This is a genomic window from Gracilibacillus alcaliphilus, assembly GCF_016909015.1.
Classification (GTDB): Bacteria; Bacillota; Bacilli; order Bacillales; family Amphibacillaceae; genus Gracilibacillus; species Gracilibacillus alcaliphilus.
The window spans coordinates 1-95,541 of record NZ_JAFBFA010000017.1; the positions used below are offsets into that span (position 1 = coordinate 1).

A 95,541-nucleotide genomic window follows, 5' to 3' on the forward strand; every position below is an offset into this window, starting at 1 on the left:
TTGGTGGATGATTGATTAAACTTGGTTAAGTATTTCAATCGTAGCATAGTCAATGGGACTTTTTGTGTACGAATTAATTATTTCATACACCAGAAGGTATATAATTTTTCATGCGTTCATTCTTATTCAATAATAACCATGTCCAGCTCTAAGCGCCAAACTTTAGAGATGTCACGTCACGCCCTACGATAAGTCCACATCGACTCCTTCCGTCGCCGTGTTTCCTTTATCTCCGATGGGACACTCCAATCTCTACGTTTTTAAAAGGGCGCTTTTCGCTTTTCGTTCAGGAACGGATCGTATACCTTTCATGCGTGAGCAGCGAACTTGTGCGGAAATTCGAGATGCCATTTTTATTGGACTTTTTGAACAACCGCTTAAACCAAAAGGGTGCGTTTTGACTTGTTTCTTAGTATAATAACGAGGTGGTAATATTTAGATAGGAGCGTTTGATTTGAAAAATCAGTCGTATATTCAAACTTCGATGGAAACCTTGCAATGGTTTATTTTCTTTTTGGCAAGTTCAGTTGCCTTGCCAATAGTAATAGGAGCCGTTTTTCATATGGATTTTGCTGAAGTCGCCGGATTGATGCAGCGAACCTTTTTTATTGTCGGACTGGCTTCTCTTATACAAGGTTTGGTAGGGCACCGCCTGCCCATTATGGAAGGGCCAGCAGGTATTTGGATTAGTATCTTTACCGTTATGGCGGCTACCGGTGTACAGAATGGCGATGGATTTGAATACACCTTGCGTGTATTAGAAACGACCATGATCTTAACAGGAATTTTTCTGTTTTTAATTGGTATTTTTCGTATTTCACAGCGGATTTTGTTTATCTTTACCCCTTTGGTAACGGGGACCTTTTTTCTATTATTGACAGTACAGCTAAGTGGAACCTTCCTAGAAGGCATGCTTGGTATTCAAGGGGAATCGCCCAGTATTCAATTAAAAGAAGCTGTTATTGCCTTCTTGACTTTTTTTATTGTCTTAGGCTTGTCTGTATTTGCAAAAGGCTGGCTGAGCAGTTATTCGATGTTTATTGGGATTGTTTTTGGCTGGGTAGTATTTAAATTGGTCGGCGGGTCATCACCGTCTTTTGAAAGCATGGGATATATTGCATTTCCAGAGCTGTTTGCCTTTGGTATGCCGGTACTCGATTGGAGTGTCATCCCCATTGCCTTGATTACCTCGGTATTGCTAATTTCCAATGTAGTCGCCTCGGTGGTAGCTATGGAACAAACAATGGGTATAAAGTCTAGTCGGGAACAGAGTGCAAAGGCAGTTAACCTAGGTACGATGTTTTCAGGATTGAATACCAGCCTAGCGGGGGGATTTGGAGCGATTGCCAATGTGCCGTTGTCCACTTCATCTGGCTTTGTGCGCTTAACAGGACAAAAGCGAAAAAGACCGTTTATTTACGCATCCTTTTTGTTAATGATAGTCGCCTTATTCCCGCCCATTGTCTCGTTTATTTCTAGTATACCTGCTCCTATTGCCAATGCGGCTTTAATGGCGTCTTTTATTCAATTGGTCAGTTTGGGCATTCACAATGTGACACTCAAGCCATTAGATAATCGAAAAATGACGATTTTGGGTATTGCTTATTTGATCGGGATGGGTACTATGTTTTTGCCAGCGGAAGTATTTGCCGAGTTACCATCGATTATTCAGAATGTGATGAGTAATGGTCTTCTCGTTGGAACCGGCTTAGTCATTATTATCGAACAATTATGGCGTGAAAAGGAGGAAATAGAATCATGAAAGCAGTGATTGCAAAACAGCCAGGCGGTGCTGAACAACTGGTGTATCAAGAAATGGCAGATCCGATGTTAGCCCCAGGAGACATTTTGATTGAGGTCCATGCTACGGCAGTAAATCGTACGGATATTCTCAATCGAGAAGGTAAATCAGGCTATGCCAAAAATCCAATTATAGGTGTTGAAACAGCAGGAATAGTGATTGATACCAATGGGCATCGCCATCTGAAAAAAGGAGATCGGGTGATGGGGTTAGTAAATGGAGGAGCATATGCTGAGAAGGCTGCAATGCCGGCTGATCGAGCTATGCCAATCCCCTCAGGGCTTACCTTTGAGCAGGCGGCAGCTATTCCAGAAGTATTTCTGACTGCTTTTCAAACATTATATTGGATTGGCCGTCTACAGCAGAATGAGAAGGTGCTGATTCATGCAGCAGCAAGTGGCGTTGGTACGGCTGCTATTCAGTTAGCTCGTACCTTATCACAGGCAGAGATTTTTGTAACGGCTGGATCAGCGCGGAAACTGGAATTTTGCCAAGAGCTTGGAGCGGATACGTTGATGAATTACCGGGAAGAAGATTTTACTGAGACAGTAGGGGCTGCAACCAATGATCAAGGTGTACAGCTTATCTTAGATTTTATCGGCTCCAGCTATTGGACGCAGAATTTGCGAAGTATTGCCGTAGACGGTCGCTGGGTATTGATCGGTGTTTTGGGAGGCAGCACAGTAGAGAAAATATCATTAATGGAGTTAATGGCGAAACGGATTCAGCTTACCGGTACGTTGTTAACCCCTAGAAGTGATAACTATAAGGCGAGACTGACTGCTGATTTTATGGATCAAACCTACCCTTATTTTAAAAATGGAGAACTGCGGCCAGTGATAGATAGTGTTTTTCCGATGGAAGACGTGGCAGAAGCTCACCGGCATATGGAAGCCAATAAAAACATTGGGAAAATTATTCTGCAGGTGAAGTAAGGATGGAAACCAGGATAAAACGAAATTAAAAAAACGACGGACTTGTTGTTCTGTTTGCTTTGATAAAGGATAATGATAGAGTTTTTCACGTTCCATTGTGAAAAACTCTAATTTTTCCGGATCAAAAAATGGTTCACAATTTGACTTATCTTCTTAAGCGATAGCACACATTATAGGAATTTTTAATGGAAAAAAGTTATTTTTATTTGTGAATTGTTTCACAAAATATATTAGATTGTGATATAATGAACATATAAATTATAAGGGTGGGGGCTTGAGATGATGACATTAGTCGCTTTGGCACCGATTTTAGCGGTATTCTTATTTCTCGTTTTACTGCGTATGCCGGCAATGAAGGCAATGCCAATTAGTTTATTGGTAACAGGGGTATTGGCATTTTTTTATTGGAAAGTATCTTTTGTTCAAATTAGTGCTTCGATTATTGAAGGAGTACTTATAGGGGTGTCCATTTTATATATTGTCTTTGGTGCTATTCTGCTTTTAAATACATTGCAAAAAGGTGGAGCGATTGACACAATTCGCAATTTCTTTATAGATGTTTCTCCAGACCGGCGCGTGCAGATTATTTTGATTGCTTGGTTGTTTGGAGCATTTATTGAAGGAGCAGCAGGATTTGGGACTCCTGCTGCTATCGTGGCACCATTGTTAGTTGTGTTGGGTTTTCCGCCTCTGGCTGCAGTAGTTTTGGCTTTAGTAGCTAACAGTTCTCCAGTTTCGTTTGGGGCAGTGGGCACACCAGTAATTGTAGGGGTAAATCAAGGTCTTCATGAAGGGGGTGCCTTATCACAAATTACTGCAGTCTTTTTAGATGATATCAGTATAACAGAATATACAAAGATAATTGCTAGCCAGATTATGCAATTTGATATAATAGTTGGCACTATGATGCCCTTAGTGGTTGTCGTTTTATTGACTCGTTTTTTCAGTGAAGATCGGACATGGAAGCGTGCTTTTGAATTATGGAAGTTTGCTCTCTATGCTGGATTAAGCTATACTATTCCTGCCTTTCTAGTGGCAACCTTTGTCGGACCAGAGTTCCCCTCTATTATTGGCGGTTTAGTTGGTTTGGTATTGGTATTATTAGCTGTCAAAAAAGGCTGGATGTTACCAAAAAAGACATTAGATTTTCCAGCGAAAGACCAGTGGCAATCAGTTTGGCAGGGTAATTTACCAATTGTGAATCAAGAACAGGCAAAAAAAATGAAACTTATTAAGGCGTGGATTCCCTACATCTTGTTAGGTGTCTTGCTGATTCTGACCCGTGTAGAAGAATTACCAATAAAAGGTTGGTTGCAAGGTGTAACCGTTGGCTGGGAAGGGATTCTAGGTACATCCATTTCAGCTGTATTTGAACCTCTTTATTTACCAGGCACTATTTTCCTTATTGTTGTATTATTTACTGTTATTTTCCACAAAATATCTCTTCTGTCTTTTGGTCAAGCCTTGTCCACTTCTGGAAAAGCATTGGCTGGTACAGCTATTACCTTATTTACTGCGGTGCCGATGGTACGAATTTTTATTAATTCTGGAGTAAATGGAGCGGGCTTTGAGAGTATGCCTGTAGAATTAGCGCATCAGGCGGCCGATTTGGTTGGAACAGGCTGGCCGTTAATGGCACCGTTTATTGGTGCATTAGGCTCCTTTATTTCAGGCAGTGCTACTTTTAGTAATATGATGTTTTCTCTATTTCAATTTTCTGTTGCAGATCAAGTAGGGGTAAATCCTACGCAAATTATTAGTTTGCAGGTGCTGGGTTCTAATGCAGGAAATATGATCTGTGTCGTTAACGTAGTAGCAGCAGCCTCAGTGGTAGGCTTAGTAGGGAAAGAAGGCTTGATTATTCGAACAGTCCTTATCCCAATGTTGATCTATGCAGCATTAGCAGGAAGCTTAGGCTTGCTATTTTCGTATCTGAATTGAAAATAAAAGAAGAGGATCTCCATGTTAGTCGGGCAAAATGAAACAAGGTATTTATGAAAGCATTCAGCAGCTTTAACAGCCGCTGGGTGCTTTTTTGTATAGAAAATCCATCGTTTAAGAAAAATATCATATGAATAAAAATCCAATACAGCTGACTGTTAATGTGTGAACAATTAGGGTTATTTTTTGTTTGGCAGTTCGATCCGGTCGCTTTTAAATTTTTGCTGCGTATTCTTTCTGATATTTTTGATATCGAATCTTTTCTTTGTCATAAATTATTCAACTCCTTTATAAATTTAATTTGCTCTATTACGACGTGTTTATGTATCCTGGCGTATTGTTATTTGTCGATAAATGATGACAAATGATACGGAAATTGGTACACTGTTTGAGGGTAATGTGCTGTAACAAATATTGGTATGAAGATGTATGCACACATCTTATTATGGTGTATAACAAATGTGAATCCGATCACGTTTTGGAAAGAGTGGCATTGTACCTTGATTTGTTTCACATTAAGCCTCAGCGAGGGAGCTCTCTGAGGCAAGTCTTATTTTATTTAGTGGAGGTATAGATATGGAAGACACGATATATTCGTTAATTCCTGCCGTAGTAATGCTTGGATTGGTGTTATTGACACGAAGGATTCTTTTGTCACTTGGTACAGGTATCATTGTTGGGGCCTTGCTCATTCATAATTTTCATATACTGGACAGTTTGAAAGAGATCTGGCATGTATTTAGTGGCATTTTTTACACAGCAGACGGTTGGAATATTACTAATTTATATTTATTAGTATTCTTAATTTTATTGGGAATTATTACGGTTCTAATGATTGCTTCGGGGGGAAGCTTGGCTTTTGGAGATTGGGCAATTAAACATATTAAGACAAGAAGAGACGCTCAATTGGTCCCCGCTTTATTAGGACTGTTTATTTTTATTGATGATTATTTTAACAACTTGGCAGTTGGCCAAGTCGCTCGACCGGTGACAGACCGTTATCGTGTATCACGAGCGAAACTGGCGTACTATATCGACTCTACTTCGGCGCCAATTACAGTTATTGCACCTATTTCCAGCTGGGGTGCTTTCATTATTGGTATTCTTGGCCCCCTTTTTGCAACTCAAGGGATTACTGCTTATCAGCCGTTAGAGGCCTTTATCCAGATGATCTTTCTAAACATGTATGCATTTGCTGCTATATTGTTAGTATTTTTAGTGGCTATCTTCAATATTAATATCGGTCCCATGAAAATACATGAACGGAGAGCGATAGAAACAGGACATTTAGTTGATCCGTTGAAGGACACCATGGCAGGAAGATTGGATCAAGAAACGACAATTAATAAAAATGGAAAGATTCGACATTTGGTTATTCCAATCATCGTGCTAGCTGTAACAACAGTTGGAGCCATGTTGACCACTGGTTATTATGCAGCGCCAGACCATGCTACGATCTTAACGATGTTTGAGCATACAGATGTAAACTTGTCCCTGTTTATCGGCGGCTGCTTAGCTGCATTGACCGGTTTCATCTTATATGGCCTATTAAAAGGGAAGAAGCTCTCAAGCTGGAAAATCATTCGAATGGGGGCACGTTCGATGCAGCCGGCCATAGGGATTTTGATTTTGGCATGGATGATTGGCTCGATAATCGAAACAATCGATACAGGCGGTTTCTTGGCTAGTATAGCTGAAAGAGCCTCACTAAATGCCAGCTATCTGCCTCTCTTGATCTTTATTTTGACTGGGTTTATGGCATTAGCAACAGGGACATCATGGGGAACTTTCGGAATAATGTTACCTATCGCTGCCAAAGTTTCTGTCGTATATGATGTGGAATTAGTATTACCTGCGATGGCATCGGTATTAGCAGGGTCTGTCTTTGGTGATCATTGTTCTCCGATATCGGATACCTCCATTTTATCTTCTACTGGTGCTGGCGCCAACCATATCGATCACGTGATGACACAATTGCCATATGTCATGATAAGTGCAGCGGCCTCTGTGGTCGGATATTTGGTATTTGCCTGGACGGGGCAAGTCGTCTGGTCTTTAATAATTACCTTATTTTGTGTAACGTTGACAGCTTTATTATGGAAAAAATATCACGATAATCATGAAGAAAATGAATAGGTTTAGCTCGTGTCGAATAAAACGGCAGTATGCCAATTATGTATTTGACTAAACATACAAATAAGTTATACCTCATACTTTCTAGGGTGTCTGTTTGACTGCCCGAGAGAAAACAGACTGCGGAAATTTATGACACTAAGGGACAAAGGCCTGGGAGAATAATCGCGATGATTCTTTCAGGCCTTTTTGTGAGATCTTTAGTTAATTAGTGGAAAAATAAAAATGGTAATAAACGGTTATTAAATCCTTTTTTTTCTTGACTTGTGCCGTTATTTCCTATAAAATCAATTTTAATTATTACAATATTATTTCATTGATGTTACGAATGTATGTCGTATGAAGAAAATGCAACATATATTTGTCGAAAGTGTTCTATTTTTCAGATATATCATGATCTCTATTGCACACTAATACATAAAACTGGTATAATTAAAGTACAAGTACAGTAATATGAAAAACTGTAAAGAAATATCAATTTAACATTACGTTAATTCCTATTCGTGTATGATAAGCGTAACAACTATTTACCATTCTAATTCCTTTTTTTGCAAGCACAAGAAAAATATGATATCGTGTTTTTCTTAATACACCTAGTTTAAAAGTCAAGTACTCTGTACATTGAAATTCTAGCTTGTAATGCAAAAGATAGTTTAGAAGGTTATTGAGGTAAGTCTAAATGTATGCGCTTTCTTTATTGGTAGTATCCTATTTTGTTTGAAACTATACTGCTCTTGAAAATAAGAGAAGAGCCGTATAGTTTTCTTTATAATTATTTTGGGAAATAGTGAATTTTTTAAATTATTTTTCCAAAAGTCATTATTTATAAGAACCATCCTCAACTCTTAATTAAACAATTTTGACTGGGATGGACAAGGTGTCTGTACCTTGATATGTACTTCTTTACAAGATCTAGTTACAGAAAGAAATTATACACAGAAGGGAGTTAGGTTTATGGAATATCAGTCCATCTATGAACAATGGAATAACGAACAAGCTTTAGACCATGATCTAAAACAACAGCTAAAAGTGTTGTCAGGTAATCAAGAAGAGTTAGAGGATGCCTTTGCAGCACCGTTAGAATTTGGAACTGCCGGAATGAGGGGGATTCTAGGGCCAGGTATAAATAGAATGAACATTTACACAGTAAGGCAAGCTACTGAAGGATTAGCACGCTTTATTGAAGGGCAATCAGATGAAACGAAAGCAAGAGGTGTCGTTATTGCTTATGATTCCAGGCATATGTCACAGGAATTTGCACTAGAAGCGGCCAAAACATTAGCTGCCCATGATATCCCTGCTTATGTCTTTGAAGAGTTACGTCCAACTCCTGAACTTTCCTTTGCTGTTAGGCATTTGCAGACTATTGCGGGCATTATGATAACCGCTTCACATAACCCGGCCGCATATAATGGATATAAGATCTACGGAGAAAGTGGCGGACAAATGCCGCCAAATGATGCAGACGCCTTAACAGAATACGTCCGATCAGTAGAAAATCCATTACAAGTAGCTGTTATGCCAGAGCAAGAGGCAAAGGATAAGGGATTATTGAAAATGATCGGTGAAGACATCGATAAGGTTTATTTAAAGGAATTAAAGTCGGTAACGATTGATTCTAATCTTACTACGCAAGAGGGTAAAGATTTAAAACTGGTATTCACACCGTTGCATGGAGCTGGGAAAATGCTTGGAGAAAAGGCTTTAAAACAAGCTGGTTTTGAAAGCTTTACCATTGTGCCAGAGCAAGCGGTTGCCGACCCGGATTTTTCTACTGTGGAATCGCCCAATCCAGAGGAGCACTCAGCTTTTGAATATGCTATCAAGTTAGGTAAAGAGCAAGGAGCAGACCTCTTGGTAGCAACAGATCCCGATGCGGACCGGCTAGGTGTAGCAGTAAGGCTGCCTAATCAAGAATACGAAGTATTATCAGGCAACCAAATCGGTGCATTAATGACAGAATACATTTTAGGTGCTCATCAGCAAGCAGGTACATTGCCGGACAATGCCGTGATCTTGAAGTCGATTGTTTCGAGTGAATTTCCAGCAGCTATTGCTAGTTGGTATGACGCCAAAACGATTAATGTTTTAACAGGTTTTAAGTTTATTGCTGAGAAAATTGAACAATTCCAGAGAAACAAGCTGCAAACGTTTATGTTTGGTTTCGAAGAGAGTTATGGCTATTTAGTTCAACCGTTTGTCCGGGATAAAGATGCGATTCAAGCCTTAGTGCTTATCGCAGAGGTGGCGGCCTATTATAAGCGTAAAGAACAAACACTTTATGATGCCTTGCAGAAACTATTTAAAAAGTTCGGTTACTACGGTGAGAAGACTATTTCAGTTACGATGTCTGGTATAAAAGGATCAGAAAATATTGTGAAACTGATGAAGCAATTACGTGATAAGCCGCCGTCTGCTTTTGGAAATGAATCTGTGATCCAGATAGAGGATTATCAGCAGCTTACCAAGACATATGTTGACGGGACAGTCGAAGATTTGGAGTCTGCCTCTTCTAATGTATTGAAGTATACCTTGGATGACAATAGCTGGATTGCTATCCGGCCTTCCGGAACAGAGCCTAAGATTAAATTTTATATTGGTGTAACGGCCAAAAGTCAACAAGAAGCCAATGATAAAATAGCTGAGTTTGAAGTGACTATCAAAGAATTAATTGCAGCCAATCAATAACTTCAACGTATGTAAATGTATTCCTGAATAGAAATATATAGTAAAAGTGATGGGGTGGCAATATGCAAATCAATGAGCAGATACAGGAGGCATTAGAACGATTTCAGACAGGCGAGAATTTCTACAGTCAACATCTATTTGGTTACCATCAGGCAACATATAATGGAGAAGAGGGATTTGTTTTTCGGGTATGGGCGCCAAATGCACAGCAAGTATGGCTGGTTGGAACTTTCAATAATTGGGATGATTCCATTCCAATGGAGAAGAACGAACAGTATGGATATTGGGAAGTGTTTACTTCCAGAGCAGCAGAGCAAGATCTTTATAAGTATAAGCTTCGCCAAGCCGATGGCAGAGAAATAATGAAAATTGATCCATTTGCTATTTCCTTTGAAGAGAGACCAGGCAGCGCGGCCGTTATCTACACGATTCCAGAAAGAAAATGGAAGGACGGGCTTTGGATTGGCCGCAAGAAACGGTCAAATGCATTTCGGCGCCCGCTTCATATTTATGAAGTGCATGCCAGCTCATGGAGGCAGAACGAAGACGGCACTCCCTATACCTTTCAGCAATTAAAAGAGGAGCTTATTCCATACGTCAAGGAAATGGGATACACCCATATTGAATTTATGCCCTTGATGGAACACCCGCTGGGGGCGTCATGGGGATATCAATTGATTGGTTATTTCGCCTTAAGTTCCTATTATGGAAAACCAGAAGAATTCCAAGATTTTGTTGAAACTTGTCATATAAATAATATTGGCGTCTTGGTTGATTGGGTTCCTGGTCATTTTTGTATTAATGAAGAGGCTTTACCCCGTTATGATGGAACAGCACAATTTGAATACCAAGACCCTGATCGTGCACAGAATATTCGTTGGGGTTCAGTCAACTTTGATTTAGGGAAGCCGCAAGTACAGAGTTTTCTTATATCCAGTGCCCTGTTTTGGCTGGAAATGTACCATATTGATGGTTTTCGTGTCGATTCTATTACAAATGTGCTTTATCTTGATGCTGATGAAGGTCCGTGGCAGCCAAACCATGAAGGCGGCAATCGAAATTTCGAAGGATATTATTTCTTGCAGAAGTTAAATGCGGTGGTGAAGCTAGGACATCCAGAATCGATGATGATTGCCGAAGACAGTTCATCTGATACACAGATTACTGGTTTAATCGAAACTGGGGCAGTGGGCTTTGATTATAAGTGGAATATGGGCTGGATGAATGATGTATTACGCTTTTATCAAATGGACCCTGTATTTCGTAAAGACCACTTTCATTTAGTGACTTTTTCGTTTATGTATATGATGAACGAAAACTATATCTTACCATTGTCACATGATGAAGTGGTTCATGGTAAGAAGAGCCTGATGCATAAGATGTGGGGAGATCGCTATAATCAGTTTGCTCATTTGCGTAATCTATATACTTATATGCTGACACATCCTGGCAAGAAACTGCTGTTTATGGGAAGTGAATGGGGACAATTCTTGGAATGGAAATACGATGAAGGATTGGAATGGCGTGACTTGCAAGATGATCTTAATTACAAGATGCAGCAATTTACTCGTCATATTAATCATCTCTACAAAACAGAACCTTCTCTTTGGGAATTAGAACAATCCCCGGAAACAGTAAGAATAATTGATGCAGATAATACCAATGAATCTGTTTTAAGTTATATACGTCAAGGAAAGAAAAAGAAAGATTTTCTCGTGGTTATTCTGAATATGACTCCAGTGGAACGAAAAGATTTTGCCATAGGTGTTCCTTACTCTGGTGTATATGAAGAAATTCTCAATACAGAAAAACAAGAATTTGGCGGCACATGGGTATGGAATAATGAAGACTGCCAAACAGAAGAACAGCCTTTTAAAGACTTTGATTATCAGATTAGAACAATCGTTCCTGCTTTAGGTGCTTTGATTCTGCGTCCAAAACAGATTAATGTCCGCAAAAAGAAAAAGCAGAAGTATTAATCAGGCACTTGAAACATATATTTAACGTTGGTAATAAGTAATATTGCATATATATTTTGGAGTCATAGAAGGGAGGCAGGTGAAAGAAGTCTTTCACCGAAACTAATGAAAAACGAGATGCTAGCCATGATACTTGCTGGGGGAAAAGGTACTCGCTTAGGCAAATTAACGCAGAAAATTGCAAAACCAGCTGTTCCATTTGGTGGCCGATACCGAATAATCGATTTTACTCTAAGTAATTGCGCCAATTCCGGGATTAGGAATGTAGGGGTTATTACACAATATCAACCATTAGCGCTGAATAACCATATTGGTAATGGTGCCAGCTGGGGACTGAATGGTATTAATTCAGGGGTTACGATCCTACAGCCATATTCTAGTTCAGAAGGCGGCAAATGGTTTGATGGAACCGCACATGCCATCTATCAAAATATTGCCTATATTGATGAGATGGATCCAGAGTACATACTTGTATTGTCTGGAGACCATATCTATAAGATGGATTATGAAGAAATGCTGGAAATACACAAAAAAAATGACGCCTCTCTAACGGTTGCAGTTATCGAAGTACCGATGAAAGAAGCTTCTCGATTTGGAATAATGAACACTGATGAAAATGATCGCATCATCGAATTCCAAGAGAAACCGGAAAATCCAAAAAATAATTTGGCCTCCATGGGGATATATATTTTTAATTGGCAGCAATTGCGCAGTGTGCTGTTAAACAGTTATTCTAAAGATGATCAAATGCTGGACTTCGGGAAACATGTGATTCCGTCTTACTTAGACAGCGGGGAAAATGTTTTTGTTTATCGTTTTGCAGGATATTGGAAAGATGTTGGAACCATCGATTCATTATGGGAAGCCAATATGGAATTTATTGATCCTTCCATGAACTTGGATATTCGTGATAAGAATTGGCGAGTCTATTCCAAAAACACGATTTCACCACCTCACTTTTTGACGGAAGCAGCCTCGGTGAAGGAATCACTGATTGTGGATGGCTGTTATGTGGCAGGTGAAATTGAACGCAGTATTCTCTCCAATGATGTCCAAGTCAAAGAAGGAACGACAATCAGGGACAGCTTTATTATGCCTGGTGCTACTATTGGTAAGAATGTCACGATAAATCGTGCCATTATTGGTGAGAATGCCGTTGTTGGCGATAATACCGTCATTGATGGAACGGAAGAAATCGGTGTGGTAGGAGATTCAGAAACGATTGGAGTGACGATTGATGAGGACTAATAAAATGTGTGCCGTACTTGGAAATATTCAACGCTATAACGCCTTATTGCCATTAACAAATGATCGTCCGCTGGCAACATTACCTGTTGCGTGTAAATATAGAATGATAGATTTTCCCTTATCCAGTATTGTAAATGCCAATGTGAATACCGTATTTATGATTTTTAACGAAGGGGAAACACAATCTGTTTTTGATCATATTGGAGGAGGAAAAGAGTGGAATCTGGATGGGATTCATAATCGTTTCTTTATCCATTTGTATCAGGATTTTCTAAAGTTAAAGGCACAGAATTTAGCTTATTATGAAGAACTGATTGGATACTTAGAAAAATCCAAATCAGAATATACTGTATATATGAGCAGTAAGATGCTGTGCAGTATCGACCTGCGTGCCGTTATGAATATTCATCAGCTTCATAATAATGAGATGACCGTTGTTTATAAGAAAGTCAGTGCGGAGAATGTCTGTGCTACCGATGCCGTACTTTCCATTGAATCAGACGGTAAGATATCTGAAGTGTTTTCTGCGAAAGAACAGAATAATACAGATGATCTGCGGAATTTATGTATGGATATTTATATTGTACAGACTGATTGGCTAATTAGTGAATTGAGAGCAGGGCAGCAAGAAGGAGCAACGGTAGATTTACAAGATTTCCTGCGCAAAAAAATTCATACCGTAAAAAGCTCTACCTATGAATATACAGGTTATTTGAGTAATGTCTTCGATATTAACTCTTATTACAGGGCGTCTATGGATATGCTGAATTCCAAACGATTTAATTCGCTTATGTATTCCAGTCAGAAGATTTATACGAAATTGAAGAATGAGGTGCCAACTTATTACTCGGAAACATCAGAAGTGAAGAACAGTCAGTTTGCAACGGGAAGTATTGTAGAAGGTAGAGTAGAGAATTCGCTGGTGTCAAGGGGAGCACATATTGCACCAAATACAGAAGTACTGGATTCAATTATTATGCCAAGTGCACAAATACGTGAGGGTGCTTCGATTCAATACGCGATACTAGATAAGAATGTAATAGTAGATCCAGGAGTGACGATTGCTGGAACAGAAGAAAAGCCGGTAGTTGTACCAAAAGGCGCACACGTCACCAACGATTTGTAGGAGGGAATAACCTAATGAAGGTACTATTTACGAGTGCTGAATGTGCACCTTTCTTTAAGACAGGTGGTTTAGGAGATGTGATCGGTGCATTACCTAAAGAATTAGTAAAGAAGGGTACGGAAGTGGCTGTTGTGCTTCCGTACTTTACCAAACTGCCTCAACAGTACAAAGAGGCATGTCAGGATCTCTTTCACTTTACCGTAAATGTAGGCTGGAGAGAGCAATATTGTGGGGTAAAACGTCTGACAATGAATAAAGTTGATTATTATTTTATTGATAATCGTTACTATTTCGACCGGGAAGGCCTGTACGGCTATTTTGATGATGGAGAACGTTTCGCCTTTTTTCAAATGGCCGCAATTGAGTTAATGGAACAGATCGAATTTATTCCTGATATTTTTCATGCTAATGATTATCATACGGCGATGATTCCATTCTTAATCAAGGAGAAGTATCACTGGATAAATGCCTATCAATCGATCCGGACAGTATTAACGATTCATAATATGGAGTTTCAAGGACGCTATAATCCGGAAATATTGCTAGACTTGTTTGGAATGGGCATGGAGCGTTTCTATGATGGGGCAGTAAGATTTGATAATGATGTCAATTTTCTGAAGGCTGGGATTCAATATGCAGATCGAGTGAATACCGTTAGCCCTTCCTATGCTGTTGAAATCCAAACAACAGATTTTGGTCATGGCCTAGATGGAATTCTGCGTATGGAGCAGAATAAACTAAGGGGAATTGTTAATGGGATTGATTATGAGATCAATAACCCGGAAACAGATGAGCTTCTGTTTGCCAATTTTTCAAAAGAAAATCTTGCTGGGAAGAAGGAAAATAAACGAGAATTACAAAAATTGCTGGGATTGCCGGTACAAGAGGATGTACCACTGATTGCAGTGGTCAGCCGTTTAACCCGACAGAAAGGCTTCCCGCTGGTGCTACAAGAATTAGACCATATGTTGCAGCTAGATGTGCAGTTTGCTCTGTTAGGTACAGGAGATTCTGATTTAGAGGATCAATTCCGAAACTTTGATGAAGGCTATCCAGATAAATGTGCTATTACCATTGATTTTGATCTCCAATTAGCCCAACAATTATACGCAGGAGCAGATATTTTCTTAATGCCATCAGCCTTTGAACCGTGTGGATTATCACAAATGATTTCCATGCGTTATGGGACATTGCCAGTGGTACATGAAGTGGGCGGTTTGAAGGATACGGTAGTGCCGTATAATCCGATTGAAAAAACAGGGACAGGCTTCGGTTTTGCCAACTTTAGTTCCTTTTATTTAATGGATGCTGTCAAGAAGGCTGTTGATTTGTATAATTCAGACCCTGAAACATGGTTTCAATTAATGAAACGGGCTATGACACAAGACTTTAGCTGGGAAACATCAAGTGAAAAATATCTAGAGCTTTATCAAGAAATAGTGTGAATAAGGTACATCACCCTGTCATGTTAAGGCTGCTAAGAGAGCCGCAGATTATCACAAATAATGTATTGTAGATCTTGCTTTTATTGGCAGACAGCATTTCCGGGTGATTTCTTTTAATAACAATGAAGTGTCTCCATAAAAGAAGAAAAGAGTTTTCCAAGGACAGACATACAATAATACATCCAGTTGATCACGATGTGAATTAGAGAAAATAAACCTTAGTGGTAGAAACTTCGTGTAATTATGTTGGAATATAAAAAGGAGAATGGCATAAATGGTGATGACAAAAGAAGAATTTAAAAAAGAACTGCGTCAGCGATTGAGAGAGAATTATGCAATTGAAGTCGAAGGTGCCAAACCCCCAGAGCTTTTTAATACTTTAGGAGCCTTGCTTAAGGCAAAGTTCTCAGAGGATTGGCGAGCAACATGGAAAGATTATTTGGTAGGAAAACAAAAGCAAGTTTATTATTTTTCGATTGAATTTCTGCCTGGAAAAATGCTGAAAAGTAATCTATTGAATATGGGCATGTTGGAAATGGTACGTGAGGCATTGGCAGAGATGGATATCGATTTAGAAGAGCTTGCAGAAGTCGAACGAGACATGGCATTGGGGAATGGCGGATTAGGCCGTTTAGCTTCTTGTTTTATGGATTCGCTAGCTTCTTGTGGTTTACCGGGAAATGGAAACGGGATCCGTTATGACTATGGTTTATTTAAGCAGCGTTTTGTCGATGGTTACCAAGTAGAGCTGCCGGATGAATGGCTTAGGAGCGGAAATATATGGGAGATTAGAAGAGACAGTAAAGCAGTAGATGTTCGAATTGGCGGCCATGTCTATTTAAAAGAAGTGCGTAAAGGCCGGTTAAAGCCTGTGTATGAGAATACCCGTACACTAAGAGCTGTTCCTTATGACACAGGGATGGTTGGGTATGGAAATGGTGTGGTGAATACCTTAAGATTATGGTCTGTGGAGATTCCAAGCTCTGAGGAAGATCGCTATCAAAGTATCGAAGGACGCCGTGAATTGGAGGATTTAACCGCCGTTTTATATCCTGATGATTCCAATGAAAAAGGAAGATTGACTCGTTTAATTCAGGAATATTTCTTTGTTTCAGCAGGTATTCAAAGTATTATTCGTTACTATAAGCGCTTAAATCAGCCAATGACTCGCTTGAGTGAATATGTGGCCATTCACATTAATGATACTCATCCTGCTCTATGTGTACCTGAAATGATGCGAATCTTGATGGATGAACAGAATCTTTCTTGGAAACAAGCATGGGATACTACAGTGAAAGTAATGAGTTATACTAATCATACGATCATGGCAGAGGCACTGGAGAAATGGCCAATTGATCTTATGAAACGTACGATACCTAGAATGTATCAAATTATTGAAGAGATTGATGCCCGTTATGTAGCCTCTATGCGTGAGATTCATGAGCATGATTTAGTGGAACGTACCAGAATTATAAAAGATGGACAAGTACATATGGCGCATTTAGCTATTATTGGAAGTTACAGTACAAACGGTGTTGCCAAACTGCACTCAGATCTTTTAAAATCGGTGGTGCTGCATGATTTTTATGTTATATTCCCAGATCGTTTTAATAATAAGACGAATGGAATTGCCCAACGACGCTGGTCCCAATTATCCAATGAACCGCTGTCTAATGTACTCAATGAAGCGATTGGTACTAGTTGGCGCAAAAATGCAGCTGATTTAAAATTATTGATGAACTATCAAGGGGATCAGCAAGTATTAAAGAAGCTGGCTGAGGCGAAGAAAAAAAATAAACAGGCATTGGCGGCATATATTAAGGAAAACACGGGTATAGAAGTATCAACAGAGGCAATTTTTGATGTGCAAATCAAACGTCTTCATGCGTATAAGCGGCAATTACTGAACCTTTTGCATATTATTAAACTATATCTGGATTTAAAGGACAATCCAGAACATCCTATGCAGTCACGTGTGTTTATATTTGGAGCAAAGGCAGCACCAAGTTATGCTTATGCTAAAACCATTATTAAGTGTATCAATGAAACAGCGAACCTAATTAATAATGATCCAGACATTAATGGGCGTTTGAAGATAGTCTTCTTACCAAATTATAATGTCACATTAGCTGAAAAGATTATTCCGGCAGCTGATGTTAGTGAACAGATTTCCCTAGCTTCCAAAGAGGCTTCTGGGACAAGTAATATGAAGCTGATGTTAAATGGTGCGATCACTATTGCTACATTAGATGGCGCAAATGTAGAAATCCGTAACGCGGTTGGTGATGATAATATCTTTATCTTCGGATTAACGGAGAAAGAAGTGTATCAATACTATGAGAATAGAGAATATTCCTCGATTCGCTTATACGAAGAAAATTCCGTTATTCAAAGGGTGTTAAATACCTTTATTGATGGAACTATACCTAATATCCTATATGAAGGCCGAGAGATTTTTGATTCCTTAATTAAGTATAATGATGAATACTTCTTGCTGCGTGACTTTGATTCCTATGTTCAGGCACAAGAGAAGATTAATGAGGCATATGCTAATCCAAAGATATGGCAGAAAATTAGTTTAATTAATACTGCAAATGCCGGACGTTTCTCATCTGATGAAACGGTACGCCGTTACGCAGAAGACATTTGGAATATTGAATCAAAATTGTCTTATTCAAACAAGAAGGGGTAACAAGCTATATGATGTATTTCAATTCTTGGCTCGAGGATTATAAACGTCCATTTGGAGCCATACAGCAAGAAGAAACATGTCAATTTCGTATATTGGCAGGGACAGATCAGATACACCATCTTCATTTGATTATTTGTAAAGAACATAGTGCAAAGGGAGAAGAGAGCTATCCAATGGTAAAGGAAGGGCAGTATTATACTTGCGACTATACATTGGATCAAGGGAAGGGGCTCTATTTTTATCATTTTAGCTTTCAAGAGAAACAATCAAATGGTGATAGTGTAACGAAATATTATGCCCCCAAAGGACAAGGGGGAGAGGGTCAAATATACGACAGTTTAGAGGGGATGCCTGCTTATCAGCTTACCTGTTTTGAGCAGGCAGAACAAGCCCCGGATTGGTACAGGGAGTCTGTTTTTTATCAAATATTTCCGGATCGATTTTATAATGGAAATGAGCATAAAGAGATAACCTCACCGAAACCCAATACATTTATTTACGGAACAACTGCCGATGATCCAATGTATATCAAGAATGAAAAAGGTGAAATTATCCGCTGGGATTTTTATGGTGGGAACTTGTTAGGGATCAAGAAAAAAATCCCTTATTTAAAGGAATTAGGGATTAATGCGATTTATTTGAATCCTATTTTCAAGGCAGCTAGTAATCACCGGTATGATACAGGGGATTACATGATGGTAGATCCTATGCTTGGTGATGAAACCATATTGACAGAACTGATAGAAGAGCTGCATCAGGAAGGGATCAGGCTGATTTTGGACGGTGTATTCAGTCATGTAGGGAGAAATAGTCTTTATTTCAATTATGACGGCTCTTATGGTGAAGGCCAAGGGGCTTATCAAAATCATGAAAGTCCTTATCACCCATGGTTTACATTTACCGATTATCCGCATGAATACCGGTCATGGTGGGGAATTGATGACCTACCAGAGATAGATAAGTCCAATCAAGACTTCCAAGCATTTATTTATGGTGATAATGGTGTATTAACCAAATGGAATCAGTTAGATATTGACGGCTGGCGAATTGATGTTGCGGACGAACTGCCAGACTTTTTCTTGAAAGGGCTGCGCGCTAATCTTAATCAGTTTGAAGACAAGGTACTGATCGGAGAAGTATGGGAAGACGCCTCTAATAAGATTGCCTATGATCAACGAAGGCACTACATATTAGGTCATCACCTGCATGGAGTAATGAATTATCCATTACGAGATCTGATCTTACAATTATTAAATGGCGAAACCACACCAAAACAGGTTTGTGAAGTACTGACTCAATTACAAGAGAATTATCCAAGGGATGTTTTTTATAATAATTTTAATAATATTGGTACACACGATACGGAGCGCATCTACACGATGTTAGGAGAGAGCCTTGCAAAGACAAAACTAGCCTTTGGCCTGATGTTTATGTCACCTGGCATTCCTTGTGTCTATTATGGGGATGAAGCAGGGGTGGCAGGAGGAAAAGATCCTGAAAACCGCAAGTTCTTTCCATGGGATAATATGGACCAAGAACTATTTGAAAGCTGCAAAAGTTGGATTGATCAGCGTAAACAACATGATTGCTTGAAATTCGGCGAGTTTATTCCTTTTTATACAGAGGATCTGTTTGGTATTATTCGCTATCAAGAAAATAATTATATCATCTATATTGTCAATCCACATGAGCAAGAAGTGACCTTTGACGTCGATCAGGTGACGACATTACGTCCCTTTCCTTTTTCAAAGGAAGAGTTTCCAACTGTAAGTCTTGCTGGTCAGGCAGATTATATCCTTACTTCTAAGTAAAGAGGGATTTTTTCCTTCTTCTCTAAGGTTTAGTAATAAGAAAAGCACCAAAGACCGATTAAATGCGTGTCTTTGGTGTTTCTCATTTATCACGGCAAACTGTGTTTATGTGCCCACTGATCATACCAATCAGATATTACTGTATCGATCTCTAACCCCAATTCATCTAAGCTTTTTTTTAGCAGTTTGTAATGGTAATGAACCAGCATACCGTAATTTAAGGAAGCATAAATCTTCATCAGTTGAAAGGCAACTTCTTCATCATCCGGTTTTATTTCAAAGATTTTGCTGAACCATTCAATAGCCTTCTCTGTTTCATTTTGATCAAGATAATAATTAGCCAAAGCAATGGCACGTTTGATCCACATCTTTTCGATGCGGTAACGTTCTGCTTCGAGCCAGACATAATCATTATTGCGCAGATAACTGCCTGTATAGACATCCAATAATTCCTCTAGTTGTTTGACGGTATCTTCATTTATTGTAATATTCCTCTTTAGTTTCGACTCCCACTGGTTACGGTCAACGGTTGCTTGATGCAGTTCTAAGACATAACCATCATTGATATTTGTTATCATGATATAGGAGTTGAAATCTCGTAATGTTTTACGAATATGGTAGATAGTTACATATAATTGAGCATAAGCCTTACGATAATCAATATCTGGCCAAAAAAGGTGAATCAGTTTAGTCTTTAAAATTTTTTGTTCCTTTTGATGAAGCAGGTAGAGAAATAATTCTTTTGCTTTCGAGGTGCGCCATTTAATATTAATTTTTTGTGATTCACCTTCAAATTGAAAGGTCAATTCATTAAATATATTAATAGTCAGCGGTTTATCAGATTTCCATTTTTTCTTTTTATCGATGATTAGTTTTTCAATTCGCTCCAAAGTAAGCTGGAGTCGATCCACTTGCACTGGTTTTAATAAATAATCTAAGGCATGGAATTTAAACGCCTCTAAGGCATACTGATCGTATGCCGTTACGAAAACTAAGATAATATCGGGATTCACTTCCAAAAGTTTTTCGGCAAGTTCTAAACCGCTGATTTCCGGCATTTCAATATCAAGAAAAACAGCATCAGCTTGGCGTATCTTATGGAGATGTTGTTCAATGTTCGCACTAGTTGACTTATCAATTGTGTTAACTTTGCTTGTTTTTTTTAATTGGTATTCAAGAAAATCAAGTGCTAACGGTTCATCATCAAATAGAAAAATGTGCATTTTCATCACCATACTTTATTAGTTATAAATTGAGATGTATCCGGGTGTTTTGCATCTATCTCCACCATCATAGATACATCCGTCATCTTGTATCTTAAGATGTAGGTGTGAAATGATGAGCACCGAGATAAAAAGTAGTTCCATTGATAAGTGCTTTTTAGTTAGTTGTATAATAATATTAATTTTTTTGATAAAAAAGTTGTAGTAAGAAATACTGATTTTTTATAATTATCGACAATTACGCATGTTATTTATAGTATATATTATAGATCAAATAGCTGTATTTATAAAGTATTTCGGTTTTTGTAAAATGGGATATATTTTGGGGTGTTTTTAGAAGGGTAATCACCATTACCTATATAAAGGTAAAATATACCTTATTAAATTAGCTGAAATGGTAAATAAAATAGCTAATATTAAGGTTTTGCACAATGGAAATTCTCTTTATATGGTTGATGATAGGTCTAATTATTTATTTTTTGCTGGCTGAAAATAAATAGATAGGACCTGTTGATTGTCAATTTATTAATAATTATATTAGGTGATTATCTAAACATATTGATTCGGTTGATAAGTGAAAATGATTGTTTAAAATAAAATAGCTAATATAACCCAATTTTGAAATAGAAGTGAGTCATTGCTCATAAGTGCAGCAACAAGCTTCATTTGCAATAAAAAAGGAGCCGTCCCTTTTGTGGATCAACTCCCTTATTGATAAAGCCATCTTGTGGAAAATGCTTATGCAATTTTTACGCTATCATAGCTGTTTCCTGTTAACTCAATGGTAATACATATAACAAAACGGCAAAGAAATGTGCCGCTGAACCAGCTAATACAAACAAATGCCATAATGCATGATGATATCTAAACCCCCGCCAGACGTAAAAGATTGCGCCTATTGTATAGAGTAAGCCGCCAGCTACAAGCAGAATGATTCCATTAGGGGCAAGAGTTGCAGCTAGTGTCTTCCAGCAAAAAACAATCAGCCAGCCCATCAGGACATAAAGCAATGTAGAGAAAAAGACAAACCGTTTGACGAAAAAGACTTTAAATATCGTTCCGCCAATGGCCAGGCCCCAGACAATACCGAACAATGTCCAGCCTTCCCAGCCCTTGATAACAATAAATAAAAAGGGTGTATAGGTCCCGGCAATGAAAAAATAGATCGAGGAATGATCCAATATTTCAAAGACATTTTTGGCTTTTCCTTTCGGTAAGCTGTGTAACATGGTGGAAGATGTATATAATAAAACCATTGTGCTCCCAAAGATAGTAAAACTAACAATATGCCATACTGATCCATAAAGAGACGAGAAAACAATTAAAATAACTAACCCGGCAATACTAAGAGCTACTCCTATTCCATGTGTAACGGAATTAGCAATCTCTTCTTTTAAAGAAAATTCATGTGTCGTTCCCATTTTGATTAATTCCTTCCAATCATTAGCATGTCGAAACAGATCTAGACTTTCACACTTGTCCAGGGTCATCCTCCATGCTATCAGTCATACTGTTATTATCTACCTTTCAAGAGGGGATTGCAAGTATCAGGAAATGCATGGGTTATTCCATTCTTTTTGTTATGGAGAAAAAGAGGTCAAATTGTATGTACCAACTTCTCTGCAGTTAGCTAAGGTCACAAAGCATTTATTTAATAAAAACCCAGCTTTTGCACATATAAATAGACATGTACACCTCGTTATCATTGCGTACCTGCTTCCTCTTATTACGTTGAACCAGCTTAATATGAAGTATGGTAGCGTAGCGAAACATGTGCTGCTTTCTTTTCTGAAACATTAAATAGTTTAACTATTACAAAATAGTTTTGTATATATAAAACAATTATGATATAATCTTAGAAAAGAAAAATGAAAGAGGTTTCATAAGTATGCCAATCATCCAGTCAGTTGATAGAGCACTAAAAATTCTTGATTTGTTTAATGAACAAAACAGTGAAATGAAAATAACGGAAATAAGCAGGAAGTTAGACCTGAACAAAAGCACTGCGCATTCATTATTAAAGACATTAAAAATGCACAATTATATTAAACAAGATCCTGATAGCGGAAAGTATAGTTTAGGCTTGAAACTGTTGGAACGAGGCCAATTTATGTTAAATAGTATGGATATAAGAGAGATTGCTCGAAAGTATTTAATTGATTTATCGGTTACCACTGGTCAAACCACCCACTTAGTCATATTAGAAGGCCTCTATGGTGTATATATTGATAAAGTGGAGGGAGAATCAGCGGTTGTATACTCTCGAATCGGAAAACGCGTTCCCATTCATAGCAGTGCTGTCGGCAAGTCCTTGGTCGCATTTAGACCACAGGAAGAAATAGAAGAATTGCTGCAAAATTATGCATTTTTTGAGCAAACAGACAATACCATTATAGATAAGCAAGTCTATGTAGAGGAATTGGCAAAAGTTAGAACACAAGGTTACTCCATTGATAATGAAGAAAATGAACCAGGTATTTATTGTATTGCAGTGCCAATATTTGATCATGCAAATAAAGTAGTGGCAGCGATTAGCATTTCAACGACTAAACAAACGGTAACACCAACATTGAAGCAAGAAATTATCAATACATTGAAGCAAACAAGTTCAGCAATATCAAAGGTATTGGGAAATGAAAAAATTTATCTGTAAACGATAAATTTTTTTATAGTTATATTTAAGAACTAAGTTTTATAATGTAAAACAGTATGTTGCGTATTCTTTAAATTTAACAATATAGAGGAGGAAGAATATGAGAGTATTTAGATTTAAACAATCTAATAAAGAACAGTTAGCTGTAATGGTGAATGATAATCAAATGTATGAACTTTCCTATCATTCTTTTCAAGATGTAATCCAAAAGGCTGAGAAGGTTAATAAGAGTTGCAGTCAAGTTATCGAGGAAGAGCTCAAACATAAGCAGCCAATTACCGCAGACTTCTCCGAATTGGATTTGTTGGCACCGATTGTATCCGATGAAGTGTGGGCAGCAGGAGTGACCTATTTAAAAAGCAAAGAAGCTAGAAATAGAGAAGCCAGAATCGAAAGTAATTCTTTCTATGATAAGGTCTATGATGCGGAAAGACCCGAAATTTTTTTGAAATCAACTGCTAGACGATTAATTGGTCCTAACAGACCAGTAGGCATTAGAACAGATTCCAACTGGCAGATCCCTGAGCCAGAATTAGCATTAGTAGTAAAAGCTGATGGAGAAATTGTAGGTTATACGATAGGCAATGATATGAGCAGCCGTGATATTGAAGGTGAAAATCCCCTTTATTTACCACAGGCAAAAATGTGGAGGCATTCTTGTTCCATTGGACCTGCCATTTTGTTAGCGGATACCGTTGCTGATCCCTATAATTTAGAAATAGAATGCCGTATTTATCGTGAAAATGAATTAGTATCAAAAGGAAATGCGAATACGTCTATGTTGAAAAGGACTTATAATGAATTGGTTTCTTATTTAGTGAAAGATAATGATATAGTGGATGGAACCACGTTGCTTACAGGTACATGTATTATTCCAGATGACAGTTTCACGTTACAGGAAGGTGATATTATCGAAATTGAAATTGAAACGATAGGTGTGCTTAGTAATCCCGTTAAATTAGCAAGCAATATTAACAAGCAGGAGGGTCTTAGATGAGTGAAAACATATTCTTGAATTTTATTGGCGGAGAATGGCAGAAATCCGTATCTGGTGATGTAGGGAAAAGTTATAATCCGGCAAATAAAAATGAAATAGTAGGCATTGTTCAAAAATCGACAAAAGATGACTTGGACAGGGCAGTAGAACAGGCAAAAAGCGCGCAAAAGGCTTGGAGGAAATTGTCTGGGGCAGAGAGAGGCAATTATTTGTATCGTGCAGCAGCAATATTAACAGACAATCTGGATGAGGTTGCCATGACGATGACGAAAGAAATGGGCAAATCCTTGCCTGAGGCAAAAGGAGAAACGAATCGGGGGATTGAAATCCTGAAATATTATGCAGGAGAGGGTATGCGGGCTGATGGAGAGGTAATACCATCAACAGATGCCAGTGCATTAATGTTTAGCAAGCGAGTACCTATTGGTGTTGTCGGGGTCATTACACCATGGAATTTTCCAGTAGCCATTCCACTGTGGAAAATGGCGCCTGCTTTAATTTATGGTAATACCGTTGTATTAAAGCCGGCAACGGAAGGAGCAGTAACAGCTGCTAAAGTAATTGAATGTCTTGAAAAAGCAGGCTTTCCAGCAGGAGTTATTAATTTTGTATCTGGAAGTGGTTCCGTCATCGGTCAAGGTTTAGCTGAACATCCTGATGTTAATGCAGTTACTTTTACAGGTTCTAACGATGTTGGGAAGAGAATAGGAACGACAGTTGCAGAGCGCGGAGGGAAATATCAATTAGAAATGGGTGGGAAGAACCCAATCATTATTGCGGAAGATGCCGATATTGAAGCAGCCGTTGAAGCAACATTAAGTGGAGGATTAAAGTCTACTGGTCAAAAATGTACTTGCAGCAGTCGGGTGATTGTCCAGTCTACTATTTACGATCAGTTTAAAGAACAATTAATTAAAAAGACAAGCGAAATTACAGTAGGTGATGGGATGGATGACTCTACTTGGATGGGACCTTGTGCAAGTGAAGAACAATTTAACACAGTCAAACATTATATTGCAAAAGGACAAGAAGAAGGAGCAGCATTAGTATTTGGCGGGAAGCAGCTAACAGAAGGTAAGTTGAAGAATGGTTACTATCTAGAGCCTGCTATTTTTGAGAATGTAACAACGGATATGACCATTGCGCAAGAGGAAATATTTGGACCTGTTTTGGCTTTAATGAAAGTAGATACAGTGGAAGAGGCAATTGAGCTAGCTAATGATGTTGATTTTGGCCTAAGTGCTTCCATTTTCACCAAAAACATTGATCATATACTGTCTTTCATCGATGATATGGAAGCGGGCTTAGTTCGGATCAATTCGGAAACTGCAGGTGTAGAATTGCAAGCACCATTTGGGGGAATGAAGGCTTCAAGTTCTTATTCAAGAGAACAAGGTCAGGCAGCAAAAGAGTTTTTTACAACAATCAAGACAGTATTTATTAAAGGATAAATACAAGCGCATAAATAACTTCTTTAATAAATGATGGCTGTGTTTATTGAGGTTATATAAGGCACAAACGTAAATAGAAGTCAGCGATGTATATATGGAAGGTCAACCATTTACAATAAATAATGCGTCCAATCCATCAGCACCGATTTGGAGAGAACTTTCTAAAACAGCACAAAATGATTACAATTACACAAAGAAAAGTATATGGAAGAAAAGCCTTACTGAATAGATTTTGGATCAGAAAATATAAAAAAATCAGGTATTATTCTCTTCAGAAAAAGGCTGTAATAGCTGAAATATACTTTTCTTTAGTTGTAAATCATTATATGATTATAATGATCAGATATGGATAGAAGTGTAGAGCAAAACAAGATGTTTAAAAATGTAAGCGTTTTCTTTTTGAGGAGGTGGAAACTATGCGTTTATTTAAGTCTGATACCATTTGGAAAAGATTATTATACTTATACTTACCAATTTTGATTATGCCAGGTTTATTAATTTTGTATATTGCTAATCAAGTTTTAATACATGAAATGGACCAGGCTTCTAAGAAACAGGCTGTTCAAACGGTAGATGTTATCAATCGTCATTTAGAAATATATTTAGACGAATTAGAAAGAATTAGCCTTTTTCCTTATTTTCATCAAGAGGTCATGGCGATTTTAAAACGGGATACGGATTGGAGAACCGACGAGGAAAAATTCCAAGAGTATAAATTTTTTGAAGGTTTATTTAATAATATTATGCTGCATCCTAGAGAAGATTTATTAAATGTATCGTTATATAGAAGTGATGGGCTTCACTATTTTAATACGAGAGTGTATGTGAGCTTGGATATAACCTATGATTGGGAGAAATCCTCTTGGTATGACCACACAATAGCAGCAAACGGGGACATTGTTTATACCATTCCGAATGATTTAGATAAACGCTTTACCTCTTTTGATCATGATATATTTTATATTTCAAGACTGATTAAAGGAGAGAATGGTGAACCGCTTGGTGTCATCTTATTAGATGCCAATTTTCAAGGAATAGAAGATATATTAGAAGCAATTGGATTAGACACTAATGCGAATGTTGTTTTAAGAGATGATCAAGGTTCAATTGTATTTATGCAGCATACCCAGAACAGAGAAGAGATAAAGCATGCATTAATAAAAGGAGAAAGTAATCTGGATTTAGAAGGTGAAAAACTCTTTATTGCCAGTAAAAAGTCAGATAAGACAAATTGGGAGATCGCTGTTGCCATTCCATCTGCTGAAATATCAAATTCATTTGTTTTTATACGCACATTTGTCTATTACATGTTAGGTTTGTTTGTTTTTATTGTGATAGTGTTTACGCTTAGTTTCTCACGAAGTATTACAAACCCAATCAGTACTCTCAGAAAAAAAGTAAAAATGGTAGAGAAAGGTGACTACGACGTCTCCTTAAATAACTCAGAGTATAAAGAAATAAATGAACTAGATCAAGCGTTTTATAATATGAGTTATAAAATCAAAGAGTTAATTCAGGAAGTTTACGTCTATGACATCAAACAAAAAGAAGCAGAGTTAAATAACTTAAAAATGCAAATAAGGCCTCATTTTCTCTATAATACACTGGAAGCAATCAGATCTCTTGCTGATATACAGGATAATCAAGAAATAGCCGAGATGATTTCCAGTTTGGGATCGATGTTGCGATACAGTGTGAAAAAACATGGGAAGTTTGTATCGATTGAAGAAGAATTGGACTACACAAAACAATATCTAACCATCCAAAAAATGATGTTACATACCTCCTTTACTATCGGAATGCATATTGATGAAGAAATCTTAGACTGCAAAATAGTGCCTTTTACTTTTCAGCCTATTATAGAGAATGCTTTTCAACATGGATTATACGGAAAAAGAGAAAATGGACTTATTAATATAGTAGGTGAAGCAAAAAATGATCTCATTATCTTTACTATATTTGATAATGGGGCAGGAATATCAGCTGAAAAAATAGATGAATTAAATGCATTACTTGTAAAAAACAGTCTAGATGAACAGTCTAAAAATAATACAGGTATAGGTTTAACTAACGTCAATCAAAGGTTGAAATTGATTTTTGGCATAGAATATGGATTATTTATTAATGAGTTGGAAACGGAGGGAACATCCATTGTCATTACTTTTCCAAAATTAAAAGATTCACAATGTGTCGACGGGGGTGAACCAGATGAGTAAATATCTAATTGTGGATGATGAGCCTCTCATTTGCAAAGGAATAGAAAAAATGGTTTCACGAGTAGTTCCAGAATGGACAATGTGTGGAATAGCATGGAATGGACAGGAAGGGATACAAAAGGTTTTGGAATATCGGCCAGATTTAATTATTTCAGATATTAGAATGCCGATCATGGATGGTTTAACCATGTCACAAAAAATGATTGATCAGGCTATTTCTATACCAGTCGTTTTTTTAAGTGGGCATGATGAATTCAGTTATATTCAGCAGGCTATCGAAAATCAGGCATTTGATTATATACTCAAGCCGATAAAAGAAAAAGACATGAAAAAAGTGTTTGATAGATATAATAAGGAATTTAACTTGCAAAAAAAGGTAGATCAGCATGCCGTTATAGAAATACAGAATTATGAATACTTTTTGAAGACTGTTATCGAATCAAAACAATTTACCAAGTTAGAAAACTTAGATACATGGTTTGAAACATTGACAGAATTTATTTCCCTGCGTTCGTTTGTGGACATTACCAATAATTCATTAAATAATTGTTTGATTCGATATAATATTTTGACGATACCATATAAACCGTATATAAACAGTACCAATACGGCTGCGGTTATCAACGAACTAAGAATTCATTGGATCCAGCAAATCGGTGAAGCTTTAAATTTGGTTATGGTTAGGGAGGATTATATTATTGAAAAGGTAAAAACTTATATTTTGAATAATTTAGAAAAAGATATTTCTTTATCCTATCTAGCTGAATTGGTACATTTAAATGCCTCGTATTTAAGTGAGTACTTCAAAAAGAACACCGGAGAAAATTATAAACAATATGTCTTAAAGAAAAGGATGGAAAAAGCCGTCCTATTATTAAAAGACCCTGATATGCGAGTATATGATATTGCTCAGGAAGTTGGATATCACGATGCTAAACACTTTAGCAAAGTATTTCAAAGATATCTAGGAATGACCCCGACAGAGTATAGGTTAGATATCAAAGATTCATTTCAGTAGTGGCAGTTTTAAAAAAGGAAAAACATTGATAAATCATTTTATTTTCAGTAGAAAATGGGGGACAGTTCTTTAAACGTTCTGTCCCCCTCTTTTGTTACATCATGATAAGGCAAGTGTATGGTTTTACATCACATCAATAATAATTATCGACTCGTTTCTGAGTGAATCAGGAATGATCATAAAGTTCCGAAGATTACCCTACCCTATCTAAAAAACATCCCATTTTGGATCCATGCCAGTGTTGCTATAATTTAGAGGAATACAATAAGAGGAGGAAAGACAATGTTGAAAAAAGGAAGAAAAGAGCTACTTTTTATTTTATTATTCTTGGTAAGCGCTTTCTTATTTGCGTGCAGTCAAGGGGAGGAGGGCACGCAAACATCATCTGGCAGTGATAATGAAAATCGTTCAAATGATGAACCGATTGAAATAAGAGTTGCCACTTGGCAGACAGAAGACTCTTCAACTAAGTTATTTAACATTGCCAAAGAAAACTTCGAAGCAGAACACGATAATGTGACAATTACGATTGAAGCTGCCCCTTATGAAAATTACATGACTAAATTACAAACAGAGCTTGCGGCAGGCAATACCCCAGATATTATTCAAGTAGGGGAACAAAATTTTCAGCGTTATATTGAAAAAGATATTATTCAAGACTTGACTCCTTTAGCAGAAGGAACATTTGACTTTAACAGTGAGATTATCCCAAATGTTCAGGAATTAATGCAAATAGATGGCAAAAACCCCGTCATGTCCGTAGGAGCAGCCACAATAGGCATATATTATAATAAAAAGCTGTTTGATGAAGCAGGGGTGCCGTATCCTGAAGATGATTGGACTTGGGAAGAGTTTGTGGAAATAGCTAAACAATTAACCATTAAAGATGGAGAAAAATATATACAATACGGCGCAAATTTGAATTTGGGCAAGGATTGGGTGGAACCTTTTGTAGTGAGTAATGGTGGCAGTTATTTATCAGAAGATGGCTCCACTTCGGTAGACCATTTAAATAGTGAAGCGACAGTTGAGGCTTTCCAAAAAATATCTGACTTATACAATGTACATCAAGTTGCTCCAAATCCTGCAGAATTGGTAGCGCTTAAAGGGATAGATTTATTTGCAACAGGTCAGGTTGCGATGAATATAAATGGGAATTGGGCTCAAGCCGATTTGCGGAATAACCCTGATATTGAATTTGGTGTAGTAGGGCTGCCTTCAATGTCTGATGGAGAACAGACTTCGTTAATGTATACTTCTGGTTTTGGTATTTCTACTCAATCCGATTATTCAGATGTAGCATGGGAATTCTTATATGAATTAACTGGACCGAATACGGAAGCAGGAAAATTGTGGGCTAATGCGAATCTGGCCGTTACAAATGAATTGTTAGAAACCAGTGCACAAGCGGAAGATGAATATTTAAGTGTTTTTGTAGATCAATTAGATAATGCCGTTAATAGTGCCTATTATATCAACAGCTATTGGGGAGCTACTGGAGATAAGCTGTTGGATCCTGTCATTCAAGAGATTCTATTAGATGATTCGATAGATATGAAGCAAAGACTGACAGACCTTACGGCACAGATTGACAGAGAGCTGCAGCAAGCGGCAGAAGAATAACAACGGGAGGATTATTCCTTCCTCACTGTACAAAAGGGAGGTTATCACTTGAATCAAATATTTCGATTAAATAATAGAAAAAAAGAAACGCTGACATTCTATTTACTGATTACACCTTGGTTAATAGGGGCAGCTGCATTTATGTTAGGCCCGATTATAGCGTCTTTAGTTCTCAGCTTTTTTGAGTGGGATTTAATTTCACCTGCTAAGTTTATTGGATTGCGAAATTTTGAAGAGATGTTTGCAATAGATCCATTATTTTGGCAGTCGCTTAAAGTAACCGTTATCTATGTTTTGTTTAGAGTGCCTCTATCTCTTATTGCAGCTTTATTTTTAGCATTGATGATGAATCAAAAAATTCCCGGCATAGGTGTCTTCAGAACCATTTATTATTTGCCAAGTGTAATCAGTGGGGTAGCGGTTTCGATGATGTGGATTTGGATTTTTAATCCGAATTTCGGATTAATGAATGGAGTGCTCCATTTCTTTGGTCTCCCAGAACCAGGCTGGTTTTCCGATCCACAATGGGCTTTACCTACTATGATTTTAATTTCTTTATACTCTGTTGGTTCAACGGCTATTATTTTTCTGGCTGGATTAAAAGCGATTCCTGATGTGCTGTATGAAGCAGCAGAATTAGATGGTGCCTCTAAGATCCAGCAATTATTTAAAATCACGATTCCACAATTAACGCCTTCTATATTATTTAACGTGATAATGCTGACAATTACCTCATTTCAAATTTTTACGGAAGGTTTAATCATTACAGGCGGCGGCCCGGCAAATGCAACATTATTTTTTAATTTATATCTATATGAAAATGCATTCTCATATGGTCGTTTAGGTTATGCAAGTGCTCTGGCCTGGGTTTTATTTGCATTAACATTTATTTGTGCATTTATTGTATTTAAGTCTTCTAATAGATGGGTGTATTACGAAGGAGGAGAATAAGCATGGCAGAACATACAATCAACCGACAGTCATCAGCTTTAACAAAGTTTCATAAGCGCAAACGATTTACGCCTTTACAAGTTATTGGTTTCTTACTGCTGTGTTTCTTTTCTGTATTGCTTATTTTTCCATTGTTATGGATGCTTTCCACATCTTTAAAAGCACCCCATGAAGTAATGAGTCTAGATATCAAATTTATCCCTAATACGATTCAATGGAATAACTATCTGGAGGTTTTTCAGCAATATCCTGTATTACGTTATATTTGGAATACACTGTTTATTACTACCATGTGTATTGTTGGTAAATTGTTATCTTGTACATTAGTAGCCTATGGATTTGCAAAGTATAATGCGCCCGGTAAAAACATACTCTTTATGGTGCTTCTATCTACGATGATGATTCCTTGGGCAGTAACCATGGTACCATTATTTATCATTTTCAAAGAAATAGGCTGGTATAACACGTTAATGCCTTTATGGGTACCTTCCTTTTTTGGAGACGCCTTTTCCATCTTTTTATTACGACAGTTTATCATGGGTGTACCAAAAGAATTAGAAGAAGCGGCAAAAATGGATGGTGCAAATGTTTTGCGTACATTATGGAGTGTAGTAGTGCCAAACATCAAACCAGCATTAACTGTAGTAGCTATTTTCTCATTTTTCTACACATGGAATGATTTTTTAGGACCATTAATTTTCCTGACAGATCCTCAATTAGCAACATTGCAACTAGGCATACAAGCACTGCGTACGCAGTTTAATGTGGAATGGCATTATATGATGGCATTATCTGTTATTTCTATTATTCCTTGCTTAATTGTTTTCTTTATTGGTCAAAAGAAAATTGTAGAAGGTATTACCATGACAGGTATTAAATAGTGGAGGTAGATATGATGAAATTTGGTTTAGTAGGTTTAGGATGGCCTGGACAACAACATATACAAGCGATCGAAAATCATTCTGAAATAATGGAACTAACAGCAGTTTGTGATGCTGATGAATCCAAATTAAATAATTGGAGTGGTACGTATCCTACATTTTCTAGTATTAACGATTTTTTTGCTAATGGAGAAATGGATGCTGTGATTTTAGCTGTACCTCATCATTTGCATGAACCATTAGCTATCCAGGCGTTGAATAATGGCAAACATGTTCTAGTAGAAAAACCTATGGCTCGGACTAGTCAAGAATGTTCCAACATGATAGAAGCTGCTGAAGCCAATAATCGAACACTTATGATTGCTCAAAATTGGCGTTACACCCCTTGGTGTATAGCTGCAAAAAAGATTATACAATCGGGTGAACTTGGCAAGATCCAAGCGGTTCGTACAGAATGGCTGCTTAATTTCCGAGATTCTTTTCCAAAAGGAAGTTGGATTTACAACGGAGAATTAGCTGGTGGAGGTGCTATTACTAGTTTAGCTATTCATAATGTAGATGCTTTGCGCTTTATTATAGGAGAGGTAACAGAGATATTTACCCAAGCATTGTATACAGATGATTGGTCTACTAATAAGGCTGAGAATTGGGCGATGTGCCAGCTGAAGTTTAGGAATGGTGCTATTGGACATTTGTTCACAGGATATACCCCATATAACCCCCCTGAACATGAGGTGTTATATGTGTATGGAGATCAAGGTACTCTGTTTTTTGGCGAATATCAGAATGAGCGTGGTTTATGGATTTGCTCCGAGACAAGAAAAGACAAGGAGAAATATGAAAAAGTAGATAGTAATCAATATGCCAAAAAACTACATCAACATCCACAAACCAATCAAATACTTCACTTTTATGAAAGTATTAAATCAGTGAAGAGACCTGAAACAGATGGGATAGAGGCAAGCAAAACGATTCGGCTTGTAGAAATGATGTATGAATCTAGTAACAAACATAAAAATGTAAATGTCTAAAAAAGGGGAGAGGCTTATGACCTTGCATTCGTCACATTGTGAAAACGCAGGACTATGGGAGGTGAAATATAATGATGAGACTTTACTAGAGTATGTGTTTAATGAACCAGAAGATATCAATCCAGCTTTTCGATTAGTGAAAACATTTAATGGTCATCTAATCACACTTTATCGGCCTTGGGATCACCCGTGGCATCCTGGTTTATTCTTTTCATGGAAATATATAAACGGTTTTAATTTTTGGGAGGCTGCTTATCACGGGGAGCAAAATAAAATAATATCGGAATATTTCACTCCAATTAACAAAGATATAGGTTTTGAACAAGGGTTAGTCTATATAGATCAAACAGGTAACAAATTATTAAACGAACATCGAAAAATTCATATCGAAAAATCGAAGGACGGTTATTTTATTGATTGGGAAGCAGCGTTTCAACCGATTGAGCAAGATGTTATGCTGGATCGAACAAAAAATACAGTGAAAGCTCCATGGGGAGGATATGCCGGATTATCTTGCAGATTAAATCGGAATTTTTTAAATCCTGTTATTACAGCAGATTTAGGTGAGTTTACGGCAGATGTTGCCTTTGCGAAGAAGTTTAAATGGTGTGATTATTCTGGTAAATTAGACGGCTTTACCAAAGATTTGTGGGCAGGTATCTGCTTAATCGAAAGTAATCAAAACATTAGATTTCCATCAAAGAAGTTAACTTATGATTATAAAGACATGCAATTTTTATCAGCAGCCATTTTATTTGACCAACCATTGAATTTACGAATGGGAGAGACGCTGCATCTAAATTATTCTCTGTTTATACATGACGGACAATGGAATCAACATTTTTCAGATCTATTCAACAATAAGATAAATAGTACTGGAGGACGTTAATATGACAATGACAGTAGGCTGCTTCGCATTAATTGATCCATTTACTGTATTAGAACATCAATTAGACAGAATTAAAAAACTTGGGTTTCGTTATGCGGATATTACGGACAATCGAGATGGAGCTCAGTTAGGAACAGAGTTTGGTTTTGCTGCTACAGCAAGCCTTGATGGAAATCCCTTCGATTTAAAAAGAAAGTTTGCCGAGAGAGGACTAACCATCACTAGTTACTGTGCCCATGCTAATTTACTTGATCCTTCGGCGCCATGGAGATATGGCACAAGTCAAATATGCAAAGCCATACGTGCAGCTGCAGCCATTAATATTGAATATGTGATTACAACGGAGGGAGAGCCTGAAACTGATTTTGCTGTTAATTTGACCGAAGATCAAAAAGTGTTTATGGTTATGGAGAAACTGCAAGAACCTTTGCGAATGGCTGCAGACTTTGGCGTTACCTTACTTTTGGAACCACATGGAGAACTTACTGACTCTATTTCAGGTCTTGAAAAAATAGTACATGGATTGAATGACCCGGATAATTTAGCTTTAAATCTGGATACTGGTAATAGTTGGCTAGGTGGGACCGATCCGCTTGAGATTATTCGAAAATTCCCAAATAAAATAAAGCATGTACATTGGAAGGATCTGCCGAAAGAAATGGAGAAGCAGCGCGGAAAAAAATTTGGCTGCGGTATGAGCAATATTGCATTAGGTTCAGGTGTGATTGATATTGCAGCTATTTATAGAGAATTACAAGTACATGGATTTAATGGCCATACCACTTTAGAAATTGGCGGGGATGAGGCAATTCTTAAAAGTTATCAATTTTTGCAGGAGTTGGGTGATGAATAATCAACGTTAGCAATAACAGGGAGTGGTTAAGGTATGTCAAGGCACTATCAGTCGTTAAAAGATCAATTAATGAATGGATGGAACACCTGGAATACAAGCAGTATTTTGTCCCACGTATTATTACCAGATGGATTCTGTATTAACTTAGGTTTGAAAGAATATTCTAACGGAGATTATTTGAAGGACATATTATTTGGAAGAATGGAAAAGGAAGCTGAAAGAGCTATTCCAGGTCTACATGCATATGATGGGAGTTATACGTCTGTTATGGTGGAATGGAAGGGGATTCATATCAAGGTAGAAACGGCTCACAGTAAAAAGGGGCTGGTTATTTTAATAACCCCAGTAAGGTTACCCCTGAAAACTCCCACCCTGATAGCTGAGGCAGGCATTCTTTGGAATAAAGAGGGATATGTAAAAAGACAAGGTGATGCAATTGGCTGGTACTCATCCCAAAATAACAAACAAGTATTTTTTATCGGAAGCGAAGTTTATGAAAAAAATATTCCAACGGGTAACCCTTTTTTTGCTATTAGGCTGGATGAAGCAATAGGTATATCAATTGGAGAAAAATTAGATTTAGAGGCTTTAACAGGTATTATTAATGATCAAAAATTAAAACATTTGGAACATATAGAGACATATGATCATTTAGCACATGTGTATGAAGCCATACAAACCTGTATAGCTTGGGATACTATTTATGATCCGCAACATCACAGAGTAATAACCCCCGTTTCGCGAAATTGGAATGTTACACATGGCGGATATGCCTTATTTTGTTGGGATAACTACTTCGTTGCTTATATGGCAGCAATGGATAATAAAGATTTAGCCTATGCAAATGCTATCGAGATAACTAAAGAGAAAACACCGAATGGTTTTGTTCCCAACTGTGCTTGGGGAAATGGCTTTAAAAGTTATGATCGCTCACAGCCACCAGTAGGATCATTGGTTATAGAAAGACTGTACAGCAAATACAAGGATAAATGGCTGTTAGAGGAAGTAATAGATGATTTAATCGATTGGAATAACTGGTGGTATACTAATCGATTAAATGGAGATTTATTATCCTGGGGTTCGAATCCATATCAGCCAATGTATAGTAATTATTGGGAAACAGCAGGAATTAACGATATTTTTGGCGGAGCATTAGAATCCGGTCTGGATAACACTCCGATGTATGATGGGGTCCCTTTTAATAAATCAACTCATCTGATGGAAATGCATGACGTTGGGTTAAATAGTTTGTATATCATGGATTGCGGCAAACTAGCTGAGATATGCAGGTTTTTACAGCGCAATGAAGAAGCAGAAACTTTTGAGGAAAGAGCGAAACAATTCAAACATAATATGCAAGAGCTCTGGGATGAAAAGCGTGGTTTCTTTTATAATAAATTAACTTTGGAAAAACAATTTAGTGATCGTATTTCACCAACGAATTTTTACGTTTTATTAGGTAATGTGGCAACTAAGAAACAAGCAGAACGGATTATTGATGAACATTATTTTAATGAAAATGAATTTTACGGTGAGTGGGTAATGCCGTCGATTGCTAGAAATGATGCAGCATACAAGGAGCAAGAATATTGGCGAGGCAGAATTTGGCCGCCATTAAACTTCTTGGTTTATACAGGTATGCAAAATTATACGTTAGATAAAGCTAGAAAAGATTTAGTAGATCAATCTCGGAAACTATTATTACATGAATGGTTAGATAAAGGGCATGTACATGAAAATTACAATGCGGACACAGGAATTGGATGTGATGTCAACACAAGTGATAGATTTTATCATTGGGGAGGTCTGTTAGGGTTTATCTCTATCCTGGAAGGTGGATATTTTTAATTAGAAAGTCAAGGCTGTAACCAAAAATAAGTCACAGGAATGTGATGGATAATGGTTTACAGCCTTTTTGATATGGTCAGAAAGTATATGATTTTTCATGCGTTCATTCTTATTCAGAATAGCCTTGTCCAGCTCCAAGAGCCACACATTAGAGATTTCACGACACGCCCTACGATAAGTCCACATCGACTCCTTCCGTCGTCGTGTTTTCTTTTATTTCCGTTGTGACGCTCTAATCTCTATGTTTTTAAAAGGGCGCTTTTCGTTCTTTACTATATTAATGAGAGGTTCCTAATGCCCTTTCACCAGCCTCTAATACCTCGATAATACGATCAACATCATATACACTGCCTTTCCATGTTCCGCCGCTGACTTTTTGTAGAGCGGCCCAGAGACGTGTATCATCAGGAAGCTGATCTGACGGTTTCATAGCTGTATTAATCTGTCTCGAAGCAAGGAGGTGAGTCCCTTCTTCAGGGGAAATTTCTTGTCCTGGCTTTCCTACAAAATGAATAGAACCTTCCAATTTCTTAGCATCGATTCGTACTTCTATTAGATCTCCATCTTGAAGTTTGCCAATTGGACCGCCCGCTAATCCTTCTGATCCGACATGGCCAATACAGGCACCAGTGGACACACCTGAAAAGCGAGCATCAGTAATTAATGTTACATATTTACCATAAGATAAGTGTTTTAGTGCAGATGTAACCTGATAGGTTTCCTCCATGCCTGTACCTAATGGCCCACAGCCAATCAGTACCATAATATCGCCTTTTTTTATTTGTCTCGTTTTAATCGCCTCGATGGCGCTGGCTTCACTGGTGAACACCTTTGCTTCACTTTTATGGTAGTATATTTGATTTTTATCTAATCTTGAAGGATCGATAGATGTTGATTTAATGACGGCTCCCTCAGGAGCAATATTACCAGTAGGGAACGTTACGGTGGAAGTTAAACCGCGTTGTTTTGCCTTTTCTTTTGACATAATCACTTCATCTGCCTCAATTTGATCCGCCTCTTTCAACTGTTGTTTCATTTTTTGACGGCGTTCGGATTGCTCCCACCAGTCTAAATTCTCTTTCAGCGTGTGACCAGTAACGGTCATTACATTTTCCCTTAATAACCCTAAATCACGCAAGTGTAGCATTACCTCAGGAACTCCTCCAGCTAGATAGGCGCGAATGGTCGGATGTGGAATTGGGCCATTTGGCAGCACACTAACTAGTCGAGGTGTTTCTTTATTGATTTGGTGCCAATCTTCCAGTGAAGGTATCCTGCATTTGGCTGCATGTGCAATAGCAGGGATATGCAGTAATAGATTGGTAGAGCCGCCAAATGCAGCATGCACTACCATAGCATTATAAATAGCATCATCAGTAACAATGTCTTTTGTTGTCAGTGATTTTTCCTCCATAAGAATAATCGCTCTAGAAGACTGTCGAGCCATTTCCTTCCAAACCTTTTGTCCTGATGGAGCAAGGGCGGCATGGGGAACCGTGATGCCTAAAGCTTCCGCTACCACTTGTGCTGTGGCAGCTGTACCAAGGAACTGACAGCCTCCGCCAGGGGTTGCACATGCCATGCAGCCAAGTTCTGCTGCCTCTTCTAACGATAATTCGTCATTAGCATATCTGGCACCAATAGTCTGTACTTTCCCAGCGTCTTCCCCGTATAATGGTGGTAATGTTACACCGCCGGGTACGATAACAACAGGTAAATCATGCATAGAAACTAAGGCAATCATCATCGCTGGCAGCCCTTTATCACAAGTAGCAATGCCTAGTACCGCATCGCGGGTAGGTAAAGAACGAATTAAACGACGGTACACGACAGCAGCATCATTGCGATATGGAAAAGAATCAAACATTCCGCTTGTCCCTTGGGATCTGCCGTCACACGGATCACTAACATAAGCAGCAAAAGGTATGCCGGCGTGCTGGCTAATTTCGTTTGCGGCTTCTTTCATTAAAAGATCCACTTCCCAATGCCCCGTATGGTAACCTAATGCCAGCGGATTACCTTGCTCATCTTTTAATCCGCCTTGTGTACTTAACAATAAAATTTGCTTACCATCTAATTTATTTGGACTCCAACCCATTCCGACATTTTGTGAAAGTCCAAATAAATCTCCGCTTGGGGATTTCCTGAGCATCTGATCAGTTAAAGGCAATTTACCGATCGGACCCCTTGCGACTGTTTTAATATCATAAATGTTTTCATCGTCCTGCATCAAATGGGCTAATTTATCCATAAGACCGCACCTTTCCTTAAAGCGTTTTCATTCATTTAATATTAAGTATAAAGATAACACGTTTATGTGTCAATAATATAAAATTTAGTTTTATAATATAAAACTTTTGATTTGCAGATCTGGTGATATACAGAAAAAATAATTATGTATGTTCGTACATTGTATATTATCCCAGTCCTTACATATTGGAAGTTTTGCTTTTTTCTTGATATACTTTAAAGCACAAGAGGAATATCAACCGTTATTGGGAATAAGCATTGCAGAAAGGAGGGATAGAAAAAAGGGAATGAAAACGATAACAAAGTCTGTGTTATCAAATGATTTTACTAGTAACAAAAATGATGCAGGTGTTTTGCTTCATTTATAAGGTTTTTAACTTTCTTTACATAACATTACTGCTACATAATAAAATTTCCATACTGTTTGGACCTAGTTAATGAGGTACAAATTCTTTTGCTAGCAGTTTAGTTGGCTTGTGATCCCTAGCTGGCAAAGGATCAAAGCATAAAAATACAAGATAAAGTCAGTAATATCTATAATTAGATGATATGTAATAATGGAGGGATCATGTTGAAAAAGGCATTAATTTTTCAAGGTGGCTGGGAAGGGCATGAACCAGTGAAGGTTGCTCACATCCTGGCGGGTATTTTAAAAGAAGAAGACTTTCAAGTGAAAATAACGGATACATTGCAAACATTAGCAGAAGATGATTTAACGTCATATGATTTGATCGTTCCTAACTGGACACAAGGAACGATTGAACAGGAACAGCTTCAGCCGTTACTAAATGCGGTGGCAGCTGGAACAGGCTTAGCAGGATTACATGGCGGTATGGGTGATTCTTTCCGAAATGAAGTAGACTATCAATTTATGGTTGGCGGACAATGGGTCGCACATCCAGGCAATGATGGTGTAGAGTACCAAGTCCATATTCTTGATGATGACCATCCTTTAACAAAGGGAATGACAGACTTTACCGTAGTATCAGAACAGTATTATATGCATGTCGATCCCGCAGTAAAGGTCTATGCAACAACAAGATTCCCGGTAGCTGAAGGATCATACGAAAGCAATGGCGAGGTGGATATGCCTGTCGTATGGACAAAAAAATGGGGCAAAGGCAATGTTTATTATTGTGGTTTAGGGCATGTGGCAGAAATTGTTCAGATGCCAGAAGTACGCCAATTAATGCGCAATGGTATGAAATGGGCGAGCAGATAATAACAATCATGGAATGGAAGGAGGCAGCCTATGAAGGTAGGAATTATTGGCTGTGGCAACATTAGCAAAATTTATCTGGAGAATGCAGCTGTTTTCCATAACTATACGATTGAAGCTGTTTCGGATCTGGTGCTGGAAAGGGCACAAGAGCGTGCAAAAGAGTATGGAATTCCGAAGGCATATACGACGGAAGAATTATTAAATGACCCAGAGATCGAGTTAGTGATTAATTTGACGATCCCAGCTGCTCATGCAGATATTGCATGTCAGGCGTTGAACAAAGGAAAACATGTATATGGTGAGAAACCATTAGCCGTTGAATTAGCAGATGGTGAAAGAATATTGGCACTTTCTCATGATAAAGGACTGTATGTTGGTAATGCACCTGATACATCATTAGGGGCGGGGATTCAGACTGTGAGGAAATTATTGGATGAAGGGGCGATAGGAGAACCTTTATCGGCAACCGCTTTTATGATGGGAGCAGGACATGAGAACTGGCACCCTGATCCGGCCTTTTATTATAAACATGGAGGCGGTCCAATGTTTGATATGGGGCCTTATTATTTAACCGCTCTGATTCATTTACTCGGCCCGGCAGCCCGAGTGACCGGATCTGCCAGAATTAGCCGTCCAGAGCGAACGATTACCAGTCAGCCGAAATATGGAGAAAAGATAGCGGTAGAGGTGCCAACACAGATTAATAGTGTAATTGATTTCGAGAATGGGACGGTAGTTTCGATGATTATGAGTTTTGATGTCCAGTCTCACCAGCTGCCACACATTGAAATTTATGGAACGGAAGGAACGATTTCTGTCCCTGATCCGAATACATTTGGCGGCCCAGTTTATTTAAAAAAGAAGAACCAGCAGCAATGGGAAGAAGTACCTCTAATTGATGGATATGTTGGCAACAGCCGAGGGCTTGGTGTTGCAGAAATGGTTGCTGCTATTCAAGAGCAGAAGAAATCGCGGGTTGAGGGTGCACTAGCTTATCATGTGTTAGAAATGATGCATGGTGTTTATCAATCCTCCAATGAGCAAAAACACGTCATTCTTTCGAGCAGCTGTCAGCGGCCTGCCGCTTTTGTAAATCAAACATTCTAAATTTTACCAAAGGTTGGTGTTGTTAATATGAAGAGTAAAGAGAAAATCCGTATTGGTATGATTGGTTATCAGTTTATGGGGAAAGCACATAGCCATGCCTATCGCGATTTACCCTTTTATTTTGATAACCCACTTGCCCCTGAATTAACAGTTATTGCAGGGCGGAAGGAAGAAGCTGTAAAAGATGCTATGGATACAATGGGGTGGCAATCTTATGAAACAGACTGGCGCAAAGTAGTGGAGCGGGATGATGTGGATGTCATTGATATTGTAACACCAAATCATACCCATGCTGAGATTGCTATTGCGGCAGCTGAAGCAGGAAAACATATTATTACCGAGAAGCCGCTGGCATTAACGGTAGAGGAAGCAGAGCGAATGCTGGAAGCTGTTGAACGTAATCAAGTGAAACATATGATTTGTCATAATTATCGCTTTGTACCAGCAGTACAGTATGTTAAACAACTGATTACAGAAGGCAAATTAGGCCATATCTATCATTTCCGGGCGAATTATCTGCAAGATTTTATTATGGATCCGAATTTTCCACTTGTCTGGCGTTTAAAAAAAGAAGTTTCTGGATCTGGAGCATTAGGCGATATTGGAGCACATAGTATTGATCTGGCTCGTTTTCTCATTGGAGAGTTTAAGGAGTTGACAGCTATGACGGAAACCTTTATCAAACAGCGTCCTTTAGGCGGTATGACCGGTGGACTAAGCGCAAAAACGGGTGGAAGTGATCAAGCGATGGGGGAAGTAACTGTCGATGACGCTGTTGCTTTTCTGGCAAGATTCGAGACTGGAACCTTTGGTGTATTTGAAGCGACTCGTTTTGCTGGTGGTAACCGGAATAAGAATAAGTTTGAGATTAATGGGGAGAAAGGCTCTGTACGATGGGATATGGAAAATATGAATACATTGGAAGTCTACTTTGCAGATGACGAAGAGGGCTTACAAGGTTTCCGGGTAATTAACTGCACTGAAGAGGTACACCCATATGCAGGTGCCTATTGGCCAGCAGGACATATTATTGGCTATGAACATAGCTTTATTAATTTAATGGATGAATTTTTCAGGAGTATAGCAGAAGATCGTCAAGCAGTTCCGAATTTTGAAGATGGTGTGCGCAATCAGAAGGTATTAGCAGCAATTGAACGATCTGCAGCTGATAAAAGCTGGGTGTCGCTATAATAAGAAAGATTTTTTATCAGTGGGGGCTCCCTCCACTGATAATTAGCATGCTTTATTGCAGTGTGACTGGCACTTTAAGAAATAAGAAAGCACGTCATTTCTAAGTGGGAGTCTTACAACCAGTAACGGCCCGGTTGGCTTAACTAACATTCAGTGGGGGATGAAAGCAGAAAGCAGACTAAGTTTGCAACGTCTGCACTAGCACGTCCTGTGCGTCGAAAAACCCCCACTGAATGAAGTTTCACTTTATCTAGGAAAAAAGAACATAGGTCGTACGACGCCTGCATTGACAAATTTCTTGGAAAAACACTATATTTTGTGAAAATATCTGAAAATTAACCAAACTAACATACTAATCATTAGAAGGTTGTGGTATAATGTGGTGGTTAGAGAGAATGAGAAAAAATAGATAGGATGTTGAGGAATGGCTGAAACAAGGTCTAAGAGCAGAAAGGGTAAAAAGTCAAAAAAATGGTGGATACTAACGCCGCTTATTATCATTTTTGCCTTAATTTTAGCAGTCGGTATTTATGCTTGGTCTATTATAAATAATGTGGAAGATGCATTTGATTCCAAAATGCATGATCCTTTAGAGGCAATTGATATGGATAGATCAAAAGAAAGGGCAGCAAGTGGGGAGCCGCTTAATATTTTATTATTAGGTGTCGATCAAGAAGATAACGATGCTGGCCGCTCGGATGCAATGATGGTTCTATCCTTGAAACCGGAAATAGATGAAATGCAATTAATCAGTATTCCCCGAGATACAAGAACGGTTATCTCTGGAAGAGGCGAGGATAAGATTAATCATGCCTATGCATTTGGCGGGGCAGATATGGCTGTACAAACCGTACAAGATTTTCTAGGCGTAGAGATGGATTATTTTGTCCGTATTAATATGAATGGTTTAAAAGAACTAGTAGACGAACTAGGTACAATAACAGTGGATAATGAAATTGAATGGGAAGATGGGAAGTATCATTTTACCAAAGGCCCTGTTGAAATGGATGGTGAAAAAACACTTGCCTTTGTTCGAATGAGAAAGCAGGATCCATCAGGTGATTTCGGCCGAACGGAACGGCAGCGTAAGGTAATGCAAGGGATCATTAATGAAGGGGCTAATGTGGCAAACGTTACAAAGGTCAACGAATTAATTGATATTATGGGTAACAACATGGCAACAAGCTTGGATTTTGATGATATGAAAACTTTACTTAACGGGTATAGAGACACACGAAGGAATGTTACTAGTTATTTAATGGAAGGGTCAGGAACGACGATTGGCGGTATCTATTATTATGTTGTTCCAGATGAAGAAGTAGCAAAAGTCCGTGATATGATTAACAGCTAGGACCAATATGGTCTTAGCTGTTTCTTTTTTAGAAGATGTTCAAAAAGTCCAACAAAAATGACACGGCGAATTTCTGCGTTGGCAATAGAGGAACTTCACCCACATCGTGTGGGTAACGCCGAAGTCAACACTTCCTATGTAAGTCCACTACTCACGTATTAAAAGCATACGCTCCGTTCCTTGAAAAAGAAGGTCGCTTTTTCTGCGTGCAAGATCGTTTGCTCAAAGGCTGCGCCGCCTTGAATTTCTTGGTCCTTGTTATCGAATTTTTTGAACACGCACTTTTAGGAAATCTCATTATGATTTTTTAGCTGGATAGACCATAATCATTCGAACAAGCAAGAAATAAAGCAAGGCAGCTGACATACCAAAGCCATCTAATATAGGCAGAAAGGTTAGGAGCTGATAAAGCAGCAATGGCCACAGTAAGGCAAAACCTGTCATTTTCCACAGCTGCTGGTAGGCCAGTTTTCGCCGTAACAAGGTTCGCCATAACCAAGCCCCTAATGCTAATAAGGAGATGCTTGCCACCACTAGGAACATGGTGAAAAAAGGATAAAAAACAATAATTTGCAGCAAGTACTGACTATATGATATATGAGATAAGCCTGCTTCATATCGAAGGATGAGCAGGATGACATTAGGTAAAAAAACGATGAAAAATAATAAAAACAAATAAACTAGCGTGTCACGCATACTAACACGGTTTAGCCAAAAAAGTGCTTCTTTTTTTGGTAAGGATGCGCTTTTTTGCAGGATAGCTAATAATCTCATTGGGTAAGCTCCGATCAGTCTATTATTCCATTATGGTTCGATAAGCACTATGATAATATAATAATGGCTTCCCATCGGTAACTACCATGTCATTTACTTCTGCAATCACCAATAAGTGGTCTCCTGCCTGTACCGTATTGACCACTGTACAAGCGAGTGTGGTTAAGGCGTTGCCAATTACCGGAATGCCATCCAGTTCAGAAAAGTCATTGTATGATTTCTTTAATTGTTTCGCAAAAATACGGGACACTTCTTCTTGTTCTTCGCGCAGAATACTAACTCCAATGCGTTCTAATTTGTTTGCGTGCTGGTAGAATTTTGTTTTATGATCAAGGGCGATCGTAATTAATTTTGGGTCTAATGAAACTGACATAAATGCGTTTACGGTCATACCGTGTGTATGATCGCCAAGCTTAGATGTGACAACGGTAATACCAGTTGCAAATGTCCCCATTGCTTGACGGAACTCTTGCGTATCCATGGACATAATCCCTCCTCAGCCTCTGTTTTTCACAATTAATCTAATAATAACACAATCTAACAGAATAATAATGTGATTGGCTCAAAGAAGGACTGATGATTTTGTATGTTGCATTTTTTATTAGAAAAACCAAGAAGAGCATTTGGTCCTTTACCTTTTAGCTTAAGATAGATGTCCGCTGCGAGAAGTCGCTTTCACTCAAGAGTACAAGTACAACATCTGTTCAAGCAAAAAACACTTTCACAGTGTTTTCTATGCCACCTGGCATGGCTTCAACTAACTTGAAAAAGAAGAACACTTTTTCAAGTGGATCTTCCGCTCATGCTATTCCCTTGTCAGGCTACAAGCGTCAAAAACTAGACAACTTCCCGACAGCGCCTTACGATAAAGAAGACTTGCTGATTGACGAAGTAAGGGGCTTAGTCGCCCTTATACCTTTGGGTGAAAGTCATCATCAATTCATACATTCATCGTGATTCTTTTATCTCCGTTTTTTCGGTCCAGTTGTTACGTTTTTACCCGATGCTTTCCGCCTTTCTCGCGGGAGTCGACTTCTCTCCGCTTCCATCCTCTTTCATCTTTCATGTTTCTTGCTTCTTACAAAAAAATCAGAGACTGTCCCAATGTATGGATGGAGCAGTCCCTGATTTTATATGAAGCTGGTTTGTTTTCTCGCAGTCTTTGGATAGGAAAATTTAAGTATAGTTTGTTCTAGTTACTACTATCTTCTTCATATTCATAGGCTACTTCATCTTTTTCTTCATCATAACCAACAATCAGATTGTAGCCTTTAAAGTACCAAGCATCTGTTTCATCAATAAAGAATGTAATTCCATCCTTTTCTCTCGCAACAATAGATTCTTTTGATGGTTCATTTAATGCAAAGGCAAGTGAGAATCCCTCGTGTATTGGACTGTGTCCTCCATATTTTGCTTGGAATTTCACTGTATCTCCTTCACTTAATTCTACCTCATCTTTAAACCATGCAATAGCTTCATCTGAAACTTTGATTTCCAATCACAGCAGCTCCTTTCTAAAATAAACTTCCCTTTGTAAAAGTTTTCCCTGCTAATAGGTGAATGAAACTTAGCAAGTGATCGTTTCCATAAAAAGTATGTTTTCTTTTGCCTTTTCATGTGTTCTATAAATGTATTCCCAATTTGAGGTTGTGTTACACTTATTATACCCGATTCTGTTCTATAGAAGTATGAGAAATGCTCAAAATGTTATGTATTTCACTAACAGAGGTAATAATCTCTATATTATTTCCTGGGAAATTGTCGATATATCCGAGATGACAGAAAATAGAGAAAAAGCAGCAGTCTCTTAGACCGTTAATAAGTTTTACTTTGAGGAGATTTTTGTTACACTATAAAGGAGACTTTCGATAATAGGTACTTTTTCCGTTGCTGATTAATAAAACTTATCATGCAGTACAACTATGTGTGGCTGATTGAGAAAAGGATAAAGTGCCAGCCGATAATGAGGGTCTTAAGTAATAGATTTGCAAAATACAAGAGAAAGTTAAGGGTGGTGTAATAATGACAGTCCAATATACGAATTTTCGTGGTGATGTGTATTATTTACATGTCCGCCAAACTAAAAAGGGCAATCCGAGCTATTACTTTAAGAAAGAAGATCAGAATACAGAAGTTACTAGTATCCCTGAAGGTTATGAAATCTATGAACATCCCAATGGACGGGTTTTTTTAACTAAGAAATCGACAAAAAGCATTACAAATGAGGAAATAAACCTGTTGCAGCAATGTATGGAGGAAAACAGTCCAATTAGAGATTTTAAGTTAGATGTGAAAAAGAATACCGTCTTTATTTATACCTATGAGAATCCAATGCCATTTAATGAAAATCCGGTGATTGTAGAGGCCTTATCTGATCCAAAATACAAAACATATCATACAGAGTTGTGTTTTACATTAATAGATAAGCACACAAGAACATTCCAAGTCGAGCAAAGGAAATATACAGGCGGTAAAGAGAATGAATGGCTTTCCTTAGAAGAATCTAATGATTTGGAATCTTTAGCGAACAAGTATGTTCGTCATTTAGGGCAAGAAAGTTTTTATGAATTACGATAAACGCATGGCAAAGAAACCTCATGTTGAGATGAGGTTTTTTAACTTGCTGGGAAACTGTAGAACTTTTGCTCGCAGATACCTATTATCCTTTATTTTGAGCTTGAAACCTGCTTCAAAAATTGCTGCACCTGTTTCGGTGACTTTAAGATAATGACTTGTTTTTCATGAGCAAAGCGATTTATTTTTTGATAAAGTTCCGGACTTTTTTGCTTAGGAAAATTCCATATCCAGCGCAGAAAGGCTATATCCAGCTTTTCTGAACAGCCTGCTCCCATATCGGGTCTTGAAGTACGCCGATACTGAATTCTTCTTTTTATGGCACGATAGAGGCAGAGCGTCCGTGGCATATCGAGAAAAATTACTGTATCGGCTGCCTGAAGTCGAATATCAACAGTGCTTCCATAATTCCCATCTATAATCCATTTAGGTTGTTTGGTCAAATCATGCTGCACTTTTATCTGTTTTTCTTTGTCAACAGGCTGCCAATTAGGTTTCCAAAATAAGGCGTCTAAATGATACATAGGCAGCTCCAATGTTTGAGCCAATTGACGGGCAAGGGTAGACTTCCCCGCTCCGCCTGAGCCAATTAAGATAATTCTATTCAATGGATAGCCTCCTTATGTTTTTCCAGTTGTAAATGCTAAATATAATAAAGCTTCACATTAATATCTTGATCATGATTGCCAAAGTGACGGCCAAATAAAGTCAACCCTCCAACATGTTCCGCCTCTTCTTTTACTTCCATACGCAGTTTCCACAAGTCGATCCCAGTATCTAAATCAGCGATCGTTACATCTGATAATGGTTCACCATCCATATAGGTACCATGGGAAGTAATCCGGATCGTTTTCAATAAACCATATTGATTTAGATTATCCGGCCACCATTCTGGTGTATACATTCCTCTTATATCTGCATAATCCCCGGGGCTTTGCCATGTCCCTAACTCTTGGTCATTAAGCGAAAAGGTAATATCAGAAGGCCAGACGTCATTAGAAAAAGGAAATTCAGAACCAATCTCAAAGCTTATCTCCAATTGCTGCAATTGATCAGCTTCTTGTAAATAATTAGGCGTCTTATATTCAATAAATCCTTGGGTAAACCAAAGAATACTTGCTTGCATACGTTGTGGATCCATAAAATATTTCGTTTGATCAACAGGCCCAATAAAATCTTTACTTGTAGCTAGCCCACATGTCGGTTTGACTTGATAATCGGTGAAATGGCCGATAGGGATCGATGTTTCGTAAGTAGCAAAAGAATGATAAATTTTTTTCGGGAAATTGACTTCAATATGATCAACCTTCAAGATGGAGATTCGTTGTAATCCAGACTTGCCAGGGATTTTCTCGGTACGAATAATACCAGCTTCTTCTAGCTTTTCGACATGTTTTTTGACAATCGGGCTGCTAATTCCTAGGACAGCAGATAGCTCCTTAATATTCATTTTGTTTTTCGATAGTAATTGAATGATTTCGAGTCTTACCTCACTTGCTAAGGCAGAGAATACGGGTAAGGAAGTCTTATTAATTTCTAATTGCATTGCGTTATCAGCTACTTTCTATACATAAGTGTCTCTATATTATACCTAAGTTCTAGGGAGGATTCACCAAAAGGATTTCAAAAAAAATCAGTTTATTGTTGGCTAATTTCGTCTTTTTAAGGTTAAATATGGGTATAACAATCATAGAGGATAATTTCCATTCATGGAAGTTGTAGTATGATTGATAAGTGATAGAAAAGCTATTTCAACTAGGAGGCGGAAGTTTTTGGCAACCTATCAACGTACAAAAGAAGAAATACTAAAGCAATGGGAAGTAGATCAACGATCGGGACTATCTAATGATCGGGTAAAACAAAGACTTGAGCAAGAAGGCTACAATGAAATAGCAGATCGTGAAAAGGTGCCTACTTGGAAAATATTTTTGGAAACCTTTAAAGATGCGATGGTTATTGTGCTGTTAGCGGCAGCCTTGGTTCAGCTTTTGCTTGGGGAAATGATAGAATCGATCATTATCTTTATTGTTATTTTATTAAATTCGGTGATCAGTGTTATCCAAACGAAAAAGGCAGAAAGTTCTTTAGAGGCATTGCGAGATATGTCTGCACCAGAGGCAAAGGTAATCAGGGATGGAACAAATCAAGTGGTAATGGCCCGAGAATTAGTGTCTGGAGATATTGTATTGCTGGAAGCAGGAGACTACATACCTGCAGATGGGCGTTTGATTGAGGCCGAATCCTTTAAGGTCAATGAAGGCATGTTAACTGGTGAGTCTAATGCAGTGGATAAAATAACCGACCCTATTGCAGAAGAAGTCTCGATTGGTGACCAAGTCAATATGGTCTTTTCCAGTTCACTTGTAGTTAATGGCCGGGCTGCTTTCGTAGTCACTGCTACGGGTGAGAAAGCGGAAATAGGTAAGATTGCCGAAATGATTGAAACGGCAGAACAGAAGCAAACACCACTGCAACGCAAGCTTGATTCATTTAGTAAAAAGCTGGGCATTGCTATTTTGCTTATCTGTATCCTTATTTTTGCTGTTCAAGTAGGCCGGATTTGGTTTAGTGACATTGAAGTAGATATGACTCAAGCGGTGTTAGAAGCATTAATGTTTTCCGTAGCAATTGCTGTTGCTGCTATACCAGAAGCTTTGCAATCGATCGTTACGATTGTATTGTCGGTGGGTACCAATAAAATGGCGAAACAACATGCCATTATCCGCCGTCTGCCGGCAGTAGAAACGTTAGGGTCAACCAGTGTGATCTGTACGGATAAGACAGGGACATTGACAAAAAATGAAATGACGGTAACTAAAGTATTTATACCGGAAATGAATGAGGTATTTACACAGACAGAGTGGAATCAATCCGAACGGCTGTTAGTGCTGGCTGCTGTTTTATGTAATGACTCGTATATAAATGAGGAAGGCAGTGAGATTGGAGACCCAACAGAGATTGCACTAATTCGTTTGACAGAAAAGCAAGGAGAGTCGTATCAATCTCTGCGTGAGAATTATCAACGACAGGCAGAACTGCCGTTTGATTCAGATCGTAAGATGATGTCAACTGTTCACACCATTGATGGAAAACGGATGATGCTAGTGAAGGGCGGACCTGATGTGGTATTAGATCGGACAAACTCGATTTTTGCATCTGGTAAGGTTGAGCAAATGACAGATCAGTGGCTGCAACAGCTAGCTGACCAAAATGAAGCATACTCGAATCAAGCACTACGCGTCCTAGCGTTTGCCTATAAGGAAATACAGGAAGATCATAATTTGACATTGGAGGATGAGCAAGGACTCACCTTTATCGGATTTATGGCTATGATTGATCCGCCGCGTGAGGCTGTGTATGGAGCAATTGAAGACGCCAGTAAAGCCGGAATTAAACCGGTTATGATCACTGGTGACCATAAAACTACAGCTCAAGCGATTGGTCGGGATATTGGTTTAATGGGTGAGAAAGACTTAGCTTTGACAGGGAAGGAGCTAGACCAGCTGTCTGATCAAGAATTAGATGCCAAGTTGGAACGTATTTCTGTCTATGCCAGGGTATCGCCTGAGAATAAGATTCGAATTGTGAAGGCATGGCAAAGAAAGAACCAAATTACGGCAATGACTGGTGATGGAGTCAATGATGCACCGGCATTAAAACAGGCCGACATCGGTATTGGTATGGGAAGCGGAACCGATGTAGCCAAAGATGCCGCTGCCATGGTGCTTACAGATGATAATTTTGTCTCGATTGTCAAGGCTGTAAGTGTTGGGCGTACTGTTTTCGATAATATCAAAAAAGCGATCGCCTACTTATTCGCAGGCAATCTCGGGGCGATTATTGCGATTGTCTTTGCGGTTATCATGAATTGGGCCAACCCTTTTACGGCTTTGCAGCTGCTCTTTATTAACTTAGTAAATGATTCCTTGCCTGCGATTGCTTTAGGTATGGAGAAATCAGAGCCTAATGTGATGAAGCGTAAGCCGCGTCAGACGGATGAAGGTATTTTTGCTGGCGGAACATTGCGTTCAGTTGTGATTAGGGGAATATTAATCGGGGCAGCAGTTATTACCTCACATTATATTGGTCTGCAGCATTCTGATGAAATGGGAGTTGCCATGGCCTTTACGGCGTTGATTCTCTCAAGAACACTGCAAACCTTCCCTGCAAGATCCAATGTCCAAACTGCCATTGGAGCAGGATTCTTTCGGAATAAGTATGCAATTGGAGCCGTAGTAGTAGGCTTCTTACTATACTTGCTTACGATTATGCCATTTGCCCGTGATATCTTCCATATACCAAGTGAATTCGGATGGACAGAAGGATTGATTGCTTTTGGTTTAGCATTAGGCAGTATGGTTTTGATGGAGGTATTTAAATTGATTCGTGTCAAAAGGGAACAAGCTTAACTTATAATCAAGCCTCTCAGTGTGAGGGGCTTTTTGTGTATGTCTTTTGAAAAAAAGGATAAGCTGTTTATACTAGTTGCTGAAAGGCAGAGTGGCCAGTAAGACTTATCAAGTGGCCACTAAACTCATCAAGGCGGCCAGAAAAGCTGGTTAAGTAGCCAGTAAGCAGTGTAAGAGCATTCCCTATCGTCTAAGAAAAGGTCAGATAGGATTTTCTTTCATTTCTGACATGGAAAATAGTATAATGAGTATAAGTGAAGAAGGGGGCAGTCATCATGATGAACGCGTTAGTATTACAATCAGACTTTGGTTTAGAAGATGGAGCAGTCAGTGCAATGAAAGGTGTTGCACACAATGTAAGTAAAGTCATCCCAATATATGATAACACCCATGATATACCGCCTTTCGATATTTGGGCAGGCTCTTATCGATTATTACAGACTGTTGGTTATTGGCCGGAGCATACGGTTTTTGTCTCGGTAGTCGATCCTGGTGTCGGATCAGAGCGGAAGAGTATTGTTGCCAAAACCAATAATAATCAATATATTGTCACTCCTGATAATGGAACATTGACTCATGTTCATCAAAAAGTGGGTATCAAAGAAATCAGAGAGATTGATGAAGAGGTAAATCGCTTGCCGAAGTCAGGTGCTTCCCATACATTTCATGGCCGGGATATTTATGCATACACTGGTGCGCGTTTAGCTGCCGGGGTGATCAAATTCGAAGAGGTGGGACATGAATGTAAGATAGAAGAAATGGCACAGCTGACCTTTTATGACCCAAAAAAGCAAGACAATATGATCAGTGGAACGATTGATATTTTAGATGTACGGTTTGGAAATCTATGGACAAATATTAGCCGCGAATTATTTCTTTCACTGGGAATTAATTATGGCGACACGGTTGAAATAGAGATCACCAATGATATCAGGCGAGTATACCGGAATAGTATGACATTTGGCCGATCCTTTGCTTCGATTCAGATCGGGGAGGGTGTTCTCTATGTGAACTCATTGGATAATATGGCAGTAGCAATTAATCAAGGATCTTTTGCGAAAGCACATAATATTGGTACAGGGCCAAGCTGGCATATTACAATTAAGCGTATAGATTAAGGAGTCTTTGAATGAGTAATTGGTTAAAGGAATTTAATAGCTTGTTTAAGCGATTTGTATTAGCTGCCAATGTGCTGCCGGCTTTGTTTGGGTTTTTGCTGGCAAGCCGATACTATGGCATCGCTTTTCAAGACTATTGGTTGGAATTTGTATTACTAATGCTGGGCAGTGTGCTGCTTATAGCAGGTGCACTTACTTTAAATAATTGGCTGGAAGCTGATGTAGATAAACTAATGGAACGCACGCAAAAGCGGCCGACCGTCACTGGAACTTTGTCGTTACGTACGGTCTTGATCATTGGAATCATCCTAAGCAGTGCAGGACAATTGGTCTTATTGTTAATTAATTTAGAAGTGGCGCTCTATGGCTTTATTGGCTGGTATACATATGTGGTTATTTATACCATTTGGACAAAACGGCGCGTAACATGGAATACGCATGTAGGCAGTGTTTCAGGCGCGGTTACCCCTCTGATGGGATGGGCGGTCATTGATTCCGCTATACACCCCATACCACTTTCTCTGTTTGTGATCATGTTTCTATGGCAAATGCCTCACACTTATGCGATTGCGATTCGGAAATTTGATGACTATAAACGAGCAGGTTTAAAGATGCTGCCGGTTGTCAAAGGTTACCAAGTGACGATTCGCCGTAATGCTGTATATATTGCTTTATTATTGTTGGTACCATTCCTTGTACAAGGTTTTTCTCTGAGCTTTTACGTGTTGATTACGCTGTTGAATACTGTTTGGCTGTTGATTGCTTTATACGGATTTAAGGCAGATCCACTGATTAAGTGGGCGAATATCTTGTTTGGCAGTTCGTTAGGCTATTTAATGACTGTTTTTATTTTATATTTGCTTTTTGTACCAGTATAAGTGTGTGTTCTTGAGGAGGATGGATATGAATTGTCAAGTTACCATTAATATGCCGATATCCAACGATGAAATCCCTGCATTACGCGAGCGAGTCGGCTGGGAACGGCGAGATCAAGATTACCCTCATTTATTAGAGCGCTGCAACTTTTGGGCAGGAGCTCGCGACCAGCATGGTCATTTGATTGGTTTCGGTTATATCTGTGGGATGGCATTAGAACATGGCTATCTAGAGGATATTATCGTGGATCCCTCTTATCAAGGGCAGGGAATTGGAACACAGATAGTACAGGCCTTGTTACAAGAAGCTGATCAATCTGAAATAGAGGTAGTAACCACTACCTTTGAAAAGGGACGGGCAGATTTTTATGAGAAGTCAGGCTTTACCGTTGGTTATGGCGGTGTCTGGAAAAGAAAAAAATAGGGACACACGCAGTCAGTGTATCCCTATTTACTGTTTAATCATTCAAATCTTGAGAAATGGAGACAATTTCGCCGGTATAGGCGTCAATTTCTAAATCAATTTCTGCTTCATCGGTGACGATCTCTATTTCGTAGTATTGACGACCATCATCATCGTCTAACTCCAAATCGGTAATTTTGCCATCATATTCTTGTAAGGCAATGGCAGAAGCCTCGTCAGCAGATAACAGTGTTTTTTTGTCGGTGGCATTGTTTTTGTTTTTCTGTTCCTTTTGTTGCTCTTCTTGTTTTGATTCATCAGCTTTATTATTGTCATTATTATCGTTTTTGTTGTCTTTATTGTCGTTAGCTGTTTCTGTAGCAGCCTCTTGTTGATCTGCTCGGAACATATTTTCTTCCAGTTTTAAGACCTCGCCAGTCTCTGCGTCGATGGTTAAATCATAAAAGCGGTCACTACCTTTAATTTCGATTTCATATACTTTTTTATTATCTTCATCGTCTAATTCCAACTGAACAATATCTCCAGTGAATTGTGTTGATACTTTTTCGCGCGCTTCGTCTTCTGTCATCATCGCGCTTGCCGGGCTGGTAGTGAATTGCCAGATTGCCAAGATTCCACCTATGATAATTAAGCCAGCTACGGTTATGATAAATTTTTTATGTTTCATTTTTATGTCCCCCTTGTATTAGTTGTTAAGTATATTATACCTCACTAAAATAAAGAGACGCTGTGAGAAAAATGAGAAAATGATGAGAAAATAAAAATCTTTTGTTCAGAATAGTGAAAAAGGGGCAGAATGAGATGAATACGCTCCGATTTATGGGGTTAATTATTTATTATCCTTTATCGAGGCGAGTGTACAATGAAGAGACAAATCAAGTGATCTTCATTAACCAACTTTTGGATGAAATTCATGGTATCATCGAAATCGATGGCAGCAAAATCAACCTTCATCCAAGGTTTAATGTGCATTTTTCGATAGAAAGTACAGAATTACCGTCGCTATCAACTTTGAAGAAGAATAAAATGATCATGTTGTAACTTTCTCACTTCAAGGTTATCTGATTTCAGAGAAGCCTAAGAGGGCGGATCAGTCGATTCCTCTCTTGTTTTATAAGGTCAGCAAGTATATAATTTTTCATGCGTTCATTCTTATGCAAGAACAGCCATGTCCAGCTCCAAGCGCCAAACTATAGAGATGTCACGACACGCCCCAATAAGTCAACATCGACTCCCTCCGTCGTCGTGTTTCCTTTATCTCCGTTGTGACGCTCCAATCTCTACGTTTTTAAAAGGGCGCTTTGCGCTTTTCATTCTTGATTTGCCAGTTCTAGATTGGCAATTGGATCGAGAAAGTTGAGCCTTTCCCTAATTCGGAATCAATGGTAATCGTGCCGCCATGGACATGTACAATCTGATAACAAATAGCCAGCCCTAAGCCAGTCCCCCCAGCTTTGCGGCTTCTAGCCTTGTCTACCCGATAAAAGCGCTCAAAAATATGTTCTTTGTCTGCTTCTGACAGGCCGACTCCTTGATCCATGACAGAAATCGTTAGGATATTGTCTTGATTTGCTGTCTGGACGCTGACTTGTTCCTCACTGTATTTACAGGCATTATCGATTAGGATATAGATTGCCTGATGGATCATCGCCTTATCGCCGCTATAATGTAAATCCACTTCTTCCATATTCTGATAGTGTACTTCTCGCTGATAAGCTGTAGAGAGGGCGCGTATAGCCTCACGAACGAGTTGGCTGATATTGATATCTTGAAATAATAGGCTGCCTTGATTTTGACTCTTGGCGAGTGTAAGCATCTGGTCAGTCAAGTGTTTCATGCGCTCGGATTCGGATAAGATAGCCTCAGTCGCCTCATCCATTAATTCAGGACGTTCCTTGGCACGACGCTGAAGTAATTCTGCATAACTAGTTATAACAGATAGCGGTGTCCGTAATTCATGCGACGCATCTGACACGAAGCGTTCCTGTTTCTGAATGTTTTCTTCAATACGATCAATCATGGCATTATATGCATGCTGCATTTCTGCAATTTCGTCGTTTTTCTTTCGGTTAAGCGAAAGCTTTTCCCATTTGCCGTTTTTAGGATTATCCTTTATTTTATCTGTAAGTGATTGAATCGGTTTTATCACAAACCCTGCTAACAAGTAACCAAAAAACAGAGTAGGTAATAACATCAGTCCTGTGGTTATAAGCAAGACAAGCTGAAGAGTTTGTAAAGTATCTGCCGTATGGTATAAGGCTTCACTTACTTGTAAGGTAACAACGGAACCATCATCCCAGATTATTGGAATCGATATTTGAACATAAGGTGTCCCATCCTCATCGTGATTTAATGTCTGCTGCTCGGTAGTGGTGAAGGCAAAGGGCCAAGCTTCAAAAGACTTCTGTCTGTATGCAGAATGAATCGGTTGAGCTTCTTCTTGTGAGATAACCCGAATCATCCCATTGGCTGGCAAGAATGCCCGCAGTAAGTCTTCTTTTGCTATTTCTGAAGCCTCTTCTTTTGTTAATGCCTCCATAATTGTTTCTGCCTCTTGTTTGATTCGATTCATTTCGCTAGTATTCACTTGATGTTGATATATTAAATAGATGGCACCATTCAGGAGAAGAACAACTGCGAAAATAAAGATGGTTAACAACAGCTGTAATTTCGTTCGTAATCTCATTGGATGCTGTCCTTAATCGTGTAGCCTACACCCCGAACAGTTTGAATGGTTTCGGTATCAAATGGCTTATCTATTTTGTTACGGAGGTAACGGATATAGACATCGACCACATTTGTATCCCCAGCATAATCGAACCCCCATACTTGATCTAACAATTGATCACGGCTAAACACTTGATTTTTATTCTGTAAAAGGAAGGTCAATAAATCATATTCCCTCGGTGTCAATTCAATAACTGTTTGATCGCGGTATACATCACGAGTCTGTAAATTAACAGTTAGATCTTGATGATTGAGCTGTTCGGCTGCTTTATTGACAGAATGATTGAGGCGCAGTTGTGCCCGGATTCTGGCAAGCAGTTCTTCAATTTGAAATGGCTTGGTAATGTAATCATTTGCTCCCAAATCCAATCCTGCTACCTTATCCTGTACTTCACCTCGGGCAGTTAACAGAATAACAGGTGTGGCTTGGTTGAGTTTACGAAAGCGTCTTAACAATTGAGTTCCGCTCATACCAGGCAGCATAATATCTAATAGAACCAGATCAAATGTTTGATTTTGCAAAAGTTCAAATGCCTCCTGACCATCGAAAGCGGTAGTGGTTTGATAATCTTCATAACCAAGCTCCAATTCAATCACGCGGGCAATTTTTTCCTCGTCTTCTACAATAAGTATATGTGTCATTAGGCACTCTCTCCTCTCCTTAATAATATAGCATATCACCGACATGTGAAAAAAGTCTATATCTAGGAAGGAGCTTTGCTTAATCTCTGTCACATATAAAGATAATTGCTAACAAATGATTAATTTCCGCCAAATTGGTAATGCTGATAAAAAGAAATTTTATCAAGGAAATGAGGTTTTATAGATGTCTGATAAAGAAAAATCCACTAATCCAAATAATTTGGAGCATGATAATACGTTAACGACCCGACAGGGGCATCCCGTAACTAACAATCAGAATATTCGAACAGTTGGTAATCGCGGCCCGGCAATGTTAGAGAACTATGACTTTATTGAAAAAATAAGCCACTTTGATCGTGAGAAAGTTCCTGAGCGGATTGTTCATGCACGGGGAGCGGGAGCACATGGTTATTTTGAAACCTATGGAACGGTGGGGGATGAACCTGTTTCGAAATATACCAGAGCGAAAGTCTTTCAGGATAAAGGAAAGCAGACACCTGTATTTGTCCGCTTTTCAACGGTGGTACATGGAACACATTCTCCAGAAACAGTTCGGGATCCACGTGGTTTTGCCGTTAAATTTTACACAGAAGACGGTAACTGGGATCTTGTTGGAAATAATTTAAAGATCTTTTTTATCCGTGATGCCATGAAGTTTCCGGATATGATCCATGCCTTTCGTCCAGATCCGGTTACCAATATTCAAGATGCGGAGCGTTTCTTTGATTTTTGCGCTAATTCCCCTGAATCATTTCATATGGTGACATTTGTGTATTCGCCTTGGGGCATTCCAGCCAATTACCGCATGATGCAAGGTTCTGGTGTCAATACCTATAAATGGGTGAACCAAGAAGGAAAAGCGGTACTGGTCAAATATCATTGGGAACCGAAGCAAGGTATTAAGAATTTAACAACGAAAGAGGCGGCAGAAATTCAGGGCGAAAACTTCAATCATGCTACACAGGATTTATATGAAGCCATTGAAAACGGGGATTATCCGGAATGGGAGCTTCTGGTACAAATTATGTCAGATGACGATCATCCTGAGCTCGATTTTGACCCATTAGATGATACAAAGCTCTGGCCTGAAGATCAATTTCCTTGGTTACCGGTAGGCAAAATGGTTTTAAACAAAAATCCTGAGAATTATTTTACCGAAGTGGAACAAGCAGCTTTTGGTACAGGAGTCTTAGTAGATGGTCTTGATTTTTCTGATGATAAAATGCTGCAAGGACGAACTTTCTCTTATTCCGATACCCAGCGTTACCGAGTCGGGGCGAATTATTTGCAAGTTCCAATCAATGAAGCAAAAAAACGTGTAGCTACCAATCAAGAAGGCGGTCAACTGCGGCAAAAAAATGACAAAGCACCTGGTCAAAATCCACATGTGAATTATGAACCGTCTGTGTTGGGCGGTTTAGAGGAAGCAAAACAAACCGGAAAAGAATATACTCCTTTTGTGGAAGGGAACCTTGTACGTGAATCGATTGAGCGCCATGATAATACGAAACAAGCTGGAGAGACCTTCCGTCAGTTTAAAGACTGGGAGAAAGATGAGTTGCTGGCTAATCTGATTGGCGATTTATCAACTTGTGATAAAAGAATTCAGGATAAAATGATCGCTTTAGCTGAACAGGCAGATGAGGAATATGGCCGCCGCTTAAGAGAAGGATTAGCGCATACGGCAAAACAGGGGACAAGCCGTAATCCATTAGGTGCTCAGGATGCCGAACAAGCCCCGAAACATGCAGTAGACAAAGGACACAACGCCGATCCTTATTAAAACAACAAGGGATCTCGATACAAGGCTGTTCCGTTAGAGGCCTGATTGAGATCCCTTTTTTATATGGCTCACTGATGTTTCTCAATTGTTACCAGAACTTATGACAGAGGCTTTGTCGACTGGCGATACTTAATTTCATAGGGAACAATAATACGCTTAGCCGGTTCATTTTTATTTTTGGTTAGATCGATAAGACACCGAGCAGATTGAAACCCTAGTTGAAAAATATTGATATCAACAGTAGTCAGGGGAGGGTTGGTAATTTCGGATAGATACAGGTTGTTAAAAGAAGTGAGCGAGACATCTGCAGGGCAACGGCGTCCGATTTCTTCTATGGCATGGATAACACCTAGTGTCATTAAATCATCCGTTACTACCAAACCAGTCGGCGGCTTGTCTAAGGCGAATAACTGTTCCACAGCTTTGCTTCCGCCAGACTTCAGAAATTCAGTATGTATGATATACTCATTGGATAATGATAAATCATATTCTTTCATAGCTGCCTGAAATCCTTTTAAACGTTCCGTCGTTACCGATAATTCTAATGATCCACCGATAAAACCTATATGTTGATGGCCCAGTTCAATTAAATGACTGGTTAATTCTTTACTTGCCTTGAAGTTGTTATTATCGACATAGGTTATTTCGCTTTCATTCTCACATGGCTTACCAACGATAACAAAAGGAAAATTCTTTTCGACTAGAAATTGCTGAATCGGATCATTGTTGCGTGAATAAAGCAAAATAACACCGTCGACACGGTGGCCATTCACCATTCGTTGTACTTCTTCGAATGTGGTGTTATCACTTTCTCCGGTAGAAACGTACAGCGAATATTCCGTTTCATGAGCAAAGGCACCGATTCCCCTTAGTACTTCAGGAAAGAAAGGGTTTTGTAACGCCTTATCAGCAGAAGATGGCATGATCACGCCGATAGCCTGCGAAGAGCGGACGGCTAAATTGCGGGCATTAATATTGGGGTGATAGCCCAGCTCTTTCATTGTTTTTCGTACACGTTTTTTGGTAGCCAAACTAATTCTGGAACTATCTGCAATAACCCGAGAAACAGTAGAAGGGGCCACCCCGGCTTTTTTTGCTACATCTTTAATTGTGACAGCCATTCATTTTTCACCCTTTGAGTCAGAATAATAGAAATTTATGTGCATATATGCATTATTATTATATGCTATTCGTTTATCACGGCGCAACCATTCATAAAAACTGTTTCCAAGCATGAAGTTAGAGTTTTCAGATAATGAAAAATAAAAATTGATACTCTCAAGTGATTAGTAGTACTTAAGAGTATCCATGGTAATTAACCTTTTGTTCCGCCAGCAGTTAATCCTGAAATTAAAAAGCGCTGTAAGAATAAATATACGGTAGCGACAGGCACAGCTATAAGGATGGAACCAGCTGCAAACCGAGTAAAGTTATTTGCAAATTGATCATTGATAAAGTTAAACAAACCAACGGCCAGCGTATAATTGTCCTGACTGGACAATATGATAGATGGCAATAAGAAGTCAAATAAAGGCATCATGAAATTAAATAAAGCTACTACCGCTAGAATTGGTTTAGCTAACGGTAACATGATACTCCAGAACACCCGTAAATGGCCGGCGCCATCAATTTTGGCTGCCTCATCCAATTCTCTTGGTATGGTGTCGAAATATCCCTTCACTAACCAGGCATTAAACGGTATTTGGCCTCCTAGATAAACAAGGATTAAACCGGTTAGGGTGTCCAGCATGCCAATCATATTTAAGAAAATATAGAGGGCAACCATGGCCATCATAACAGGGAACATTTGCAGTAAGAGAAAGATATATAAAGCATTCTTCTTACCAACAAATTGATAACGAGAAAAGGCATAGGCTACCAAAGAAGTAAGAATCACACTTCCAAATGCTACAGAAATCGATACGATCAATGAATTCTTATACCAGATTAAATAATCACTTTGTTCACTAAACAACCATTTGTAATGTTCTAATGAGAAGTTCTCTGGGATAAGGGAAGATGAATAGAGACTTGTACCTTGATTAAAGGACATACCAACAGTCCAAATCAATGGATAAAAGATAATGATCGAAGTGATAATGATAATGAGATATATCAAGGCCACTTCCACTTTTGATTTTTGCTTTTGATTCATTATAATTCACCTTCTTCTTTAAATGACTTGGTTTGTCTGAATTGATAAAAGGCAAAACCAGAGATGATAAGTCCCATAATTAAAGAGATAACAGCTGCCATGGCGTAATTATTAGTTTCAAATGTCAGTTTATATACCCAAGAGATTAGAATATCGGTACCACCGGCATTTTGCCCTCTTACTGGCGGGCCGCCTTCATTAAAGAGATAAATAATATTGAAGTTATTAAAGTTTTGCGCATATTGCATAATTAATAAAGGTGCAGTGGCAAACATAATATGCGGAAACGTTATAAATCTAAATTTTTGCAGGCGAGATCCTCCATCGACATCTGCTGCTTCATACCAGTCTTTAGATATACTTTGCAAAACACCTGTAAATAAAGCAAAAATAAATGGGAATCCCAGCCATGTTTGAATTAAAATAACGGCTGTTCGGGCATAAAATGGCTCGCTAAGCCAAGGAATTCCATCACCGCCCAATAATGGGATAATAATATCCCGGTTAATGGCACCAAAATCATCATTGAACATGGCCGAGAAAATCAAAATAGTCACAAAAGCAGGAACTGCCCAAGGTAAGATAAAGATTGTCCGAATCAGTTTTTTAAATTTAATTCTCGGATCATTTACAATTAGGGCAAGGAACAATCCAACTGCGATTTGTAAGGTAGTAGCCACAACGGTCCAGACAATCGTCCATGCTAAAACACTAATAAACGTATCTTGCCAGATCGGAACAGAGACCAATTCGATAAAGTTTTGAAATCCTACCCAATCCACTAGATTTCTAGGTGGAGAGTTATATAAAGTATAATTAGTGAAAGCTAACAAAATGGAAAACATCAATGGGAAGATGACTACAAAAATCATCAATAATAGACCTGGAACGGTCATCAAATAAGGAAAAGCACTATCATAGAAATCAATAATGGTATCCTTAAATCCTTTAGCTTTCCAGCCGTCTTTTAGCTTTATGGCTTGATTACGTGCATCTAGCACATTAAATACATATAATGCGAGCAAGAGGATACTTGCAATTAAGGCTAGCACACCAAAAACAAGTAGTCGGATCGAGTGATCAGTGCCTGGTATCGTTCCTAGTGTACGTAATCCCCATAATCCATAATTGATACTGTCTAAGAGCGTTGTCAAAAACGCTAATTCCAGTATGATAAAGATAGTTCCTTTTAAAAATCTTCGGTTATATAGTTGGCCGAGACCGGCAAACAAGATAGAAAGTATTGTCGCAATAGTCGGATTATGATTAGAAAACTTGTGTTTGTCTTTCTTGTGATCCACTACGGCTACCCCCGTCCATTCGTTTTTATTTGATAAGATGTGAATTCGGCAGACTAAGACCGTGATAACAATTACCGTGTCTGCATCATCCTGTACGTTCACAGATTAAAACCGTGACGACAATCACCACATCTGCATTAGTACATCCTGTACGTTGAAAGTTCAGGTCAACGCACGTCATTTTTATCAGACTTTTTTGAACAAGCCTCTATTTAGCAAAATTCTTTAAAAGTAAGGAAGGGAAGAAAGATTTTTTCTTCCCTTCATTGGATATTATTGAGCACCGCCGCTGGCACTAATATTTGCTTCTATCTGTTCCACTGCCTCTGAAAGAACAGAACTAGGATCTTCTCCTTCTGCAATAAATTGTAATCCATTGTTCATTGGCTCCCAGACTTGAGACATCTGCGGCGTACTAGGCATGGGTACACCATTGTCAATTTGTTCACTAAATGCTTGGAAAATAGGGTCTTCCAAGTTTTCTAAGGCATTGGTGTTAGTAGGCAGCTCGCCAGCCGTTTCAAAGTAATGTTGTGAATTCTCCTCATTGGTAAGGAATAAGGCCAAATCTGTTGCCCATTCTACTTCATCTGAATAATAAGAGACCATCCATGCCTTCACACCAACAAAAGTTTGTGCATCTTCACCATCAATAGTTGGGAAAGGCGTGAACCCTAAGCTGTCACCTAATGCTTCTGTATAGCTTGGAATGCTCCAAGGGCCATTAATAACGGCACCGACTTTCCCTTCTGTAAACAGACCGTCAATAACATCAACTGTTGTAGAGGTCGGAATCAGGCCTGAACCAAAGAATGATTGAAATAATTCTGCCCCTTCAATAGCAGCTTCTGTGTCTAATCCAATATCATTTACATCATACTCACCAGCATCACCGCCGAAAATATAAGCACCTTTTGTTTTAAAGAAAGGATAGGCAAAATACAGATCATCGGGCTTCATTAAGAATCCAAATTGATCTTGTGACGCGTCTGTATGATCTTCTAAAGCCGTCATTAAGTCATCCATTGTTTCTGGTTCATCGATGATATCCTTATTGTAGAAGATTCCATATGTCTCAATAACAGATGGCACACCATAGATGTCGACTTGCCCGTCAAATTCATACTGAACAGATTCAATGGCTGCATCACTATAACTGCTAAGTTCCTCTTCTGTTAGAGATAACGGCTGTACTAATCCTTGTGCAACAATATCACCTGTTCTATCATGTGGCTGGAAAAATAAATCGGGCCCTCTTCCTTCCGGTCCAGCTAATGCCAATTCATCTAACTGATCCAGCATAGACTTGGCGACAACTTCCACTTCAATACCTGTTTGTTCTTCATAATCGGCTGCAATAGATTGCACAGCCTCCAGCTGTTGTTCTTCATCATTTGCCCAGATAGTTAAAGATTCCGGTTGTTCAGCCGTTTCTTCTCCACCTGTGTCATTTGAGGTATCAGAATTCGTTTCTTCTTCGCGATCTGGTGCACATGCAGCTAAAGCCACTACCATAATCAGCAACATCATTAATAAAAATTTTTGACTGCTTTTCATCAAATTTCTCCCCTTTATTATAATTTTTGCGCAATCGATTTCCTGTTCATGGATCATTATACATAGAGCAATATAAATTGGCAAGCGTTTTCTTTTTAGGATTTGTCTAGAAAAAATTTCTACATTAAATACAAAAAAATAAAAAGCATTTTTTGTTAAAGGGGATTGACAGATAGAAAGAATATTGTATAATAATATTAACAATGCGGAGAAAACGCTTAAATAACAATTTGAGGGCACTGCTTTTGTATCGTATACAAACAACCCCGGCTTTTTTTAAAAAAAGTTGGGGTTGTTTTCTTGTTTGCAGAAAAAGGAGGTATTTTATAATTTGAAAAGAAGAGAGGGATAAAAATGGGAAGTGTAATAAAGGTTTTTAGGCAAACGATTGCATTAATTTTCGTTTTGTTTAGCTTGTTTATTTGTTTTACATTCGAATCTCTGACAGTAGAAGCTAGCAATAAAGTGAATTATGCCCAAGATACGATTTATCAAATTGTTACGGATCGTTTTGAAGACGGAGACCCATCGAATAATCCGTCAGGGGAATTATTCAATCCGACCGATTTGCATAAATATCATGGCGGGGATTGGCAAGGAATTATTGATAGGATAGAGGATGGCTATATTACTGATATGGGGGTTACTGCTTTATGGATTTCCCAACCAGTTGAAAATGTATATGCCGTTCATCCAAATGGCTATACCTCGTACCATGGTTATTGGGCGAGAGATTATAAAAAAACAAACCCTTTTTATGGGGATTTTGACAAATTTGATGAATTAATCCAGATTGCCGGTCAGCATCATATAAAAATCATTATGGACTTTACGCCGAATCATTCTTCGCCTGCATTGGAAACAGATCCTGATTATGCAGAGAATGGAGCAGTATATGATAATGGTCATCTAATCAGCAAATATTCTGACGATTCTTTAGGTGTTTTTCATCATAATGGAGGAACTGATTTTTCTACATATGAAGATGGCATATATAGAAACCTTTATGATTTAGCAGACTATAACCTTCAGAATGAAGCAATGGATCAATATCTCAAGGAATCGATTGAATTATGGCTGGATAAGGGAATTGCTGGAATAAGGGTAGATGCTGTTAAGCATATGCCGCAAGGATGGCAGGAAACATTGGTCAATCATGTTTACTCTCATGAACCAGTTTTCACGTTTGGGGAATGGTTTCTCGGAGAAGGTGAAATCGATCCAAGAAATCATTATTTTGCCAATGAGAGTGGAATGAGTCTGCTGGATTTTCAGTATGGCCAGCAAATTAGGTCTGTATTAATGACACAACAGGAGGATTGGCTCGATTTCCATGAGATGATTGAACAAACAGCTGCCAGTTATCATGTGGTAATCGATCAGGTAACATTTATTGATAACCATGATATGAGTAGATTTCATAAAGACGGAGAGCCAGAAATAAATACCGAAATGGCTTTAGCAGTGTTATTAACCTCTAGAGGCGTGCCAACTATTTATTATGGGACAGAGCAATATATGACTGGGGAGACAGACCCAGAAAATAGAAAAATGATGACTAACTTTGATGATTCGACAACTGCCTATCAGATCATTAGTAAACTGGCTCATCTTCGTCAAGATAATTTGGCGCTTGGTTATGGGGATACAACAGAGCGCTGGATAAATGAAGATGTCTATATATATGAAAGAAGTTTTGGTAATCATGTTGTTGTTACTGCAGTAAACAGCGGGGATGTTGATTATACTATTAATAATTTGGTTACCGCTTTACCTGAAGGAAACTATGAGGATGTCTTAGATGGTCTTTTGAATGGTCAGTCCATTCAGGTTGGCACAAATGGTGCAGTAAATAATTTTGTGCTGCAAGCTAATGAAGCAGCTGTTTGGGAAGTTTCCAACAATGCAGATAATCCCTTGATAGGGCAAGTTGGTCCTATGGCAGGACAACCGGGGAACAGTATTACAATAAGCGGTGAAGGCTTTGGAACAACGGAAGGGAACGTTTATTTTGGTACGGAAACTGTTTCGATCGCCTCTTGGAATGATCAGGAAATTGTTATTGAAATTCCAGATATATCTAGTGGTCGATATGATATTCAGGTGATGACGGCAGATCAGCAAGAGAGCAATTTATATCCCAACTTTGAAGTTTTAACCAATCATCAGCTTTCCGTTCGATTTAAAGTGGAAGAGGCGTATACTGATTATGGAACAGAAATTTATTTAGTTGGCAATACACAAGAATTAGGAAATTGGGATCCAGAGCAAGCAATAGGTCCATTCTTTAATGAAATTATGGAGATTTATCCGAATTGGTACTACGATGTGAGTGTACCTGCTGACCAGCAGCTAGAATATAAGTTTATTAAAAAGGATGGAGCAGGTAATATCGTGTGGGAAAGTGGACCGAACCACACCTATACCGTACCTGAGAGTGGGACAGATACGGTTACTACAAATTGGAGAAATTGATGTGCCGGGCAATGCTTTTTGTATAAAAACAACCCCATCTACTGATATGGGGTTGTTTCTATTTTGGATCGATATTTCCTGTTTTATCATCTGTAAAGAAAGCAAGTCCCACTAATTAGGCGTTGTGATATGGTCGCAACAGGGGCTTTCTATATATCTAATGAATAAAGGAGAATGTCAAATGATTATCGAAGCTATCAAACACAGAGCAATGAATCCATACTTATATGCAAGGAATAAAGATACAGTAGATATTTTATTGGAAACCAAAAAGGATGATATGGAAAGGATAGTTTTGATTTATGCTGATCCATATGACTTTAAAGGAAAAAAGTGGCAGTATCAAAAGCAGGAAATGGTGAAAACAGGCACCACTTCACAAACAGATTATTGGAGGATATCTGTGACACCAGAATTTAGAAGGCTTCGTTATGGCTTTGAGTGTATAGATAAAAAGAAAGAAAAAGTGTTTGTCACAGAGCGTGGCCATTATGACACACTTCCTGCCGATATAGGAAACTTCTTTTGTTTCCCGTATTTGCATGAGGCTGATGTCTTTCAGGCTCCGGAATGGGTGAAAGATACGGTTTGGTATCAAATCTTCCCAGAACGTTTTGCCAATGGGGATGCTTCCTTAAACCCGAAAGGCACATTGCCATGGGGAAGTGAGGAGCCTGCACCTGACAATTTTTTTGGCGGTGACTTTCAAGGAGTTATCGATCATTTAGATTATTTGGAAGATTTAGGGGTTAATGGTCTATATTTTACGCCAATTTTCAAGGCATATTCCAATCATAAGTATGATACGATCGATTATTTGGAGATTGACCCGCAATTTGGTGATAAAGACACCTTCCGTCAATTGGTGAAGGAATGTCATAAACGCGGTATCAAGGTTATGTTAGATGCGGTATTTAATCATAGCGGCTTTTATTTTGCTCCGTTTCAGGATGTCTTAAAAAACCAAGAAAAATCACGCTATAAGGATTGGTTTCATATATGGGATTTTCCTGTACAGGCAAAAGGGAAACCAAATTATGATGCGTTTGGTTTTGTGGCCAGTATGCCGAAATTAAATACTGCCAATCCTGAGGTGAAGAAATATCTATTAGATGTGGCAGCATATTGGATAGATGAATTTGATATTGACGGGTGGCGCTTGGATGTAGCGAATGAAATAGACCATGCCTTTTGGCGTGATTTTCGTCAAGTGGTAAAAGCCGTTAAACCGGATGCATACATTCTTGGCGAGATTTGGCATGATTCGATGAAATGGCTCCAGGGCGATCAATTCGATGCCGTGATGAACTACCCATTTACAAATGGAGCAGTGGAATTTTTTGCGAAACAGACGATGGACGGTCAGGCATTTATTGACACGATTACTAAGGTATTGCATATGTATCCGCAGAATGTGAACGAGGTTGCCTTTAATTTACTGGATAGTCATGATACACCTCGAATCTTGACAGAAGCAAAAGGGCATAAAGAACGCATCAAATTATTATATTTATTCCAGCTTTCTTTTATTGGATCTCCTTGTATTTATTATGGGGATGAGATAGGGATGGATGGAGAGAATGATCCAGGTTGCCGTAAGTGTATGGTATGGGAGGAAGACAAGCAAGACCGAGACTTGTTTGCTTTTGTTCAGCAATTAATCAGACTAAGAAAAGAGATACCTGCCTTTGGCAATCAATCTAATTTTCGATTTATTGGTAACGAAGATTCAGCAATAGCTTACCAAAAGGAGACTGAACAAGCTACATTGATTTTTGTGTTAAATAATGGAGAAGAGCCTCAAAAGATAGAGATCGCACCTTTGGCAGGTGAGGAAGCAACAGAACTATTCAGCGGAAAAGAGATTGCGTTTTCTAACCAAGGGGTTGTAGAGGTAGAAGGGTATGGCTTTCGTTGTTTTCATCTGAATTAGATAAAAGGCTTGCCCTCTACGAAGGCAAGCCTTTTAATTTATCTCAGTGTAACTGGCTGATTGGTTCGACTAATATTCAATGGAGATGGACAGACTAAGTTCGCGACGTCCTGTCACAACGTCTCCACTAGTCGTCCTGTGCGTTGACTCCCCACTGATCGAAGTTTCCCTTTATTGCTTTGCTTCATATCCTGCAGCAAAAATAGCAACTAGAAATGTAATACAGACACCGATGACCAATGCAACACCCATAGAAATATCCTCCTTTATTTAGCTTTCCACATGTATTATGTACAGTTTATCACAGTGCAGCCATTCGTAAACCTATTCTCTGATATAGGTCTGAATAAGTGGAACCGACCATTAACACTCTGATAAGTTTTGCTGATCGTTTATCATCAAGAAAAGCCCTTGATGATGGAAGTCTTATGTTATGGTTACCTCTCACTATTATACCTAAATCCTGTTTGTTTGTGAAGTCATGATTTCTACTCATTATTTCCTAGCTGATCACATACATTTTAGATATAGCATCAAGCACAAAAGGGTTCACAAGACTGGGAGGTTGTTTAATGGAAATCTTGAAAAAGGCACAACAATATCGTGAATCGCAACAGGCTTTAAGGTGGGAAGGAACCTTTTTAGAATATCTGGAGTTATTAAAGGAAAAGCCTTATTTAGCGCAATCGGCGCATTCACGTATATACCAGATGATAAAGGATCAAGGGGTGGAAGAGGAAAATGGGGTGCGGCGGTATAAGTTCTTCAGTAATGAATTATTTGGTTTAGAAGAAGCACTGGAGAAATTAGTGGAGGAATATTTTCATCCTGCAGCTAAGCGTCTGGATGTAAAGAAACGAATTCTACTCCTGATGGGGCCTGTCAGTGGAGGGAAATCAACCCTAGTGACTATGTTAAAAAGAGGGCTGGAACAATATAGTTTGACAGATCGGGGAGCGGTTTATGCCATTAAAGATTGTCCTATGCATGAGAATCCCCTGCATCTTATTCCTGCCCATCTCCGTCCTGAGTTTGAACAAGAATTCGGGATTAAAATTGAAGGCAGTCTTTCGCCATTAAATCGTCTCCATTTAGAAGAGAATTATGATGGCCGGATTGAAGATGTGTTAGTGGAAAGAATCTTTTTCTCTGAAGATAATCGTACAGGGATCGGCACCTTTAGCCCATCTGATCCGAAATCACAGGATATTGCTGATTTAACAGGTTCCATCGATTTTTCTACGATTGCCACCTATGGTTCAGAGTCAGATCCGCGTGCCTATCGATTCGACGGCGAATTAAACAAGGCCAACCGAGGTCTGATGGAGTTTCAGGAAATGCTAAAATGTGATGAGAAATTTCTCTGGCATTTGCTCTCACTCACTCAAGAGGGTAATTTTAAAGCCGGGAGGTTCGCGTTAATTTCAGCTGACGAAATGATTATTGCGCATACAAATGAAACAGAATATCGTTCATTTATCTCCAACAAAAAAAATGAGGCTTTGCATTCCAGAATGATTGTTATGCCGATTCCCTATAATCTAAAGCTGGACCAAGAAGAGCGGATTTATCAGAAAATGATTGAAGAAAGTGATATTGAGGATGTCCATATTGCACCACACACATTAAAAATTGCTGCGATGTTTACGATTTTAACTCGTCTGAAGGAATCAAAACAGAATCAAATCAGCCTTTTGAAAAAACTCTATCTATATAATGAACAGGATGTAGAGGGTTTTAGTGAACAAGATGTTCATGCTTTGAAGAAGGAATACTCTGATGAGGGAATGTCAGGGATTGATCCAAGATATGTTATTAATCGGATTTCATCGACGATCATCCGTAAAGAAATGCAAGCCATTAACGCCTTGGATGTTTTGCGGTCTTTGAAGGATGGGTTAGATGATCATGCTTCCATCACCAAAGAACAGAAAGAAAATTATTTGGATTTTATTTCGATTGCCCGAAAAGAGTACGACGAATTGGCAAAGAAAGAAGTACAGAAGGCATTTGTATACTCTTATGAAGAGTCGGCTAAGACATTAATGGATAATTATTTAGACAATGTCGAAGCATTTTGTAATAAGACAAAACTAGAGGATCCTTTGACTGGAGAAGAAATGCAGCCAGATGAGAAGCTGATGCGTTCGATTGAGGAACAAATAGGTATTTCTGAAAATGCCAAAAAGTCCTTTAGAGAAGAAATCTTAATTCGTATTTCTGCCTATGCACGTAAAGGCAAGAAATTTAATTATCAATCCCATGAACGCTTGCGAGAAGCGATTCAAAAGAAATTATTTGCCGATCTAAAGGATGTAGTCAAGATTACCACATCTACCAAAACACCAGATGAGCGCCAATTAAAGAAAATGAATGAAGTCGTCGCTACATTAGTAGAAGAATATGGTTACACTACCCAGTCTGCGAATGATTTATTGAGGTATGTGGGTAGTCTGCTGAATCGATAGGAACAAAAGGGAACTGCTGTACCATCAAATATCTGATGGTACAGCAGTTTTTTTTGGCCAAAATTTATCCCAGGGCAAACGTCCGTAAGATCCACTTGTATATTCGTTTCCTATCCTGGAACAGACATCTCATTTGTTAAGCAAGGAATAAAAAGCTGAACTGATTTTTCAAAAACCTCTCCACCCCCTTGCTCCATCTATTCATTTTTTTTAGCGGAAAGGTTGATCTCAATCTGTGTGTATGCAGGTATAATTGATGAAAATGAATCAGTGAAGGCGATATGAAGCTATCATAAATGAAAGGGAAGGAGTATACTATGCCGAGAAAGAAACTGTTAGCTAGTTCATTAGTTGTATTGTTAGTTGGTATTATTGCAGCAATTGTTTATACAGCTAATAATTCAATGAAAGCGGAGCAAATAGATGCAGACCAGCCAAAGGATACCTTCTCAGAAAAAGCAGCGCCCAGTGCAGGAAATGAAAATCATCAACTGGTACAAGTGAGCAACATAACAGGGGAGGTGTATGTAACTAAACCAGATGAGGAGAAACAAGCAGTTACTTCTAAGACAATTTTGGAAGAAGGCGATACACTGACCACTAAGGAGAATGCTGCCGTTGAAGTTACTTTAAATGGTAATGGCAGCATGTTTATTGGTGAAAATGCAGAAGTTCTTATTGCCGAGTTAACCTCTTCTGAAGAAGGAGTGGAGATTACTTATAATCAATCAACAGGGAATTTATTGCATATGGGAGAGCATAATGATTATTACAAAGTTAATGTTGGGACACTAAAGACGAAAGCGGAAGGCACATATTTTGTTACTTCTGTTGACCCTAATACAGGTGACAGTGCTGTATTTGTCTTTGCTGGAGCAGTCCGAGTAGGTGAACATGAAGAAGAAATAATGGCCTACCCGGCTCAACAGGTAGTGCAGCATGAAGGCGAAATGATTCTCAAAGAGATCAACCCAGATGAACTTACCAAACTGTTAGGTGATGACATTCTCAAACAGTTAATGAAAAATAAGCAAATGATAGATGAAGAGAATCGCCTCTTCTTAGAAAACTTGGAAAATGATCAGGAATTATTAGGCTACCTAGGAATCGAATCCTTGGATAAGCTGTTGGAATATCAACAGAAAATTTTTGGCATGATTACAGCTATTGCACAAGTATTCCCTGAACAAGGCAGATTGAATGAGTCAGAATTAGCTGAGCTTATGGAGAAATATAATCAGTATATACATGCTGATGGTCAAATCAACATTATTGGTGTACCGGATTGGGAAGTGACTTATGGTGACAGACGAAGAGAGGGGGTAGTAAAGGAAATAGAACAAAGACAAGAACGAGAAGAGCAACGCAAACAAGAGAAACAAGTACTTCAAGAACAACTGGAAGAGTTGAGACAAAGGCAACAGACCCAGCAAAATCAAGAACAACAAGCACTCCAGGATTGGCTGGAAGAACTAAGAGAAAAACAGCGGGCCCAGCAAGATCAGGAACGACAAAGGCAAGAACAGCAGCAGGCCCGGCAAGATCAAGAACAAGAACGACATGGAGAACAACAGCAGTCTCCACAAGATCGAGAGCAGCAAAAAGAACAACCACCACAAGAAAAGCAAGATGATAAAGAATTAACTCCACCACAAAAAGAACCTTCTGAAGAACAACCAAAGGAGGACTATACAGCGGAGTTTAACAACATAAAAAAACAATTAATGAGTTTCACAGATATTACGATCGAATTAACAGAAGATGAACGTGTTATCGAATTAATTTCAGATTGGCAGCGTGTGCCTCATTTATCGTATACGATCTCATCTGCTAATGAAAAGGTGGCTACTGGTGTAATGGATGGAAAACAAATTATTCTGACACCACATGATATTGGCATTATAACCATTACCATATCAGTTAAGTTGGATAATTTGGAGGCCTCCAAACAGTTTCAGCTTCAGGTAGTAAGCCGCCCATTGTTTGGGCCGAAAAGTATCACTTTTCAAGATGAAAATCCATTGTTAAATAAAATAAATGGGGAAATTTTGATTGAAAAAGCTGCTGATGAATCGAATATAACTGGTTATTCATTATATTGGGTGAGAGAGAATAATGAGAAAATGGGGAAACGATTAACAAACCTTAAGAAAACAGGAGAGGATTTGGTATTTACTCTAGCGGCAGAAACAAAAATTCCAAAAGGTGCAACAGGTATATTGGCAGTCGCCCAAAATGATATCGGCGAATCAGAGGAATATGCTTATACCTCGATTCATGACTTTGCCAATCCGTGGTTAAAGGAACCGATTACGGATCAGGAAATACCTGCACAAGAGAGCCGGCATCTAGATATATCAAACGTGTTTATGGATGAGAAAGGAACAGCAATTATCTCGGAGGCAGATTATAGCTGGGAAGTATCTACAGCTGATGAGTCGATCGCTCGTGCCTATTATGATGATGGTCTTTGGCTGGAAAGTTATCATGAAGGAACAACAGAGGTAACGGTGATCTTACAAGCTGTTAAAGGTGACAAGGAACCAGTCACTACATCTTTTGCAGTAACGGTTCTTGCTCCACCAGAACCAAAACCAACTATTCCTGCAACTGGTCCGGTCTCTGTTGTATTTACCGACAAGGAACCATTAAGAGGAAAAGTGAGCGGTGACATAACAGTTGGGAGAGCGGAAGAGGAAGACAATTTGGATTCCTATGTCCTGTACTGGGGAAACAGTAATGGAGAACGAATCACGGAGATTGCTACGTTGGCAAAAACAGGAGAGGATATTCGTTTTACTTTTGCTGAGGTAACAGATATTCCAGAGAATGCTGAGGGCATATTGGCCGTTGTGCAAAATGATATCGGTGAATCAGAGGAATATGCTTATACCCCTATTCACGATTTTGCTAATCCGTGGTTATACCAAGCTCTTGAAGACCAGACCGTAATGATAGGGGAGCGGAAATATTTAGCTCACTTTGGTATTTTTAAAGATGCGGATGGAAATATCATAACCCCAACCTATGATACGCTTACGATTGAAAGTGATGATTCTAATATTGCAGACGCCTATATGGATGGCGGTAATATTATACGAGGCGGAGGGGAAGGGACGACAAGTATCACGATTACTTTAGGTAAGAATTCTGGTGATTTTGAACCTGTTTCTTATACTTTTAATGTTACGGTAAGTCCAAAGCCAGATCAGCCGCCTGCAAATGGTCCTGTAGCTTTGACATTTGAAGATAACGATTCTTTTGCTGACAAAATAAGCGGATTTGTAAGGATTACACCTCCGGACGATGTTTGGAACATAGATCAATATCATGTTTATTTTGCAGATGCTGATCACAGACGAATCGGAGAAAAAATCGGCAGTGATGAAGGGACAGTATTTTACATCAGTCCCGGGCAGATTCCTGAAAATGCTACCGGCCTGATTGCAGTTGCAGCTAATGAAAATGGTGAATCGGAATCTTATGCTTATATAGAAATAGAGGATTTCCAGAATCCAAGCGGGGTGTATTGGACACCAGGTATGAAGGTCGAAGTTGGTGAAAGAAAGGTTCTTGCATATAACTGGTCTGAATTATTTCTGGATCCATATGGTGAGCTGATTCCATTCCCTAATGACCGTTTTGATATATCTGTAATCAGTATAAATCCTGAATTAATTCAGCTTCATCATGAAGGCGATGACATCTATTTAGAAGGCCTTCAAGCAGGCTGGGGATCTATCTCGTTTATTTTAACGGATAAGCAACAACAGTATCAAGATGCTGAATTAGATCTTTGGATTGAGGTCTTGGAATAAATAGAGATAATCGAACCTAACAAAAAATAATTCGCATTACAGAAATGAATAGAAATAGAGTGTTTCATTCGGTTGATGTAAAAGAAATGGGGATGCCACGAAATGTACATGTTGCATTTTGTGGCAGTTTTTTTGCACTATAGCGTACAATGTCAAATACTTTTTTCAAGTTTTTACGTAACTTTAATACACCTACCGTAATTGTATTTTTTTACAAGTAGCAATTAACCAAGTTCATGATGAAACAGGCTCCATTTTCTTGATTCAGAAGTGGGATGTCACTCGATTCTTCATCTGCATGGATGCAATCTGGCATAGAGTACAAAATAGATAGATAACGTACTAATTCGCATTTACAGTTCGAGTGGGATAAGGCTATAGAGCGAGGTCATAATGCCTCTGGAAAGTGGATTCGATCTCCACTCGAACCAAGAGAATGGAGCCTATTTATTTGTTTTTTACGCACTTAAGGGCAATGTTAGCTTCTTAAATACTTCTTTTTTGTAATGGTAATCGGGATGATTCCATTGAAATGGTTCTCCTCTGGTAAGCATGGCAAACGCAATTTTTAGGAGTTTGTTCCCCATTGCGATGTAAACAGAACCCGCTTTTTTTCCTTTTTCTTTCAAGCGCATAACAAAAGGTTTCAACGCTTCATTATGGATAGAAAGGCTTCGTCCTGCATTATATACGGCCCTTCTTAAATTTGCATTTCCTTGTTTGGAAATACGTCCTTTGTATCCAGCTCCAGGCCCAGATTGTTTAATAATTGGATTTGTTCCTGCCTTTTTAATAAGCTGACCCGCACTAGAAAAGTCAGAGAGATCCCCCATTTCACAAAAGATTTCTGCAGCTGTAACTAAGCCAATGCCAGGAATCGTTAGAAGTAAGATGCCGTTAGTTTGAATAAAAAGTCGTTCTATTTCCTTTTCATAGGTTTCGATATTTTTGGTGTGGTATGCATAATCTTTTAATTTTTGTTGTAAAAGAAATCGTTCACTAGAGAGATCTTCGCAAGGCTTGGAAACACTCTCACTTGCGGCAAAAAGTAACTTTTCAATGGTTGTTTTTCTGATTTTTAAATTATGTTCTTTAGATAATTGGCGTAAACCCAATTCTCCCAGCTTAAGTACCTGAGAAGCATGAGGGTAGTGAGTAAGGAGGTGAACACTTGCTTTCCCCCAAAAATCACTAAATATCTTTTTTGTTTTCAATTTACCATCAATCAGCGTACTGTATCCTTGATATTCCCTCCAAATCTGATCATGGTAGGTACGAATCTCCGTTTTAATACGGGAGCGTTTTTCTATTTCTCTTCTTCTGGCTCTTGTGATGAGTTGAAGTTCTTTGTAGATACCAGTGTTCAACTTAGAATTTGTAGCTTTATTACCAATTAAAGCTTCGGCAATTAAATATAAGTCGATATCATCTGTTTTTGTATACGTCAGGTGTAGCTTTCTTTCTTCATGCGTGGAGGCAGGGTTAATAATATGAACAGAATAACCCTGATCTGTGAGAATACGGACAATATCCTCGTAATAATGACCGGTTGCCTCAATGCCAATGAATACTTTATCTGTTTGAAGTGAAATTTTAGCACGCTCTATTTTATCAATAAGAACTTTCATACCGGTTTGACTAACCATAAAGGAGAATACAGATTCTATAGGTTCTCCATAGTAATTCAAAATCATTGCCTTTTGAAGCACTTTAGAAACATCGATGGGTACAATTAAAACTTTTTCTAAATCAGCACCTCGAATTTCTTTTGCGAATTGACTTCTTCGGAAACCTTGTTTACCATTAAAGTGTCTCATTGACTATGTCCTCCTTGTCGGGTGGGTGATTGAGTAAACTTGGCTAAGTATTTCAATCGTAGCATAGTCAATGGGATTTTTTGTGTCTGAAACCATTATTTCATACACCAGGAAAGGGAGTATAAAAATTTATGGATTATAGTATAAATAAAACTAAGGCTTTCGCCATAAAGACTTGGCGATAAGCCAAGTTTTTCTAATATGTGGGATGGTTCCTTTTGATTATTGTTAGTGATGGAAAAGTGCCTTTACAGAAGACGTTTTTTCCAATTTTCTAAGTCGGCTTCAACAGATAGGATCATCATGAAAAGAATAGCCTTAGCATCTGGTTTAAAAGATGGCTCCTTGGGGCTTGAAAAGATAAGATACCCCTGCCTCTTAGAAAAAGACAACTCTCTAGCGCTTAAACAGATAAGATAATCCCGATATCTTAGCGAAAGTCAACTTCTTGGGGCTTAAACAGCTAAGTAGACCCCAACATCTTAGCAAAAGCCAGCTCCTTAAAGCTTAAACAAATAAGATGATAATCTCAGCAATTGATCAAAAACCCGCACCTTAGGATTTGAAAAGGTCGAGTAGCAATAGGTGTCAACAGAAATAGATATCTTGACAGCCCCCTTTTCAACCATATGAAAAAATAAGTCATACACTTAAAAAGAGAGACTGTCGCACCATGTAATTCCATGTGCAACAGTCTCAATTAATTTATCCCGGTAAGCGTCTGTCTCAAGTTTTAGAGGGATGTTCAAAACAAGACAGGTGTGCTCTCCACTTTATCGCGGCCATCTGTCCTTAGCACTTGCAATCGGAGAGAAGGCTTGATGTGGTTCTGTTTGATACCAATAAGCGACAGAGCATACATCATCTTGTCTTTCAAACAAACCATTCTTATAGACACCAATTTGTTGAATGGTCACCTTCAATTCTTCTTCAAAACGAATCGGATCAGGGATATGCCAACGATAGAAGCCTCTCATTGGAGGGACATCATCGTTATGAAAAGGGAAATGAACGGTGTCATCTGCCTTCGAGTAATAAGGGTATCCCATATAAGGTGTGCAGTAGGTGTTTTCAACGGTTTTACCGTTTTCTTGTGTGGCAAAGCTCCAAGCACCGCCGAAATAATCTTCCATTCCAGTACCGCAAATAGTTGGATAATCTTTATCGCCGTCCATATAGAATTTCACTTCGCCTTCACCCCACCAGTAGCGTTCTAAGGTAGCCAGCCCGATATAGGTTCCGATGTACTGCCCTTTCCCTTTGATTCCGTCAATAATGACATAATCTTCTGCAAGATTAGTGATTTTTTGACGGTTCCATTTGGCGTGGAAGTAAGCTGTATTATCTGGTAAAGAATCATAGAGACAGTAATCGATCTGATAGAATAGAGCAGGGATTGGCGCCTCATGCTGATTTTCCACCGTAATGACAGCCTTTTTGTGAAAAGGCATTGGGAAATAGCTGTTAAAGCCTCTGGTTGGATTGACGGCAATCGGGACGGAGTTAATCGTACATCCCCGGCCAAAGCCATTACAGAAGAAATCACCTAATGGTGCTTCTACAGAAGGCTGATCTTCATCATCCCAGTACATGCGAAGGACAAGGTCACGAAGAACAAAATAATTCTCTTCAGTTCTGTCGGTGACAGTCATCCAGATGTGCTGAATAACTCCTGGTCCATCAATCTCACATAAAGTAACGGTCTCACCCGGCTTTACATCTCGCAGACAGGGGGAACCTTTACGGGAAGGGCCTAAATTACTGGAGGCCTTTCCTCCTTGTCCACGTTCACCTTTTGGGTTTTCGGCTGTAATAGCTCTTGTTTTTCCATTGTTCGTTAAAGGTAGAGAAGCTAAACTGTTTGAAAATACGTCTTGAAACATGATATAAACACCTCTTTGTTTTATTATTGTTTAACGCCGCCTTGTGTAATTCCTTCCATAATGTTTTTCTCGAAAAACAATACGAAAAGGATAATCGGCAAGATAATAAACCAGCCCATCGCACTGATTAGATCCCAAGGAACCTCAAAGTTGCTCTCTCTGGGTACGGTTGTAATCCCTACACTTAACAGCTTGATCTTATAAGTGAAAAAGAGCGGGGTGAAAAATTCGTTCAAACTTTGAATGAAATTGATAATCGATACCGTGGCAATCGCAGGTTTCATTAATGGGAAATAAATTTTGAATAGAATGGTGCCAAAGTTTGCTCCATCTATTTGTGCTGCTTCCTCTAAAGAAGCTGGTATTTGTTTAACGAAATTATACAAGATTAATACAGAGAACGGCAGTAATAAGCTTGTATACAAAATGATCAAACCAGCATAAGTATCTACAAGATCAAACGATTTCATAAAATCATATAAAGGTCTGGCTGTAATAACCGGTGGAATTAACGCTGAGAATAATAATAACCTAAATGCCCAGCTCACACTTTGAAACAATTCGAAACGGGCAAAGGCATAGGCCGCAGCGGTTCCTAGTATAATCGTTAAGAGTAAGGAACAGACCGTGATAATCAGTGTGTTCCAAGCCATTGTTGCTACATCCAATTCCACAAATAAATCAACATAGTTTTGAAACGTAAAATTCTCCGGAAAAAAATTGATAGGAGTTGAAAATAATTCTCCTCTTGGGGTGATAGATGATATAAATACCCAATACAGAGGAATTAATATAATCATGGCTACTCCGAGGGTAAGGCTCCACCGAAAGATGAATGTAAGGATACGTTTTTGTTTGGCAGACATATTCATTCCCCTCCTAATACTGTGCCTTTTTAATAAATAGTAAGTTGATGCTGCTGAAAACAATCATGATCAGGAATAACATTAAGGCTAAAGCAGAAGCATAGCCGATATTTAGATTAGTAAACGCTTCTACAGCAATTCGATAAGCTAAAAGACTGGTAGAATCACCAGGGCCTCCGGAAGTCATTGCATATACTAGGTCATACATGGTAATACGCCACATGGTAAAGAAGATACAAAGCGTTAATAAGGTCGGCGTAACCATAGGCAAGGTTATCTTGAAGAAGGATTTGATATGACCTGCGCCATCAATCTTGGCAGATTCATAGATTTCTTCAGGAATAAATTGCAGTCCGGCTAGCAATAGGATCGCAAAGAACGGAATATCTTTCCAAAGATCGACCAAAATAACGGCTAATTGAGCAGACCAAGGATGAATCAGCCAATCAAACTGAAATTCTGGGGCGATTCTTCTGATGAGGTCATTGACTAATCCATAGCTATCGTTGAATGCCCATTTTGCTGCAATACCGGTCACGACCATCGGCATTGCCCAAGGGATTAACGTAATCGTTCTAAGAAATTTCTTGCCTTTAAACTTCATATTTAATAATAAAGCTAAGCCTAAACCTAGTATGACGTGAAATATCATCGATACAACGGTAAATACAATCGTGAAGTTAACAGAGGCAATGATTTTGCCGTCTGTAAAGATACTGGCGAAGTTTTGTAAACCGACAAAAGTTGCTTCGCCGCCTTTAAACATGTTTATTTCAAAGAAACTATTGATAAATGTGACAATCAGAGGGTAGACAATCGTAAATCCTCTGATAAGCAAAACAGGTAAGATTAACAGCATCGCTAGTTTCCATTTCGTTGATCTTTTCATTGAGCCTTGCATAAAAATCACTCTTTCTGTATAGGAGATTGAACCATCCTTAATCCCCGCCTCCACCCAGCAGGTCGTTTGACGGGGCAATGGATATGAACACCCTGATAAGTCTCGCTACCCAGCAATGGGGAATGAATCCCCTACTGACGCTAGTCTCACTTTATCCCGGTGCAATCGTCCGTAAGTCTCTCACGTCCAGACTTGGAGAGATGTCGTCAAAGAAGTCTAAGTGAGGGATCACAGACGTTCACACCCCGATACTACCTATTATTCTGCTAAACGATCTATCTCAGCCTGCGCTTGTTCAACGGTCTGTTCTAAAGTTAAATCATCTGAGATATACTGCTGGAATATACTTCCGATCCCGCTGACGAATTCCATTGACTGCGGAACAAGCGGTCTCCCGCGTAATGTACTATTCTCGATATATTCTTTTACACTTTCTAAGCCAGGTGCAGAGAACTCAGGATCATTCAATACATCTAATCGTGCTGGCAATCGACCGGACATTTCATAATAAGCAACTTGCCCTTCTGGACTTGCTAAGTATTCTAATACTTTTTTTGCTGCTGGCTTTTTCTCAGAAGAAGCATTGATCACATGGTGCCAGGAAGCCATATACGCATCATTTGTTTCGAACGTTGGCATCGGTGCGATATCCAACTTATCAGGTCCATAACTATCTGCTTCATCAAAGGTAGGAATGGCTCCGGTGTACATGAATAACATGCCATATTTATTATCAATAAATTTTTGAATCATTGGATCATAGATATCAGCCAATTGACTTGGTGGTGTAACTCCTTCTTCATGAGCTAGGTCATACATAAATTCTAGTGCTTCTTGTGTCTTAGGGTTTTCCCAATCAAAGTAGTCTCCGCCAAATAAATTGATAAAGGTGCCAATTTCATTAAAAACATAACTTCTTTCCCATGCTCCGCCATAACCATAAACATCGCCATCTGTTACAGCATGTGCATAGGCTAAGAACTCTTCCTTATTAGTAGGCGCTTCCATACCTGCCTCGCTCAGCAGTTCATTATTAACCCAGAATGCCAAAATTTCCAAATAGCTTGGTACAGAGTAAATACTTCCTTCATAAGTCGGAATATCTTCCATGTATTGTTCTGCAAAGTTGCTCATCACGTCATCCGTCATCACATCATTCTCTAATGGTTCTAAATATCCAGCCCTTGAAAAGGCAGTAATTAATTCATCATTGATATGCATGATATCTACTTCTGTATCACCAGACGATAGAATCGTTGTCATTCTTGCTACCATATCATCCGGGTTGGTTGGTGTTACTACTACATCAATTTCTACTCCTGTTTCATCCAGAATCTGCTGCTCTAAATCTTCCCATCCAGGCCTGCTTGAGTCATTTGTCATCCAAGTAATGGTTTCCCCTTCTACGTTTACATCTGCGGACTCTTCATTACTTTCCGGCTCTTCTGTATCAGAATTATTAACCCCTACACATCCAGCCAATACAAAGAGAAAAATAGTCAACATTACAAACATAAATCCAAGTTTCTTCATTAATAAATACCTCCATTGTTATCAATACGAGTTCAAAATCAACATATCCTGACAGATATCGGTCTTTATTCGTCCTCTTCATTTGGTTCAATCGTGTAAATAAACTAAGTGCAGCTACTGGGACAGATTTTCGTATAAAAAGTTTGGTCAAAATGGGCTCGCCGGCTAAAATACGCAATGCCAGACTATCAAGTTTTATACGTCAAAAATTCAAGCCAATGTCATTTTATCAGTTGTTTGAACAACACCTATAAGCGCTTACAAGTTTTTAAGGACCTTATATATTGCATTATAATCAGCTATTTGTGATAAGAAAATGTAATTTTTGTAGCATTAAGATATAAAATTTCTAGATGCACTTAAAATAATAAAAATTAGATAGTATATTTAGAGGTATCTTAAAAAGGATAGCTGGTGGTAAAGTTGAAACATCGTTTTATGAAAATAAAGGCTTTTTTCTCCAAGTTTAGAAATAAGCTGTTCGCGAATTTTATTGTGATTGCCGTAATTCCGATTTTGATAGTGGGAAGTCTTTCTTATGTCTTAGCCTATCATATTGCCAAAGATCGAATCATTGATTCGGTTTCTTATACTAGTACCCAATTAAATACTTCACTGGCAGAACGCTTCACACAAATGGAGGACGCGGCGAATGTCATGGAATATTATATGTATACCTTAATTCTGCAATCGGATACATCCTTATCAGAACAATTATCTACCTATAGTAATGTAAGAAACAGCCTGTTTAATCTGAGCAGGACGTTCGAATTTGGGAACGTGAGTGTTTACACGAATGACCAGTTTATTTTCAGTAATGAAGGAATAACATTTTTCTCTTTTGACGATCTGTCCATGCGAGGGATAACTATCGAAGAAATGGAACAGCAGGCCAATCAGCTCAACTGGAGTGTGATGCACGATATAAAAGAACCGTTTGTCAAATATAAATCAAATGCCTCGAATCATTACGTTTCTGTGTCGAAGGCTTTTCAACTAGCAAATAAGGATACACTGGAATATATTTTCTTTATTGATATTCCAGTAGCAGAAATAGCCAAACTTCTGGAGGAGAGGGCTATCGGAACCTCCATTAATGCCTATCTGTTAGATGAAAACGGTCAGCTTATTATAGGAGAAGACCAATTTGTCGATAGAGAAATGTTATCAGAACAGTTGAACACAAGTGATATTGGCAAAAACAGCACATTAACAGTAGGAGATGCTACGGTAATTATCCAGAGAAATCCTATAACACAATGGTTATTAGTGACGGAAGTTCCTAACCAATATATTAGAAGCAATACGAGTGTTTTAATCAGCATATTATTAATCACGCTGGTGTTGACAGTGGTGGTAGCCATTATCAGCAGTTTATTTATTTCTCATAATTTAAGCAAACGGGTCAACAAGATTGCCGAAGTAATTGATAAAATTAAATCGAACAACCACAGCATTTATGACACAAATATGGTTTTACCGGTCTCCAATAAGCCGGAGTTTCATGATGAATTTGACCGGCTTTCTTTGGTATTTAACGATATGACTAAGAAATTAAGGGAAGATTTTGAGCAAATTTTGACTATGAGAAAAATGGAAGAAAAAATGCAGTTTGAGTTACAGCAATCGAAGATTAATCCGCATTTTCTATACAATGTCTTAGATTCGATCAAGAATTGTCAGACTTCAGGAAATATCGAAGAGGCTAATCAAATGATTTCCAGGCTAGCCAAATTTTATCGGTTATTATTGAAAAAAGAGAATGAATTGATTCCTATTCAGGAAGAGTTAGAAATAGCCACTTTATTTATGGAAATTGAACATATTAATAAAACCAATTCCTTCACATGGGAAATTCATACAGATGATATGATTGAAAAATTCCTGCTGCCTAAATTTGTATTGCAGCCGATTATTGAAAACTGTTTAAAGCATGCTTTGTATTATAATGGGGATATTTTGCATATTGTCATTTCTTTGGTATATGAAGAAGATTACATCTTGATACAGGTGAAGGATAATGGACAGGGTATCGGTCAGGAGCAATTAATGGAAATCCGGCAGGTATTAGCAACAAGAAAAATGGATTCGAGGAAGTTTTTTGGTTTAAGTAATGTCAATTATCGAGTAGCCAGTTTTTCTAAGTGTGAGGAACCATTGAAAATGATCAGCACACCTAATCAAGGAACTCTAGTAGAAATTCGGATGGATCAAATGTTTCCCGAAGATGGAATAGAGGAGATGACACCATGAGGAAGTTAATCATCGTTGACGACAATGTAAAAACAAGTGAAGGCATCCGGGCACATATAGGGTGGGATCAATTAAATTTGGAAGTGATCGGCATATTTACGAGCGCTTACGAGGCGTTAGAATTTTTAACCCGGCATTCAATTGATATTATTATTACAGATATTAATATGCCAGCTATGAATGGCATTCAATTGACAAAGGAAATAATCAAGCAGCAGCCTTTAGTGAAAGTAATTTTTATAAGTGCTCATGATGATTTTATGTATGCCCAGGAAGCTATCCGGCTGGATGTCTTTGATTATATTGAAAAACCAATCGATTTTTCTTATTTGGCAGAAAAATTGAAGCAAATGATTGAAATGATCGAGGAGGAACAAGCTATTCTCTATCAGTTAAATGAGAGTAAACCGCTGTTAATGGAGAAATTTTTTACTGATTTAATTGATTCTAATCCGCAATATGCTTCCTATAATCTGTTAGAACAAGCGGAATTTCTCGGGATTGATATTGATAAGAAATCTTATGTTTCTATCGTTATTGATATAAAAAATTTTAAAAATTTAATAAACAAATATACAGTGGAGCAGTGTCACATTGCTTTGATTCAGCTGAGGAATGCATTGATCAATAGATTATCGTCCAATAGTTTAATCTATTACTGTAATCAAACGGATGAATTAATCTTTATCATAGGTTCGGATCACATCAATTTGAAACAATACAGCCAGACAATAGCGGCTTTTTATGCGGAAAACGCTTCTATTTTAGAGTATAAAGTCGGAATTGGCAATATCGTTTCACAAATATGGGATATTTCCATGTCCTATCAAAGGGCAAAGCAGGCATTGGAACATCAATTCATTTTTCCTGAATCAACGATATTTGATGCCAATCAACTAAAGAATCAAGCCAGTAATCCGATCCTCTTTACCTATGAAGATGAAGAAAAGTTAGTAACATTAATTTCTGCCAATGATGTAGAGGGTATGAGCAAGTTTATCAAACAGCTAGAAAAAACCTGGATCAATGAGTCGCTCCCCCGCAGCTTGATCAGTGCTCATATCTATCGATTAATATCCAGGTTGATAAAATTCACCCATGATATCAATTTGAGTGATAAGGATTGGCACTACGAGGCCTCGGTATTTTTTGTCGAGTCGAATCATGTCACCAGCATTAAACAGCTTTCAGAACATTTCTTTTTGTTATGTAAGAAATTGTGCAGTGTGTTTAATGAATCGATTGCAGACCGAACGGAAATCATCGCAGAGGAAACCAAAAGATATATCCATAATCATTACATGGATAGTGATCTGGGTTTAGAAGTCATAGCGGAGCAAGTTAATTTAAACGCGTCTTATTTAGGTTCGCTGTTTAAGCGGGCTACTCATACTAATATTCTTAAGTACATTACTAAAGTTAGGATGGAAAAAGCAGAAGAATTATTAAAGAATAAACAGTTGAAGGTGAAAGATATCAGTGAAATGATAGGATACTCCAATCAATATTATTTTAGTGCAAGTTTTAAAAAATATTATGGTAAAACCCCGACTGAATTTAGGGAAGAATTAGGGAGATAAATGCGGTAGTGCGCTGTCAATTGTCATTGTTGGAGGAAGCGGTTCTGGATCAGCAGTGAGCGTCTGATGATGTCAAGGGAATAATGGACAAAGCCAAGCGTTTTGTCCATTATTTCTATTACATAGATAATCCTTAGCTGGTTTTATCTTCAAAGGAGCCGTTTCACAATAAATTAATAATACTTTTATCCAAAATGGTCTAAAGTGTGTTATAATAGAAAATAAGAGCAGGAAAAGCTAAACCTCTAAAAGGAGGAGCTGGCATTGGGGAGAAACAGAAAATATTTAGGGCAAATTTTTTTAGCTTTTCTGAAGATTGCACCTGCCACTTTTGGCGGGGGATATGCCATGATTCCATTGATGGAAAAAGAAGTAGTTGAAAAAAGAAAATGGATAAATCCGCAAGAAATTGGTGAAATATTTGCCATTGCCCAGTCTGTTCCTGGCGCAATTGCGATTAATTCTGCCATTTTTATCGGTTATCGTTTGGCAGGGGTGCTTGGTGCAATAGCGGCAATGATAGGGATATTGCTGCCGACTTTTCTTATCGTGATCGCCCTAAGTATCCTGTTTATTTTTGTGAAAGATAACCCATACATGGAAGCTGCATTTACCGGTATTCGGGCAGCAGTTGTTGCGATGATTTTGTTTGCTGCTTATAAGATAGGGCTAACGGCCGTTTATGATAAGACCACATTGGTGATTATGATTGTGACGGCTGTGATTTTACTCTTCTTACAGGTTCATCCTGTTGCCGTTATTTTGGCTGGAATTGCTCTAGGTATTGTGATTGTTAAGGTGAAAGAATGGTTTGGCTATGCGACACAATTAGAGAAAGACGAAGATAAATAAAGAGGGAGGGACTGCTGATGGAATTGTTGAGCCTGTTTTGGACATTTTTATTAATTGGCACTGTTTCGTTTGGCGGAGGCTACGCCATGATACCAGTAATTGAAGCAGAGGTAAGCAAACATGGCTGGATGACGACACAGGAATTTACCGATGTTATCGCAGTTGCTGGCATGTCTCCTGGTCCAATTGCTACTAACAGTGCCATTTTTGTGGGCTACCATACAGCGGCTCTCCCTGGTGCGATTGCTGCCACGTTAGGGATGGTCTTACCGTCCTTGGCTCTTATCTTGATTATTGCTTCAGTATTTTTTAAATTTCATCGATTACCTATTGTAAAATCCGCGTTTTACGGGTTGCGTCCGATCATTACCGGTTTGATTATTTATTCGGCTATTCATTTTGCTTTGGCTAACCGGGTGCTGGGAGAATGGTCTTTTGAAACAATCAGTTTGCTGGGGATTTTTTCCCTGTCTTTATTCGCTTTAGTGAAATTGCGGATGCACCCAATTGTGGTCATAGTTTTGGCTGGTATTTGCGGGATCGTGCTATACTAAAAGCGTATGTTCAAAAATCTGCCGTGTCTTTTTTTGAACATCTCTTAACAGATAAGGTTGTGGAGGTGAGCAATACATAATGAATGAAGAGAAACGCAGTTGTTGTCAAGTAAGCAGATCAGATATGATGATGGATAAACAGGAAGAAACTTTGCGAGTAGAAGCAGGAAAGCTGCATGGTACAGATGGAATGGTTTACCTGGCTGGCGGCGAATATTTGATGGGAACCGATCAAGAAGAAGGTTTTAAGGCCGACGGAGAAGGACCAGTACAAAAGGTCACCGTAGCCCCTTTTTATATGGATCAAACAACGGTAACGAATCAGCAATTCCAAGAATTTGTCGAGGCGACTGATTATCAGACAGAATCGGAGAAATATGGCTGGTCATTTGTGTTTTATCAGTTTATTGCAGAAGATTTCCCGGGGAATGTTCAAAAAGTGCCGCAGACGCCTTGGTGGCTGGCTGCTGAAGGTGCTTATTGGTATCAGCCAGAGGGTATTGGTTCTAATTTGGAAGGCCGAATGGATCATCCCGTGATACATGTGTCTTGGAATGACGCGATTGCTTATTGTCACTGGGCAGGTAAACGTCTGCCGACAGAAGCAGAATGGGAGTATGCTGCTCGGGGAGGATTAGTACAAAAGAGATTTCCTTGGGGAGATGAATTAACGCCAAATGAGGAGCATTACTGTAATATCTGGCAAGGCGACTTTCCACGGCATAATACGAAGGAAGATGGTTATGTCGGTACAGCTCCTGCGCAATCCTTTCCTGCCAATGGCTACGGCCTTTATAATATGTCAGGCAATGTGTGGGAATGGTGTGCTGACACTTTCCAAGTCGATCGGCAGGGCAAGATTGACCAAAAACAAGTAGCTGGTAATCTTTCAAAAGTAATGAGAGGCGGTTCCTATCTATGTCATCATTCTTATTGTAATCGTTACCGCGTTGCAGCTAGAAGTTCTAACACCGTAGAAAGTTCTTCAGGTAATATTGGCTTTCGATGTGTTAAAGATGTCTAAAATAATGGTGAAAATAGAAAAGTCGAACAGGAAGAGAGGGCAGTTCCATAAATGGATTGGTTCTCTTTTTTTGTTTAGCAAACACATTTCAGCTAAATAAGGCTGTTGTACTGTAAAAACCCTAATATCATTTAGTTGATTGTTTGTATTCTGACTAGCAGTTATTATTTTGTTCCTGCCTCATCCCAACAGCTATGTGTGCTTGAACCAGTTGCCACCGCTGACACAGAGTTTTCATATCAAAAATATTTGGTATAATTCTAGATAACCTGTAAGCTTATTAGTGCAAAGTCTTACGGCTGATTACAGCCAAGATAAAATGATGCCAAAAAGGAAGGCGATAACCAGTGTTTTCTTATGAAGTAATATGTATAAACTGCAAAAAGAAATTTAATGTTTATGAAGGTACAAGACAGTATCAAAAATATAAAGAGAACCGGCATGGCTTTTTTAGTTGTGAGGACTGTAATCATCGTATCCGCTTCGAGGCAATAAGGAACTTCTTTCGTTAGTGAACAGGGTTATTTTAACATGGAATTAATGATTAATAATGTAAGTATTGCTTTTCAACGGAAATAAATAGAAGTATACTAAAACGGTAAGAGGATGTTCAAAAAGTCCGAACTTTTTGAACACGCACTGTAAGTTGTTGCATGTAAGGGGGCGGGGGAATATGTTAAAAGATTTCTTGCAACAGACCTCTTCGAAATATCATGGGATGAAACTGGTCTATCAATATGTCTATCAGCATGGTCCAGTTACAAAGACAGAACTAGTTGAAAAGACAGGCGTTAAGCAAACTACGGTCACGAGGCATTTGGATTATTTACTCCAAAACAGGCTGATAAAAATTTCCGAATACCAAGAATCATCAGGTGGCAGGCCGCCTGCGCTTTATCAAATAGTGCCAGATACAGGATATATAATTGGTGTAGACTTATCTCGGATGGTATCTACAATCGTCTTGGTAAATGCCACATTAGAGGAAATCGATAGCTTTACATTTACAATGACGGAGGACCACACACCAGAGAAAACATTAGCAATCATTAACCATACAATGGAACAATTCCTTACAACACATCATATTTCACGTGATCAATTGTTAGGGATTGGCATTGGTGCAGTAGGGCCGCTCAATCGAAAAAAAGGCATGATTATGGATACGAAAGGGTTTATGGCACCAGGGTGGCGCCAGTTTTCCATTATGGATCATTTACCAAGTTTTCAATCAGAGAAGATCCTCTTAGAAAATGGTGCCAATGTAGCGACACTGCAGGCTTATATGCAGCAGCTGCAGCAAGAAGAGTCGATCTTATATTGTATCAGCGGCAGAGGGCTACGCTGCGGGGTGCTCGCAGAAGGCCGTTTATTGAAGAATAAGACAGGTGATGTAAGTTCTTTCGGTGAAATGATTGTGGATATAGAGCGGAGGCAAACTCTCTCTTCACTTATTACTTATGATTATTTATTACAGGAAGTCAATCGCCGTTATTTGGAGGAGAAGGAGACACCGTTTTATCCAGAGGCTTTTACCAAGAATACTTTAATGCAGACGTTTTTTAATCAGTTGCAGCAAAAGGATTCTATTGTTCAAGAGGTAGTGCTTCGTTCGGCAGAAGTGTATGGAGTAGGGCTGGCAAATATTATTAATGTATTGCAGCCGAATCAAATTATCCTGAACAGTGAACTTGTTAGGAAATATCCACCATATTATGATAAAATTGTTGAAACTGCAAAATTATATATTGATCGAAAAGAACGAGTACCTATTCAATTCAAACAAGAAAAACAGAAAGAGAAAGTGATTGCACGCGGTGCAGCTACGATGATATGGCAGTCCTATTTTTCATAGTCAGGGTAGCGATTGTTAACAGATACGAAGGGTAATTTCCAATTATACTGGAAGTTATCCTGTTTTTGATTTAATGTAGAAAAAATGTACAACTTATATTTGGTGATTTTTTAGTTCTAAATATCTATATAAAACCCATTATAAGTAATAAAAATAAACCGTTTACAAGGTGCGGAAAAAATGGAGAAATTCCTTATCAAATATGGGAAAAATCTATATGGTTCCTATAAAAAAAAGAATTGAAATATTCCCATCATATATGTTGTTTCCCATAGTAAAATAGGGTATATTTAAAGATGTAATGTTTTAAACTGTTTAAAATGTTAGAATGATGGATGGGAATAAAATTTAGCAGGAGTAAGTGAATTTTAATGGGGGTATAAGACGTGACACAGCAGGAGTCAAATAAGAAAATTTGGGAAAATTTTTATGGTCCCAATATGGGATATGTAGAAGAACAGTTTGAACTCTATTTGGAAGATAAAGACTCTGTGGATCCATCCCTGAAAGCAATATTTGATCAATATGGAGCTCCAGAGGAAATACAACAAGTGCAACAGGCCGAGGTAGTCGAAAAAGCAGGCAGTAAGAGTTTTTCAGCGGGTATAAGTGCTAAACAACTAACCTCAGCAAGCAAACTTGTTGAGGCTATTAGACGTTATGGGCATCTGAAAGCTGATATCTATCCGGTCGGTTCAGGAATTCACAGCGACACCTCATTAGTAGATCCAAAACAGTACAATCTAAGCAAAGACGTTTTGGAAGCGATTCCCGCTGATTGGGTATGGGAACATCAGCAAGAAGGAGTTCACACGGCCCAAGATGTTGTCGACTACTTAATGAAACAGTATGCGGGCACTATTTCGTTTGAGTATGATCATGTCAATAATGATGAGGAGCGTCTGTGGTTCCAAGAAAATATTGAATCTGGTAAGTATCGTTTTTCGTTCACAGAATTGGAGAAACGGGAACTATTAGGACAAATTATTGATGTCGAGGGATTTGAAGATTTTTTGGCAAAAACATTTGTATCACAAAAGCGTTTTTCCATCGAAGGTCTGGAAATGATGGTTCCTATCATTGACCGTATGGTTCAGAGATCTTTCTATGACGAAACAGAAGAAATCATGATGGGAATGGCACACCGAGGCAGATTAAGTGTATTAACACATATCTTGGGGAAACCTTTTGATAAGTTGTTTTCTGAGTTTCATCCATCTGGAGACAGGGCGTTAGTGCCATCATCACCAGGATCAAAACAGATTACGTATGGGTGGACAGGGGATGTGAAATATCACTTTGGTGCAGAACGTGCCTTAGGCGAAGAAAAGCCATCTCCGACTAAGATTACACTCGCTCATAATCCTTCTCACCTTGAGTTTGTTAACCCAGTTGTTGAAGGATTTACCAGGGCTGCACAGGACTCCCGTTTTCAAAAAGGAGCACCAGAACAAAATGCAAACAAGGCGTTTAGTATTTTGATTCATGGTGATGCCGCTTTTATTGGAGAAGGAGTTGTTGCGGAGACCTTTAACTTGAGTGCGCTTGATGGCTACCGTACAGGTGGATCGTTACATATTATTGCTAACAATTTGCTTGGCTTTACAACGGGGCAGCGTCAGGGGCGTTCAACAACTTATGCAAGTGACTTGGCAAAAGGATTTGAAGTACCAATTATTCATGTGAATGCAGATGATCCAGAAGCCTGTATTTCAGCTGCCAATTTAGCTTATGACTATCGGATGAAATTCCAGAAAGACATCTTGATTGATTTGGTTGGTTATCGCCGTTATGGACATAACGAGATGGATGAACCACGCGCTACACAGCCGGAATTGTATAAAGCAATTGATCAGCATGCAACATGTGCTTCTATCTACGCCAACCGATTATATAAAGAAGACATTGTGGCAGAGAATGCCTATGAGACCATGAAAGAGGCTGTTTTTGATAAGCTTCAGGGTATTTATGATGATATGACAGAGAGCGTGAATGAGAATCCAGAAGCTCTGCCAGTACCACAGGCATTACGTCAAGGTTTAAATGATATCCAAACCGCTGTCCCTGAAGACTTGTTACTTTCATTAAACAACAATTTATTGAAGCGGCCAGAAGGATTCCAATCTCTGAAAAAACTAGAAAGAATCTTAACGAAACGCCATAATACTTTTGCAGAAGAAGGCCAAGCAGATTGGGCAGTAGGTGAAGCATTGGCTTATGCTTCTATTCTGCAAGATGGTACGCCAATACGTTTAACAGGTCAGGATTCCGAACGTGGTACATTTGCTCACCGACATTTGAAACTGCATGATGTGGAAACATCAGCCACTTATTGTCCAATGCAAGGTTTGGATGAGGCGAAGGCGACCTTCGATATCCATAATAGTCCATTGTCTGAAGCAGCTGTGCTTGGCTTTGAGTATGGTTACAGTGTCAAAGCACCAAAAACGCTGGTAATCTGGGAGGCGCAGTTTGGTGATTTCGCCAATGCCGCTCAAGTAATCTTTGATCAGTTTATTTCTTCAGGCCGGGCAAAGTGGGACGAACGTTCGAATATGGTTATGCTGTTACCTCATGGATATGAAGGACAAGGCCCTGAACACTCCAGCGGCCGGGTAGAACGCTTTTTAACGATGGCAGCAGAGAATAACTGGATTGTTGCCAATGTGACGAAAAGTGCGCAATTATTCCATTTGCTGAGAAGACAAGCAGCGTTGGTAGACAGTGAAGCAGCTCGTCCATTAGTGTTATTTACACCGAAAAGTCTGTTAAGAAGTAGCCGTGTAATCTCTAAGCTGGAAGAGTTTACTGATGGTCAGTTTAAGCCATTAATTCCACAGCCAGGTTTAGAGTTATATTCTCAGAAAGCGAAACGTCTTCTTATCGGATCGGGGAAAGTAATGGTGGATATTGAAGAAAGAATGAGCCAACAACCGCAAAAATATGAAGATATTCATGTGGTTCGTTTAGAGCAAATCTATCCATTCCCTGAACAGACGATTTCCGATGTGATTGCCAATTGTAAGAACTTAACGGAATTGGTATGGGTACAGGAAGAGCCGCGTAATATGGGAGCTTGGAGTTTTGTTAAAGAACGATTATTCAAAATGCTAAGCGATACAAAGATTGAACTGAAGTATGTTGGTCGTGGAGAACGTTCTTCGCCATCAGTAGGTGATCAGCACATTCACAAAACGGAGCAGCGAAAAGTAATAACAGATGCATTAGAACTGTCTGAAGGAGGAGAAACCAATGAAGGAAATTAAGGTCCCAGAATTAGCGGAATCCATTACAGAAGGTACGATAGCAGAATGGCTGGTAAAGGAAGGGGAAACCGTTGAGAAAGGTGATCCAATCTGTGAGTTAGAGACAGATAAAGTAAATGTAGAAGTGAATGCCGATTATGCGGGGGTGCTGGTGGAACACACGAGACAAGAAGGTGATGATGTCGAAGTAGGGGAAGTCATTGCCAAGATTGATGAGAGTGGAGAAGCAGCATCTGACAATACGAATGATAAAGAACCGGAAGCAGAGGAGAAACCTGTTCAAGAAGAGACAAAAGCGCCAGAACCTTCCTCTGAATCAAATAAATCAGATAAGGATCAGAAAGTAGTTGCTTCTCCGGCAGCTAGAAAACGGGCACGTGAGTTAGGTATTGACCTTAATAGTGTGAAGACTGCAGATCCACTAGGCCGTGTTCGCCCAGAGGATGTAGAAAACAGTACGAAAACTTCACAGTCAAGCAAGCCAGCAGCCAAAAAAGAAGCAAAACCAGCAGCAGCCAGTAGTCAACAGGACCCAGCAGGTAAGCCAGTTAAACGCGAGAAAATGACAAGACGCCGTCAGACAATTGCCAGCCGTTTGGTAGAGGCACAACAGACAGCGGCCATGCTAACCACTTTTAATGAGGTTGACATGACGGCTATTATGAACTTACGAAGTGAGCGTAAAGATAAGTTCCAAGAAAAGCATGGAATTAAACTCGGCTTTATGTCATTCTTTACTAAGGCAGTAGTCAGTGCATTACGAGAGTTTCCGTATCTAAATGCAGAAATTCAAGGAAATGAGATTGTCTTGAAAGAGTTCTATGATATTGGTATTGCCGTATCAACAGATGATGGTCTAGTTGTCCCTGTTGTAAGAGATGCCGATCGTTTAGATTTTGCTGGAATAGAATCAGAAATTGCTGATCTAGGTAAAAAAGCAAGACAAAAAGAACTAGGAATTGGTGACCTACAAGGCGGTTCCTTTACAATTACCAATGGAGGTATCTTCGGATCCTTGCTTTCTACACCGATCCTAAATGCCCCACAAGTAGGTATTCTAGGAATGCACACGATCCAAAAACGGGCTATGGTGATGCCGGATGATTCCATTGAGGTTCGCCCAATGATGTATATTGCCCTTTCTTATGATCACAGAATTGTGGATGGCAAGGATGCCGTACAATTCTTAGTAAGAATTAAACAACTATTAGAAGATCCTTATGATTTACTATTAGAAGGATAAGAGTAACGGAAGCACTCATCTATCATGATGAGTGCTTTTTTACGAATGCAGGCAAGTTTTTTTGTCGATAAGGAACAGGGCCAGCCATGGACGAGAGAGTGGTCATTCGATGAAAAAGGGGAACTTCTGTGAGTCGAGAACAGTCAAGATAACAAGCTAATCTTAGCGAAAGCAGCTTTGTGAAGCAAGAAACAGCAAAGATAGCAAGCTGATCTTATCAAAAGCAGTGCCATCCCACCGCATAAGCTACCAACTCATCGTGAAAGAGGTCTTTAATCGCACATAAATAGAGAAATTTATTCACCCCTTGTTGGACAGGTAAGTAAG

66 protein-coding genes are annotated in these 95,541 nt (G+C 38.7%); 46 read left to right on the plus strand and 20 right to left on the minus strand.

The window, feature by feature from the left end:
* The first annotated feature begins 454 nt into the window (after positions 1–454).
* From JOD18_RS13050 to JOD18_RS13100, 11 genes are all read left to right on the plus strand, one after another.
* Positions 455–1,762 (plus strand): purine/pyrimidine permease, encoded by a 1,308-nt coding sequence (locus tag JOD18_RS13050; RefSeq protein ID WP_239588115.1) that lies wholly within the window; start codon positions 455–457, stop codon positions 1,760–1,762.
* The gene (locus JOD18_RS13055; protein ID WP_204669483.1) at positions 1,759–2,736 is read left to right on the plus strand and encodes an NAD(P)H-quinone oxidoreductase; all 978 of its coding nucleotides are present in this window, start codon (positions 1,759–1,761) and stop codon (positions 2,734–2,736) included. The genes JOD18_RS13050 and JOD18_RS13055 overlap by 4 nt, the downstream gene beginning before the upstream one ends.
* 279 nt (positions 2,737–3,015) lie before the next feature.
* Positions 3,016–4,677, plus strand: coding sequence for an L-lactate permease (locus JOD18_RS13060; RefSeq protein ID WP_204669484.1), 1,662 nt, complete (start codon positions 3,016–3,018; stop codon positions 4,675–4,677).
* Positions 4,678–5,253: 576 nt separating this feature from the next.
* Positions 5,254–6,813 carry a Na+/H+ antiporter NhaC family protein gene (locus tag JOD18_RS13065; protein ID WP_204669485.1) on the plus strand — a complete coding sequence of 520 codons (1,560 nt, stop codon included), beginning with the start codon at positions 5,254–5,256 and terminating at the stop codon, positions 6,811–6,813.
* Between the two features lie 951 nt (positions 6,814–7,764).
* Complete coding sequence (locus JOD18_RS13070) at positions 7,765–9,498, plus strand: phospho-sugar mutase (RefSeq protein WP_204669486.1); 1,734 nt, start codon at positions 7,765–7,767, stop codon at positions 9,496–9,498.
* 62 nt (positions 9,499–9,560) lie between these two features.
* Positions 9,561–11,477 carry a 1,4-alpha-glucan branching protein GlgB gene (glgB, locus tag JOD18_RS13075; RefSeq protein ID WP_204669487.1) on the plus strand — a complete coding sequence of 639 codons (1,917 nt, stop codon included), beginning with the start codon at positions 9,561–9,563 and terminating at the stop codon, positions 11,475–11,477.
* Between the two features lie 105 nt (positions 11,478–11,582).
* A complete protein-coding gene (locus JOD18_RS13080) occupies positions 11,583–12,725 on the plus strand; it encodes a glucose-1-phosphate adenylyltransferase (protein ID WP_204669488.1) in 1,143 nt (380 codons plus the stop codon).
* Positions 12,715–13,851 (plus strand): glucose-1-phosphate adenylyltransferase subunit GlgD, encoded by a 1,137-nt coding sequence (gene glgD, locus JOD18_RS13085; protein WP_204669489.1) that lies wholly within the window; start codon positions 12,715–12,717, stop codon positions 13,849–13,851. Before JOD18_RS13080 ends, glgD begins: the two co-directional genes overlap by 11 nt.
* 14 nt (positions 13,852–13,865) lie before the next feature.
* A complete protein-coding gene (gene glgA, locus JOD18_RS13090) occupies positions 13,866–15,296 on the plus strand; it encodes a glycogen synthase GlgA (RefSeq protein ID WP_204669490.1) in 1,431 nt (476 codons plus the stop codon).
* A 274-nt stretch (positions 15,297–15,570) separates the two neighbouring features.
* Positions 15,571–17,988: a glycogen/starch/alpha-glucan phosphorylase gene (locus JOD18_RS13095; RefSeq protein WP_204669491.1), complete on the plus strand. Its 2,418-nt coding sequence runs from the start codon at positions 15,571–15,573 to the stop codon at positions 17,986–17,988.
* Between the two features lie 8 nt (positions 17,989–17,996).
* Positions 17,997–19,799: a glycoside hydrolase family 13 protein gene (locus JOD18_RS13100; RefSeq protein WP_204669492.1), complete on the plus strand. Its 1,803-nt coding sequence runs from the start codon at positions 17,997–17,999 to the stop codon at positions 19,797–19,799.
* A gap of 89 nt (positions 19,800–19,888) precedes the next feature.
* Here the strand turns inward: JOD18_RS13100 and JOD18_RS13105 are convergent, their stop codons facing one another.
* Together JOD18_RS13105 and trhA are read right to left on the minus strand one after the other, a co-directional pair.
* Positions 19,889–21,022 carry a response regulator gene (locus JOD18_RS13105; RefSeq protein ID WP_204669493.1) on the minus strand — a complete coding sequence of 378 codons (1,134 nt, stop codon included), beginning with the start codon at positions 21,020–21,022 and terminating at the stop codon, positions 19,889–19,891.
* A gap of 773 nt (positions 21,023–21,795) precedes the next feature.
* Complete coding sequence (trhA, locus tag JOD18_RS13110) at positions 21,796–22,443, minus strand: PAQR family membrane homeostasis protein TrhA (protein ID WP_204669546.1); 648 nt, start codon at positions 22,441–22,443, stop codon at positions 21,796–21,798.
* Positions 22,444–22,910: 467 nt separating this feature from the next.
* Between trhA and JOD18_RS13115 the strand changes: the two genes are divergently transcribed.
* From JOD18_RS13115 to JOD18_RS13170, 12 genes are all read left to right on the plus strand, one after another.
* Complete coding sequence (locus JOD18_RS13115) at positions 22,911–23,675, plus strand: IclR family transcriptional regulator (protein WP_204669494.1); 765 nt, start codon at positions 22,911–22,913, stop codon at positions 23,673–23,675.
* A 100-nt stretch (positions 23,676–23,775) separates the two neighbouring features.
* Entirely contained in the window at positions 23,776–24,672 is an 897-nt protein-coding gene (locus tag JOD18_RS13120; protein ID WP_204669495.1) for a fumarylacetoacetate hydrolase family protein, read from the plus strand.
* Positions 24,669–26,123 carry an alpha-ketoglutaric semialdehyde dehydrogenase GucD gene (gene gucD, locus JOD18_RS13125; RefSeq protein ID WP_204669496.1) on the plus strand — a complete coding sequence of 485 codons (1,455 nt, stop codon included), beginning with the start codon at positions 24,669–24,671 and terminating at the stop codon, positions 26,121–26,123. The genes JOD18_RS13120 and gucD overlap by 4 nt, the downstream gene beginning before the upstream one ends.
* Positions 26,124–26,539: 416 nt before the next feature.
* Entirely contained in the window at positions 26,540–28,339 is a 1,800-nt protein-coding gene (locus JOD18_RS13130) for a cache domain-containing sensor histidine kinase (protein ID WP_204669497.1), read from the plus strand.
* Positions 28,332–29,357 (plus strand): response regulator transcription factor, encoded by a 1,026-nt coding sequence (locus JOD18_RS13135; RefSeq protein WP_204669498.1) that lies wholly within the window; start codon positions 28,332–28,334, stop codon positions 29,355–29,357. The genes JOD18_RS13130 and JOD18_RS13135 overlap by 8 nt, the downstream gene beginning before the upstream one ends.
* Before the next feature lie 282 nt (positions 29,358–29,639).
* The gene (locus JOD18_RS13140) at positions 29,640–30,980 is read left to right on the plus strand and encodes an ABC transporter substrate-binding protein (RefSeq protein ID WP_204669499.1); all 1,341 of its coding nucleotides are present in this window, start codon (positions 29,640–29,642) and stop codon (positions 30,978–30,980) included.
* Positions 30,981–31,028: 48 nt separating this feature from the next.
* Positions 31,029–31,931: a carbohydrate ABC transporter permease gene (locus tag JOD18_RS13145; RefSeq protein ID WP_239588116.1), complete on the plus strand. Its 903-nt coding sequence runs from the start codon at positions 31,029–31,031 to the stop codon at positions 31,929–31,931.
* Positions 31,932–31,933: 2 nt separating this feature from the next.
* Positions 31,934–32,812 (plus strand): carbohydrate ABC transporter permease, encoded by an 879-nt coding sequence (locus tag JOD18_RS13150; RefSeq protein ID WP_204669500.1) that lies wholly within the window; start codon positions 31,934–31,936, stop codon positions 32,810–32,812.
* A gap of 11 nt (positions 32,813–32,823) precedes the next feature.
* Entirely contained in the window at positions 32,824–33,843 is a 1,020-nt protein-coding gene (locus tag JOD18_RS13155; RefSeq protein WP_204669501.1) for a Gfo/Idh/MocA family protein, read from the plus strand.
* 16 nt (positions 33,844–33,859) lie between these two features.
* Positions 33,860–34,732: a DUF6807 family protein gene (locus JOD18_RS13160; protein ID WP_204669502.1), complete on the plus strand. Its 873-nt coding sequence runs from the start codon at positions 33,860–33,862 to the stop codon at positions 34,730–34,732.
* Between the two features lies 1 nt (position 34,733).
* On the plus strand, positions 34,734–35,585 hold the full coding sequence (locus JOD18_RS13165) for a sugar phosphate isomerase/epimerase family protein (RefSeq protein ID WP_204669503.1): 852 nt from the start codon (positions 34,734–34,736) through the stop codon (positions 35,583–35,585).
* Between the two features lie 33 nt (positions 35,586–35,618).
* Complete coding sequence (locus JOD18_RS13170; RefSeq protein WP_204669504.1) at positions 35,619–37,433, plus strand: MGH1-like glycoside hydrolase domain-containing protein; 1,815 nt, start codon at positions 35,619–35,621, stop codon at positions 37,431–37,433.
* Between the two features lie 277 nt (positions 37,434–37,710).
* On the opposite strand, the gene JOD18_RS13175 is transcribed toward JOD18_RS13170, so the two are convergent.
* Positions 37,711–39,684: a YjhG/YagF family D-xylonate dehydratase gene (locus JOD18_RS13175; protein ID WP_204669505.1), complete on the minus strand. Its 1,974-nt coding sequence runs from the start codon at positions 39,682–39,684 to the stop codon at positions 37,711–37,713.
* 567 nt (positions 39,685–40,251) lie between these two features.
* Between JOD18_RS13175 and JOD18_RS13180 the strand changes: the two genes are divergently transcribed.
* The 4 genes from JOD18_RS13180 to JOD18_RS13195 all read left to right on the plus strand — a co-directional run bounded on the left by JOD18_RS13180 (position 40,252) and on the right by JOD18_RS13195 (position 44,554).
* Complete coding sequence (locus JOD18_RS13180; protein WP_338029541.1) at positions 40,252–40,905, plus strand: ThuA domain-containing protein; 654 nt, start codon at positions 40,252–40,254, stop codon at positions 40,903–40,905.
* Between the two features lie 30 nt (positions 40,906–40,935).
* Positions 40,936–42,012, plus strand: a complete 1,077-nt coding sequence (locus JOD18_RS13185) for a Gfo/Idh/MocA family protein (RefSeq protein ID WP_204669507.1) — start codon at positions 40,936–40,938, stop codon at positions 42,010–42,012.
* A 27-nt stretch (positions 42,013–42,039) separates the two neighbouring features.
* A complete protein-coding gene (locus JOD18_RS13190) occupies positions 42,040–43,203 on the plus strand; it encodes a Gfo/Idh/MocA family protein (protein WP_204669508.1) in 1,164 nt (387 codons plus the stop codon).
* A 424-nt stretch (positions 43,204–43,627) separates the two neighbouring features.
* On the plus strand, positions 43,628–44,554 hold the full coding sequence (locus JOD18_RS13195) for an LCP family glycopolymer transferase (RefSeq protein WP_204669509.1): 927 nt from the start codon (positions 43,628–43,630) through the stop codon (positions 44,552–44,554).
* Between the two features lie 297 nt (positions 44,555–44,851).
* Here the strand turns inward: JOD18_RS13195 and JOD18_RS13200 are convergent, their stop codons facing one another.
* The 3 genes from JOD18_RS13200 to JOD18_RS13210 form a co-directional block, all read right to left on the minus strand.
* A complete protein-coding gene (locus JOD18_RS13200; RefSeq protein WP_204669510.1) occupies positions 44,852–45,328 on the minus strand; it encodes a DUF1189 family protein in 477 nt (158 codons plus the stop codon).
* 22 nt (positions 45,329–45,350) lie between these two features.
* Positions 45,351–45,809, minus strand: a complete 459-nt coding sequence (locus tag JOD18_RS13205) for a flavin reductase family protein (RefSeq protein WP_204669511.1) — start codon at positions 45,807–45,809, stop codon at positions 45,351–45,353.
* Between the two features lie 711 nt (positions 45,810–46,520).
* Positions 46,521–46,826, minus strand: coding sequence for a HesB/YadR/YfhF family protein (locus JOD18_RS13210; protein WP_204669512.1), 306 nt, complete (start codon positions 46,824–46,826; stop codon positions 46,521–46,523).
* A 524-nt stretch (positions 46,827–47,350) separates the two neighbouring features.
* Here JOD18_RS13210 and JOD18_RS13215 point away from each other — a divergent pair.
* Complete coding sequence (locus tag JOD18_RS13215) at positions 47,351–47,905, plus strand: hypothetical protein (RefSeq protein ID WP_204669513.1); 555 nt, start codon at positions 47,351–47,353, stop codon at positions 47,903–47,905.
* 89 nt (positions 47,906–47,994) lie between these two features.
* Here the strand turns inward: JOD18_RS13215 and JOD18_RS13220 are convergent, their stop codons facing one another.
* Together JOD18_RS13220 and JOD18_RS13225 are read right to left on the minus strand one after the other, a co-directional pair.
* Positions 47,995–48,510, minus strand: a complete 516-nt coding sequence (locus JOD18_RS13220; RefSeq protein WP_204669514.1) for a DNA topology modulation protein — start codon at positions 48,508–48,510, stop codon at positions 47,995–47,997.
* A 35-nt stretch (positions 48,511–48,545) separates the two neighbouring features.
* Positions 48,546–49,448, minus strand: a complete 903-nt coding sequence (locus tag JOD18_RS13225) for an ArsR/SmtB family transcription factor (protein WP_204669515.1) — start codon at positions 49,446–49,448, stop codon at positions 48,546–48,548.
* 226 nt (positions 49,449–49,674) lie between these two features.
* On the opposite strand from JOD18_RS13225, the gene JOD18_RS13230 reads away from it, so the two are divergent.
* The 4 genes from JOD18_RS13230 (at position 49,675) to JOD18_RS13245 (ending at position 54,728) form a co-directional block, all read left to right on the plus strand.
* A complete protein-coding gene (locus JOD18_RS13230; RefSeq protein WP_204669516.1) occupies positions 49,675–52,311 on the plus strand; it encodes a cation-translocating P-type ATPase in 2,637 nt (878 codons plus the stop codon).
* 275 nt (positions 52,312–52,586) lie between these two features.
* On the plus strand, positions 52,587–53,429 hold the full coding sequence (locus JOD18_RS13235) for an SAM hydrolase/SAM-dependent halogenase family protein (RefSeq protein WP_204669517.1): 843 nt from the start codon (positions 52,587–52,589) through the stop codon (positions 53,427–53,429).
* Between the two features lie 11 nt (positions 53,430–53,440).
* Entirely contained in the window at positions 53,441–54,307 is an 867-nt protein-coding gene (gene cyoE / locus JOD18_RS13240; RefSeq protein ID WP_204669518.1) for a heme o synthase, read from the plus strand.
* Between the two features lie 25 nt (positions 54,308–54,332).
* Complete coding sequence (locus JOD18_RS13245) at positions 54,333–54,728, plus strand: GNAT family N-acetyltransferase (protein WP_204669519.1); 396 nt, start codon at positions 54,333–54,335, stop codon at positions 54,726–54,728.
* Positions 54,729–54,762: 34 nt separating this feature from the next.
* On the opposite strand, the gene JOD18_RS13250 is transcribed toward JOD18_RS13245, so the two are convergent.
* Positions 54,763–55,395 (minus strand): PepSY domain-containing protein, encoded by a 633-nt coding sequence (locus tag JOD18_RS13250; RefSeq protein WP_204669520.1) that lies wholly within the window; start codon positions 55,393–55,395, stop codon positions 54,763–54,765.
* A gap of 134 nt (positions 55,396–55,529) precedes the next feature.
* Between JOD18_RS13250 and JOD18_RS13255 the strand changes: the two genes are divergently transcribed.
* Positions 55,530–55,769, plus strand: coding sequence for a hypothetical protein (locus JOD18_RS13255; RefSeq protein WP_204669521.1), 240 nt, complete (start codon positions 55,530–55,532; stop codon positions 55,767–55,769).
* Positions 55,770–56,058: 289 nt separating this feature from the next.
* Here the strand turns inward: JOD18_RS13255 and JOD18_RS13260 are convergent, their stop codons facing one another.
* Together JOD18_RS13260 and JOD18_RS13265 are read right to left on the minus strand one after the other, a co-directional pair.
* Positions 56,059–57,414 carry a sensor histidine kinase gene (locus tag JOD18_RS13260; RefSeq protein WP_204669522.1) on the minus strand — a complete coding sequence of 452 codons (1,356 nt, stop codon included), beginning with the start codon at positions 57,412–57,414 and terminating at the stop codon, positions 56,059–56,061.
* A complete protein-coding gene (locus tag JOD18_RS13265) occupies positions 57,411–58,097 on the minus strand; it encodes a response regulator transcription factor (RefSeq protein ID WP_204669523.1) in 687 nt (228 codons plus the stop codon). Before JOD18_RS13265 ends, JOD18_RS13260 begins: the two co-directional genes overlap by 4 nt.
* A 184-nt stretch (positions 58,098–58,281) precedes the next feature.
* Between JOD18_RS13265 and JOD18_RS13270 the strand changes: the two genes are divergently transcribed.
* A complete protein-coding gene (locus JOD18_RS13270; protein WP_204669524.1) occupies positions 58,282–59,880 on the plus strand; it encodes a catalase in 1,599 nt (532 codons plus the stop codon).
* A gap of 98 nt (positions 59,881–59,978) precedes the next feature.
* Here JOD18_RS13270 and JOD18_RS13275 read toward each other — a convergent pair whose 3' ends face one another.
* From JOD18_RS13275 to JOD18_RS13290, 4 genes are all read right to left on the minus strand, one after another.
* Positions 59,979–61,001: a LacI family DNA-binding transcriptional regulator gene (locus JOD18_RS13275; protein WP_204669525.1), complete on the minus strand. Its 1,023-nt coding sequence runs from the start codon at positions 60,999–61,001 to the stop codon at positions 59,979–59,981.
* A gap of 194 nt (positions 61,002–61,195) precedes the next feature.
* Positions 61,196–62,035: a sugar ABC transporter permease gene (locus JOD18_RS13280; protein WP_204669526.1), complete on the minus strand. Its 840-nt coding sequence runs from the start codon at positions 62,033–62,035 to the stop codon at positions 61,196–61,198.
* Positions 62,035–63,336: an ABC transporter permease subunit gene (locus JOD18_RS13285; protein ID WP_204669548.1), complete on the minus strand. Its 1,302-nt coding sequence runs from the start codon at positions 63,334–63,336 to the stop codon at positions 62,035–62,037. Before JOD18_RS13285 ends, JOD18_RS13280 begins: the two co-directional genes overlap by 1 nt.
* 273 nt (positions 63,337–63,609) lie before the next feature.
* The gene (locus JOD18_RS13290) at positions 63,610–64,893 is read right to left on the minus strand and encodes a sugar ABC transporter substrate-binding protein (protein WP_204669527.1); all 1,284 of its coding nucleotides are present in this window, start codon (positions 64,891–64,893) and stop codon (positions 63,610–63,612) included.
* A 354-nt stretch (positions 64,894–65,247) separates the two neighbouring features.
* Here JOD18_RS13290 and JOD18_RS13295 point away from each other — a divergent pair, with 354 nt between their 5' ends.
* The 4 genes from JOD18_RS13295 (at position 65,248) to JOD18_RS13310 (ending at position 75,587) form a co-directional block, all read left to right on the plus strand.
* Positions 65,248–67,368, plus strand: a complete 2,121-nt coding sequence (locus tag JOD18_RS13295; RefSeq protein ID WP_204669528.1) for an alpha-amylase family glycosyl hydrolase — start codon at positions 65,248–65,250, stop codon at positions 67,366–67,368.
* A gap of 181 nt (positions 67,369–67,549) precedes the next feature.
* Entirely contained in the window at positions 67,550–69,301 is a 1,752-nt protein-coding gene (locus JOD18_RS13300) for an alpha-glycosidase (RefSeq protein ID WP_204669529.1), read from the plus strand.
* Between the two features lie 572 nt (positions 69,302–69,873).
* Positions 69,874–71,769 carry a PrkA family serine protein kinase gene (locus JOD18_RS13305; RefSeq protein WP_204669530.1) on the plus strand — a complete coding sequence of 632 codons (1,896 nt, stop codon included), beginning with the start codon at positions 69,874–69,876 and terminating at the stop codon, positions 71,767–71,769.
* Positions 71,770–72,086: 317 nt separating this feature from the next.
* On the plus strand, positions 72,087–75,587 hold the full coding sequence (locus tag JOD18_RS13310) for a FecR family protein (RefSeq protein WP_204669531.1): 3,501 nt from the start codon (positions 72,087–72,089) through the stop codon (positions 75,585–75,587).
* Between the two features lie 458 nt (positions 75,588–76,045).
* Here JOD18_RS13310 and JOD18_RS13315 read toward each other — a convergent pair whose 3' ends face one another.
* The 5 genes from JOD18_RS13315 to JOD18_RS13335 all read right to left on the minus strand — a co-directional run bounded on the left by JOD18_RS13315 (position 76,046) and on the right by JOD18_RS13335 (position 82,587).
* Positions 76,046–77,404, minus strand: coding sequence for an IS110 family RNA-guided transposase (locus JOD18_RS13315; RefSeq protein ID WP_204669532.1), 1,359 nt, complete (start codon positions 77,402–77,404; stop codon positions 76,046–76,048).
* Positions 77,405–78,177: 773 nt separating this feature from the next.
* Entirely contained in the window at positions 78,178–79,287 is a 1,110-nt protein-coding gene (locus JOD18_RS13320; protein WP_204669533.1) for a glycoside hydrolase family 172 protein, read from the minus strand.
* A gap of 23 nt (positions 79,288–79,310) precedes the next feature.
* On the minus strand, positions 79,311–80,153 hold the full coding sequence (locus JOD18_RS13325; RefSeq protein WP_204669534.1) for a carbohydrate ABC transporter permease: 843 nt from the start codon (positions 80,151–80,153) through the stop codon (positions 79,311–79,313).
* Positions 80,154–80,166: 13 nt separating this feature from the next.
* On the minus strand, positions 80,167–81,132 hold the full coding sequence (locus tag JOD18_RS13330) for a carbohydrate ABC transporter permease (protein ID WP_204669535.1): 966 nt from the start codon (positions 81,130–81,132) through the stop codon (positions 80,167–80,169).
* Between the two features lie 180 nt (positions 81,133–81,312).
* Positions 81,313–82,587 carry a sugar ABC transporter substrate-binding protein gene (locus tag JOD18_RS13335; RefSeq protein ID WP_204669536.1) on the minus strand — a complete coding sequence of 425 codons (1,275 nt, stop codon included), beginning with the start codon at positions 82,585–82,587 and terminating at the stop codon, positions 81,313–81,315.
* Positions 82,588–83,010: 423 nt separating this feature from the next.
* Here JOD18_RS13335 and JOD18_RS13340 point away from each other — a divergent pair, with 423 nt between their 5' ends.
* The 8 genes from JOD18_RS13340 to odhB all read left to right on the plus strand — a co-directional run bounded on the left by JOD18_RS13340 (position 83,011) and on the right by odhB (position 95,214).
* Positions 83,011–84,840, plus strand: a complete 1,830-nt coding sequence (locus JOD18_RS13340) for a sensor histidine kinase (protein WP_204669537.1) — start codon at positions 83,011–83,013, stop codon at positions 84,838–84,840.
* Positions 84,837–86,420 (plus strand): response regulator, encoded by a 1,584-nt coding sequence (locus JOD18_RS13345; RefSeq protein ID WP_204669538.1) that lies wholly within the window; start codon positions 84,837–84,839, stop codon positions 86,418–86,420. Before JOD18_RS13340 ends, JOD18_RS13345 begins: the two co-directional genes overlap by 4 nt.
* A gap of 264 nt (positions 86,421–86,684) precedes the next feature.
* Positions 86,685–87,272, plus strand: a complete 588-nt coding sequence (locus JOD18_RS13350; protein WP_204669539.1) for a chromate transporter — start codon at positions 86,685–86,687, stop codon at positions 87,270–87,272.
* Positions 87,273–87,289: 17 nt separating this feature from the next.
* Positions 87,290–87,826, plus strand: a complete 537-nt coding sequence (locus JOD18_RS13355; protein WP_204669540.1) for a chromate transporter — start codon at positions 87,290–87,292, stop codon at positions 87,824–87,826.
* 79 nt (positions 87,827–87,905) lie between these two features.
* Complete coding sequence (locus JOD18_RS13360; protein ID WP_204669541.1) at positions 87,906–88,850, plus strand: formylglycine-generating enzyme family protein; 945 nt, start codon at positions 87,906–87,908, stop codon at positions 88,848–88,850.
* Between the two features lie 673 nt (positions 88,851–89,523).
* On the plus strand, positions 89,524–90,705 hold the full coding sequence (locus JOD18_RS13365; RefSeq protein ID WP_204669542.1) for an ROK family transcriptional regulator: 1,182 nt from the start codon (positions 89,524–89,526) through the stop codon (positions 90,703–90,705).
* A gap of 386 nt (positions 90,706–91,091) precedes the next feature.
* Complete coding sequence (locus tag JOD18_RS13370) at positions 91,092–93,971, plus strand: 2-oxoglutarate dehydrogenase E1 component (protein ID WP_204669543.1); 2,880 nt, start codon at positions 91,092–91,094, stop codon at positions 93,969–93,971.
* Positions 93,958–95,214 (plus strand): 2-oxoglutarate dehydrogenase complex dihydrolipoyllysine-residue succinyltransferase, encoded by a 1,257-nt coding sequence (gene odhB, locus JOD18_RS13375; protein ID WP_204669544.1) that lies wholly within the window; start codon positions 93,958–93,960, stop codon positions 95,212–95,214. The genes JOD18_RS13370 and odhB overlap by 14 nt, the downstream gene beginning before the upstream one ends.
* Positions 95,215–95,541 lie beyond the last annotated feature (327 nt).

Excerpts from the sequence above, each read along its gene's own strand:
- trhA (WP_204669546.1), bottom strand. The coding sequence starts at position 22,443 with ATGGGAACGACACATGAATTTTCTTTAAAAGAAGAGATTGCTAATTCC.
- JOD18_RS13270 (WP_204669524.1), top strand. The coding sequence starts at position 58,282 with ATGTCTGATAAAGAAAAATCCACTAATCCAAATAATTTGGAGCATGAT.
- glgB (WP_204669487.1), top strand. The coding sequence starts at position 9,561 with ATGCAAATCAATGAGCAGATACAGGAGGCATTAGAACGATTTCAGACA.
- JOD18_RS13180 (WP_338029541.1), top strand. The coding sequence starts at position 40,252 with ATGTTGAAAAAGGCATTAATTTTTCAAGGTGGCTGGGAAGGGCATGAA.
- JOD18_RS13080 (WP_204669488.1), top strand. The coding sequence starts at position 11,583 with ATGAAAAACGAGATGCTAGCCATGATACTTGCTGGGGGAAAAGGTACT.
- JOD18_RS13135 (WP_204669498.1), top strand. The coding sequence starts at position 28,332 with ATGAGTAAATATCTAATTGTGGATGATGAGCCTCTCATTTGCAAAGGA.
- JOD18_RS13310 (WP_204669531.1), top strand. The coding sequence starts at position 72,087 with ATGCCGAGAAAGAAACTGTTAGCTAGTTCATTAGTTGTATTGTTAGTT.
- JOD18_RS13225 (WP_204669515.1), bottom strand. The coding sequence starts at position 49,448 with ATGCAATTAGAAATTAATAAGACTTCCTTACCCGTATTCTCTGCCTTA.
- JOD18_RS13120 (WP_204669495.1), top strand. The coding sequence starts at position 23,776 with ATGAGAGTATTTAGATTTAAACAATCTAATAAAGAACAGTTAGCTGTA.
- gucD (WP_204669496.1), top strand. The coding sequence starts at position 24,669 with ATGAGTGAAAACATATTCTTGAATTTTATTGGCGGAGAATGGCAGAAA.
- JOD18_RS13160 (WP_204669502.1), top strand. The coding sequence starts at position 33,860 with ATGACCTTGCATTCGTCACATTGTGAAAACGCAGGACTATGGGAGGTG.
- odhB (WP_204669544.1), top strand. The coding sequence starts at position 93,958 with ATGAAGGAAATTAAGGTCCCAGAATTAGCGGAATCCATTACAGAAGGT.
- JOD18_RS13255 (WP_204669521.1), top strand. The coding sequence starts at position 55,530 with ATGAATACGCTCCGATTTATGGGGTTAATTATTTATTATCCTTTATCG.
- JOD18_RS13260 (WP_204669522.1), bottom strand. The coding sequence starts at position 57,414 with ATGAGATTACGAACGAAATTACAGCTGTTGTTAACCATCTTTATTTTC.
- JOD18_RS13235 (WP_204669517.1), top strand. The coding sequence starts at position 52,587 with ATGATGAACGCGTTAGTATTACAATCAGACTTTGGTTTAGAAGATGGA.
- JOD18_RS13325 (WP_204669534.1), bottom strand. The coding sequence starts at position 80,153 with ATGTCTGCCAAACAAAAACGTATCCTTACATTCATCTTTCGGTGGAGC.
- JOD18_RS13150 (WP_204669500.1), top strand. The coding sequence starts at position 31,934 with ATGGCAGAACATACAATCAACCGACAGTCATCAGCTTTAACAAAGTTT.
- JOD18_RS13155 (WP_204669501.1), top strand. The coding sequence starts at position 32,824 with ATGATGAAATTTGGTTTAGTAGGTTTAGGATGGCCTGGACAACAACAT.
- JOD18_RS13215 (WP_204669513.1), top strand. The coding sequence starts at position 47,351 with ATGACAGTCCAATATACGAATTTTCGTGGTGATGTGTATTATTTACAT.
- JOD18_RS13320 (WP_204669533.1), bottom strand. The coding sequence starts at position 79,287 with ATGTTTCAAGACGTATTTTCAAACAGTTTAGCTTCTCTACCTTTAACG.
- glgD (WP_204669489.1), top strand. The coding sequence starts at position 12,715 with ATGAGGACTAATAAAATGTGTGCCGTACTTGGAAATATTCAACGCTAT.
- glgA (WP_204669490.1), top strand. The coding sequence starts at position 13,866 with ATGAAGGTACTATTTACGAGTGCTGAATGTGCACCTTTCTTTAAGACA.
- JOD18_RS13295 (WP_204669528.1), top strand. The coding sequence starts at position 65,248 with ATGGGAAGTGTAATAAAGGTTTTTAGGCAAACGATTGCATTAATTTTC.
- JOD18_RS13095 (WP_204669491.1), top strand. The coding sequence starts at position 15,571 with ATGGTGATGACAAAAGAAGAATTTAAAAAAGAACTGCGTCAGCGATTG.
- JOD18_RS13065 (WP_204669485.1), top strand. The coding sequence starts at position 5,254 with ATGGAAGACACGATATATTCGTTAATTCCTGCCGTAGTAATGCTTGGA.
- JOD18_RS13170 (WP_204669504.1), top strand. The coding sequence starts at position 35,619 with ATGTCAAGGCACTATCAGTCGTTAAAAGATCAATTAATGAATGGATGG.
- JOD18_RS13315 (WP_204669532.1), bottom strand. The coding sequence starts at position 77,404 with ATGAGACACTTTAATGGTAAACAAGGTTTCCGAAGAAGTCAATTCGCA.
- JOD18_RS13280 (WP_204669526.1), bottom strand. The coding sequence starts at position 62,035 with ATGAATCAAAAGCAAAAATCAAAAGTGGAAGTGGCCTTGATATATCTC.
- JOD18_RS13275 (WP_204669525.1), bottom strand. The coding sequence starts at position 61,001 with ATGGCTGTCACAATTAAAGATGTAGCAAAAAAAGCCGGGGTGGCCCCT.
- JOD18_RS13055 (WP_204669483.1), top strand. The coding sequence starts at position 1,759 with ATGAAAGCAGTGATTGCAAAACAGCCAGGCGGTGCTGAACAACTGGTG.
- JOD18_RS13305 (WP_204669530.1), top strand. The coding sequence starts at position 69,874 with ATGGAAATCTTGAAAAAGGCACAACAATATCGTGAATCGCAACAGGCT.
- JOD18_RS13185 (WP_204669507.1), top strand. The coding sequence starts at position 40,936 with ATGAAGGTAGGAATTATTGGCTGTGGCAACATTAGCAAAATTTATCTG.
- JOD18_RS13360 (WP_204669541.1), top strand. The coding sequence starts at position 87,906 with ATGAATGAAGAGAAACGCAGTTGTTGTCAAGTAAGCAGATCAGATATG.
- JOD18_RS13175 (WP_204669505.1), bottom strand. The coding sequence starts at position 39,684 with ATGGATAAATTAGCCCATTTGATGCAGGACGATGAAAACATTTATGAT.
- JOD18_RS13335 (WP_204669536.1), bottom strand. The coding sequence starts at position 82,587 with ATGAAGAAACTTGGATTTATGTTTGTAATGTTGACTATTTTTCTCTTT.
- JOD18_RS13195 (WP_204669509.1), top strand. The coding sequence starts at position 43,628 with ATGGCTGAAACAAGGTCTAAGAGCAGAAAGGGTAAAAAGTCAAAAAAA.
- JOD18_RS13265 (WP_204669523.1), bottom strand. The coding sequence starts at position 58,097 with ATGACACATATACTTATTGTAGAAGACGAGGAAAAAATTGCCCGCGTG.
- JOD18_RS13130 (WP_204669497.1), top strand. The coding sequence starts at position 26,540 with ATGCGTTTATTTAAGTCTGATACCATTTGGAAAAGATTATTATACTTA.
- JOD18_RS13245 (WP_204669519.1), top strand. The coding sequence starts at position 54,333 with ATGAATTGTCAAGTTACCATTAATATGCCGATATCCAACGATGAAATC.
- JOD18_RS13105 (WP_204669493.1), bottom strand. The coding sequence starts at position 21,022 with ATGCACATTTTTCTATTTGATGATGAACCGTTAGCACTTGATTTTCTT.
- JOD18_RS13140 (WP_204669499.1), top strand. The coding sequence starts at position 29,640 with ATGTTGAAAAAAGGAAGAAAAGAGCTACTTTTTATTTTATTATTCTTG.
- cyoE (WP_204669518.1), top strand. The coding sequence starts at position 53,441 with ATGAGTAATTGGTTAAAGGAATTTAATAGCTTGTTTAAGCGATTTGTA.
- JOD18_RS13300 (WP_204669529.1), top strand. The coding sequence starts at position 67,550 with ATGATTATCGAAGCTATCAAACACAGAGCAATGAATCCATACTTATAT.
- JOD18_RS13190 (WP_204669508.1), top strand. The coding sequence starts at position 42,040 with ATGAAGAGTAAAGAGAAAATCCGTATTGGTATGATTGGTTATCAGTTT.
- JOD18_RS13365 (WP_204669542.1), top strand. The coding sequence starts at position 89,524 with ATGTTAAAAGATTTCTTGCAACAGACCTCTTCGAAATATCATGGGATG.
- JOD18_RS13070 (WP_204669486.1), top strand. The coding sequence starts at position 7,765 with ATGGAATATCAGTCCATCTATGAACAATGGAATAACGAACAAGCTTTA.
- JOD18_RS13205 (WP_204669511.1), bottom strand. The coding sequence starts at position 45,809 with ATGGATACGCAAGAGTTCCGTCAAGCAATGGGGACATTTGCAACTGGT.
- JOD18_RS13355 (WP_204669540.1), top strand. The coding sequence starts at position 87,290 with ATGGAATTGTTGAGCCTGTTTTGGACATTTTTATTAATTGGCACTGTT.
- JOD18_RS13060 (WP_204669484.1), top strand. The coding sequence starts at position 3,016 with ATGATGACATTAGTCGCTTTGGCACCGATTTTAGCGGTATTCTTATTT.
- JOD18_RS13100 (WP_204669492.1), top strand. The coding sequence starts at position 17,997 with ATGATGTATTTCAATTCTTGGCTCGAGGATTATAAACGTCCATTTGGA.
- JOD18_RS13250 (WP_204669520.1), bottom strand. The coding sequence starts at position 55,395 with ATGAAACATAAAAAATTTATCATAACCGTAGCTGGCTTAATTATCATA.
- JOD18_RS13115 (WP_204669494.1), top strand. The coding sequence starts at position 22,911 with ATGCCAATCATCCAGTCAGTTGATAGAGCACTAAAAATTCTTGATTTG.
- JOD18_RS13165 (WP_204669503.1), top strand. The coding sequence starts at position 34,734 with ATGACAATGACAGTAGGCTGCTTCGCATTAATTGATCCATTTACTGTA.
- JOD18_RS13345 (WP_204669538.1), top strand. The coding sequence starts at position 84,837 with ATGAGGAAGTTAATCATCGTTGACGACAATGTAAAAACAAGTGAAGGC.
- JOD18_RS13290 (WP_204669527.1), bottom strand. The coding sequence starts at position 64,893 with ATGAAAAGCAGTCAAAAATTTTTATTAATGATGTTGCTGATTATGGTA.
- JOD18_RS13200 (WP_204669510.1), bottom strand. The coding sequence starts at position 45,328 with ATGAGATTATTAGCTATCCTGCAAAAAAGCGCATCCTTACCAAAAAAA.